At 67.2% G+C, this 113,224-nt stretch carries 111 protein-coding genes and 3 tRNA genes (2 of these 114 running past the window's edge); 66 read left to right on the top strand and 48 right to left on the bottom strand.

Annotated features, from left to right (window positions below):
- Positions 1-36, top strand: partial view of a M20 family metallopeptidase gene (locus tag VFB33_08355; protein HZO81694.1) — the 3' end only. The gene continues 1,131 nt to the left of window position 1, outside the view; 36 of the gene's 1,167 nt are visible here — the last part of the coding sequence; the start codon falls outside the window, past its left edge; its stop codon occupies positions 34-36.
- 32 nt (positions 37-68) lie between these two features.
- Here VFB33_08355 and VFB33_08360 read toward each other — a convergent pair whose 3' ends face one another.
- The 5 genes from VFB33_08360 to VFB33_08380 form a co-directional block, all read right to left on the bottom strand.
- Positions 69-980: a helix-turn-helix transcriptional regulator gene (locus tag VFB33_08360; GenBank protein HZO81695.1), complete on the bottom strand. Its 912-nt coding sequence runs from the start codon at positions 978-980 to the stop codon at positions 69-71.
- A gap of 88 nt (positions 981-1,068) precedes the next feature.
- Entirely contained in the window at positions 1,069-1,284 is a 216-nt protein-coding gene (locus VFB33_08365) for a hypothetical protein (protein ID HZO81696.1), read from the bottom strand.
- 21 nt (positions 1,285-1,305) lie between these two features.
- The gene (locus tag VFB33_08370) at positions 1,306-1,686 is read right to left on the bottom strand and encodes a nuclear transport factor 2 family protein (protein ID HZO81697.1); all 381 of its coding nucleotides are present in this window, start codon (positions 1,684-1,686) and stop codon (positions 1,306-1,308) included.
- A gap of 78 nt (positions 1,687-1,764) precedes the next feature.
- Complete coding sequence (locus VFB33_08375) at positions 1,765-2,151, bottom strand: nuclear transport factor 2 family protein (protein HZO81698.1); 387 nt, start codon at positions 2,149-2,151, stop codon at positions 1,765-1,767.
- A 220-nt stretch (positions 2,152-2,371) separates the two neighbouring features.
- Complete coding sequence (locus VFB33_08380) at positions 2,372-3,844, bottom strand: amidohydrolase family protein (protein HZO81699.1); 1,473 nt, start codon at positions 3,842-3,844, stop codon at positions 2,372-2,374.
- Between the two features lie 255 nt (positions 3,845-4,099).
- Here VFB33_08380 and VFB33_08385 point away from each other — a divergent pair, with 255 nt between their 5' ends.
- Entirely contained in the window at positions 4,100-4,948 is an 849-nt protein-coding gene (locus VFB33_08385; GenBank protein HZO81700.1) for a ThuA domain-containing protein, read from the top strand.
- Here VFB33_08385 and VFB33_08390 read toward each other — a convergent pair.
- The 10 genes from VFB33_08390 to VFB33_08435 all read right to left on the bottom strand — a co-directional run bounded on the left by VFB33_08390 (position 4,932) and on the right by VFB33_08435 (position 16,300).
- Positions 4,932-5,627, bottom strand: coding sequence for a histidine phosphatase family protein (locus VFB33_08390; protein HZO81701.1), 696 nt, complete (start codon positions 5,625-5,627; stop codon positions 4,932-4,934). The genes VFB33_08385 and VFB33_08390 overlap by 17 nt on opposite strands.
- Before the next feature lie 106 nt (positions 5,628-5,733).
- Positions 5,734-6,963 carry a molybdopterin-synthase adenylyltransferase MoeB gene (moeB, locus tag VFB33_08395; GenBank protein ID HZO81702.1) on the bottom strand — a complete coding sequence of 410 codons (1,230 nt, stop codon included), beginning with the start codon at positions 6,961-6,963 and terminating at the stop codon, positions 5,734-5,736.
- 118 nt (positions 6,964-7,081) lie between these two features.
- A complete protein-coding gene (locus VFB33_08400) occupies positions 7,082-7,570 on the bottom strand; it encodes a peroxiredoxin (protein HZO81703.1) in 489 nt (162 codons plus the stop codon).
- On the bottom strand, positions 7,557-8,867 hold the full coding sequence (gene thiC, locus VFB33_08405; protein HZO81704.1) for a phosphomethylpyrimidine synthase ThiC: 1,311 nt from the start codon (positions 8,865-8,867) through the stop codon (positions 7,557-7,559). The genes VFB33_08400 and thiC overlap by 14 nt, the downstream gene beginning before the upstream one ends.
- Before the next feature lie 261 nt (positions 8,868-9,128).
- Positions 9,129-12,614 (bottom strand): DNA polymerase III subunit alpha, encoded by a 3,486-nt coding sequence (gene dnaE, locus VFB33_08410; GenBank protein HZO81705.1) that lies wholly within the window; start codon positions 12,612-12,614, stop codon positions 9,129-9,131.
- A 140-nt stretch (positions 12,615-12,754) separates the two neighbouring features.
- Positions 12,755-13,468: a 50S ribosomal protein L25 gene (locus VFB33_08415; protein HZO81706.1), complete on the bottom strand. Its 714-nt coding sequence runs from the start codon at positions 13,466-13,468 to the stop codon at positions 12,755-12,757.
- Positions 13,469-13,565: 97 nt separating this feature from the next.
- The gene (locus VFB33_08420; protein ID HZO81707.1) at positions 13,566-14,525 is read right to left on the bottom strand and encodes a ribose-phosphate pyrophosphokinase; all 960 of its coding nucleotides are present in this window, start codon (positions 14,523-14,525) and stop codon (positions 13,566-13,568) included.
- A 72-nt stretch (positions 14,526-14,597) separates the two neighbouring features.
- Positions 14,598-14,673 (bottom strand) — tRNA-Gln (locus VFB33_08425).
- A gap of 356 nt (positions 14,674-15,029) precedes the next feature.
- Positions 15,030-15,887 (bottom strand): 4-(cytidine 5'-diphospho)-2-C-methyl-D-erythritol kinase, encoded by an 858-nt coding sequence (locus tag VFB33_08430; protein ID HZO81708.1) that lies wholly within the window; start codon positions 15,885-15,887, stop codon positions 15,030-15,032.
- Positions 15,887-16,300, bottom strand: coding sequence for a hypothetical protein (locus VFB33_08435; GenBank protein ID HZO81709.1), 414 nt, complete (start codon positions 16,298-16,300; stop codon positions 15,887-15,889). Before VFB33_08435 ends, VFB33_08430 begins: the two co-directional genes overlap by 1 nt.
- Before the next feature lie 217 nt (positions 16,301-16,517).
- Between VFB33_08435 and meaB the strand changes: the two genes are divergently transcribed.
- From meaB to VFB33_08465, 6 genes are all read left to right on the top strand, one after another.
- Positions 16,518-17,585, top strand: a complete 1,068-nt coding sequence (meaB, locus tag VFB33_08440) for a methylmalonyl Co-A mutase-associated GTPase MeaB (protein HZO81710.1) — start codon at positions 16,518-16,520, stop codon at positions 17,583-17,585.
- A 2-nt stretch (positions 17,586-17,587) separates the two neighbouring features.
- Positions 17,588-18,331: a metallophosphoesterase family protein gene (locus VFB33_08445; protein HZO81711.1), complete on the top strand. Its 744-nt coding sequence runs from the start codon at positions 17,588-17,590 to the stop codon at positions 18,329-18,331.
- Between the two features lie 52 nt (positions 18,332-18,383).
- A tRNA-Met gene (locus tag VFB33_08450) sits at positions 18,384-18,460 on the top strand.
- A gap of 40 nt (positions 18,461-18,500) precedes the next feature.
- Positions 18,501-19,631, top strand: coding sequence for an SIS domain-containing protein (locus VFB33_08455; protein ID HZO81712.1), 1,131 nt, complete (start codon positions 18,501-18,503; stop codon positions 19,629-19,631).
- 156 nt (positions 19,632-19,787) lie between these two features.
- Positions 19,788-20,897 carry an ABC transporter permease gene (locus tag VFB33_08460; GenBank protein HZO81713.1) on the top strand — a complete coding sequence of 370 codons (1,110 nt, stop codon included), beginning with the start codon at positions 19,788-19,790 and terminating at the stop codon, positions 20,895-20,897.
- Positions 20,890-21,798 (top strand): ABC transporter permease, encoded by a 909-nt coding sequence (locus VFB33_08465; GenBank protein HZO81714.1) that lies wholly within the window; start codon positions 20,890-20,892, stop codon positions 21,796-21,798. Before VFB33_08460 ends, VFB33_08465 begins: the two co-directional genes overlap by 8 nt.
- Here the strand turns inward: VFB33_08465 and VFB33_08470 are convergent.
- Together VFB33_08470 and VFB33_08475 are read right to left on the bottom strand one after the other, a co-directional pair.
- Complete coding sequence (locus VFB33_08470; GenBank protein HZO81715.1) at positions 21,795-22,148, bottom strand: hypothetical protein; 354 nt, start codon at positions 22,146-22,148, stop codon at positions 21,795-21,797. The genes VFB33_08465 and VFB33_08470 overlap by 4 nt on opposite strands.
- Before the next feature lie 29 nt (positions 22,149-22,177).
- Complete coding sequence (locus VFB33_08475) at positions 22,178-22,861, bottom strand: DUF1122 family protein (protein HZO81716.1); 684 nt, start codon at positions 22,859-22,861, stop codon at positions 22,178-22,180.
- 395 nt (positions 22,862-23,256) lie between these two features.
- Here VFB33_08475 and fbp point away from each other — a divergent pair, with 395 nt between their 5' ends.
- The 7 genes from fbp (at position 23,257) to VFB33_08510 (ending at position 30,144) form a co-directional block, all read left to right on the top strand.
- Positions 23,257-24,393 (top strand): fructose-1,6-bisphosphate aldolase/phosphatase, encoded by a 1,137-nt coding sequence (gene fbp, locus VFB33_08480; GenBank protein HZO81717.1) that lies wholly within the window; start codon positions 23,257-23,259, stop codon positions 24,391-24,393.
- Between the two features lie 163 nt (positions 24,394-24,556).
- Positions 24,557-24,889, top strand: coding sequence for a DUF190 domain-containing protein (locus VFB33_08485; protein HZO81718.1), 333 nt, complete (start codon positions 24,557-24,559; stop codon positions 24,887-24,889).
- Complete coding sequence (locus VFB33_08490) at positions 24,889-25,095, top strand: CBS domain-containing protein (protein ID HZO81719.1); 207 nt, start codon at positions 24,889-24,891, stop codon at positions 25,093-25,095. The genes VFB33_08485 and VFB33_08490 overlap by 1 nt, the downstream gene beginning before the upstream one ends.
- Before the next feature lies 1 nt (position 25,096).
- A complete protein-coding gene (gene crcB / locus VFB33_08495) occupies positions 25,097-25,471 on the top strand; it encodes a fluoride efflux transporter CrcB (GenBank protein ID HZO81720.1) in 375 nt (124 codons plus the stop codon).
- 241 nt (positions 25,472-25,712) lie between these two features.
- Positions 25,713-27,458: a hypothetical protein gene (locus VFB33_08500; protein ID HZO81721.1), complete on the top strand. Its 1,746-nt coding sequence runs from the start codon at positions 25,713-25,715 to the stop codon at positions 27,456-27,458.
- 210 nt (positions 27,459-27,668) lie between these two features.
- Positions 27,669-29,372, top strand: coding sequence for a hypothetical protein (locus tag VFB33_08505; protein ID HZO81722.1), 1,704 nt, complete (start codon positions 27,669-27,671; stop codon positions 29,370-29,372).
- A gap of 358 nt (positions 29,373-29,730) precedes the next feature.
- Complete coding sequence (locus VFB33_08510) at positions 29,731-30,144, top strand: carboxypeptidase-like regulatory domain-containing protein (GenBank protein HZO81723.1); 414 nt, start codon at positions 29,731-29,733, stop codon at positions 30,142-30,144.
- A 75-nt stretch (positions 30,145-30,219) separates the two neighbouring features.
- On the opposite strand, the gene VFB33_08515 is transcribed toward VFB33_08510, so the two are convergent.
- The 3 genes from VFB33_08515 to dtd are packed head-to-tail and all read right to left on the bottom strand — an operon-like array spanning position 30,220 to position 31,648.
- Positions 30,220-30,690 (bottom strand): tRNA (cytidine(34)-2'-O)-methyltransferase, encoded by a 471-nt coding sequence (locus VFB33_08515; protein ID HZO81724.1) that lies wholly within the window; start codon positions 30,688-30,690, stop codon positions 30,220-30,222.
- Between the two features lie 26 nt (positions 30,691-30,716).
- Positions 30,717-31,199 (bottom strand): DUF1285 domain-containing protein, encoded by a 483-nt coding sequence (locus VFB33_08520; GenBank protein HZO81725.1) that lies wholly within the window; start codon positions 31,197-31,199, stop codon positions 30,717-30,719.
- A 2-nt stretch (positions 31,200-31,201) separates the two neighbouring features.
- Positions 31,202-31,648, bottom strand: a complete 447-nt coding sequence (gene dtd, locus VFB33_08525; GenBank protein ID HZO81726.1) for a D-aminoacyl-tRNA deacylase — start codon at positions 31,646-31,648, stop codon at positions 31,202-31,204.
- 133 nt (positions 31,649-31,781) lie between these two features.
- On the opposite strand from dtd, the gene VFB33_08530 reads away from it, so the two are divergent.
- From VFB33_08530 to VFB33_08575, 10 genes are all read left to right on the top strand, one after another.
- Positions 31,782-32,681, top strand: coding sequence for a prolipoprotein diacylglyceryl transferase (locus tag VFB33_08530; protein HZO81727.1), 900 nt, complete (start codon positions 31,782-31,784; stop codon positions 32,679-32,681).
- A gap of 10 nt (positions 32,682-32,691) precedes the next feature.
- A complete protein-coding gene (locus tag VFB33_08535; GenBank protein ID HZO81728.1) occupies positions 32,692-33,291 on the top strand; it encodes a TlpA disulfide reductase family protein in 600 nt (199 codons plus the stop codon).
- A gap of 118 nt (positions 33,292-33,409) precedes the next feature.
- On the top strand, positions 33,410-34,867 hold the full coding sequence (locus VFB33_08540) for a S41 family peptidase (protein ID HZO81729.1): 1,458 nt from the start codon (positions 33,410-33,412) through the stop codon (positions 34,865-34,867).
- A 125-nt stretch (positions 34,868-34,992) separates the two neighbouring features.
- Positions 34,993-36,480, top strand: a complete 1,488-nt coding sequence (gene xseA, locus VFB33_08545) for an exodeoxyribonuclease VII large subunit (GenBank protein ID HZO81730.1) — start codon at positions 34,993-34,995, stop codon at positions 36,478-36,480.
- An 11-nt stretch (positions 36,481-36,491) separates the two neighbouring features.
- Positions 36,492-36,767 carry an exodeoxyribonuclease VII small subunit gene (locus VFB33_08550; GenBank protein ID HZO81731.1) on the top strand — a complete coding sequence of 92 codons (276 nt, stop codon included), beginning with the start codon at positions 36,492-36,494 and terminating at the stop codon, positions 36,765-36,767.
- Between the two features lie 12 nt (positions 36,768-36,779).
- Positions 36,780-37,529 (top strand): TlyA family RNA methyltransferase, encoded by a 750-nt coding sequence (locus tag VFB33_08555; GenBank protein ID HZO81732.1) that lies wholly within the window; start codon positions 36,780-36,782, stop codon positions 37,527-37,529.
- 128 nt (positions 37,530-37,657) lie between these two features.
- The gene (locus VFB33_08560; protein HZO81733.1) at positions 37,658-38,560 is read left to right on the top strand and encodes a LysM peptidoglycan-binding domain-containing protein; all 903 of its coding nucleotides are present in this window, start codon (positions 37,658-37,660) and stop codon (positions 38,558-38,560) included.
- A gap of 221 nt (positions 38,561-38,781) precedes the next feature.
- Positions 38,782-39,135, top strand: a complete 354-nt coding sequence (locus VFB33_08565; protein ID HZO81734.1) for a hypothetical protein — start codon at positions 38,782-38,784, stop codon at positions 39,133-39,135.
- Positions 39,136-39,139: 4 nt separating this feature from the next.
- Positions 39,140-39,649, top strand: coding sequence for a DUF2231 domain-containing protein (locus VFB33_08570; protein HZO81735.1), 510 nt, complete (start codon positions 39,140-39,142; stop codon positions 39,647-39,649).
- Between the two features lie 130 nt (positions 39,650-39,779).
- A complete protein-coding gene (locus VFB33_08575) occupies positions 39,780-40,472 on the top strand; it encodes a hypothetical protein (protein HZO81736.1) in 693 nt (230 codons plus the stop codon).
- An 11-nt stretch (positions 40,473-40,483) separates the two neighbouring features.
- Here the strand turns inward: VFB33_08575 and VFB33_08580 are convergent, their stop codons facing one another.
- Positions 40,484-42,067, bottom strand: coding sequence for a VWA domain-containing protein (locus VFB33_08580; protein ID HZO81737.1), 1,584 nt, complete (start codon positions 42,065-42,067; stop codon positions 40,484-40,486).
- 137 nt (positions 42,068-42,204) lie between these two features.
- Between VFB33_08580 and hrcA the strand changes: the two genes are divergently transcribed.
- Positions 42,205-43,302: a heat-inducible transcriptional repressor HrcA gene (gene hrcA, locus VFB33_08585; protein HZO81738.1), complete on the top strand. Its 1,098-nt coding sequence runs from the start codon at positions 42,205-42,207 to the stop codon at positions 43,300-43,302.
- Here the strand turns inward: hrcA and VFB33_08590 are convergent.
- The gene (locus VFB33_08590) at positions 43,299-43,748 is read right to left on the bottom strand and encodes a hypothetical protein (protein ID HZO81739.1); all 450 of its coding nucleotides are present in this window, start codon (positions 43,746-43,748) and stop codon (positions 43,299-43,301) included. The genes hrcA and VFB33_08590 overlap by 4 nt on opposite strands.
- 152 nt (positions 43,749-43,900) lie before the next feature.
- Between VFB33_08590 and VFB33_08595 the strand changes: the two genes are divergently transcribed.
- The 5 genes from VFB33_08595 (at position 43,901) to VFB33_08615 (ending at position 48,491) form a co-directional block, all read left to right on the top strand.
- Positions 43,901-45,109: an MFS transporter gene (locus VFB33_08595; GenBank protein ID HZO81740.1), complete on the top strand. Its 1,209-nt coding sequence runs from the start codon at positions 43,901-43,903 to the stop codon at positions 45,107-45,109.
- A 303-nt stretch (positions 45,110-45,412) separates the two neighbouring features.
- Entirely contained in the window at positions 45,413-46,660 is a 1,248-nt protein-coding gene (locus VFB33_08600; protein ID HZO81741.1) for a TadG family pilus assembly protein, read from the top strand.
- A 13-nt stretch (positions 46,661-46,673) separates the two neighbouring features.
- Positions 46,674-47,105: a TadE/TadG family type IV pilus assembly protein gene (locus VFB33_08605; protein ID HZO81742.1), complete on the top strand. Its 432-nt coding sequence runs from the start codon at positions 46,674-46,676 to the stop codon at positions 47,103-47,105.
- Positions 47,102-47,560 (top strand): TadE/TadG family type IV pilus assembly protein, encoded by a 459-nt coding sequence (locus VFB33_08610; GenBank protein ID HZO81743.1) that lies wholly within the window; start codon positions 47,102-47,104, stop codon positions 47,558-47,560. The genes VFB33_08605 and VFB33_08610 overlap by 4 nt, the downstream gene beginning before the upstream one ends.
- Positions 47,561-47,717: 157 nt before the next feature.
- Positions 47,718-48,491, top strand: coding sequence for a hypothetical protein (locus VFB33_08615; GenBank protein HZO81744.1), 774 nt, complete (start codon positions 47,718-47,720; stop codon positions 48,489-48,491).
- A 62-nt stretch (positions 48,492-48,553) separates the two neighbouring features.
- Here VFB33_08615 and VFB33_08620 read toward each other — a convergent pair whose 3' ends face one another.
- Positions 48,554-49,894 carry a hypothetical protein gene (locus VFB33_08620; protein HZO81745.1) on the bottom strand — a complete coding sequence of 447 codons (1,341 nt, stop codon included), beginning with the start codon at positions 49,892-49,894 and terminating at the stop codon, positions 48,554-48,556.
- A 76-nt stretch (positions 49,895-49,970) separates the two neighbouring features.
- The gene (locus VFB33_08625; protein ID HZO81746.1) at positions 49,971-50,828 is read right to left on the bottom strand and encodes an SMP-30/gluconolactonase/LRE family protein; all 858 of its coding nucleotides are present in this window, start codon (positions 50,826-50,828) and stop codon (positions 49,971-49,973) included.
- Between the two features lie 592 nt (positions 50,829-51,420).
- On the opposite strand from VFB33_08625, the gene VFB33_08630 reads away from it, so the two are divergent.
- The 15 genes from VFB33_08630 to VFB33_08700 are packed head-to-tail and all read left to right on the top strand — an operon-like array spanning position 51,421 to position 68,334.
- Positions 51,421-52,239 carry a polysaccharide biosynthesis/export family protein gene (locus VFB33_08630; GenBank protein HZO81747.1) on the top strand — a complete coding sequence of 273 codons (819 nt, stop codon included), beginning with the start codon at positions 51,421-51,423 and terminating at the stop codon, positions 52,237-52,239.
- Positions 52,240-52,255: 16 nt separating this feature from the next.
- On the top strand, positions 52,256-53,770 hold the full coding sequence (locus VFB33_08635; protein HZO81748.1) for a hypothetical protein: 1,515 nt from the start codon (positions 52,256-52,258) through the stop codon (positions 53,768-53,770).
- 11 nt (positions 53,771-53,781) lie between these two features.
- Positions 53,782-55,197, top strand: a complete 1,416-nt coding sequence (locus tag VFB33_08640; protein HZO81749.1) for an AAA family ATPase — start codon at positions 53,782-53,784, stop codon at positions 55,195-55,197.
- 18 nt (positions 55,198-55,215) lie between these two features.
- Positions 55,216-55,974, top strand: a complete 759-nt coding sequence (locus VFB33_08645; protein HZO81750.1) for a hypothetical protein — start codon at positions 55,216-55,218, stop codon at positions 55,972-55,974.
- Between the two features lie 23 nt (positions 55,975-55,997).
- The gene (locus tag VFB33_08650; GenBank protein ID HZO81751.1) at positions 55,998-57,065 is read left to right on the top strand and encodes a Gfo/Idh/MocA family oxidoreductase; all 1,068 of its coding nucleotides are present in this window, start codon (positions 55,998-56,000) and stop codon (positions 57,063-57,065) included.
- Between the two features lie 43 nt (positions 57,066-57,108).
- Positions 57,109-57,630 (top strand): acyltransferase, encoded by a 522-nt coding sequence (locus VFB33_08655; GenBank protein ID HZO81752.1) that lies wholly within the window; start codon positions 57,109-57,111, stop codon positions 57,628-57,630.
- A gap of 55 nt (positions 57,631-57,685) precedes the next feature.
- Positions 57,686-58,894, top strand: coding sequence for a DegT/DnrJ/EryC1/StrS family aminotransferase (locus VFB33_08660; GenBank protein ID HZO81753.1), 1,209 nt, complete (start codon positions 57,686-57,688; stop codon positions 58,892-58,894).
- A 3-nt stretch (positions 58,895-58,897) separates the two neighbouring features.
- Positions 58,898-60,340: a sugar transferase gene (locus tag VFB33_08665; GenBank protein HZO81754.1), complete on the top strand. Its 1,443-nt coding sequence runs from the start codon at positions 58,898-58,900 to the stop codon at positions 60,338-60,340.
- Positions 60,337-61,926 carry an oligosaccharide flippase family protein gene (locus VFB33_08670; protein ID HZO81755.1) on the top strand — a complete coding sequence of 530 codons (1,590 nt, stop codon included), beginning with the start codon at positions 60,337-60,339 and terminating at the stop codon, positions 61,924-61,926. The genes VFB33_08665 and VFB33_08670 overlap by 4 nt, the downstream gene beginning before the upstream one ends.
- The gene (locus tag VFB33_08675) at positions 61,923-62,780 is read left to right on the top strand and encodes a glycosyltransferase family A protein (GenBank protein HZO81756.1); all 858 of its coding nucleotides are present in this window, start codon (positions 61,923-61,925) and stop codon (positions 62,778-62,780) included. The genes VFB33_08670 and VFB33_08675 overlap by 4 nt, the downstream gene beginning before the upstream one ends.
- On the top strand, positions 62,771-63,985 hold the full coding sequence (locus VFB33_08680) for a hypothetical protein (protein HZO81757.1): 1,215 nt from the start codon (positions 62,771-62,773) through the stop codon (positions 63,983-63,985). The genes VFB33_08675 and VFB33_08680 overlap by 10 nt, the downstream gene beginning before the upstream one ends.
- A gap of 8 nt (positions 63,986-63,993) precedes the next feature.
- Positions 63,994-65,343 (top strand): glycosyltransferase family 4 protein, encoded by a 1,350-nt coding sequence (locus tag VFB33_08685; protein HZO81758.1) that lies wholly within the window; start codon positions 63,994-63,996, stop codon positions 65,341-65,343.
- The gene (locus VFB33_08690; GenBank protein ID HZO81759.1) at positions 65,322-66,119 is read left to right on the top strand and encodes a hypothetical protein; all 798 of its coding nucleotides are present in this window, start codon (positions 65,322-65,324) and stop codon (positions 66,117-66,119) included. The genes VFB33_08685 and VFB33_08690 overlap by 22 nt, the downstream gene beginning before the upstream one ends.
- Before the next feature lie 4 nt (positions 66,120-66,123).
- A complete protein-coding gene (locus VFB33_08695) occupies positions 66,124-67,521 on the top strand; it encodes a hypothetical protein (protein HZO81760.1) in 1,398 nt (465 codons plus the stop codon).
- A 21-nt stretch (positions 67,522-67,542) separates the two neighbouring features.
- The gene (locus tag VFB33_08700; protein HZO81761.1) at positions 67,543-68,334 is read left to right on the top strand and encodes a DUF262 domain-containing protein; all 792 of its coding nucleotides are present in this window, start codon (positions 67,543-67,545) and stop codon (positions 68,332-68,334) included.
- 143 nt (positions 68,335-68,477) lie between these two features.
- On the opposite strand, the gene VFB33_08705 is transcribed toward VFB33_08700, so the two are convergent.
- The 4 genes from VFB33_08705 to VFB33_08720 all read right to left on the bottom strand — a co-directional run bounded on the left by VFB33_08705 (position 68,478) and on the right by VFB33_08720 (position 72,815).
- Entirely contained in the window at positions 68,478-68,738 is a 261-nt protein-coding gene (locus VFB33_08705; protein HZO81762.1) for a hypothetical protein, read from the bottom strand.
- 305 nt (positions 68,739-69,043) lie between these two features.
- The gene (locus VFB33_08710; protein ID HZO81763.1) at positions 69,044-70,861 is read right to left on the bottom strand and encodes an ATP-binding protein; all 1,818 of its coding nucleotides are present in this window, start codon (positions 70,859-70,861) and stop codon (positions 69,044-69,046) included.
- A 38-nt stretch (positions 70,862-70,899) separates the two neighbouring features.
- Positions 70,900-72,360, bottom strand: coding sequence for a sigma-54 dependent transcriptional regulator (locus VFB33_08715; protein ID HZO81764.1), 1,461 nt, complete (start codon positions 72,358-72,360; stop codon positions 70,900-70,902).
- Positions 72,361-72,503: 143 nt separating this feature from the next.
- Positions 72,504-72,815 (bottom strand): hypothetical protein, encoded by a 312-nt coding sequence (locus tag VFB33_08720; protein HZO81765.1) that lies wholly within the window; start codon positions 72,813-72,815, stop codon positions 72,504-72,506.
- A 218-nt stretch (positions 72,816-73,033) separates the two neighbouring features.
- Between VFB33_08720 and VFB33_08725 the strand changes: the two genes are divergently transcribed.
- The 4 genes from VFB33_08725 to VFB33_08740 are packed head-to-tail and all read left to right on the top strand — an operon-like array spanning position 73,034 to position 75,172.
- On the top strand, positions 73,034-73,354 hold the full coding sequence (locus VFB33_08725; GenBank protein ID HZO81766.1) for a metalloregulator ArsR/SmtB family transcription factor: 321 nt from the start codon (positions 73,034-73,036) through the stop codon (positions 73,352-73,354).
- The gene (locus tag VFB33_08730) at positions 73,351-73,773 is read left to right on the top strand and encodes an SRPBCC domain-containing protein (protein ID HZO81767.1); all 423 of its coding nucleotides are present in this window, start codon (positions 73,351-73,353) and stop codon (positions 73,771-73,773) included. The genes VFB33_08725 and VFB33_08730 overlap by 4 nt, the downstream gene beginning before the upstream one ends.
- A 56-nt stretch (positions 73,774-73,829) precedes the next feature.
- Complete coding sequence (locus VFB33_08735; GenBank protein ID HZO81768.1) at positions 73,830-74,534, top strand: thioredoxin family protein; 705 nt, start codon at positions 73,830-73,832, stop codon at positions 74,532-74,534.
- Positions 74,535-74,557: 23 nt separating this feature from the next.
- Positions 74,558-75,172 carry a glutathione S-transferase family protein gene (locus VFB33_08740; protein HZO81769.1) on the top strand — a complete coding sequence of 205 codons (615 nt, stop codon included), beginning with the start codon at positions 74,558-74,560 and terminating at the stop codon, positions 75,170-75,172.
- Positions 75,173-75,272: 100 nt separating this feature from the next.
- Here VFB33_08740 and VFB33_08745 read toward each other — a convergent pair whose 3' ends face one another.
- Positions 75,273-75,692, bottom strand: coding sequence for a hypothetical protein (locus tag VFB33_08745; protein HZO81770.1), 420 nt, complete (start codon positions 75,690-75,692; stop codon positions 75,273-75,275).
- 242 nt (positions 75,693-75,934) lie between these two features.
- Here VFB33_08745 and VFB33_08750 point away from each other — a divergent pair, with 242 nt between their 5' ends.
- From VFB33_08750 to VFB33_08765, 4 genes are read left to right on the top strand one after another with little or no spacing between them, the layout of a single operon-like run.
- Positions 75,935-77,092, top strand: a complete 1,158-nt coding sequence (locus tag VFB33_08750) for an ABC transporter permease (GenBank protein ID HZO81771.1) — start codon at positions 75,935-75,937, stop codon at positions 77,090-77,092.
- A 4-nt stretch (positions 77,093-77,096) separates the two neighbouring features.
- Complete coding sequence (locus VFB33_08755; protein ID HZO81772.1) at positions 77,097-77,927, top strand: ATP-binding cassette domain-containing protein; 831 nt, start codon at positions 77,097-77,099, stop codon at positions 77,925-77,927.
- A complete protein-coding gene (locus tag VFB33_08760; GenBank protein ID HZO81773.1) occupies positions 77,920-78,945 on the top strand; it encodes an MlaD family protein in 1,026 nt (341 codons plus the stop codon). Before VFB33_08755 ends, VFB33_08760 begins: the two co-directional genes overlap by 8 nt.
- The gene (locus VFB33_08765) at positions 78,942-79,655 is read left to right on the top strand and encodes a PqiC family protein (GenBank protein ID HZO81774.1); all 714 of its coding nucleotides are present in this window, start codon (positions 78,942-78,944) and stop codon (positions 79,653-79,655) included. Before VFB33_08760 ends, VFB33_08765 begins: the two co-directional genes overlap by 4 nt.
- Here VFB33_08765 and VFB33_08770 read toward each other — a convergent pair whose 3' ends face one another.
- Together VFB33_08770 and VFB33_08775 are read right to left on the bottom strand one after the other, a co-directional pair.
- Positions 79,656-80,741, bottom strand: a complete 1,086-nt coding sequence (locus VFB33_08770; protein HZO81775.1) for an Ig-like domain-containing protein — start codon at positions 80,739-80,741, stop codon at positions 79,656-79,658.
- Between the two features lie 175 nt (positions 80,742-80,916).
- Entirely contained in the window at positions 80,917-82,398 is a 1,482-nt protein-coding gene (locus VFB33_08775) for a hypothetical protein (GenBank protein ID HZO81776.1), read from the bottom strand.
- 935 nt (positions 82,399-83,333) lie between these two features.
- Here VFB33_08775 and VFB33_08780 point away from each other — a divergent pair.
- A complete protein-coding gene (locus VFB33_08780; protein HZO81777.1) occupies positions 83,334-85,100 on the top strand; it encodes a hypothetical protein in 1,767 nt (588 codons plus the stop codon).
- 74 nt (positions 85,101-85,174) lie between these two features.
- On the opposite strand, the gene VFB33_08785 is transcribed toward VFB33_08780, so the two are convergent.
- The 4 genes from VFB33_08785 to VFB33_08800 form a co-directional block, all read right to left on the bottom strand.
- A complete protein-coding gene (locus VFB33_08785) occupies positions 85,175-85,573 on the bottom strand; it encodes a nuclear transport factor 2 family protein (protein HZO81778.1) in 399 nt (132 codons plus the stop codon).
- Between the two features lie 178 nt (positions 85,574-85,751).
- Positions 85,752-85,828, bottom strand: a tRNA-Met gene (locus tag VFB33_08790).
- Positions 85,829-85,887: 59 nt separating this feature from the next.
- On the bottom strand, positions 85,888-87,096 hold the full coding sequence (locus tag VFB33_08795) for an NAD(P)/FAD-dependent oxidoreductase (protein HZO81779.1): 1,209 nt from the start codon (positions 87,094-87,096) through the stop codon (positions 85,888-85,890).
- Between the two features lie 28 nt (positions 87,097-87,124).
- Entirely contained in the window at positions 87,125-87,304 is a 180-nt protein-coding gene (locus VFB33_08800; GenBank protein ID HZO81780.1) for a hypothetical protein, read from the bottom strand.
- 137 nt (positions 87,305-87,441) lie between these two features.
- Between VFB33_08800 and VFB33_08805 the strand changes: the two genes are divergently transcribed.
- Together VFB33_08805 and VFB33_08810 are read left to right on the top strand one after the other, a co-directional pair.
- On the top strand, positions 87,442-88,602 hold the full coding sequence (locus VFB33_08805) for a thiolase family protein (protein HZO81781.1): 1,161 nt from the start codon (positions 87,442-87,444) through the stop codon (positions 88,600-88,602).
- The gene (locus tag VFB33_08810; protein ID HZO81782.1) at positions 88,599-88,997 is read left to right on the top strand and encodes a Zn-ribbon domain-containing OB-fold protein; all 399 of its coding nucleotides are present in this window, start codon (positions 88,599-88,601) and stop codon (positions 88,995-88,997) included. The genes VFB33_08805 and VFB33_08810 overlap by 4 nt, the downstream gene beginning before the upstream one ends.
- Positions 88,998-89,038: 41 nt before the next feature.
- On the opposite strand, the gene VFB33_08815 is transcribed toward VFB33_08810, so the two are convergent.
- Both VFB33_08815 and VFB33_08820 read right to left on the bottom strand, forming a co-directional pair.
- Positions 89,039-89,632, bottom strand: coding sequence for a hypothetical protein (locus VFB33_08815; GenBank protein ID HZO81783.1), 594 nt, complete (start codon positions 89,630-89,632; stop codon positions 89,039-89,041).
- 38 nt (positions 89,633-89,670) lie between these two features.
- Positions 89,671-90,354 carry a DUF1614 domain-containing protein gene (locus VFB33_08820; protein ID HZO81784.1) on the bottom strand — a complete coding sequence of 228 codons (684 nt, stop codon included), beginning with the start codon at positions 90,352-90,354 and terminating at the stop codon, positions 89,671-89,673.
- Positions 90,355-90,470: 116 nt separating this feature from the next.
- On the opposite strand from VFB33_08820, the gene pyrE reads away from it, so the two are divergent.
- Positions 90,471-91,043, top strand: a complete 573-nt coding sequence (pyrE, locus tag VFB33_08825; protein HZO81785.1) for an orotate phosphoribosyltransferase — start codon at positions 90,471-90,473, stop codon at positions 91,041-91,043.
- Positions 91,036-91,941: a shikimate dehydrogenase gene (locus VFB33_08830; GenBank protein HZO81786.1), complete on the top strand. Its 906-nt coding sequence runs from the start codon at positions 91,036-91,038 to the stop codon at positions 91,939-91,941. Before pyrE ends, VFB33_08830 begins: the two co-directional genes overlap by 8 nt.
- 51 nt (positions 91,942-91,992) lie before the next feature.
- On the opposite strand, the gene VFB33_08835 is transcribed toward VFB33_08830, so the two are convergent.
- Positions 91,993-92,433 (bottom strand): hypothetical protein, encoded by a 441-nt coding sequence (locus VFB33_08835; GenBank protein HZO81787.1) that lies wholly within the window; start codon positions 92,431-92,433, stop codon positions 91,993-91,995.
- A gap of 139 nt (positions 92,434-92,572) precedes the next feature.
- Positions 92,573-96,361 (bottom strand): PAS domain S-box protein, encoded by a 3,789-nt coding sequence (locus VFB33_08840; GenBank protein ID HZO81788.1) that lies wholly within the window; start codon positions 96,359-96,361, stop codon positions 92,573-92,575.
- 275 nt (positions 96,362-96,636) lie between these two features.
- On the opposite strand from VFB33_08840, the gene VFB33_08845 reads away from it, so the two are divergent.
- Together VFB33_08845 and VFB33_08850 are read left to right on the top strand one after the other, a co-directional pair.
- Positions 96,637-97,629 (top strand): CHAD domain-containing protein, encoded by a 993-nt coding sequence (locus VFB33_08845; protein ID HZO81789.1) that lies wholly within the window; start codon positions 96,637-96,639, stop codon positions 97,627-97,629.
- Between the two features lie 45 nt (positions 97,630-97,674).
- Positions 97,675-97,893, top strand: coding sequence for a hypothetical protein (locus VFB33_08850; protein ID HZO81790.1), 219 nt, complete (start codon positions 97,675-97,677; stop codon positions 97,891-97,893).
- Between the two features lie 296 nt (positions 97,894-98,189).
- Here the strand turns inward: VFB33_08850 and VFB33_08855 are convergent, their stop codons facing one another.
- The 4 genes from VFB33_08855 to VFB33_08870 all read right to left on the bottom strand — a co-directional run bounded on the left by VFB33_08855 (position 98,190) and on the right by VFB33_08870 (position 104,139).
- Positions 98,190-99,110: a 2-dehydropantoate 2-reductase gene (locus VFB33_08855; GenBank protein HZO81791.1), complete on the bottom strand. Its 921-nt coding sequence runs from the start codon at positions 99,108-99,110 to the stop codon at positions 98,190-98,192.
- A gap of 151 nt (positions 99,111-99,261) precedes the next feature.
- Entirely contained in the window at positions 99,262-99,873 is a 612-nt protein-coding gene (coaE, locus tag VFB33_08860) for a dephospho-CoA kinase (GenBank protein ID HZO81792.1), read from the bottom strand.
- Positions 99,874-99,895: 22 nt separating this feature from the next.
- A complete protein-coding gene (locus VFB33_08865; GenBank protein ID HZO81793.1) occupies positions 99,896-101,686 on the bottom strand; it encodes an ABC transporter ATP-binding protein in 1,791 nt (596 codons plus the stop codon).
- The gene (locus tag VFB33_08870; GenBank protein ID HZO81794.1) at positions 101,686-104,139 is read right to left on the bottom strand and encodes a glycosyltransferase; all 2,454 of its coding nucleotides are present in this window, start codon (positions 104,137-104,139) and stop codon (positions 101,686-101,688) included. The genes VFB33_08865 and VFB33_08870 overlap by 1 nt, the downstream gene beginning before the upstream one ends.
- A gap of 99 nt (positions 104,140-104,238) precedes the next feature.
- Between VFB33_08870 and VFB33_08875 the strand changes: the two genes are divergently transcribed.
- Positions 104,239-105,102: an alpha/beta hydrolase gene (locus VFB33_08875; protein ID HZO81795.1), complete on the top strand. Its 864-nt coding sequence runs from the start codon at positions 104,239-104,241 to the stop codon at positions 105,100-105,102.
- 35 nt (positions 105,103-105,137) lie between these two features.
- On the opposite strand, the gene VFB33_08880 is transcribed toward VFB33_08875, so the two are convergent.
- Entirely contained in the window at positions 105,138-105,875 is a 738-nt protein-coding gene (locus tag VFB33_08880) for a methyltransferase (protein HZO81796.1), read from the bottom strand.
- Here VFB33_08880 and VFB33_08885 point away from each other — a divergent pair.
- From VFB33_08885 to VFB33_08900, 4 genes are all read left to right on the top strand, one after another.
- The gene (locus tag VFB33_08885) at positions 105,874-106,083 is read left to right on the top strand and encodes a hypothetical protein (protein HZO81797.1); all 210 of its coding nucleotides are present in this window, start codon (positions 105,874-105,876) and stop codon (positions 106,081-106,083) included. The genes VFB33_08880 and VFB33_08885 overlap by 2 nt on opposite strands.
- 208 nt (positions 106,084-106,291) lie before the next feature.
- The gene (locus VFB33_08890) at positions 106,292-106,708 is read left to right on the top strand and encodes an Hsp20/alpha crystallin family protein (GenBank protein HZO81798.1); all 417 of its coding nucleotides are present in this window, start codon (positions 106,292-106,294) and stop codon (positions 106,706-106,708) included.
- A gap of 155 nt (positions 106,709-106,863) precedes the next feature.
- On the top strand, positions 106,864-107,445 hold the full coding sequence (locus VFB33_08895; GenBank protein ID HZO81799.1) for a LemA family protein: 582 nt from the start codon (positions 106,864-106,866) through the stop codon (positions 107,443-107,445).
- 30 nt (positions 107,446-107,475) lie between these two features.
- Entirely contained in the window at positions 107,476-108,522 is a 1,047-nt protein-coding gene (locus tag VFB33_08900; GenBank protein ID HZO81800.1) for a M48 family metallopeptidase, read from the top strand.
- 48 nt (positions 108,523-108,570) lie between these two features.
- Here the strand turns inward: VFB33_08900 and smpB are convergent, their stop codons facing one another.
- From smpB to VFB33_08920, 4 genes are all read right to left on the bottom strand, one after another.
- Positions 108,571-109,059 carry an SsrA-binding protein SmpB gene (gene smpB, locus VFB33_08905; GenBank protein HZO81801.1) on the bottom strand — a complete coding sequence of 163 codons (489 nt, stop codon included), beginning with the start codon at positions 109,057-109,059 and terminating at the stop codon, positions 108,571-108,573.
- 10 nt (positions 109,060-109,069) lie between these two features.
- On the bottom strand, positions 109,070-109,642 hold the full coding sequence (locus VFB33_08910; protein HZO81802.1) for an NUDIX hydrolase: 573 nt from the start codon (positions 109,640-109,642) through the stop codon (positions 109,070-109,072).
- A 71-nt stretch (positions 109,643-109,713) separates the two neighbouring features.
- A complete protein-coding gene (locus VFB33_08915; GenBank protein HZO81803.1) occupies positions 109,714-112,290 on the bottom strand; it encodes a VWA domain-containing protein in 2,577 nt (858 codons plus the stop codon).
- Between the two features lie 4 nt (positions 112,291-112,294).
- Positions 112,295-113,224, bottom strand: partial view of a BatA domain-containing protein gene (locus VFB33_08920; protein ID HZO81804.1) — the 3' portion only. The gene runs 903 nt beyond the window's last position; the window shows 930 of its 1,833 coding nt (coding positions 904-1,833); the start codon falls outside the window, past its right edge; the stop codon is at positions 112,295-112,297.

Here is a 113,224-nt window from a genome sequence, read left to right on the forward strand (position 1 = left end):
GCGCGGCGCGAGTTCGCCGCCCGCCGTGAGACCTAGCTCGCAGCCGCCTGCGAGCTTCGAACGTCCGCTCAGTGGGGCGGGCGTACCTGCCCACCCGGCGTCAGGGCGGGCCCCGCGGCGAGCCGCGCCTCGAGCCGCTGCTGGTATTTCCCCAGCACGGATTCGGTTTCGGCGTCAGCCGCGTAAAAGACCTCGACGTGCAGCTCCTGGAGCGTGACGTCGTGCGGCGTGGCGACGGTCGTGACCGTGCTGAACATCCGCGCTATCGCGCCCTCGAGATTCAGCTCCATCGGCAGGATTGGATCGTGCGGCGCTTCGAGGTCCGGCTCGCGCCAACGTGCGGGGATTCCAGGATAGCTCAGGATATCGCGGATCAGCTTGCGCAGGGCATCGTCGCGCGCCCACGCCAGCCGGCGGTAGGCTTCGTTCAACAACGACTTGGCAATCTGCTCCCAGTTGACGATGATTTTGCGAAAGCCGTTGGGATCGAAGAGCAGGTGCATCACGTTGAGGCGCGGCTGGGGCGTCACCTGCAACGCGGCCAGGCCGGTCGGCGTGCGGCCCTGAGTGAGGGCGAGGAAGCGGACGAACGCCTCGTTGGCCATCACGATATTCCAATGGCGGTCGTGCGCGATGGCGCTGCGCGGCTCATTGGACTTGAGAATCACCTCGACCGCGGCGCGCACCTGGCTCATGCGCGGGTCGTCGAGGTTGGTCTCGCCGTAGAGCGGCGCATAGCCCGCGGCGAGCAGGAGAAGATTGCGCTCGCGCAGCGGCACATCGAGCACGTTGGAGAGCGTGAGCACCATCTCTTTGCTCGGCTGTGCGCGTCCGGTTTCGAGAAAGCTGATGTGGCGGGCGGAGACTTCCGCCTCCAGCGCCAGTTCGAGCTGGCTCATCCGGCGCGCCTCGCGCCAGCGGCGCAGCAACGGCCCGACGCCGGCCGGCTCGACCGCCGTCCCGTTGCGATGAATATCCATGGAGCCACCCTACGCCGCTGGTCGCGGTCCGTCGATTACCTCCGAGGTAATGCGCGGGCGCCGTTTCCTTTCGGCCAAGCCTCCGTTGCTATGCGGCATCCTTCACGCGCCTGTCCGTGTCGTCCGCGTGGGTTTCCTCGACGCTCGATTGCGCCGTTTCGTACGCCTGACCCTTGGTTTCGACCTGCGGGCAGGGAAGCCCTCCGCGTCCGGTCTCCAGCCACCAGCCGCACAGCGCGCCGGCGGCGGCGATCGCAACGAGTCCCAAGAGCATCATCGGCACCGAAATTTCCATAATTTGCATCTTCGCTTGCTCCCTGAGCTGCTAGTTGCCCTTCACGTAGCCCATCGCTTCGACGATCAGTCCGTTCTCGACGCGCATCAGGTTCACGCCGCGCACGGAATCGGCCGCGCGCGCGCCCCACCAGTAGCGCCATCGGATGATCGCGCGGTCGCCGGCGACGAATACATCTTCGAGGTCGAAATGCGTGCCGGGCGCGGTTGCGATCCCCGACCACTGGGCAAGGCAGGCGTCGCGGCCCTCGAGCCGGGCGCCGTCGGGCGCGGGCGTGGTGTTTTCGATTATGCAGTCGTTCGCGATCAGCTCCGCCAGCGCCGAGGGATCGTGGCGCAGGAAGACTTCGTTGAAGCGCCGGATTACCTCGGCCGTCGTGGCGGCGATGTTGGTCGAATGTTGCGGGTTCATTGGCTTCGCTCCTGTTTGGTCGACGGGGTTGCCGCCCCCGCGCGCCGCGCTGACGCGCGGGGACGAAATCAAAACCGCTTACTCAGCCGGCACCGAGAAGTGCGCGCTCACGATCTTCCATTCGCTGCCCTTGCGCGCGTAGACCCACGTCGCACGTCCGCACTGGATTTTCGCGAGCCCGCCCTTGGGTATGGTGGACAGGCGATCGTGGGAGTTGAACACCACCGCCGCGTCGCCGGCCGCGCGATACGAGCACTGATGGACGGCGTAAGTCATCACCTCGGTGCCTGCGGCGGCGGTCTGGAGATGGCGCAGGAAGGCGGCCTTGCCCTCGAACAGGTAGGGGACGTGGTCGAAGACCTCGACGTCGTCGGCCAGCGCGTTGACGAAGGGCGCGAAATCTCCCTCCGCGGCCGCGGCCAGGATCTGCTCGTTTATCCGTTGAACCTCTTCTTTCGCCGACATTTGAGTCTCTCCTCGTGCGCGTGGTTTTGACTGCGTCGCTTCGGATTCGACGCGCGTCTCGCGTCACAGGTCGAATCTCGCCATTGCGCGGGCGCGCGACAATTACCTTGGAGGTAAGCGAGAAGGCGCAGTTCAGCAGGGCGGGTATGCTATGCGCCCCTCGATTTGGACGGATAGCGACGCCCGCCCGCTGGGAGAACCGGCTCGGCGTCGTGTCTGTTCAGCGGCCGGCGGTGGCGGAGGTCGACTCTGCGCCGAGCAGCCTGGACGCTGCGGTCTCGATGACCGTGCCCTTGAAGAAATTCGGATTCGCCTCGCCGAAGAAGCGCACCGGATTGGTGAACAGGAAATCGCGCAGGTCGTCTTCGGTGATCAGCCTACGTTCGACCAGCTCGTAGGCTTCTTCGAGCACTTCAGCCATGTTGACGACGTCGAAATGGCCGATGTCGGAGCCGAGCAGGGTCTTGAGCTGCGCGCCGAAGGGATTTATCCGCGTGTTATAGGCCCAGGCGTTGAGCGGATCATCGGCCTCGCATCCGAAATAGAAGTTGCGCACGAAAAGATCGCGGATATCCTCGGCGCGCTCGATCCCGCACGCCGCGTAGTCGTCGAGCTCCTGCTCGGCGGGCGGATTCGGCGTGTCGAAGGTCTGGAGCCTGAGCTCGCCGCCGGCCCATCGCTCGGCGATCTCGCGCCCGCCCCAACGCTCGACCAGCTCGCGAAACATCGCGCGGTCGAGATTGGCCGGATTTACTTCTTCGAGCGCGGCGCGGTTGCGCTTTTTCCAATGGCCGATGAGATCGCTGTAGAGCATGCAGGCCCACGCAACGCCGCCCTCGAGGAAGGCGATGTTGAGCCGAGGGAAGCGGCGCGTGACACCGGCGAGGAAGAGCGACTTGCACACCGCTTCGAGCGCGGCGGCAAAGTGGCCGATATGGTTGTAGGTGAAGTTGCCCGGCGAGAAACGGAAGCCGAAGCCGCGCGAGCCGCTATGGAACGACGGCGAGACTCCCAGCTCGCGGCATTTCGCCCATACCGGATCATAGTCGTAGGCGCTGTCAATACCGAACGTGTCTATCCAGCGCGCCCAGCGCGCTGCCGCGGGCGTTTTGCGCGCCACCGCGGCGATGGGCCGCGGCATCGGATGCCCCATCATCATCACCTTGAGCCCCAGCGTCCTGGCCGCGTACTCCAGCTCCTCGATCGCCTCCCCCGGCGTGCCCATCGGAATGACCGCGGCGGGTGTGATGCGGTCGGCGAGCGGGCGGTAGGTTTCGGCGTTGTACATGTTTAGCGCACGGCAGGTGGCGCGGCGCATCTCGTCGTCCATGATGCGCGGGATGAGCAGTCCGGCGGAGGGATAGAGCACGGTGAAATCGAGGCCGAACTCGTCGAGCCGCTCGTAGAGCAGGCGCGGCAGCGTGGCGGTTGCGCGGTCGAGCGTGTTGCGCGTCGGTGCCGGCCAGAAGGCCTCCTGCGGGACGCCGGCGTCGCGGCGCTCGGCCGGCGTCATCCGGATCGAGTCGGCGACGCGATCGCCGGTTGCTTTGAAGGCGTCGGCGACCCGCTGGCCAGCGACCTTGCGGATGTATTCGAGCAGCGAGGGGCCGAATTCGAGGTAGTGGCCGTCGGCGTCGACGACCGGATGGCCGAGGCGGTCGTGGATTGCCTTGGAAGTGTGATGGTTGCTCATTGGCGAGCCTCCTGCGGCATCGAACATCGAAACAGCCGGGCCGACGCACTGGTTTGGCTAGTATCATGGCGACGGCGGCAGTCAAACCAGCGCAGTGTCCTGGCTATGCAGGCGACCTAACGCCCGGCCTCCTTGCCTGATGGCAAAAGGGAGTAGCGAATTTTCGCGACTGCGCGATCGAGGCCCGAGAAGGCGCAGACTTTCCAAAAGGGACGGGGACGACGCATACTGAGGGACGATCTGGAAAGACGAGTCATGAGCCAGAGCAAGCCGGTCCGAGTACACGTCGTCGCAGGTGGATTTCCGCCCGGCTCGACCGCCGGGCACGACATCGACTACGCGCGGCTGCGCATCCTCCTGCTCCTGGCCGAGAGCGACGTGCGCGCAACCGTGGCCAACGACTTCACCGACGTCGCGCGATGGCTGCCGGGCGCCCGGATGCTCATCACGTACGTAGCCGGGCCATACCTCAACGATGAGCAGAACGCGGCCGTGCGTCAGTGGCTAGAAGCGGGCGGGCGATGGCTCGCGCTGCACGGGACGAGCGGCGGCAAGGCGGCCCCGGTGAGCGGGCACTCGCGCGCGCGTCAGATGGTCAAGACCAGCCATCACGCGACGCTCGGATGTTTCTTCCTCAACCATCCGCCCGTGCGCCGCTTCCGCGTCGAGGTCGACGACCGCGACCATCCGCTGACGCGCGGCGCACCCGCGTCGTTCGAGACGGTCGACGAGCTTTATCTGATCGAGCTCCAGGAACCGGCGAAATCACGCGTGCTGATGACGACGGAGCTGCCGAGCGACCCGTCGCCGCCGGGCTTCGGTTTCCATTACGAGCGCGACACGTCGCTGATGCCCGACGGCAGGACGCGCGTGCTCGGCTACGTGCGCGAGATGGGTCAGGGCGCGGTCGCCTACTTCGCGCTCGGCCATTGCCACAATCCGACCAACAACGTGCAGCCGTTCGTGGACCCAAGCGTCGATCCCTCGGGGACGACGCCGAAGTTGTTCCGCGGCTCATGGGAGACCCCAGCTTTCGAGCGCCTGCTGCGCAACGCGCTCGCGTGGGGAATCGGCCGGGAAAATATAACTACTCGCTCTTCTTGATCGGGAACGGTGCGACGAAGGCGCGGCCGAGGTCGGGGAGCAGGTTGAGGAACTTGATCTCGGCAAAGTCGCCCGCGATCTGTACCGCCGAGAGCGCCGCGTTGTCCACCCGGATACGCCGGAAGTGGTGCAGCTCCATACCCATGAAGTGGCACAACACGGTGCGGATGATATCGCCATGGGAGACGAAGAGCACCCGCCCACCCTCGTTCTGCTTGAGCGCGCGGGTGACCGCCTCGACACCGCGCGCTTGGACCTCGGGGATCGTCTCGCCGCCCGGCGTCGGGCTATGGATGGGCTCTTCGCGATAGCTGAGATAGTCGGCGTCGGTGATGAGCTCGTGGTAGCTCATGCCCTCCCATCGCCCGTACTGGACTTCGGCGATGAGCGGCTCCTCGAGAATCGGCACATCGCCGAGCCCGTCGGCGATGATCTGGGCAGACTGGCGCGCGCGGATCAGCGGGCTGCTCACGATAAGTTCGGGCCGGACCGAGCGCAGCAGCTCGATGGCCGCGGTGACCTGGGCGCGACCGTGCTCATCGAGCTCTACCGGATTGCGGCCCATCACGCGCCCCTGGCGATTCCAGGCGGTCTCGCCGTGCCGCATCAGGAGCGCGACTCCGCGCACGCCATCGCTCTGCCTCAGTTTTTCCGCCACGTAAAACGGCCCCAGTGCCATGATTTTCCGCCTGCGCGCAGGGCTGCAAACGTTTGGCGGGCGCCGCGCGAACGCGGCGCCCGCCAACATTTAACCCAAATTGCGCGCTTGAAACGAGAGCGAGCGCTCAGCGTCCGCCGGCCGGCGCAGCCGCGGCGTGGCCGTTGGGCGTTGCGTCCGCTGAAGGCGCCGTGGCCAGTCCGCAGAACGCCTCATAGTCGATGAGGCGGGTCTGGGTCGGATGATCGCCGCAGACCGGGCAATCCGGATCGCGCTTGATCTTGAGCACCCGCACGTAGTCCTTCGACAGCGTATCGAAGTAGACCATCCGGCCGATCAAGGGCTCGCCCGCGCCGAGGATAAGCTTGATCGCCTCGAGCGCCTCGATCGATCCGATAACGCCCGGCAGCGCGCCGAGCACGCCAGCCTCGGCGCACGACGGCGCCATATCGGGTGGCGCCGGCTCCGGATACAGGCAGCGGTAGCACGGCCCGCCCTTGGCCGGGTAGAAGACGGTCGCGTTGCCCTCGAAGCGGAAGATCGCGCCGTCCACCAGCGGCTTGTGCGCGAACACGCAGGCGTCGTTGATCAGGTAGCGGGTGGGGAAATTGTCGCCACAGTTCACGACGACGTCGTAGTCCTTGATGATCTCCATCACGTTGTCCGAACTCAGGCGGACCTCGTGACGATTCACCTTAATCCCCGGATTGAGCGCCTGGATCGACTTCTGCGCCGATTCGGTCTTGAGCGTGCCGACGCGGTCGGTGGGATGGATTATCTGGCGCTGCAAATTGGAGAGGTCGACCACGTCGAAATCGACTAGACCCAGCGTGCCGACGCCCGCCGCCGCCAGATAAAGCGCCGACGGCGAGCCCAGCGCGCCGCATCCGAGCAGCAGCACTTTGGCGTCGAGCAGCTTGGCCTGGCCGCGCTCGCCGACCTCGGGAATCACGAAATGGCGCGAATAGCGGGTCAGCTCCTCGGCGGTGAAGACACGCTCGGCGACCCACGGCAATCCGCGATCCTTCCACGCGTTGAAGCCGCCGGTCAGGTTGTAAACGTTCTCATAGCCCATCTCGCGCAGCGCGCGCGCCGCCAGCAGCGAGCGCGTGCCCGAGGCGCACTGCAGGATGACCGGCGCCTTGCGGTCGGGGACTTTCTCCTCGATGCGCAGCTCAAGGAAGCCACGCGGGATGCCCAGCGCCTGCGGGATATGCCCCTGGCGCCACTCGTCGCTCTCACGAACGTCCACCAACACCGTGCCCGGCTTCTCCAGCATCCGGCGCGCTTCGTCGATATCGACCGCCTTAATCTGGGCGCGCGCTTCGTCGAGAATATTCTTGGAAGTCTTTGCCATGGCCGTTGACCTTCGCGTAGGACGCTAATTCAAGTCTTAAATTACAAACTTACTCATCTATTGACCCAGACCCTAAGGGTAACCACTCCCAAGCCGCCCGTCTATACCCGGAATCCCCTCAGCCGCCCAGCATCCGATGCGATTCGAGCATCGAGCAGACGAACTCGAGCACGCGCTGCGCATGACCGCGCGGCGTGACGTCGTGGAAGGCACGCACCACACGCTGCTCGCGGTTAAGCACGAAGGTCGAGCGCGCGGCAAAGCCGTCACGCATCACGCCGAAGGCGCGCGCCAGCTCAGCCTTGGAGTCCGACAGAAGGACGAAGGGGAAGGCGTGCTTTTCGGCAAACGCGCGATGGGACTCGACCGAATCGACGCTGACGCCGACGATCGTGCAATCCAGCTCCGCGAAGCTTTCGTCGAGGTCGCGAAACTCCTTGCCCTCGACCGTGCATCCGGGCGTGTCGTCGGCCGGATAGAAATAGACCACGACGTTGCGCCCGCGAAAGTCCGCCAGCCGTCGCTCGGCGCCGTGCTGATCGCGCAGGACCAGCGTGGCGGCCGCGCCGAGGTTGTCGCCCGCGCGCAGCCCTTCAGTGGACGGCATGGCTCTCGTCCTGGGCGAGCGCGCGGCGGCTGGAGAATTTGATCGCAGCGTTGTCGATATTGATCGAGCAGAGCGAGCCGCACATGCTGCACACATTGGAACCGGCGGCCTCGCTCTCTTCCTTGTAGCGGCGGGCCTTGTCCGGATCCATCGCCATCGCGTACATCCCCTCCCAGTTGAGCGCCTTGCGATAGCGCGACATCTGATCGTTCCACAGCTTGGCCGCGCGCACGCCCTTGACCAGGTCGCCCGAGTGGGCGGCGATACGGGTTGCGATCACGCCCTCGCGGACGTCGTCGACGTCGGGCAGGCGCAGATGCTCGGCCGGAGTGACGTAGCACAGGAAATCGGTGCCGGCGGCGGAGGCGATCGCGCCGCCGATTGCGCCGGTGATGTGGTCGTAGCCAGGGGCGACGTCGCAGGTCAGCGGGCCGAGCACGTAGAACGGCGCACCGCCGCAGATGCGCTTTTCCAGCTTGACGTTGGCCTCGATCTGGTCGAGCGGGACGTGGCCCGGGCCCTCGATCATCACCTGCACGCCGGCGCTGCGCGCACGCTCGGTGAGCTCGCCGAGCACCAGCAGCTCGGCGATCTGGCCGCGGTCGGTGGCGTCGCCGGTGGCGCCCGGACGCAGGCCGTCGCCGAGCGAGATCGTCACGTCGTGCTCGCGCAGGATCGCACAGACCTCGTCGTAGTGCTCGTAGAGCGGGTTCTCCTTGCCGGTGCGCTCCATCCAGGCCGCGAGCAGCGCGCCGCCGCGCGACACGATGCCCTCGATGCGCTGATGGCGGCGCAGGCGGGCCACGCTCTCGCGCGTCACTCCGCAGTGCAGCGTCATGTAATCGACGCCCTGGCGCGCCTGGCGCTCGATGATCTCCAGGAAGAACTCGGCGTCGAGGTCCATGATCGAGCGCTCGGAGGCGACATGATAGATCGGTACCGTGCCCAGCATCACCGGCGCCCGCGACAGCAGCTCTACACGGATCTTGTCGAGGTCGGTGCCGGTCGAGAGGTCCATTACCGAGTCGGCGCCGAAGCGCACGGCGGTGTAGAGTTTTTCGATTTCCTCGCTGAGCAGCTGATGAAAGTTGGAGGCGCCGAGGTTGGCGTTGACCTTGGTCCGCAGGCGTTTGCCGATCCCAATCGCGCGAAAGTCGTGGTGGAGATTGTGCGGGATGACCGCCTCGCCCGAGGCGACCAGCGCGCGGATTTCCTCGGGCGCAAGCCCCTCGTCCTCGGCGACCTCTTTCATCTGTTGCGTGATGATCCCTTTGCGTGCGGCTTCAAGCTGGGTCATTTTGTCGTACCTCTGAGGCGCCCGGAGGGCGACGCGGCCGCCTCGCGCAGGGGGGAAAATCCGGCTGCGGCGCGTCCAAGCCCCCGACCAGGCGCTGTCTGCTTTCAGTAGGCTATATTCCGGCCCTGCCGATCAAGTGCGAAATCGGGGCCGCATCACGCAGGCCCCGCTTCGCATTTATACTCCATCGGCAAACCCGCCGTCACGCGCCCAGCACCCGAGCGTGAATTGCCGCAATCCGCCTGCGGGGCAGAACAGACTCTAGCGCAGCATCACCGCGGCCGGCGCGAGCGTCTGCTCGACCGCGGCCACGAAGTCGTCGGTGGGCGCGACGCGGTAGGTGTCGCCGAGCACGAAGATCGCCTCGTGGCGCTCGTCGAGCGCCAGATGCAGGTAGGTGATCGCGCGCCCGGCGTGGCGGCCGATAAGCGCCTTCAGCTCCTCGAGCGCGCCGTTCTCGAAACGCTCGCGCGGCGCCGTGATATGCACCTCGCGCACGGCGTCCAGCAGCGCGCTGCCCAGCGGACGCAGCTCGTCGAGGATAATTTGCGCGCGTTCGTCGTCCACGTCGAGCTTGCCGCGCGCGACCACTGGCTCGTCGCCCGTCAGCAGGGCCTCGTGCTTCTGGTACGTCTCGGGCCACGCGATAACCTCGACCACGCCCTCGCGGTCCTCCAGCGCGAAGGTCGCGTAGCGCTTGCCGGCCTTGTTGTTCTTGAGCTTGACCGCCTGCACCACGCCGGCGACGCGCACCTGGCTTGAGTCGGGCAGCGCGTGAAGGTCAGCCGTATTCACGCCGCCGAGCCGGCGCAGCTCGCGCTCGTATTTGTCCAGCGGATGGGCGGTGATGTAGAAGCCGAGCGCCTCCTTCTCGTTGCGCAGCATCTCCTTCTGGTCCCACTCGCCAACCGGCGTGCGCGGCGGGGGCAGCACCTGAGGGCGTGCGGCGGCGCCGAACAGGCCATGCTGGCCCTTGGCGGCGTCGCTTTCGGCCTTTTGCACGAGCTTCAGCGTGTCGTCCACCTGCGCCATCAGGGCCGCCCGTCCGGAGGCAACCGAATCGAAGGCGCCGCACTTGATCAACGCTTCGAGCACCCGGCGGTTGACGAGCTGGGTGCCGACCCGCAGGCAGAAGTCCATCAGATCCTTGAACGGGCCGCCGCTCTGGCGCACGGCGATCATCGCCTCGGCGCTCTTGGCGCCGACCCCGCGGATCGCGCCGAGCCCGAAGCGGATCGCCTCGCCGGCCACGGTGAACTTGACGCCGCTCTGGTTGACGTCGGGCGGGAGCAGTCGGATGCGCATCTCGCGCAGTGCCGCGATGTTCTTGTAGGTCTTGTCGACGTCGTCCATGTCGAGCGACATCAGCGCCGCCATGAACTCGTGCGGATAGTGCGCCTTGAGGTAGGCGGTGGTGTAGGTGGTCAGCGCGTAGGCTGCGGCATGCGAGCGGTTGAAACCGTAGGAGGCGAAGGTCTCGATCTTCTCGAAGATCGATTCCGCCAGCGCCTTGGATAGGCCGTTCTTGCGCGCGCCTTCGATGAAGCGGGCGCGTTCTTTTTCCATCACCAGCTTGTTCTTCTTGCCCATCGCGGCGCGCAGCAGGTCGGCTTCCTGAAGTGTATAGCCGGCCAGCGCCTGCGCCGCGCCCATCACCTGCTCCTGGTAAACGATGACGCCGTAGGTGTCCTTCAGCACCGGCTCCAGGAGCGGATGGTCGTACTCGACCGGCTCGCGGCCATGCTTGCGATCGACGTAATGCTGAACCATCGTCTTGCCGTCCTGCACCGCGTCCAGCGGGCCGGGGCGGAACAATGAGCCGGCGGCGATGATGTCGTCGAAACGGGTCGGCTTGAGGTCGGAGATGAAGCGTCGCATCCCCGAGCCCTCCATCTGGAACACGCCCACGGTGTCCCCGCGGGCGAGCAGCCTGTAGGTGTCGGGATCGTCGAGCGGCAGGCGGTTGAGGTCGGGCGGCTGCTTGCCGCCGGCGCGCGCCAGCTCGAGCGTGTTGGTGATCAGAGTGAGGTTCTTGAGCGCGAGGAAGTCGAACTTGATGAGCCCGATCTCCTCGACCCCCTTCATCGAATACTGCGTGATCGCCATCGGCGCCGCCGCCCCATCCCCGCGCTCCTTGTCAACGTACAGCGGCACCACCTCGGCCAGTGGAACGTCCGAGATCACTACGCCGGCGGCGTGGCGCGAGGCGTGGCGCAGCAGCCCTTCGAGCTTGAAGGCGTACTCGAAAAGCTCGGGATGGCTGTCGCGTTCGGCGCGCAGCCGCGGTTCCATCTCGAGCGCCTGGGCGAGCGGAAAGTCGCGCCCCTGCTTGGGCGCGGGGTAGAGCTTGACGATACGGTCGGTCTCGGCAAACGACAGGCCAAGCACCCGCCCAACGTCGCGGATCGCCTGCTTTCCCTTGATCGTGCCGAAGGTGATGATCTGCGCGACGCGCTCGGCCCCGTACTTCCGGCGCACGTATTCGAGCACCTCGTCGCGCCGCTCGAAGCAGAAATCGACGTCGATGTCGGGCATCGACTTGCGCCCCGGGTTGAGCCAGCGCTCGAACAGCAGCTTGTGCTCGATCGGATCGACCTCGGTGATGCGCAGCGAGTATGAGACCAGGCTGCCCACGACCGAGCCGCGCCCGGGGCCGACCGGGATCCCGCGCCGGCGCGCGTAGTCGATGAAGTCGGCGACGATCAGCATGTAGCCCGAGAAGCCCATCTCGCGGATCACCGGCAGCTCGCGCGCGATCCGCTCGTGATACGGCGCCTCGTCGAACTCGCCGCGGCGCGCGTGCAGCTCCTTGAGCCGCTCGGCCAGCCCCTCGCGCACGCGCTGCTCGAGCACCTCGTCGAGATTTTCGGCGTGGGCGTCCTGGTAAACCGGGAAGTGGAACTTGCCGAAGTCGAAGCCGAAGTCCACCCGCCGCGCGATCTCCATCGTGTTGCGGTACTCCTCGGACTCCGCGCCGAACGCCTTGGCCATTTCCGCCGGCGTCTTGACATACAGCTCGTCGGTGTCGAAGCGCCAGCGCGAGTCGTCGGCCATCGTCTTGCCGGTCTGGATGCAGAGCAGGACCTCGTGGGCGCGAGCGTCGTCGCGATGGAGATAGTGGCAGTCGTTGGTGGCGACCAGCGGCAGGCCGGCGGTGCGCCCGAGTTCGCGCAGGGCCTCGTTGAGCGGCGCGTGCAGGCGATTGTCCTGGAGCTCGAGATAGAAGCGGTCCTTGAAGATGCGGGCGTAGCTCTCGGCCGCCTCGCGCGCTTTGTCCGAGCGACCCGCGCGCAGCCATCGCGCGACCTCTCCCGACAGGCATCCGGACAGCGCGATGATGCCCTCGTTGAGTTCGGCGAGGATCTCCTTGTCGACGCGCGGCTTGTAATACAGCCCCTCCTGGTAGGCCGCGCTCAAAAGCCGGCAGAGGTTGCGGTACCCGGTGGGCGACGCGGCGAGCAGGATGAGATGGAAATTGCCGCCGCCGTCGAAGTCGTCGCTCTTGGGAACCTGCGAGCGGTCGCTGCGCTTGCCCGGCGCGACGTACGCTTCGCATCCGATGATCGGCTTGATCCCGTGCTGGGAGGCCTTCTGGAAGAACTCGACGGCGCCGAACATGTTGCCATGGTCGGTGATCGCCATCGCGCTCATCCCCGAGGCATGCGCGTGATCGAGCAGGGGGCCGATCTTATTGGCGCCGTCAAGCAGGCTGTACTGGGTGTGGACGTGGAGATGGGCGAAACTCATCGCAGCAACTGACCTCCTCCCGTGCGCAACCGCCCTCGGGTGACACCCGCGACGCGGCGGCGCCCTCCCCAAGGGCTCGCCTTAAGCCCGGGCAGAGGGGGGCGCGGCGGGCGCCGCGCCCCCTCTGCCCCGGCCGCGGACTAGGCCTTCTTCGCCGCGCCGCCCGCCGGCGCGGCACCTTCTTTGGCGCTGCCTTCGGCGACCGCGGCCGGTGCGACAGCGCCTTCGGCCGGTGCAGCGGCACCCTCGGCAGGCGCGGCGGCCTCTGCCGCCGCGGCCGCCGGCGCGGCCTCGACCGTCGGCGGCAGCACCGTCACCACCGGATAGTCAGTATCGAAGATTGGCTTGATATTGCCGGCGAAGTTGAGCGCCGAGACGTGGATGACGTCGTGGATTCCGAGCGCCGATACATCAACCTCGACCACCTCGGGAATTTCCAGCGGCAGGCATTCGACTTCGATCTCGCGCGCCAGCGGCTGAAGAATACCGCCCTCGGCCACGCCACGCGCTTTGCCCGTGAACCGCAGCGGCACCGAGACGCGCAGCCTGTGCGTGAGATCGACTTCATAGAGGTCGGCATGCAGGAAGGCGCCGCTGACCGGCGCGCGCTGGATCTCCTTGACGATAACGTGGCGCTCGTTGAGCTCGGGCGAACTCGACTTGAGCCGGATCAGGCGCTGGCGGCCGCTGGCCGAGACCCGCGCGCGAAGCTCGGCGCCGCTTATCGCGAGCGCCATGGGCGCCAGCTTAGGCCCATAGAGCACGGCGGGGATCCGGCCTTGGCGGCGCAATTCATGGCGGCGGCCCTTGGGCCGGGTTTCTCTCAATTCGCAGGACAGCTCGACGGTTTCCATTGTTTCTTATGCCCTTGCCGGGATGTTTGCGCGATGGTCGCAATGCGCGGCGCGATTGCCACGACGCCTACATGCCTGCGGCGCCCACGCGCTCGGCTCAGTTGAAGAGCGAGCTCACCGACTCCTCATTATGTATGCGGCGAATCGCTTCCGCTATAAGGCTTGCCACCGACAGCACCTTGAGCGAGCCCAGCTCGGCCTGCGCCTTGGCGCGCAGCGGGATGCTGTTGGTCGTGACCACTTCCTTGAGCTGCGAGCGGTTGAGTCGCTCGCAGGCGGGGTCGGAGAGGATCGGATGGGTGGCGCAGGCGATGACCTCGCTGGCGCCCGCGTTCATCACCACTTTGGCCGCTTCGGTGATCGTGCCGGCGGTGTCGATCATGTCGTCCACCAGCAGCGCCGAGGAGTCGCGCACCTCGCCGACCAGCTGCATTTCGGCGACCTCGCTCGCCCGCGGCCGGCGCTTGTCGATAATCGCCAGGTTGGCATTGAGCCGGCGCGCAAAGGCGCGCGCGCGCTCGACCCCACCGGCGTCGGGCGAGACTACCGAGACCCGCCTGCCCTCCATACGTTTGCGCAGGTACTGGATCAGCACCGGCATCGCGTAGAGGTTGTCCACCGGGATGTTGAAGAAGCCCTGGATTTGGCCGGCGTGCAGATCGACCGTGAGCACGCGCGAGGCGCCGGCGGTGGTGATGAGGTCGGCAACCAGCTTGGCGCTGATCGGCACCCGCGGCGCGACCTTGCGGTCCTGGCGCGCGTAGCCGAAGTAAGGGATGACAGCGGTGATGCGCTTGGCCGAAGCGCGCCGCAGCGCGTCCATCAGGAGCAGCAGCTCCATCAGGTTCTCGTTGGGCGGGGTGCAGATCGACTGGATCACGAAGCAATCGCCGCCGCGCACGTTCTCGCGCACCTCGACCATCACCTCGCCGTCGGGAAAGTGCCCGACTTCGGCCTCGCCCAGATGCACGCCAAGGTACTCGCAGACCTCGCGCGCGAGCGCCGGGTTGGAGTTGCCGGTAAAGATTTCCAGTTCGTCTTTCGCCCGTTCAGGCATCTCGGCCCCCCTCGGCCAAGCCAAAATCAAAATCCTTGCCGCTCGCCTCCCGCGCCGCCGGGCCGGTGCAGATGGCTGGGCGGGAAGGATTCGAACCTTCGAATGCCAGGTCCAAAGCCTGGTGCCTTACCAGCTTGGCGACCGCCCAGCACGGCCCGCGCCCCATCGATCAGGATAGCAGGTCCGACGCGCCGCTCGGGCCGCCTGCCGCCGACCGGTCAGAGGATGAAGCTGTGGCGCGAAATTGCCAACGGATCGGCCCAAACTGTTCGCCGCGGCGCACCGCGCCGCGGCCGTGCGTGATGTTAATGGATGGCGTTTTTGAGTGTCAATCCGCCTTCGGGCCGAACTTCCACAGCCAAAATTCGCTTATTCACCGAAGCGCGCGGTTTTTCATTAAGCCTGTGCCCCAGTTGCTCGCGGGCCGAGGACCCTCCGAGCATTGCGCGTGCGCTAACGCCCGGGACGGCTGGCGCTAGGGTAGGGCCATTGACGGGCGGCCTCCTACAACGAATGCGCCACGAACAGCCGCGCCTCCGGCACCTCCGGGCGCAACTTCTCAACTGCCCGCGATGCCTGCTCTTCGCCCGCGAACAGCCCAAACACCGCGCCACCGCTGCCCGACATCGCGGCGGCTGAGGCGCCGGCCGTCTCCAGCGCTTTCCTGAGGCGGGCGATCTGCGGATAGAGCGCCATCGCCGCAGCCGCGAGGTCGTTCTGGACGACCGCGGGCGTTATGCGACCCTCGGTGATCGCGCGCAGATGCTCCGCCGGCGCCGGCCCACTCCAGTGCTCGGGCTCAAGCGCGCGATAGACCTCGGCGGTTGGAATCTCGACCGCCGGCACCGCGATCGCCATCCATAGCCGCGCGCATCGCTCAAGCGGCCTGATGCGTTCGCCGATCCCGCCGACGTGCGCCGCGCGCGGGGCGAGAAAAAACGGCACGTCGGCCCCCAATCCGAGCGCGACCCGGGCCAGCCGCGCCAGGTCGCCGACCCGTTGCATTGCGGCCATAATCCGCAACACCGCGCCGGCGTCGGACGAACCCCCGCCCAGGCCGGCGCCGGCCGGGATTTCCTTGTGCAGGTCGATGAGGATCTCCGCATTGACTCCGAACTCGCGCATGAAGGCGTCGGCGGCGCGCCATGCGAGGTTGCGCTCGCCGTCGGGGATGCCCGCGCGGTCGCAGCGCAGCGCGATCGCACGGCCCGGCGCGCGGCGCATCTCGACCCGCACCCGGTCGGCCAGCGAAATCGGGACGAACACCGAGTCCAGCTCGTGGTAGCCGTCGGCGCGCCGGCCGACCACGCGCAGGAAGAGGTTGATCTTGGCCGGCGCCGCCTCGGCGAGCAGCTTGACCATCAGCGCGTCGCCGGCGGCCCCGCGCCGCCGCTCCTTAGGCGCATGCGCTGGCCTGCGCGGCGGCTGTCGCGCTGGATGAGCACGATAAAGCCGAGCAGGCTGAGCACCACTCCCGCGATTACCAGCGCCTGGCCGGTGAGATAGGTCACGTGGTAGAAGTCGCGCCGCGCGGTGGCGTAGGAAACCCGCCGCTGTTCGGTGCCGAACGGCGCCAGCACGGCGCTGTCGGAGCGCGGGTCGAGTTCGTCGAAGCTGCGATAGCTTTCGGTCGCGGCGCTCTTGGGAGTGTGGGCAACGATGCGGCCGTACTCCTCAGCGCGATCGAGGCCGATCACCCAGTTGACCGCGCCCAGCACGATGAGCGCCAAGCCGAAGACGATTCGCCAGTCGGTATAGATGTCCGGCAATTTCATCGGTGCAAGTGGAGAATATGCGCGCGGTACGGCCAATACAATTCGCCGGCGCGCGCCGTCAATTGCGCGCCTTGCGGCCGAGCGGTTATGCTTGCAGGAGAGCGCCGCCTGCGCGGGACTTTGAGCGGCTGGCGCCCGCGCCACACGGGCGCGTGCGGCACTCTTCTGTATTGCCGCCCGCGCGCATAGCATAAGCGGAGGGAGCCCTGCGAAACCGGTGGATAACGCGCGTCTGAATTCGCTGCTGGAGCGCTTTATGGCGCGCGACCGGGTCGCCCTGGCCCGGCTGATCACCTTGGTCGAGAACCGCGCGGCCGAGGTCAGCGCGGTGATGGAACAGATCTATTCGCGCACCGGCCGTGCCTATATCGTCGGCATCACTGGCGCTCCGGGCGCGGGCAAATCGACCCTGGTCAACCGGCTTATCGCCAAGTATCGTGCGCTGAGGCGCGAGGTCGGTGTGCTGGCGATCGATCCTTCCAGCCCGTTTTCGGGCGGCGCCGTGCTCGGCGATCGTGTCCGCATGACCGACCATTACCGCGACCCGGGCGTCTATATCCGCAGCCTCTCCAGCCGCGGCAGCCACGGCGGACTGAGCCGCGCGGCGCGCGAGATCGTCAAGCTGCTCGACGCGTTCGGCTTCGACATGATCATCATCGAGACCGTCGGCGTCGGCCAAACCGAGCTTGCCGTGATGGACCTCGCCGACACCACGGTCGTGGTCACGGTGCCCGAGGGCGGCGACAGCGTGCAGGTGATGAAGGCCGGGCTCAACGAGATCGCCGACCTTTTCGTGGTCAACAAGGCCGATCGCGAGGGTGCTGACCGGATCAAGGCCGAGCTGGAGCTGAGCGTGCATCTGGGCCGCCAGGGCATCAACGGATGGCGTCCGCCGGTACTGCTCACCCAGGCCAGCACCGACCAGGGAATCGATGGACTGGTTGCCGCAATCGACCGCCATGCCGAGTACGTCCGCACCCATCGCAACCCCGAGCGCGAGCGCGAGCGGCGCGCGCGCGAATTTCTCGAAGTGCTGACGGCCGAGATGGAGGAGCGGGCGGCGCGCGCGCTCGCCCATGGGGCTGTACCCGCCATAGCGGGCGCGGTGCGCGAAGGCACCATCAATCCGTACACCGCGGCGCGGCGCCTGATCGCCGACCGTGCGGCGCTCGGCGAACTGCTCGCCGAGGAGCCCGCGCGCAGTGTCAGCCCGGAAGCCAGCGGCGAACGCAAGACGGCGCGGGGCGAGCGCAAGGCCGCCGCGGCCGAGGCGAGAAGGGATTAGCGATGGCGGCGCGGCCTCGGCAGCGTCAGCAGCAACATCAGGCGCCGCCCTGCGGACGCCTGTTCGCGATCGGCGACATCCACGGATGCCCCGACGAGCTGGGTGTGATGCTCAACGCGATCAAGCCCGTGCGCGGCGACACCGTGGTGTTCGTCGGTGACTACGTCGATCGCGGCCCCTCGGCGCGCGACGTTATCGACCTGCTGCTCGAACACGAGCGCGCGGGCGGCGCCGAGTTCGTCTTTCTCAAGGGCAATCACGAAGACATGATGTGCTCGTTCCTCGGGATGGCGGGCAATTACGGCGAGTCGTTCCTGTTCAACGGCGGCGCGGCCACGCTCGACAGCTACGGCGTGGGCGAGAACGACCTGCCCGAGGCGCGCGGCTTCATCCCAGAGCATCACCTGGAGTTCATGCGTCGGCTGGCGACCAGCTATTTGCGCCCGCCCTACCTCTTCGTCCACGCCGGCGTGGTGCCGGCGCGGGAGCTGGAGGAGCAGCGCGCCGAGGACATGCTCTGGATCCGCCAGGAGTTCATCTTCGCGCCTCATCGGATAAGCGCGACCGTGGTCTTCGGACATACGCCGATGCGTGCGGTGATGGTCGATCTGCCGTACAAGCTCGGGATCGACACCGGTCTGGTGTACGGCGGCAAGCTGACCTGTGTCGAGCTCAACGAGGGCGTGCTCTACCAGGTCCATCGCCGCAGCCGCGAAGTAAAGACCGGCGCGATCGTGCTGGAATAGCGCGCAGGCTCTTTCGCCGCCGCCCGGCTCCGGCTAACCTTTACCCCCCGGTGGCGGCGTAGCTCAGCTGGTCAGAGCATGCGGCTCATATCCGCAGAGTCGTAGGTTCGAGTCCTACCGCCGCCACCAAACTCGCATCGCGCCCGCCGTATCAGGGAGGCCCCCATCGATGGCGTTGTCGAAGTCACAATCCGTGATCGATCCCTCCCGGCGACGCGACGCACATCCCTACTTCATGTTCGACGCGATCAGCGCGCAGCCTGGGGCAATCGCTGACGTGCTTGCGCGCAACCGCGACCAAGTCGTAGCGCTCGCCCGTGCGCTGGGCGCGAAGCCCGCGCTGACGCTCGCCGGACTCGGCACCTCGCTCAATGGCGCGCTCTACGGCGAGTACTGGATGCGCACGGTCGGCCGGATGACGTCGGTGGGCGCGGCAAGCTCGTTCGACGTGGTCAATTACGGGATGCGCCCGGCGCGCGACAGTGCGATGCTCGTGCTGTCGCATCGCGGATGGAAGCTTTACTCGGCGCGCGCGGTCGCCGAGGCCAAGACCGCTGGCATCCTGACCGCCGCGATAAGCGGGCAGGGGCCCGACGAAGGCGCGCGCCAGGCCGACCATCTGATGCTCACCACCGAGCAGGAGCAATCGGCGGCGCATACCAAGAGCCTGACCGCCGCGATGGCGCTCCTGTTCGCGCTCGCGCTCGAAATTCGCGCGCAGGCTGGCGGCGACGACGCCGAGGCGAAGGGGCTGCGCGCCGAGTTCGCGGCGATTCCCGACCTGATGCGCCGGCGGCTTGACGACGACTCGCGCGAGCGCAAGGCGGCTGCACGCTTCCGCAACTTTCGCCGCATCGTGATTCTCGGCGGCGGCCCCAACTATCCGACCGCGCGCGAGATCGCGCTCAAGCTCAAGGAGACCAGCTTCGTCTATTCCGAGGACCTGCAGGTCGAGGAATTTCTGCACGGTCCGATAAGCGCGGCTGATCGCGACACGCTGGCGATTCTTGTAAGCGCTGGCGGTGCGGCCGGCGAGCGCGCGATGCAGGCGGCGAGCGCGCTCGGGGAGATCGGCGCGGCGCGCCTGGGCGTCTTCACCCGCGCGGGCGCGGCGCTCGCGGGCGCGGTGGACGAAGCGCTCGAGGTCGAGGGCGAGGAGGAGACGCTCAGCCCGTTCGCGCTGCTGCTCTCGCTGCAGCTTTTCACCTATTGGTTTGCCCTTGGCCGCGGATGCAATCCCGACCTGGCCCATCGCGACGACGAGCGCTACCTCAGGGCCGCCGCCCATTTTGAGATGTAGTCAGGGCCGCTCACGCAACGGCTCCTACACCGATCCCAAACCCAAATTTGTTTAATCCCCTTCCCTTCAGGGAGGGGTCTGGGTCGCTCGCTCATCAACTTCACCAGCCACCCGAACTGGCGTCGCGCGCGGCCCTTCGGCTAACGTCGCCGCTTGATGCTCGCCCGGCTCGGCAAGCCGCTTGGGGCGCTCGCGACCGCCGCCGCGCTGATCGCGCTCGTCCTGCTGGCGCTCGGCGCCTCGCCGCTCGGCGTCCTCGCCGCGCTATGGGAGGGCGCCTTCGGCAACTGGATCGCCGCGACCGATACGCTGGTCAAGGCGACGCCGCTGGTCTTCACTGGGCTTGCGGTCGCGATCGCTTTTCAGGGGGCGCTGTGGAACATCGGCGCCGACGGCCAGCTGCTGGTCGGCGCGCTCGCCGCCGGCGCGCTCGGCATCGCGCTCGACGGATGGCCGCGCGCGCCCGCGGTCGCCGCCGTGCTCGGATGCGGGGCGGGCGCGGGCGCGCTGTGGGGCGGGGTATGCGGATGGCTGCGGGAGCGGCGCGGGGTCAACGAGGTCATCAGCACGATCATGCTCAATTTCGTGGCCGCGCAGGCGCTGAGCCTCGCCGTGCACGGTCCGCTGATGGAGTCCGCGCGGGCCTATCCGGAGAGCGCACCGATCGCGCGCGCGGCGGAGCTTTGGATGTTTGCGCCGCCGAGCCGCCTCAATGCCGGAATGATCCTGGCGATCGCGCTCGCCATCGTTGCAGGGCTCTGGCTTTTCCATAGCGGGAGCGGCTTTCATCTGCGCGCGATGGGCCGCAACCGGCGGGCGGCGGCGTTTTTCGCGATTCCGGTCGCGCGGCTCGGGGTATGGACGATGGCGCTGAGCGGCGCGCTGGCGGGGCTGGGCGGCGCGGTCCAGGTCAGCGCGATCACCCATCGCCTGTACGAAGCCTTCTCGCCCGGATGGGGCTACGAGGCGGTAGCGGTGGCGCTGGTCGCGCGGCTCAATCCGCTCGGCGTGCTCGCCGCCGCGTTGCTCTTCGGCGCGCTCGACAACGGCTCGCAGGCGATGCAGCGCAGCCAGGGCGTGTCGCCCGAGCTGGTGCAGGTGATTCAGGGGATGGTGATCCTGACCCTGCTCGCCTTCGACGCCGCCGCGTGGCCGGCCATTGGTCAGGCGTTATGGAGCGGCGGCGCCGCGCCGCCCGCCGAGCTGAACGGGGATGCGGCCGGCGCGCTCGCCGGCGCGGCGGCGGACGGAGGCGGCGATGCTTGAGGCGTCGATCGCTTCGACGATCGCGATGGCGGCGCCGCTGCTGTTCGCGGCGCTGGGCGAGCTGCTGGTCGAGGAGAGCGGCGTCATCAATATCGGGATCGAGGGCGCGATGCTCGTCGGCGCGTTCTTCGCGTTGGCGGCGGCCTACTTCACGCACAGCCTTGCGCTCGGCCTGCTCGCCGGCATCGCGGCGGCGGTCGCGCTCAACGCGCTGCTTGCGTTGCTGGTGGTCAATCTGGCGGTCAACCAGGTCGTCGCCGGCACCGCGCTCGACATTCTGGCGTTCGGAATCACCGGCGTCTTCTACCGCAGGATTTTCGGTGTCACCGGGCGCGCCTTCACGGTCAGGACGCTGGGCCCGGTCGCGCTTGGTCCGCTCGCGCGGCTGCCGCTGGTTGGCCGTGCGCTCTTCGATCACGACCTGCTGGTCTATTTCGCCTTCGCCCTGGTGCCCGCGGTTGCGTTCGTGATCGCGCGCACCCGCTACGGGCTTCGGCTGCGCGCGGCGGGCGAGCGGCCGGAGGCGGCCGATGCTCTCGGGCTGGGCGTCTATCGCCTGCGCTGGCAGGCGCTCATCGCCTCAGGAGTGCTGACCGGGCTCGGCGGCGCGTTTCTCACCCTTGCCTATACCGGCACCTTCGTCGAGGGAATCACCGCCGGGCGCGGATTCGTCGCGCTGGCGGTGGTTATCCTTGGGCGATGGAACGCATGGGGATGCGCGGCGGCTTCGGTGCTGTTCGGGGCCGCGATGGCTTTGCAGTTTGGGCTTCAGGCGCTCGGCACCGCGGTTCCCTACCAGGTGTTTCTCGCGCTGCCGTATGCGCTGACGCTGGTGGTGCTGGCCGGCTTCAGCGGCCAGGCTCAGGCGCCCAGCGCGCTCGGCGAACCGTACGTTGGCTAGGCGCCCGGCCTGCGGCGTGTCGCGTGCGGCGCGATCCCCATCGCCTCCATGCGGCGATTAAAGCGCGGCCGCTTGTAAGCCATCGCAAGCATGAACGCCGCCAGATACACGATCCCGTGGGGGAGCAACAGCGTGGGCAGGAACAGAAACACGATCGCTCCCGCGACCACCCATCCGAAGGTCCCCGCCTCCATCCAGATCGACAGCGCGGTGCGATTGGGCGCCGTCTCCATCCGTTCAAGGATACGCGCGCGCCACCTGAGCACCCGCGCGAATGGCACGAACATCACGACGCCGCCGGCGATCCCCAGCACCGCCGAAATCCATAGCCACTGATCCGTCCAGTCCATCGAGCGCGTCTTCGGCCCACGCCGCGCGGCTAGCGGCCCATCTCCTCGAGCAGCGCGCGGGCGCGCGCCTGCGCCTTGCGGATCACCTCGGCCTGGTCGCGACGCTCGGGCAGCGCGCGCCCGACGAAGGCGGCGAGCTCCTCGCGATGGGCCGCGAGCGCGCGGCGCGCCTCGGCCGCGTTTGGGGACTTGTTGGCTTGCAGCTTGCGCGGCCCTTCGTGCCCGCCCTCGGAGAAGTACCAGTCCTTGAAGTGCCCGCGGAACCCCGCGCGAAACATCAGCGCCCCGAGATAACTCGCCGCCGGCGGCACCCGAAGGACGAGCGCGGCGAAGGTCTCCTCCTGCCCGGCGTTTTCGTAGTCGACCATCATGTGGCCGCCGGGCGGGACGAGCTCGCCCACGGCCTCGACGGCCCCCGCCTCGAGCCCCTCGGCGCGCGCGTCGAGCCTTTTGTCCGAGGCAAGCTCAACCTCGGGATAAAGCCGACATTCGAACCACGGTGCGACGCCGCGGCCGCCGGCGCTGACGATGCCCGTCATCAGCGGGCCGCGCGAGACGGCGCCTTCGCGCGCGGCCACGGCGAGCGTGAAGTAGAACCATCCGGTGCGCACCTTGACCGGCCGCACGCTGGTCAGCTTGAGGGTGAAGCGGCCGAGCCGGCGTCCCTCGAGTTGTTGGGCAAGGAGTTGGGCGCGGGGCCTGTCGGCGGGCATCTTGTTTGATGGCGTCGGACGCATAGACTACTATAAAAGCCGCTGTTATACACACGGCGTTTGCTTTTTTGTGATGCGGGATCCGTCGCTCAGCTCGTCCCGGTTTCCGACCGCGCTCTGCGGCACGTGCGCGCGAGACGTGCTCGTTTACGTCGCCCTCGACGAAGCAGAGCGCGAGCGGCGTTACTGCGTGCATTGCGATTCACCGGTGGACGCGCAACTTAGATGGGTGACGGCCGCGCAACTCGAGGCAGAGGGCTATCACTTTGGCACTCCGCCGCCGCGCTCGGCGGGCGGAGGATGCGGCGGCGGATGCGGGACGTGTGGGACGCGTGCCCACCTGGGAGGCGTACCTGGCATCGCCGCGCGCTGATCAGGCGGGAGGATCGCAGAGCATGAAGACTACACTTTCGGTAATCAAAGCGGACGTCGGGTCGATCGGCGGGCATATCAAGCCCTCGGCCCGGCTCAAGGAGACCATCGAACAACACGTGCGCGAGCACGGCAAGAAGCTGCTCACCGACCTGTACGTCAGCTCGACCGGCGACGACGTGGCCCTGCTGATGGCTCATCAGCGCGGAGTGAACGATTCCAAGATTCACGAGCTGGCGTGGGACGCATTCATGGCGGGCACCAAGGTCGCGCGCGCGCAAGGGCTCTACGGCGCCGGCCAGGATCTGCTCAAGGACGCCTTTTCAGGCAACGTGCGCGGCCTGGGGCCGGCCTCGTGCGAGATGGAGTTCGAGGAGCGCCCCAACGAGCCGTTCCTGTTCTTCGCCGCCGACAAGACCGATCCCGGCGCCTACAACCTGCCGCTGTACCTGGCGTTTGCCGATCCGATGCACTGCGCGGGGCTGCTGCTGTCGCCCAAGATGGCCAAGGGCTTCACTTACACCATCATGGACGTCAACCACACCGAGGGCGATCGCATCATCGAGCTCAACGCGCCCGAGGAGATGTACGACATCGCCTGCCTGCTGCGCGATAACGAGCGCTTCGTGGTCGAATCGATCCGCTCGCGCGCCAATAACGACGTCGCCGCCGTGGTCTCGACCTCGCGCCTGCACAATATCGCCGGCACCTACACCGGCAAGGACGACCCGGTCGCGCTGGTCCGCACGCAGGGCAACTTCCCGGCCACGGGCGAGGTGCTTTCGCCATACCGTATCGGACACTATGTGGCGGGCACGATGCGCGGCAGCCATCATGGACCGCTGATGCCGGTCAAGCTGAACTCGACGATCTCGTTCTTCGACGGCCCGGCGGTGGTGAGCTGCGCGGCCTTTTGCGTGCACGAGGGCAAGTTCACGGAGGCGGTGGACGCTTTCGACCATCCGTTCTGGGACTGGGTGCGCAACAACGTCTCGCAGAAAGCGGCTGAAATCCGCAACCAGGGCTTCTCGGGTCCCGCGATGCTGCCGTACACGGAACTGGAGTATGGCGGCGTGGTTGAAAAGATGGGCCAGCTCGACCATCGCTTCACCGTGCGCAAGGAAGGCGTGGGCAACGGGCGCAAGAAGAAGGCGGCCTGAGGCGCGCCGTCCGGATGGGGGGCGCGCGGCATCCGCGGACGCACGGATTCGCTGGATAGTCAAGAAGGGCGCCGCTTGCGGCGCCCTTCGTTTTGCCCGTAATCATTCGGAGCGCGCGCTGACGGCGGGCACCAACGTCCGCCGGGGCGCACGCGATAACGCGATGTTCACCGGCAGGGGCAGACAGCTCACCATCTACCTCGGAGAGAGCGACCTGCACCGCCATCAAGCGCTCTACACGGCGATCGTCGAGCTGCTGCGGCGCGAGGGGCTCAGCGGCGCCACTGTCATCCGCGGCGCCGCCGGCTTCGGGATGTCGAGCGTGGTCCACACATCGGCCGTGCTGCGCCTGTCGATGGATCTGCCAATGGTGGTCACCGTGGTCGACCGCCCCGAGCGCATCGAACGCATCATCCCGAAGCTCGTCGAGATGGCGCCCGCCTCGCTGATCACCGCGCACGACGTCGAGGTCGTCCACGCGGGGTCGCCGACGTGATGACGCGCGAGGTCGTCACCCTGCGCGAGGAGATGTCGGTGGCCAGCGCGCTGGCGCTCTCTGCCGAGCGCGGCGTTAAGCGCATCCCGGTGGTCGACGCCGACGGGCGGCTGGTGGGAATCATCGGGCGCACGGAGCTGATGCGGGCGCTGTTGGGTACGGACGGCGCTTCCGACGAATCTCTGGAGCGCACCGGAGCCGGCTGACGTGAGCGCCCTGCTGTGGGTCGGGCTGGGCGGCTTTCTCGGGGCCAACGCGCGTTACCTGCTCGGCGGATGGGTGGCCACACGGTGGGGTGCGCCCTTTCCGTGGGGCACCTTCGTCATCAACGTCTCCGGCAGCTTCATTCTCGGCTTCTTCCTCGCCTTTGCGCAGGAGCGTCCGTGGGTGGCGCCAGGCGCGCGGTTGCTGTTCGCGGTCGGCTTCGTCGGCGCTTACACCACGTTTTCGACCTACACCTATGAATCGCTGCGCCTGCTCCAGGACGGCCAGGTTGCGCTCGCCGCGTTCAATATCGTGGGCAGCCTGATCAGCGGGCTGGCGGCGGTCTTCGCCGGCGCCGCGCTGGGCAGCGCAGTGTAGAGCCGCCGATCCGTCCCGTATCGGACATCGCCAAAGCAAAGTCGAGACACTGAGACAGTCGCGCTGAAAGGCCGGCGGAGCTTTTCCTTCTGACCCGCGTGCGGCCGCGCCGTTGGCCTGCGGGAGCCGTCGCGTGGGGCGCGCGGCTATGGTTTCTCAAAGTATGCGTCACGCCCAGGCCGAGGCGCGAACGGCTGCTCGCGGCATGCGCCTTGCCCTTGAGCAGGGCGGGGCCGTGTCTATGAAGAAAAGCATTCTGACTCTCATCGCGGGCGCAGTGTTCGCCCTGGCAGCCGTTGTCGGCGCTGCGCATGCGCAGCAATCGCCGCCGGGGATGAGTGGGCACCCGCGCGAAACCCCGAGCGTCAACCGCGGCGGGGACGGCCCGGCGGCCTCTCCGTTTGAAGTGACGCTCGCCGCCTTGCCGCAGATAAGCGCGGCGGAGGTCGCGCTGCGTCCGGCGGCGCCACCGCTCGGAACCGGCGTCAGCGCGGCGGAATTCGCGCAGCGCAAGATGGCGGCGGATTACCAGTCGCAGATGGCCGCCGGCACCGCAGGCGAGACGGCCCCGCCCAGGGCCGTCGGCGCGGGAGGAGCGAAGGTTCCGCCCGCCACCGGCTTTTCGGCACTCAAGCACGGATGCGCGGGGACGAGCTTTGTGCCGCCCGACCAGGGGCTTGCGGTCAATCAGACGTATGTCTTCGAGATGGTCAACGCGTGCGTGGCGGTCTATGACAAGGTGGGCGCGATGCAGGCCGGGTTTCCCAAGAGCCTAAACGCCTTTTTCGGACTTGGCGCGAGCGCGTTTACCTATGACCCGCGCGCGATCTATGACTGGGCCAACAACCGCTTCATCGCAATCGCCACTCGCTCGGGCAGCTCGATCAAGCCGCAGATTCTCCTTGCGGTGAGCCAGACCAACAATCCGCTCGGCGGTTGGAATATCTACAAGTTCAACGGTCCCGCCGAAACGCTCACCGGCGAGCTAACCGACTTTCCGCAGCTCGGCCAGGATCGGAGCGCCGTTTATATCAGTTTCAATCGCTTCACCGCCGGATTGAGTTTCGTCGACGCGCGCTTGATGATCATCCCGAAGTCGAAATTGTACGCTGGGCTGAGCACCGGCTATTTCTGGTTTTTCAACTTCAACGTGGGCGGAACGCAAGTCGACACCGTTGAGCCGGCCAACGAATTCTCGCCCTCCGACCATCCACGCGCCGAGTTCCTGCTCAACTCCTACAACATCAAGTTTGGCGGCGGCCAATGTTCGACCGCCTGCAACGGGCTTGTCGTATGGGCGATCTCCAACCCGCTGGCGACGTCCGCCTCGGGGCCAGAGGCCAGCGGAGTTACCGTCGCCACCGCGAACGACTATCGCCTGCCGCCCAACGCTTCGCAGCCGGCCTGCAGCAACTGTATCCAGACCAACGACGTGCGCATCTCGGGCGGCGTCACCTATCATGCCGGTAGCCTCTTCGGCTCGCTCAACACAGCCTCGGGTAGCGCCTCGGGCTCCCACGTGCTGTGGTTCGAGGTCAAGCCGGTGCTCAACGACAACGGCTCAACTTGCGGCAGCACCAATCTGTGCCCGGACATCACTGACGCCGAAGTGGTCAACGAGGACTGCTACCTGTGCGGCGCTAGCGGTGATTGGTACTATGCCACACTCCAGCCCGATCTGGAGAATAACGTGGCGATGGTCTTCAATTATTCAGACACGACACACGCGCCGTCGCTGGCGTACACCGGGCGGCGCGCGACCTACGGCGTCAATTTGATGCATGACGCGGGGATCTATCTGGTCAACCCCGTTGCCAGCTATACACTCGGCAGCTCGCCGAGGCGGTGGGGTGACTACAGCGCGACCGCGCCCGACCTGAGCAGCGCCGCGTCACAGGTCTGGTTTGCCGGCGAATACTCGAACGCGGCAGGCGTTTGGAGGACGGTGGTCGGGCACAACTCCTTCAACAAGATCGCATATCCTTAGGCCTTGAAGGTCTAGACAAGGCAAAGACCGGCGAGGCTGCCGACAAGCAGCCTCGCTCTTTTTTACATTTTTTCCGTACCAAGCAGTGAAATGGCTGGTAGTTTAGCTTTCCAAACGCTATATCGATAAACTAGCCGTCCAATAGCTCTGACGGAGGGAGGATTGACCTGGATGGCTGGGATGCGTGCGATTGGAAGTTTATTGGTCGTGATGATGATCGCGGCGCCGTCCGCGGCAAACGCGCAAGCGGTCAAAGTCGACAGCGGCAAGCGCGGCGCGAATGATGCGATGGCCTCAACCCAAGTCAATCTCGCCTCACTCCCGCAAATCACGCCGCAGGTAGCGGCGACGCATCTGGCAGCGCCGCCGTTCGGAACCGGGACAACCTGGGCGGAATACGCCGCGCGCAAGGCGGCGGCCGGCGCGCAATCGCAGGCTCTCCGCAACGGTCGGCAAAAGAGCGCGGTGCCAGCGAGCCCGAATGCAACCGGCGTGGAGACGCCGACGGTCGCCGCATTTGGCGCGCTCAAATTCGGATGCGCGGGCACCGACTTAGTCCCGCCCGACCAGGGGCTCGCGGTCAACCAGTCATACGTTCTTGAAATGGTAAACGCCTGCATCGCCGTGTACGACAAGGCGGGCCACCTGCAACCCGGCTTTCCCAAGAGCCTCAACGCCTTCTTCGGCCGTTCGCCGAGCGCGCTCATCTTCGATCCGCGCGCGATCTACGACTGGGCCAATAACCGCTTCATCGCGATAGCGACCATGGCCGGCGATTTGATCAAGCCGCGAATCTTCGTCGCCGTCAGCCAGAGCAGCAATCCGTTGGGGACGTGGAAGCTTTATATACTACCTGGGCCGGGGGACACGCAGGTCGGCGACATCAGCGATTTTCCCGAGCTCGGCCAGGATCGCAGCGCGGTTTATCTTACCTTCAACCGGTTCGACTCGGTCGAAAACTTTCTCGGCGCCGAAATAATAATCCTGCCTAAGGCGAAAATGTACGCGGGGGTGAATTTCACCTACGTGTTCTGGACGGGCATGAAGGAAGGCGGGCAACTGGTGGATACTATCCAGCCGGCCAACGAGTTTTCGCCCTCCGACCATCCGCGTGCGGAGTTTCTGATTAACTCGCGCAATATCAACTTCGGCGGCAGCCAATGCTCGTCATCGACTTGCAACGGCCTGGTGGTGTGGGCGCTCTCGAATCCGCTGGAGATCGGCGGGTCGTCCGAGTTGAGCGGCGTCTTCGTGCCCACCGCAAACGACTACTCGTTGCCACCGCCCGCTACGCAACCTTCCGCCATTCAGCCCGCGTGTACCAGTGGCGGCTGCATCGACACCGGCGACGTCCGCATCTCAGGCGGCGTTACCTATCATGCGGGAAGCCTGTTCGGCTCGCTCAACACGGCGTCTCAGCGCGCCTTGGGGTCGCACGTGCTGTGGTTCGAGGTGAAGCCAGCCCTCAGCGATATCGGGTCGAACGGTTGCAATACCGAGCGTTGCCCGGACATCACCAGCGCCCGGATCGTGAACGAAGACTGCTTCATGTGCACGGTCGCCGGCAACTGGTACTACGCCACGCTCCAGCCCGACCTCGAAAACAACGTCGCGATGGTCGTTCACTACTCCGACGCCAGCAGTTATCCCTCCGTTCTTGTCACCTCGCGGCGCGCGACGCTTGATCCGAATATGATGCACGACAGCGGCACGTACCTGATCGCGCCCGTCGCAAGCTACAATTCTCCCATTGGTGAGACGCCGCCATTTCGCTGGGGCGACTACACGGCGACCGCGCCGGATTTGACGAGCGCAAATTCGCAAGTGTGGTTCGCGGGTGAGTTTTCCAACGCCGCCGGGGTCTGGCGCACGGCGATCGGCCATCTTTCGTTCAACAAGATCGTCGATCCCTGAGGGATCCGCTGTAGCAGTATTTGTAGGAGGCATGCGGGGGCATGAATGTCACGTCCCGCCTGCTTGCCTTTGGCGCCGTTGAGGCAGGCCCTCGCCTCCCTGTCTCCGTTTGGCTCCACGCAGTGCGCTCGCGGTCAGAACCGGTCGCCGGCTTGAGCGCGAAGGCGTCACCATCGGTCACTAGCCCTCGTGAGCAGGAATATTTGTGTCAGCTGGTCCTCAGACCCGCGCGACGGGTGATTCTTCTAAAGCTTTCGTTTGAGCGGGCCGGAATCTTCGCCCAGGACCCTCCGGGCGTCGGACAGGATCGCCGTGCCATCGTTGGCAGGAGTATGCTCCACCGCAAGGGGTGACTCCGATGCCGATACGCTGGTGGCAGCCGTGTGCGATGCTCGTCGTAGCTGCTTTGATCCTTGCCGGCTGCGCGCGCGGGGGCGGTCCGTCGGACCCGGGCGAATCCGCGCCTGGCACGCTCAGCGGCGAGATCACCCGCGGTCCGATGTTTCCGGTGAGCGGCCCGGGCGCGCCGTCGCCCGCGACCGCGCCGGTAGCCGGCGCCGAGCTTCGAATCGTCGATTCAAACGGAGCGCTTGTTGCGACGGCACGCACGGGTGCCGACGGGCGCTACCAGGTGAGCCTGCCGGCGGGCGAATATCGCCTTGAACGCGGCGCGGGATTCTCCGGCGCGACCAAAAATTTGCCGGCCAAGATTGCGATCAGTCCGGGAGGCCACACCCGCTTCGACGTGCTTGTCGATACGGGAATCCGCTGAAGCCCGAGGTTCGCGTCGTGCGCCTTTTCGACGTGGACGCCAAAGCAGAGGCTCGCCAAAACAAGGCGGCCCCGGCTATTCAATCAAGCCGCTTTGGCGGAGCGCCTCGTACAGCACGACCGACACCGCGTTGGACAGGTTGAGGCTGCGCACGCCGGGCTCGAAGATCGGGATGCGGTAGGTGTCGGCCTCGCGCTCGCGGAGGAATTCTGCGCCGAGTCCTTTGGTCTCGCTGCCGAAGACGAGGAAGTCGCCCGGCGCATAGCGCGCGCCAAGGTAGGAATTGGCGGCGCGCGCCGAGAAATATTTGAACCGCCGCGCCGGATCGCCCGTCGCAAATTCGTCCCATCCCGCGTACGTTCGCAGATCGACCAGCGGCCAGTAATCCAGCCCGGCGCGCTTGAGATAGCGGTCCTCGAGCGAGAAACCGAGTGGGCCCACCAAGTGCAGGCGCGCGCGCGTCGCCGCCACGAGGCGCGCGATGGAGCCCGTGTTCTGCGGAATCTCCGGTCGCACCAGCACAATGTGGAAGGAGGGGGCGCGCAACGCCGTCGGCACGTCCGGGCGCGGAGTCAATCGGCGTGCGCGCTCGCCTGCGCCATCCTCAGCGGATAGCGCCGCCCGCGCAACGAGATCGAGAAACCGCCGCCGCTGTCGGCTTCGAAGCTCGGACTCAGATGATAGTACGCCGAGCGCAGGAAGCGCGCGCGAAAGGCGCCGCCCTTCACCCGGCAATAGAGCACGTTGTCGGCCCCGATTTCGAGCGTGGCCGGGTCGAGTTCCTCGCGATCCTCGTCATTGAGTACCAGCACAAACCCGTTTCGTGGGTCGCCCTCGACCGTTTTGACCACATAGGGCGTGTCCTCGACGGTTATCGGCGCGCGCTCTTCGGCGACTTGCAGGTAGTAGCTGCCGTCGGGGTTACGGCGCAGCGAGCGGCTGAAAAGCAGCGCGATGCGCGGATTGTCGATCCGCTCGTCGTCGCTGTACCAATGGCCGTCGCGGCGAAACGAGATTCGCCCCGACTCGACCGCGTAAAAGCCCGCGCGTGCCATCCTCAACGCTCCCGGCTGTCGAACAAGATCGTGACCGGCCCGTCGTTGACCAGTTCGAGTGCCATGTGGGCGCCGAACTCTCCTGTTTCGACTCTAACACCGCCCGCACGTGCGAGCGATACGAAGTACTCGTACAGCGGGCGCGCAACCTCTGGCGGCGCGGCGCGGATGAACGAGGGGCGCCGCCCGCCGCTGGTGTCGGCGAGCAGCGTAAACTGTGAGACCACCAGAAGTTCGCCGCCCACCGCGGCGAGCGCGAGATTCATCTTGCCCGCCGCGTCGGCGAACACGCGCAGGCCCAGGATACGGTCCGCGATGAAGGCGGCGTCGGCTTCGGTGTCGTCGCGCGCGACGCCGAGCAGCACCACGAAGCCCAGCCCGATGCGGCCAAGGCATCTGCCGCCCACGCTGACCTCGGCGCGGCTCACCCGTTGAACAACCGCTCGCATCCTGCCGTCAGATCTAGCAGACCCCGGCTGCCGGGCGGGAATGCGCGGTGGCGCGCGGACAAGGTCCGCAGCGGCGCGCAAGACCGGACGGCTGGTCTGTTGGCCGAGCGCCGTACTATAGTTGCTAGCGCCGATGATTCCGATTCTGTTGCGCTTCGGTCCGATCGATCTGCTCGGCCATCCGGTCACCCTCACCATCTACAGCTACGGGCTGATGATGGCGCTCGGCTTTATCGCCGCCGACGTCGTGATCAGCACCGAGTGCCGCCGGCGCGGGATCAATCCCGATTTCGCGACCGCCCTGGTGCTGTGGGCGGCGGTGGGAGGGCTGGCGGGCGCGCGCCTATACGACGTCCTTGACAATTGGCGCGTGTACATGGCCGACCCGGTCGCGATCGTATGGTCGGGCTCGGGCTTCGTATGGTTCGGGGGCTTCTTCGGCGGGGTCATCGCCGCCTACTTCGTCGCGCGCCATTACCGGCTCCCGTTTTGGGTGACGGCCGACATGGCGGGGCCAGCGCTCGCGATCGGCCAGGCTTTCGGTCGAATCGGATGCCTGGTGTCGGGCGACGGCGACTGGGGGCTGCCCTCAACGCTGCCGTGGGCGATGTCGTTTCCCAGGGCGATCGTGGGGTGGAACGCGCAGACGGTCCTCAAGCTCGATGCCCACGGCAATTTGGTGTCGGGTTTTTTCCCGGGCGTGCGGGTCCATCCGACGCCGCTTTACGAAGCGATTCTCTACACCGTGGTATTCGGCGTGCTGTGGTCCCTGCGCGATCGAGTCGGGGTGAACGGCAGGCTTTTCTGCCTTTACCTGGTGCTGCTCGGAGCATGTCGCTTCACGGTCGAATTCTGGCGCGTGAATCCGCGCGTACTGTGGGGGCTGAGCGAAGCGCAACTGATTTCCGCCGCGATGGTAGTGGTCGGCGTTACGGCGCTCTACCTGACCGGTGGTATCGTCTCGGGATGGCGTCGCGAGACGACAAAGGCTTCGCTCGGCGCATCCGCGCCCAAGGCGGCAGCGCGCGCCTAGGATTGCCGCGATGACTCGGCGGGTGAAGACGCTCTCGGCGATTGCGGGATTGGCGATCGCGACAGCCCTCATCCTGGCGGCGCTCGCGCGTTCGCCACGCACCGGACCTACCGCCGAACAGGTCCAGCAGGCGGCCGACAAGCTCGCCCATGACGAGGGCGCACCGATCGCGGCCGGCGAGCCCGCCGCGTCGTTCAAGCTCACTGACCTGGCGGGCAGGACGGTTTCGCTCGCCTCGCTGCGCGGCAAGGTGATCTTTCTAAACATCTGGGCAACCTGGTGCGCGCCGTGCCGCGAGGAGATGCCCTCCATGGAAAAGCTGTACGAGAGGCTGCGCGGCAACCACGGCTTCGTGATGCTGGCGGTGAGCCAGGACACCGGTGGACGCCAGCTGGTCGCCGACTACGTCAAGAAGCACGGCTACCAGTTCGACGTGTTGCTTGACCCGCAGAATGCGGTCGCCGACGCCTACCGGATAAGCGGCGTGCCCGAGACTTTCATCATCGACCGCCAAGGGCGCATCGTGGCCCATCACTCTGGCGCCTTCGACTGGTCGCAGCCCGAGATTCGCACCGCGATCGAGGAACTGCTTGCCCAAGGCAAGGGTTAGGCAGGGGGCCGAAGCGCGCGCCCGAGGGTGGGCCGGGTGGCGCGCGGCGCGCGCAAGGAATATGCTTAGGGAGCGGCCCGCCCCGTGAAGCCCGGGCGGTGCGTGCAACGAGCGAGTAATGAAACGTTATCGTTCCCGTTTCCTGGTCGCGGCGGCTTGCGCGCTCGGCCTGATCGTGGTGATGGCCGAGGTTGCGGTGCGCCGCGCCGACGCCCTGCCGGACGACACCTACAAGGAACTGGCCACCTTCGCCAACGTGCTGGCGATCGTGCAAAAGAATTACGTCGAGCCGGTCACCACCAAGCAGCTCATCAACGGCGCGATCACCGGCATGCTGTCTTCGCTCGACCCCCACAGCGCCTACCTGACGCCGGACCTCTACCGCGACCTTGAGGTCGAGACCCGCGGCAGTTTCGGCGGCTTGGGGCTCGAAGTCACGATCAAGAACGACATCCTGACTGTGGTCGCCCCGATCGAGGACACCCCGGCCTATCGCGCCGGAATCAAGGCGGGCGACCAGATCATCAAGATCAACGACGATTTCACCAAGGGCATGACGCTGACCGACGCGGTCAAACGGATGCGCGGGCCCAAGGGCAGCCAGATCCATCTCACGCTCCATCGCAAGGGCGTGCCCGAACTGTTCACGGTTTCGGTCACCCGCGAGGTGATCAAGATCAAGTCGGTCAAGACCAAGGAGCTGCGCCACGGCTACGATTATCTGCGGATCACGAGCTTTGAAGAGGGCACCAGCGACGAGGTACAAAAGGCGATTGCCAAGTTCCGCAAGCAGCACGGCGGGCAGATAAAGGGCCTGGTGCTCGACCTGCGCGACAACCCGGGCGGACTGCTCAACCAGGCCGTGCAGGTTTCCGATGACTTCCTCGACGGCGGGCTGATCGTTTATACCCAGGGCCGACTGGAAAACCAGCAGCAGAAGTATTTCTCTCATCGTAAGACGGATTTTGTGGACTACCCGATGGTGGTGCTGGTCAACGGCGGCAGCGCTTCGGCCAGCGAGATCGTCGCCGGCGCACTGCAGGATCAGCGCCGCGCTGTCATCGTCGGCACCCAGACCTTCGGCAAAGGCTCGGTCCAGACCATCCTGCCGCTCGACGACCATTCGGCGCTGCGCCTGACCACCGCGCGCTACTACACGCCCAACGGACGCTCGATCCAGGCCGTCGGCATCACGCCCGACGTTGTCAGCCAGCCGCCCAAGCCGACCCTCGCCGCGCTTGAGCAGCAGGGCGCCATCTTTGACGAGGACGCCGAAATCCGCGAGAGCGACCTGCTCCATCACTTCAAGAACAAGGAAGTTGGGCCGCACTCCCACGAGAAACAGCAAACGGCTCCGGGAGCCGGGCCGCAGAAGCCCGACGCGAGCAAGGGCAAGACGGGCGCGGGCACCAAGCAGGAGAAAGACGTCCAGCTCGACCGCGCAATCGACGTGCTCGAGCACTGGCGCAGCTACAAGCTCCAGCTTGCGCGCAACGAAGGCCCTGCCGCGCCGCCCGCCGCGAGCACCGCGTCTGCCGCTCCCGCCGAGCAAAGCCCGGCTGGCGCGGACCGCTGACCCCGACGGACGCCCGCGGTCGCCGCCGGCTGCCGCGACTAAAGCCACTGCCGCGTCTCATGATGCCGCCGCCCGCACGGGCGGCGGCCTACTTCGGGCGGCGGCCATCTGGTAAGTTGAGCGCCATGGCGGGCCAGCTCGAACTCGCGCTGCGCGGCCAGGCGCGTGCGTACAGCATCACGCAGTTGGTGCGGATGGTGCGCGAGACGCTGGAGGCCAACCTGGAAGAATGCTGGGTGGTGGGCGAGGTTTCCAATGCCCGCATCGCCCCCTCCGGTCATCTCTACTTCACGCTGAAGGATGAGCGCAGCGCGATAAACGCCGTGATGTTCCGCGCGGCGGCCGCGCGCCTGCGCTTCAAGCTCGCTGACGGGGTCGCGGTTGTCGCGCGCGGGCGGGTCGATCTCTATGAGTCCCGCGGCGCGCTCCAGTTCTATGTTGAGGAGATGGAGCCGCGCGGCCTCGGCGCGCTCCAGCTCGCCTTCGAGCAGCTCAAGCAGCGGCTCGGAGGCGAAGGGCTGTTCGCGTCTGAGCGCAAGCGGCCGTTGCCCTGTTTGCCCGCGGTGATCGGAATCGTGACCGCGCTCGGTGGCGCCGGCTTGCGCGACATTGTGACCATCCTGCTTGCCCGTTATCCGAACCTCCATCTGATCATCCGGCCCGCGCGCGTCCAGGGCGCGGGGGCGGCGGCCGAAATCGCCGGGGCAATCGACGACCTCAACCAGGACGGGCGCGCCGAGGTGCTGATAGTAGGGCGTGGCGGCGGCTCGCTGGAGGATCTCTGGGCGTTTAACGAGGAGGTGGTTGCGCGCGCGATCCATCGCTCGCGTATTCCGGTGGTCTCGGCCGTTGGCCACGAGGTCGACTACACTATTGCCGATTTCGTCGCCGATGTGCGCGCACCCACGCCGACCGCCGCCGCGCAGCTCGTCGTTCCGGCCAAGGCCGAACTCCGGCGGCGTCTGGACGAGACGGCGGCCACGCTTCACGGCGCAATCGTCAGCGCGCTCTCGGGACGGCGTCGCGCGGTGGGGCTGTTGCGCGGGCGCTTGCGCGAGCCGCGCGCCGCGCTGCGCCAGGCGCGACAGCGCGCCGACGAAGCGGCGGCGGGGCTGGGCGCGGCGCTCGCGGCGCGGATGCGCGAGCGGCGGAGCCTCGTCGCGGCGCTCGCCGCGCGGCTCAAGCCGCCGCGTGCGATGGCACGCGAGCTCAGGCTCGGCGTGGGTCGCGCGGCGCTCCATCTGGGGCAGACGATGGGCGCGCGGCTGGCGCGGCTCGCGATGCGGGTGGACGCGATGCGCGCGAGGTTGGGCGAGGCGGCGCCGCGCACGATGGCTGCGCGGCGCCGCGCCGCGCTCGTTGGCGCAAGCGCCCGGATGGCGGCCGCGATCGAGCGCGCGCAGGCGCGCCGGCGCACCGAGCTGGCCGCGCTCGCCGCGCGCCTGGATTCGATCTCGCCGCTTAAGGTGCTCGAGCGCGGCTACGCGGTCGTGACCAATGCGCGCGACGGCCACCTCCTGACCGACGCCGCGCGCGCCGAGGTCGGCGACGAGCTCGACATCCGGCTGAGCCGCGGCCGCCTGCGCGCGCGCACCGTGGCGCGCGAAACCTGAGGCCTTCATATATGGCGACCAACCGCAAGAAATTCGAAGAGGAACTCAAAGACCTCGAAGCAATCGTCGCGCAGATCGACTCGGGCGAGCTCTCGCTGGAAGACTCGATTAGCGCCTTCGAGCGCGGCGTGGGGCTGGTGCGTTCGCTCAACCAGAAACTCGACGAGGTCGAGCGCAAGGTCGAACTGCTGATGCGCAACGCGCAGGGCGAACTCAAGAGCGCCGCCTATGAGTCGTTGGCGAAGCCCGAGGGCGGCCGCGACGAAGACGAGGAGCCTCCCTTCTGAGCCGCGGCGGCGATGGCGAAGCGGCGGCTGGACCTTGAACTCGTGCGCCGCGGCTTGGCGCCCAGCCGCGAGAGCGCGCAGCGCCTGATCATGGCCGGGCGCGTGCGAGTCGATTCGCGTCCTGCTCTCAAGGCCGATTTAGGAGTTGGCGAACACAACTCAATCGAGCTGGTCGGCGGAGCGACCGAGTACGCAAGCCGTGGCGGGCTGAAGCTTGCCGCCGCGCTCGACCATTTCGGCATCGACCCGGCCGGCCGCCGCGCGCTCGACGTCGGCGCCTCCACCGGCGGCTTCACCGACGTCCTTCTGCGCAGGGGTGCGGCGCACGTCGTCGCGCTGGACGTTGGCTACGGCCAGATCGCGGAGCGCTTGCGGCGCCACGCGCGCGTCACCGTGCTTGACCGCACCAATATCCGCTTCGTCAAGCCGGGCAATCTGCCCTACGCGCCGGAACTGGTAACGATCGACGTGAGCTTCATCTCACTGCGGTTGGTGCTGCCGGCGGTGCTCGCGCTGAGCGTGCCGGAGGTCGAAATCGTGGCGCTGATTAAGCCGCAGTTCGAGGTCGGCAAAGGCATGGTCGGCAAGGGCGGGGTGGTGCGCGACGACGCCCTGCGCATCGAGGCCGTCGTGAGAATTGTCGAGTTCGCCCAAGGGCTCGGGCTGGAGGTTCTGGGCACAATTGAATCGCCGGTCCGCGGCGCGGCCGGCAACCTGGAGTATCTGGCGGCGATGCGCCGGCGGGCGAATTCGCATCAGTGAACGAAAATCGTGTCTAAATGGCACAAAAGTGATTTGGACGTGCCTTCTGTAAAACCCCCATTTGCATCCTGTTCATCTTGGATTTAGGCTTGACTGGGCGGATGACCGTGCGCGCGAGTCTTTTGACCATGAAGTTTGGTTCGCTGCTGGCAGGCCTTGTTGTCCTCTCATGCCTTTGCCTGACGGCATCGCCGCTCATCGCCCAGGACGAACCGCCGGCACCTGCGGCGGGGGCCGAGGAGCAGGGACCGGCTGAAGAGCCCGCGCCGCCCCCGTCGCCGGTCCATCGCCACCCCGGCGAATTTTCCTATACCGTCCGCCCGGGCGACTCGCTCGGCTCGATCGCTTCGACCTTCGGCATCCAGGTTTCTGACATCGCACGCGCCAACCGCATCAGCCAGGACGCGATGCTGATGGTGGGTCAGACGCTGCGCATCCCGAATCCGTTCGCGGCGCGGATGCGCGAGCTGACTGCGGAGAACCAGAAGCTCAGCGACGAGCTTACGTTGGCGCGCTCGCGCGCCGACCAGGCCGACGCGTCGGCCAGTACGCTCAAGGCCCAGGTGCAGCAGTTGACCGCGGGCAATCAGGAGCAGGCGCGCGAGCTCAGGATGCTGCCTTGGTGGCGCGGCGCGGTGTACAGCGCGGCGATCGTCGCGCTGTTGATGCTGGGCGTCACCGCGCTCGCGATCCTTGAGTGGTTCCTGTTGCGCCGGCGGTACGTCGCCGTCGCGGAGATGAACGAGTCGCTGCGCAGGCTCGACCAGCGTTACAAGGTGCTGTTCGCGAAGGCCGAGTTGCGGATGCAGGAGCTCTACGGGCGGCGCCGACGCGGGATGGCCGACGACCAGGAGCGGCCGAAGCTTCCCGAAGAGGCCGAGCTCGAACTGCTCGACCAGCAGCTTCGCGACGTCCTCGAGCACCATCTCGAACAGCTCGGCGGCCGCGCGCGCGCCCGCCGGCGCGGCCGCTGGCGCGAAGACTTCGGCGCGGTCGCGCCGCCGGTCGAGGCTCGCTCGGCGCGGCGCTAGCGCCATTCCTTCGCGCAATTATTTTCCTGCTGCGCCGGCGGAGATATTGTTCAACACTCACACTCCTCGTGCGCAGCCCTTGTCATACGCGCCGGGCGTGAAATAATCAGAAAGATTTCGGGAACATCGGCCGAAGCTCCGGCGTTATGAGCGTTGACGGCCTGTTCTTGGACGGCGTGCTCCGACCAGCGGAGCCAGCGGCGAAGACCTGGAGGTGAGCGATGCGAAGGATGGTGATTGCCGGCCTCGGGCTGGCGCTCGCAATCGGCGTTGGGGGGATGGCGGTGGCGGCCGAGCAGTCGGTCACTGGCAACCTCGTCGATACGTTCTGCTACACGGTGGTCGGCGCGCACGGAGCGGGCCATGCGCAATGCGCGCTCAAGTGCGCGCAGAAGGGGATCCCGGTTGGCCTGGTCGAGAAGGGCACCAGCAAGATGTACATCCTACTGCCGCCCAAGAACGCCCAGGGGCTGCCCGCCGACGTGATCAACAGTATGGAGAAGGAAGTTACGGTCACCGGCAAGAGCTATTCCAAGGACGGCGTCGAATTTCTCACCGTCGAGGCGGTGAAGTGATCCCGTGCTAGCGGCTTTGCTCCGGGACGCGCAGCGCCTGTTCGCGTTGCCCGGGGTCCAGCACGTCCAGAACATCCATCCGCTGGTCGTCCACTTTCCAGTGGCGCTCCTGCCGGCGGCCGCGCTGGTGTACTGGCTGGCCTTCCTGGCGCGGCGCGAAGCGTGGCAGTGGACCGGGCTGTGGTTGCTCATCCTTGGCGTGCTCGGCGCTGGGGCGGCGGTCGCCAGCGGATGGTACGCCGCGCCGGGCGTGATGCTTGCGCCGTCGGTCAAGGAGAACCTGCTCGTTTACCACAAGTGGATCATGGTCGCGACGCTCGCGCTCAGCACGGCACTCGTGCTATGGGCCGCGCTCGCGCGGCCGATGCCGCGGCGATGGCGGGGACTGTTCCTGGTGCTGCTGCTGGTGATGGTCGGGGTGGCTGCCAAGGGCGCCGACTACGGCGCGCGGATGGTATACGACTACAACGCCGGCGGCTACGCCTGCAGCCAGCCAATCGAGTTCAGCCAGTAGAATCTTTCCGCACGCCCGCTGTGCGCGCCGCCCTTTTTGTTCCGCAATCGGCAGACCTTAGCCTGTAGATTCGTCTTACTTGCGATCGCCGAAGGCGATATACAGGAAAGCCGGAGTTTCATCGGAAGTCATGCGGCGTTTGTATCGACACGACGGGACTGCGGGTTTTTGGCTCGTCTATGCAAGCACGGTCTGCGCGGCGCTCGCGCTTGGCGCGTGCTCGATGCTCCATCGCGCGGCGTCCTCCGGGACGGCGGCCGCAGCGCCGTCGGCGGCGGCTGAGGGGCAGGCGGCGGACCAGAGCGAGGCGACGCCTCCGCCACCGGGGGCGACGATCAACCTCTCGTACACCCGCAAGGGTGATTACCTCACTTCGCTCAGCGTCACGAAATTCTCCGGCGCCGAGGTGGTCGAGACGCGCCAGATGGATCCCCGCCACTCGATAAGTGTCGTGCGCTTCGACGGCGGCGCTCCCATCTGGGAGATCAAGGCTGACACCGGCGTGCTCTCCGACCTTCCAGGCCTGCGTTCGCGCGAGAAGTTCGCACTCAAGGCCGCCAGCTACGGCAAGCTCCCGCCGCATTTTATCCAGGTGACGCCCGAAAATACGCCGCCCGAGCCGCTCGAGCCCGGCCGCTACTACATCTTCGCCGCCCGCCGCGCCTCGGGCTCGGTCAGCTACGAGGCGGTGCGGGTCGGGGCCGAGGGCGAGTTGGACGGCTACGACGCCGAGCCGCGCGCGGGGACGAGCTACGCGCTGTGCTGCAACGTCCCGGCCGACTTCGCGGTACCGGCGCCGCCGATGCAGGGCGCCAACCCCTAGCCCGGGCCGCGTCAGATCTTCAGGAAGATCTCGCGGGTGTCGGCGGCGCTGAGCTGCTTGACCGAGCTTACGCGGTCGCTGAACTGAGCGAGCGTGGACAGCTCGCTCGAGCCGATATCGACCAGCACCGCGAAGATCGAAAATTGCAGCTCTTCCTTGCGCCGGCGCAGCTCGGCCAGCCATTGCGGCGCCACCTGCGACTCGCCGTCGGTGATTATCACGATATCCGCGCGCTTGAGCCGCTTGTGCGCGATCAGCTCGACCGCGGCGTCGAGCGGCTGCTGAAAGTCGGTGCCGCCGCCAGGAAAGTACTCGGCCAGCTCCATCACCCGCGACAGCTCGGGCTGGTAGCGCCGCTCGCTGTTGAGGTCGAGCACGCGCAGACTTTGCGGGCCAGAGGAGAAAAGCACCGCGCGGAAGAGCCGGCGCTGGCGGCGCGCGATGTCCATCAGGGTCAGGCAAACCGCCTTGGCCCACAGCTCCTTGTCGCCCTGCATCGAGGAGCTTACGTCCACGCACACCACCATCGGGCCCTTGCCCTTCTGTTCCTCCTCGCGCAGGCGGTATTGGAGCAGCTCGCCTTCGAGCAGGCGGCGGCCGAAGTCGCGTTTGAGCGCGGGATTGAGCAGGCCCAGCAGTTCGGACGGGATGAGTTGCCCCAGCTCGGCGCCGCGCTCGACGTCGTAGGTCTCGGCGACGCCGCGCTCGAGCGTCTTGCGCCGCAGTGCGCGCGCGTCCTGCTTGAAGCGGCCGACCAGGCGCGCGAGCTCGCCCAGCTTGCGGTTGCGCGCCAGATGGCGACCGAGTTCCAGGCGTTCGCCCGCCGACAGCCGCCCGCCTTGGCCGAACTCAAGGCTGAAGTCGTGGCTGTCCTGGGCGACGCGGTCGATCTCCTGCGCGAGCTCGAAGCTCTTGACCTCCATCCGGCGCAGCTCGCCGCGCTCGGCGTTGGAGATCTGCTCTTCGACCTGGCGCGCCTTCTGGTTGAGCCGCGCCTCGGAGACCTGGGCGGCGCGCTCCGCCGCCTCCTTGAGCTGTTCAAGCTTCTTCCTGAGCTCCTCGTCGGGCGCGCCTTCGGAGTCGGCGGGTTTGAGCGTCTGCTCGACCTGTTTGAGCTCCTCGGCGCGCGCAGCGAGGTCTTCCTCCTGATGGTGGAGGTCCCAGAGGTCGAGCAGCTCGCGGCGGTTGAGCAGCCGTTCCGAGCGCACCAGTTCGAGCGCGCGCTCGGCGAGCGCCAGCGCCGCGATCGCCGCCTTGTCCTCTTCGAGCGCGGTGCGCTCCTTGAGCGCGGCGAAGGCGGGCGTGGCGAGCAGCTCGCGCAGGATCGTATGGTTGAGCAGCGCGCTCTTGCGCACGGCGTCGGCTTTCAGCCAGACGATGTTGTATTTGAACAGCGCGAAGAAAAGATCGCCAAGCAGCGTGTCGAAGTGCGGCACCAGCCGCCGCCCCGCCTCGACCAGCTCGCCGAGCGCCGCCGAGCCCATCCCGATCTCGCTCCAGGCGCGGCGGTCGTAGCTGTCGCTCTCGATCCACGCCGCGCCGGCGGGCACGGTCGGGATATACAGGCGTCTGGGCTTGACCGGCTTCCTGGCCATCGGGAGATGCCGCCCGGGGCTACTCCGAACAGCCTATCAGGCGGCCGCCCACGCAAAAACCCGCACGTCAGCCGGGTTTGCTTGTTGACCCAAATGCGCTGGGTGCTCTTGAACGCGGGGCGGTGGGCGAAACAGAATTGAAACGCTGGCATCTGACGCGTGGCGGCAAGCGCCGCGCCAATGATTCGATGGACAGCTCGACCTCACACAGCGACCTCTCACGCCGCCAGCGCGCGGTGCTGTTCGCGACCGTGCAGGAGTTTATCGCAACCGCCGAGCCCGTCGGGTCGCATCAGATCGCCGCGCGCTATCCGCTCGGCGTGCGCGCCGCGATGGTGCGCAACCTGATGTCCGAGCTGGAGCATGGCGGCTATCTCCGTCAGCCGCACACCTCGGCCGGACGCGTGCCCACCGAGCGCGCCTTTCGCTACTACGTCGATCAGGTGATGCCGGTCAGGCGGATCGGTTTCGAGGACCGCGCGCATATCGAGCTCGCCTATTCGGCCGGCCCGCGCGAGCTCAGCGAGGTGATGCGCGAAACGTCGCGCCTGCTGTCGCTGCTTACCGGCCAGGCCGCGCTGGTGATGGCGCCGCGGCTGGAGAGCGCGCGCCTGGAGCGGGTGGACTTCGTGCGCCTGCGCGAGCGCGAGGTGCTCGCGATTTTCGTCGCGGCCGCCGGCGGCGCGCACCATCGCCTGGTCCAGACCGACGACGACCACCGCCCCGAGGAGCTCGAGCGGATGGCGCGTTATCTCAACGAGGCGCTCAAGGGGCGCACGCTGGAGCAGGCGCAGGCGTGGATCGAGGAGCGGCTGCGCGCCGATCGCGCCCGTTACGATCGCTTCATGCGCACGGCGCTGATGCTGGGCGGGGCAGCCGCCGAACGACTCGCGGACGCCGAGCTTTACGTCGAGGGCAGCGCCAAGGCGGCCGAGCAGCCGGAGTTCGCCGATCGCAACCGCCTGCGCGACCTGCTGCGCGCGCTCGAGGATCGCAGCGCCCTGCTCGAGCTGCTCGAGCGCAGCCTCGCGCACGGCGGCCTGACCGTGTCGATCGGTTCGGAGAATATCGACGCCCGCCTCGCCAGCCTCAGCGTGGTCGCCGCCTCCTATGAAAGCGGCGCGATGCCGCTCGGCAGCGTGGCGGTAGTCGGCCCGATGCGGATGGACTACGAGCGGGTGATCCCGCTGGTGGATTACACCGCGCGCACGCTTTCGCGCCTGCTCGATTCCTAGCGCACGAAGATCACGCCAAAGTGGCGGTCGATCACCGCTCCCGTCTCGCCCAGTGTGAAATTCGAAGTGATGAGGCCGCTGGCGCCGGCGAATTGTCCCTCGCCGCCGTCGATCCGCCAGATGACCGAGCCGTGGCGCAGCTTCGGGTCGGCGCTCGCATCCATGTAGCCCTCTCCGACGGTGCTGAAGCGCAGGCGATGGTTGCCCTCGCCAAATCGGATCGTGCCGGATTCGACGAACGAGGTGTCGCCGGTCACCGTAACCTCGGATTCGAAGATCGCCTTGCCGCCGGCGGCCGGCTTGAGGCTCGCGCTCAGGCCGTCAGCGCCGACCGTCGAGGTGAGCGAGCAGCTCGAAGCGCTGGTCGCCGCCTTGATCACGTTGGAAGGGCCGGCCACCGGCGCCGCCTGCCCGCTGAACTCCATCGCGTAGAAGATCTGCTTCATCTCCGGAGCCTCCTGGCGTGCTGGATTCCTGTGGGTACCCCATGCGCGCGGTATAAGGCAATTGCTCGCCCGACCGAGCAGCGCGCGCTCCGGCGATGGCTCGCGCGAGCGGGCTAGGCTAAATAGATCCGAACGGACCGAAATCCGTGCGGATGCCGAGCGCACAAACGAGGGCGACGGGTGGCTCCGCGCCGAACGCCGCCGCCGCGCCGCTGGCGACGACGCCCAATCACGTCTGGGGGCTGTTCTCGATGGCGTGGGCGCACTTCCTCAACGACGGCGGCTCCAACTACTTGCCCGCGGTGCTGCCGGCGATCCTGATCGCGCTCGACATCCGGCTCGCGTTGGTGGGCGTCGTGATGTCGGCGCTGCTCATCGGGCAGGCGCTGCAGCCGGCGTGCGGATGGATTGCCGACCGCGTCGGCGGCCGCGCCTTCGTAATCGCCGGCGTTACGCTCAGCACCGTCGCCGGCGCGCTGGTCGGAATTGTCCCCGGCTACTACAGCCTGCTTGGGGTGCTGTTGCTGGTCGGGATGGGCAGCGCGATCTTCCATCCCCAGGCGCTCGCCGCCGTGCGCGAGATGTCAACCCGGCGCCAGGGATTGTACATCTCGATTTTTCTGATCGGCGGCGAACTGGGGCGCGGTCTGTGGCCGATGGTGGCGGCGTTGGCCGTGGAGTACTTCGGGCTGCGCGGTCTTCTGTTGCTTGCGCTTCCGACGATCCTGACGATGCCGCTGATCGTCCATGAGCTGCCGCGGTTGCGCGCGCGCCCCAGCGAGCCGGCCCATCGCGCGCACATCAACGCCAACTTCTGGCCGTTGGTCAGCGTGGTCGCCTACTCGAGCACGCGCGCGGTTGTGATGTACAGTCTGACCACCTTCCTGCCGCTGCTATGGAAAGAGCAGGGCGGCTCGCTGGTGGGGGGCGCCTCGCTGATCACGACCCTGCTCACCGTGGGTGTGCTCGGCAATCTCGGCGGCGGCCATCTGTCCGACCATTTCAGCCGCAAGTCGGTGGTTATCGGTGCTACCGCCCTCTCGGCGGTCTTCCTTGGCCTCTACCTGCTTACCGGCGGACTGATGCAATGGCTTATCCTGGGTGTTCTCGGGATCACGATTTTCTCCACCTTCCCGCTCCAGATCCTGATCGCGCAGGACCTTCTGCCTGACAATCGCGCGCTCGGCTCGGGGCTGGCGCTCGGGTTCTCGAACGGGATTGGGGCGGGCGCGATGATACCGCTGGGGCCGCTCGCCGCCCATTGGAGCATCCCGGCCGTGCTTTGGCTCAACGTGGGACTGACGCTACTCGCCCTCGCGCTGGCGCTTGCCCTTCCGGCAACCGGTCCACGTCCCGAGTAGGCCGATTTCGGTCAGGCGCAAATCCCTCCACGCAGGCAACTTCTGGGTCGAGAGTCGGGCACCACGATGCAGTCCGGCCCTGGCTGCGATTTTGCGCAAACTGCCAGTGTGGCCAGCCACAAGGCCGCATGGCTTGGAGTTTGCTGATACCCGCATTCGAATTCTGTCGCAATCTGATAAGCCGAGCTATGACGACTTTTCCCGACGTTTAATTCCGGTCGGCGGAGGGAAGGCGAAATGGGTCAACGGATCAATGTTGCGCTCGCGCGACGAAGTTTTGCGCTGAAGCCACGCGGTCAAACGATGATGCTGGCTTCGGTCGCGCTGGTCGCCCTGTTGGGGATGGCGGCGCTGGCGGTTGACGTCGGTAATCTGTGGACCATCCGACGGCGCATGCAGAGCGCGGCGGACGCGGCGGCGATGGCGGGGGTGGACGCGCTCACGATGGGCGAGAGCGGCAGCGACCTGGTTTCGGCCGCCAAATACGGCGCCCAACAAAACGGCTTCCAGGACGGCTCCACCAGCTCGACCAGCAGCAGCGCGGTTTCCGTTACGGTGGAAAACCCCCCGACCTCGGGGAGCTACCAGGGGCTGGCGAGCGCCGTGCGGGTGACGGTCCTGCAATCACAGCCTACCTATTTCATGCGCGTGCTGGGATGGAACCAGGTACCGGTTTCTGCCAGCGCAACCGCGCTTGCAGTGGGTGCGGGCTCGTGCGTGTTCAGCCTCGACCCCGGCGCCTCGGGGGCGATTACGGTCAACGGTAACACCAGTCTAAGCTCGGCCTGCGGCATCTACGACAACTCCAGCAGTTCGACGGCGATGACCGTGGGCGGCGGCGGGGTCGTGAGATCTCCCTTCGTCGGTGTGGTGGGGCAAACCAACGTCAACGGCGGCGGCACGATGCCGGTGGCGCAGGGAATCCCCGCTTTTGGCGATCCGCTGGCATGGATCCAGCAACCTTCGTTCGATTCCACGCAGTGTCCCAACGGCAGTTTTCATCCAACTTCGCTCAACGGGACGGTGAATCCGGGAATCTTCTGCGGCGGCATTCACCTCGCCGGCGGCGCCAACGTGACCTTCAACCCCGGCCTTTACATTATCGATGGCGGCGGGATCCAGATTGACGGCGGCGCCACGGTTTCCGGCTCGGGAGTGACTTTCTTCCTCACCGGCCAGAACACCTCGAACGGCAGCCCCAACGCGTACGGTGGGGTCAATATCGCGAGCAACGCGACGGTGAACCTGAGCGCGCCCTGCACCTCGAGCGGCGGCTCGGTTCCGGGGGTGCTGTTCTTCCAGGACCGCTCGATGACTAACGGCGTGGGCAGCACGATCAACGGCAGCTCGACGTCAACCTTCGCCGGCGCGCTCTATTTTCCGACCACCGCGCTCAACTACAGCGGCAGTAGCGGCGCCAACAACCAGTTTACACTGCTGATTTCCGACACTTTGAACATTACCGGCAACACTTCAGTCGCAAACGGAACCTGCCTCAACGGATGCTGTCTCCAGGGGCCGCTGATCAAGGATGCCTCGCTGGTCGAATAGGGAGGGAGGATACATGCTTCGTCTGCGCAAAATGACCAAAGGGCAGAGCATGGTCGAGCTCGCCCTGGTTCTGCCTACGCTCGCGCTGCTGCTGGTGGTGGTGGCGGACTTCGCGCGCGTGTTCTACCTCTCGATCGCGGTGGCCAACGCGGCGCGCGCCGGCGTGGCGTACGGCTCCCAGAGCCTGCTTAAGGCGATCCAGTTCGATAGCATCCAACAGGCCGCGCTCAACGACGGCCAGAATATCGCCGGGCTTACGGCGACCGCGTCCGACGTCTGCATGTGCAATGGCGCGGTGGTAGCGTGCAGCCCCGCGGCCTGCGCGCAGCCGCAGACCTACGTCCAGGTCACGACCCGCACAACCTTCCATACGCTGCTCAACTACCCCGGCGTCCCCTCCACGATTCCGATCAGCTACACCGCGATGATGGAGGTCAGGCCGTGAGCTGGAAGAAAGCGATGAGGAGCCCGCGGCGCAGGGGCGGCGGCGCGCGCGGGCAGGCGGCGGTCGAGTTCGCGCTCGTCGCACTCCCGTGTCTGACCCTGCTGTTCGCCGTCACCTCATTCGGGTATGCGCTCTACACCTATAGCTTCGTCTCCAGTGCGGCGCGCAACGCCGTGCGCTATGCGATCGTGCATGGTTCGCACAGCCTTTCCCCGGCGACGTCGACGGCCATCACGAACTACGTCAAGAACCAGTTGCAGGGGTTGAGCGCGAGCGATTTGAGCGTGACTTCCTGCTGGAATCCGCAGAGCGGCACCTGCCCCGGACCTTCGGGCAATAACGATCCGGGGAAAGTCGTAAGCGTCACGGTGACCTACAACTTTCAGCCGCTGTTCGGGATGCCAGCTGTCACACTCCCGCTGACCAGCAGCTCGCAGATGGTGATCGCCTACTAGGCGACCCCCGCACCCACGGATTGCGGGCCTCCGAAGGCAGGGCGCCTTCGGGGGCTTTTCTTTCTGGCCGCGTTTCTGGCACAAGCTAACGGACGCTCGTGCCGCGCCGCGCGCAGGTGCGGGCGGCCAAACGGTGGCCGAAGGAGAATCCGCGACCATGGCCCAGTACGTCGAAATCGAACAGGCGCGCTCGATGAGCGGGCTCAGACTGGTGCTCACGCCGGGCGTGCCCGGGCCGTGGAGCGAGGCCGCCAAGAGCATCCTTCACGTCAAGCAACTTCCCTACGTGAAGGTGCGCCAGGAGCTGGGCGGAGCCAACCTCGCGCTGGTCCAATGGACCGCGCAGGCGAGCGCGCCGGTCATGATCTGGAACGACGAGCGCCCGCGCAGCATCTGGAACGACCAGCTTTTCCTGGCCGAGCGGCTGGCGCCCAATCCGGCGCTGATACCGGCGAGCCTGGAAGAGCGCGCGCTGATGTTCGGCTACGCCAACGAGCTGTGCGGCGAGAACGGCCTGGGATGGTCGAAGCGGCTGATGATCATCCACGAGGGGATGAACAGTGCGAGCGAGTCGGCGCGCCAGCTTTCCTCTTATCTCGGGACCAAGTACGGCTACGAGCGCGGCGCCGCAGAGGCCGCACCGGCGCGCATCGCGGGCATCCTGCGTGCGCTGCGCGCGCAACTCGAGCGCCAGCACACTCGCGGCAGCCGCTTCTTCATCGGCGACGCCCTCAGCGCGCTCGACATATACTGGGCGACATTCGCCGCGCTGCTCGATCCGCTGCCCGACGAGTTGTGCCCGATGCCGCAGGGCTTTCGGCGCGTATACACCAACACCGATCCGACGATCAAAGCCGCGTGCGCACCGGTCCTGTTCGAGCATCGCGATTTCATCTACCGCAATTTCCTCGAACTGCCGCTCGACTTCTAAGCGCACTGCCGCAGCGCGCTGCACGGCGCACGCCTCCTGGCGCGCAGCGGGCGCTTGACGGCCTAGCGCGAGCGCGCGCCGGTGCCGCTCAGCGCCGGACTGCCGGGTTCGCCGGGTGCGGCGCTGCGATAGGCAAAACTCAAAGTCCTCAGCGTGACGGCCGCATACACCAGCCCGCCCAGCGCGGCCAGCGCCGCGCCCGCCGTGCCCACCGTTGCAGCGCCTGCCATCAGGCCCGCGCTCAGCGCGAGGACCCCGGCATTGAACGCCACGAAGACGAACAGGCGCGGGCGCGCGGTGCCAAGGCTCTCCGCGCGCACTGCGACCCATCCGGCGGCGCTGCGCGCGCGGACCACGAAGCCGGCGAACAAATGGTACGACATGCCGATGATGAAGTTGCTGAAGAAGCCCAGCAGACCGGCCGCTCCGAAGGCGGCCGCGAGCCGGCTGCCCTCGAGGCTTGACGCGCCCCCGCCCGCGAGCGCGACCGCCGCGGCGGCGCTTGCGCCGAGCCAGACGAAGCCCGCCAGCGCGTGGCGCGCGGTCCAGTCCAGCGCCATCCTCCGCGTGCGCATCAGCCGCGCCATCGTGGCCAGGTACGCGAGCAGCGATAGCGCGATGAGCACGGCCCAGACCGTCGCTCCGCGCACGCCGGCGAGCAGCGTCGCCGCCAGCCCGACGACGCCAACTATCAGCGCGTAGAGCTGATAGATCGCGGCGCGGGGCAGGGGAACGGCGGGCAGGATGAAGGCCGGCAGCATCCGGTACGACACCGCGCATATCGCCACTGTCACCCATCCCGCCGCCGCCAGCGCGGCGTGCGCGCCGAGGTTGGTCAACAGGCTTCCGCCCATGAAGCCGTAGCTCTTATCCATTGCGAGCAGCAGGCCGAGCGTGGCCGCGGCAAGCAGAAACCAGATCGCCGCGAACATCCCGGTTTCGGCGACGCCGGCGCCGAGCTGCGGCCAGAGCAGAGGCAGCAGGTTGACTGCGAACAGCACCACGCTCGCCAGCATCACCAGCGCGGCCAGCCAGATGCCCAGCCAGATCCCGATGGCGAAGTGCGACACCATCCCGCTCGCCCCAATGAAGAACAGCACGAGTTGCGCGACCGCGAGCCGCGGAAAGGGCAGCGGGCGGCGCACCAGGGCCGGCGCGTAGCGGTACATCACGCCCATGATGCTCGCCGTGATCCATCCGAGCGTGAACGTATGGACGATTGCGAGCTGCCAGGGACCGTAGAAATAGTTTGCTACCACGCGCGGCACGAGCAGCGGCGCGGCCGCAATCCCGACCGCGAAGAACAGCACCGCGAGAATGAAAAAGTTGACCGGCACGAGCGCCGCCGCGCGCTCATGGCCGCCGCGTGCGGCCAGGCTGTAGTCGTGAGGGTCTCGCTTCATCTGCGACAGTGCATGCATAACGGTCGCGCCAGGCGCGGCGATTGCCGCTGGCGCCCGCTACCGCGTTTTCCCTGACCTAGAACCGTGCCCTCGGCACCGGTTGCCCGGCAACCCCCGGACGCGCGCGGAAGATCGTCCCCTTGCGGTCGCGTACCTCGCTGTTGTTGGCGGTGACCACATAAAGGTCGCCCATGTCGGGGCCGCCGAACGCGACGCTGGTGACTGTGCGCGCGGGTACTTTGATCCGCTCTCGGAGCACGCCGTCCGCTCTGAAACGCGCGAGCTCGCCCGGGCCGCCGACCACCGCCACCCACACCCCGCCCTCCGCGTCAACCGTCATCCCGTCGGGCATCCCTTCGGGCAGGCGCGCGAAGACGCGCCGCCCGTTCAGTCCGCGCTCGGGGCTTAAATCGTAGGCCCACACGGCGCGAGTCGTGGTGTCGCAATGGTAGAGCAGGCGCCCGTCGGGGCTGAAGCCGAGCCCGTTGGTGACTTCGATCCCTTCGTAGAGCATGGTGACCGCGTCCGGCGGGTCGATGCGGAAGAGCGCGCCCGGCGGCGGCTTGCTCGTGAAGTCGAACTTCGTGATGTCCATCCCGAACGAGCCGGTCCAGATGCTGCCGTAAGCGTCGACCGTCAGGTCGTTGAGTCCGAATAGCGGCTTGCCCTCCCAGTGGGCGAAGATGTCGGTGAGCTGCGCGCTGCGCGAATCCCATTTGGCGAGGCTTGCGCCGGTCACCACGATTCCGCCGTCCTCGCACAGGGCGATCCCGCCGACGAAGGTGCGCCCCGGGATGAGCGTTTCGATCCCGCCGTCAGGCGCGCGGCGAAAGACACCGCCCACGCGCACGTCGCTGAAGTAAAGCCGGTTGTGTTCGTCGGTGCGCGGCCCTTCGAGCAGGCCGTAGCCCCAGGCAAGGGTTTCAAATTGCATAGCGCCTCGCAGGTCCGCGCGAAGTTTCGAGCGACGCGGACGTTAGAGGGTTGATCGCATGGCGCGTGCGGTAAAAGCAAGTGCGTAATAGAGGCCAACTGAGAGCAATTGGCAGTATCACAAATCCAATATCTACTGCACAACATCACAAGCTAATCGAAAACGCAGTGCGACTTGTCGCGGTTTGCACAGCAATGCAGCGCTCACACCCGATGCTGATTCGCAATCGGCGTCAACGGCAATTGAATGCAGCGCGAAGCGTGCCGATGCACTCCAAGTAAATTTTGCGCCGTGTCTCGGTAACGTTTGCCATCAAGCTCTGCGACACGTCGAAAAACTCTGCGGATCGGCGAATTCCGGCTCAGGCATGGAGCTTGCCTTGAGTCAGCGCAACTGTCGTCGAACGACGACTTCCACTGAACAGGACGAACATTCATCGCGGCCCGGAATCGCTTCGTACGGAATCTCGACAGGGACACGTACAAAATTGATGAGCGGGGGTGGTGGAAGGCTGATGGCTCAAGATCGACGGCTCCGTCGCGAGGCGTACTCCGGGCCCATCAAGCGGTTCGCTCAGGTCTGGCAGGGTGCGATGAGAGGTCAGTTGCCCGCTCGTTACGAGGATGAAACGCAAGCGCATGAGATGCGCGGTGCCGTGCTGTGCTGGCCCGCCTGGCTGGCGGCGGCGGCGCTGATGCTCGTCGGATGCGCCGGTTCGGCAGCACATGGCGACCTTGCCGGTGCCCGGGCGGACGCGCTCTCGCCTGAACAGTGCCTGAACAATGCCGCCGTGCAATCGGCCGCGCTCCACCCCGCACCAACCGACCCCCGCTCGTATCGTATCCAGCCCGGCGATCAGCTCGAGATCGACTTTTACCTCGATCCTGAATTCAACGACCAGGTCGCGGTCGATCCCGACGGCAAGATCCAGCTGCGCATGGTGGGCGCCATTCCGGCGGCCGGCCTGACCCCGACTCAACTCGCACAGGAGATCGACAAGGCGTACTCGACCGAACTGCGCTCGCCCAACGCCGTGGTCAACGTCAAGAATATGCCCGCGCGCCAGATCTACGTCGAAGGCCAGGTCACCCGGCCCGGCTCCTTCCCGCTCCAGCCCGGGATGACCGCTCTGCAGGCGCTGGCGGAGGCCGGCGGGGTCACTCCTGACGCGGCCGACGACAGCGTGGTGCTGATCCGGCGCGACGCCTGCGGACGTCCCACCGGCCAGCGCATCGATCTGGCCAGCGCCGCCGACGGCGCGAGCAGCGCCGAAGACGTTGGCCTGATGCCCTACGACATCCTGGTCGTTCCGCGCAGCCGAATCGCCAACATGGACCTCTTCGTCCAGCACTATATCCGCGGCCTGCTGCCGATCGAGCCGTACCTGTCGTTCCCCGGACCGCCACTGTGAGCGGAGCTGTCTGACCATGGTGCGACGCGACCTGAATTACTGGATCGAGCTGATATACCGGCGCCGGACGGCGTTTCTCGAGACTGCGGCCATCATCGTGGGCCTGGTCGCCCTTGTGACTCTGCTATGGCCGCCGGTCTACCAGTCGAGCGCCGAGATCCTGGTGCAGAACAACCGCGCGCAGCTGCTGGTTTCGCCCGGGCTCCAGACCGAATCGCCCCAGAATCCAGCGGTAATCACCAACCCGGTCAGCGAACAGGACCTCAACTCGGAAGTCGAACTGATCACCTCAATCGAATTGATCAAGCGTGCGATCGCGGGACTGCCGGTGCCTGCGGAAAACTCCGCCTCTTCCTTCCTGCACAGCACGGTGGGCCTCGCGCTCGACATTCCGAACGACGGCTACCGGCTCCTGCACGGCGCGCCCGAGATGAGCCCGCAGGATCGATGGGCGCTCAAGCTCGCCCACCATCTGAACGCCTCGGTGATCAAGCGCTCTGACGTAATCGAGATCGGCTTCCGCGCGCACGATCCGCGCTGGGCGCGCGAGTTCCTCACCCGGCTGATCGATCAGTATATGGACTATCACGCGCGGCTCTCGCATGACCCGCAGGCCGAGCGCTTCTTCGGTCGCCAGGCCGGGCTGCTCCAGGCGCAGCTCAACGGCGCTGAGGAGAACCTGCGCCAGCTCCAGGTCAAGACCGGGATAACGAGCCTGCCCGACCAGAAGCAGGCGCTGGTCAACCGGCTCTCCCAATTGCAGCTTGAATACTCACAGAATTCGGCGCAGCTCGCCTCGACGCGCCAGCAGGTCGCGGCGCTCGAGCAGGAACTGGGACGGACGCCGCAGCGCATCAGCAAGGAGCAGCGCTCGGTGCAAAACCTCGCGCTCGCCCAGCTCAAGGACGAGGTGATGAAGCTGCAATCGGAGCGCGCCGAGCTTTTAACCCGCTACCAGCCCAACAGCCGGCGGATCAGCGAGATCGACGCGCGCCTGGCCGCGGCGCAGAAGATCCTCGACCGCGAAAACCATCTCGAAGTCCAGGAGGTCTCGACTGATCTAAACCCCGTGTGGGTCGCGATCGACCAGAGTCTCAAGCAGTCGCAAGCCAACGCTTCCGCGCTCGCTGCCAGCCATGACGCGCTCGAAAAGCAGGTTGAAGCGACGCGCGGGCAGCTCACCGAACTGGTCAACAACGGAGTTGCGATCGAACAGCTTCAGCGCAAGGTGGAAACCGCCAAGGAGGCTTATCTCTCCTACGTACGCAAGGGTGAAGAAGCTCGGGCGGCGCAAGGCCTCAACTCCAGTCAGATCCTCAATGTCGCCCTGGCCCAGGCGCCGAACGAGCCGCTCCAGCCGGTCGCTCCGATCCTGTGGCTGAACCTGCTGGCGGGCCTGGTGCTGGGCGCCGTGGCCGGCCTGTGCGCGGCGTGGTGGGAGGAGTGCAGCGACCCCCGGCTCTATTCGGCCTTCTCGGTGGAGCAGGCGAGCGGCGTCTCCACCATCGCGGTGCTCCACAACCAGGGTTGAGGCCAGAACCGATGTATCATCAGCACTTTGGTCTCAGCGGCCCGCCCTTCCAGTTCACGCCCACGCCCGACGCGTTGTACCTGAGCAAGACCCATCGCGAAGGGTTGGCGGCGCTTGAATGGGGCCTGCTGCGCGAACCCACTGGCTTCACACTGCTGATCGGTGAGAGCGGGCTGGGCAAGACCACGCTGGTCTGCTCGCTCCTCGCACGGCGCTACGAGAGCGTGCGCGCCGCGTTCATCACCAATCCCCGGCTGAGCTTTGAGCAGCTCATGCGGGTCGCGCTCTCGCAGCTGGCGCCAGGCATCGGAGGACACGGCAAGGTCGAAACCATCGAGAGTTTCGTGCACCTGCTCGACGATCTCGCGCCCGGTGAGCGGGTGGCGCTCATTATCGATGAGGCGCAGGACCTCAGCGCCGAGACGCTCGAGGAGCTGCGGCTGCTCTCCAATGCCGACGCCGCCGCCGAGCGTCGCCTGCAAATGATCTTCGTCGGCCAGCCCGAACTGATGGAGCGACTGTCGGTCCCGCGGATGCGCAGTCTCAACCAGCGCATCGGCGCCCGCGCGCTGCTCAAGCCGCTGACGCCGGCCGAGGTGCGCGACTATATCGATTGCCGGCTGCGCGCCAAGGGCGGCACGGCGCGCAAGATCTTCGCCTCGGCGGCACTCAACCATCTGATCGAGCGCAGCCGCGGCGTCCCGCGGCGCATCAACGTGCTCTGCCATAACGCGATGCTGCTGGGCTACGCGGCCGGCGCCAAGCGGGTCAGCCTGGCGATGGCGCACACCGCGGTTGCCGAATACGAAGATCTGCTTGGCCCCGCGTATCCGCGCGGCGCCAGCGAGGCTCCTGCTCCGGCGGCCGAGCGGTCGTCGCGATGGGTCGCGCGGGCGGCGCTGGCGGTTACCGCGCTGGCCCTCGCGGTACTGTGTGCAGCCTACCTCTGGTCGGCGCAAATTCTGCTGGCTTCCAGTCCAGTGCATCCGAGCGTAGCCATCCGGCCCGCGGCGGGACCCAAAACGACCGGCCCAGGGGTCCTGCTGCGGCCGGTGGCTCCTGCTGACGGCGCGCAAGGGCGGCTCGGGATTGAGCTCGCGACTTCGATCGTGCCTGCGCCCGGGCGGACTGCGGCGCCCTCGTCGGCCCGAGCGACGACGAAGGACGCGACGCCGGCCGGCGCGGACAAAGGCGGCGCGGCAGCGGTATCCGCCCGCAATCTCATACCCAGCTCGGTGGCGGCGCATCTGCACGGTATCCGCGTGCGCTACGGCGATACGCTGTCGAAGATTGCCGCCCGCTACCTGGGATCGCAGCAAGCGCTCCAGGAACTGCTCGCAGTGAATCCGCAACTCGAGAACATCGATCTCATCTATCCGGGGCAGACGGTTTACCTTCCGCCGGTCGCGGCGGCGACGGCCCGTTAGGGGGAGTTCGAGGGAACCGTGAGCAACTACTACGAGGCGATGACGCGCCCGCACGACGCCGAGGAACGCCAGCGCACCGAGACGTCGATGTTCCACTCGCAGGCTGCGAACACCAACCCGCTGGTTCCGCTGCCGGTGCTCGACCAGGTGCCGGCGGCCGTGGCACGCGCCGGCGGCATTCGCGACATCAGCGAACGGTTGGCGCCGCTGGCGGTGGTGGAAAGCGCGGTGCGTCTGGGCGTGACGGCCTGCCGGGCGGGCGACGGCGCCTCGACGGTTGCGGCGGCGTTGGCCATCGATCTCAGCCAGCGGCTGGGACTGCGCACGATGCTGGTCGATGCCCATCTGCGCCATCCCTCGCTCCACCGTCTGTTCCTGCGCAACAACCGGCATGCGCCCGAACTGGTGCTCGACGGCGCCTTGCAGGTGCGCGCGACCGACTGGCCGCGGCTGGAGTTGGTGAGCTGCTGCCTGGCGGAGGCCCAAGCGCAGCAGGAGCTGTTCGAGCAGTTCAGCGCGCTGCTAAGCGCCTATCCGGCGGCGGTGATCGATCTGGGGGTGACCCGGCTGGACGCGCGCATGCTGCCGCTGGCGCGGCCGGCCGATCCCGTGCTGGTGGTGGCGCGCTACGGGCAGACCGAGCGGCGCGAGCTGACCACCACCGCCGCCGCCTTGCGTGCGGCCGGCCGCACAGTGGCGGGCGTAATTCTTAACGGCGCAACCGATCCGGTTGCCAAACCCCTGCGGAGATTTCTGAAAACATGGGCGAACTTGTGACTGCAGTTGGTGCGGAAGGGCGTTTGGACGACGGGCGCGGCGACGCGGCGGCGCTCGAGCGGCGGCTGCGCGCGGTGGCGGTGGTCGGGCTCGGCTACTGGGGTCCCAACTGGGTGCGCAACTTTTGCCAGCTGCGCGCGGCCCGACGCGTCATCGCCTGCGACCTCGACCGCGCGCGCTGCGAGCACGTCGCGGCTCTCTATCCGGGGGTCGAAACCTCGCCGCGCTTCGAGGACGTGCTCGAAGACCCCGAGGTCGAGGGCGTGGTGGTCGCGACCCCGGTCAGCCGCCATTATCCGATGGCGCGCCGCGCGCTCGAAGCGGATAAGGCGGTGCTGGTCGAAAAGCCGCTGGCGATGGCGCCGGCGGAGGCCGCCGAGCTGGTGCGGCTGGCGCGCGAGCGCGGGCGCGTGTTGATGGCGGGGCATACGTTCGAGTACAGCGCGCCCGTGCTCAAGCTGCACCAGATTATCTCGTCGGGCGAGCTCGGCGAGATCTTCTACGTGAGCTCGATCCGCGCCAACCTCGGGCTCTTCCAGCACGACGTCAACGTGGTGTGGGACCTCGCCACCCATGACATCTCGATCATCCTGATGCTGATGGGGCGGATGCCCGAGGCGGTGAGCTGCCACGGGCAGAGCCACTACCGCGGCGGAGTCGAGGACGTGGCGCTGCTCGCGCTGCACTTCGCGCGCAACGTGATCGCGTTCGTCCACGTGAGCTGGCTCGACCCCAACAAGATCCGCCGCACCACCATCGTCGGCTCGCGCAAGATGCTGGTGTACGACGACACCGCGCCGCAGGAAAAGATCCGCATCTACGACAAGGGCGTCGACGTCCATCGCTACTACGACACTTTCGGCGAGTTCCAGTTCTCCTACCGCTATGGCGACATCCAGATCCCGCGCATCGAGGAGGCCGAGCCGCTCAAGAGCGAGTGCGAGCACTTCGCCGAGTGCATCCGCAACGCGGCCACACCGCGTACCGACGGCCTGTCGGGCCTGCGCGTGGTCAGCGTGCTGCACGCAGCCAACGTCTCGCTGCGCAGCGGCGGGCGCAAGGTGGCGGTGGAAAGCGCGCTCGGGGCCTGAGCGGGGCGCACAGGTCTATGCCAGGGGGAGCGAGGAGGCGGTGATGAAGGGCGCGATCGAGGTGCCCAGGCTGGCTTGCGTAGCCGACGATGTGCGGCTCGGCGCCGGCGTGCGCCTGGCCCCGTTTGTCAACCTCTATGGATGCGAAATCGGCGAGGAAACCCGCCTCGGCGCGTTCGTCGAGATCCAGCGCGATGCCACAGTCGGGCGCCGCTGCAAAATCTCCAGCCACAGCTTCATCTGCTCGGGCGTGACGATCGAAGACGAGGTCTTCGTCGGCCACGGCGTGGTCTTCATCAACGACCGCGCGCCGCGCGCGACCAACGGCGCGGGCGTCCCCAAGGGCGACGAGGACTGGGTGCTGGAGCGCACGGTGGTGCGGCGCGGCGCGTCGATCGGCAGCGGTGCGGTGATCATGTGCGGAGTTGAAATCGGCGAGCGCGCGATGGTCGGCGCAGGCGCGGTGGTGACTCGCGACGTGCCGGCCGGCGCGGTGGTAAGCGGGGTGCCGGCGCGTCTGCGTGGGCTTGGTGTCCACGCCGCGGCGCGGGCTTCTCACGACTAGCCGGGCGGGCGGTCGGCAGCGCCCGCGCCAGCAACAGGGGGATGGGGAGATTCCGATGCGAATCAAACTGGTTGATCTTGCGGCACAGAATGCGGAAATCCGCGAAAGCGTCGAACGCGAGCTCGACGCGCTCCATCGCGACACCGCCTATATCGGCGGCGCCCAGGTCGAGGCCTTCGAGCGCGAGTTCGCCGACTTTCTCGGCGTGCGCCATGTTATCGGGGTCGGCAGCGGCACCGACGCGCTGCGCCTGGCCCTGCTCGCCGCCGGCATCGGCTGCGGCGACGAAGTGATCACGACGCCGATGACCTTTATCGCCACCGCGGCCGCGATCCGCCAGGCTGGCGCGCGCGCGGTGCTGGTTGATGTCGAGCCCGACACCTGCAACCTCAGTCCGCGGGCGCTGCGGCGCTATCTCGAGGAGCGCCGCGACGCCGGTGCCCATCTGCCGCGCGCGGTCATGCCCGTGCATCTCTACGGCCTGCCGGCCGCGATGCGCGAGATTCAGGAGGTGGCCCTGGAGTTCGGCCTGCGCATCATCGAGGACGCTTGCCAGGCCCATGGCGCGCTGATGCACGACGGCGCGCGTTGGCGGCCGGCGGGCACGCTGGGCGCGGCAGGATGCTTTAGCTTCTACCCGGGCAAGAACCTCGGCGGATGGGGCGACGGGGGCGCGATCGCGACCGACTCCGACGAGCTGGCCGAGCGTGCGCGGATGCTGCGCGACCACGGGCGCATCTCGCACTACGCCCATCAGCATTACGGCTACAATTCGCGGCTCGACGCGATCCAGGCCGCGGTCCTGCGCGCAAAGCTGGAGCGGCTCGAGCACTGGAACCGCCGCCGGCGCCAGATCGCCGCGCTGTACAGTGAGCTGCTCCTGGACTGCGGGCTGAACTTGCCGGCCGAGCCTGCCGGACTTTCCTCCTGTTACCACCTCTACGCCGTGCGCAGCGCGCAGCGCGACGCGCTGCGCCAGGCGCTGCTCAGCAGGAACATCGAATGCGGCATCCACTATCCGGTGCCGCTCCACCTCCAGCCGGCCTGCCGCGACCTCGGCTATCGGCGCGGCGATTTTCCGGTCGCCGAGGAAATCGCCGACACCGAGCTTTCGCTGCCGATGCATCCGCATCTGGCCGATTCCGAGGTCGAGTGCGTGGCTGATGCAGTGCTCGAAGCGCTGGAGGAAGGCTCATCCGCATTCGCCGGCGAGCTTGGCCGAAGCCCGTCCATGTCTATTTTCCCCCCAGAGCGTGGCGAGTAAGGCATGTTCGCCGGCGAACTACAACGGCAAAAGGCGCTGTTCGCCGCCGCCGACGGCGCCGCGCTGCTGGCGGCTTTCGCCGCCGCGCTGATGCTGCACGATCCGGCGGGCGCGATGGAGGGGCGGCTGCTCGCCGCCAGTCCCGCGCTGCTCGGACTCAACGTGCTGGCGCTGGTGTTTCTGTGGGTGATGGTATTTCGCGCCTGCGACCTTTACCGGATGCGCAATGGCGGCCTGCGCGAACTGGCGCAGATCGTGCGCGGCTGCTCGATCGCCGCGCTGCTCACGGTGTTGGTCGGTTTCTTCGCGCACGTCGAAGTGTCGCGGCTCGCCGTGGTGCTCGGCTATTTGTTGAGCATCCCGGCGGTGGCGCTGGGGCGGACGGTCACGCGCAGCTGTGTGCGCCGCTTTTACACCAACCCCAAAAACGCGATCCCGCTGGTGCTGATCGGCTTCAACCGCTTCGCCCGCCATTTGTGCGACCAGGTGCTCGACGAGCTCACGCCCTACGAGATGGTGGGCTTCGTCGCCGACGACGATGGCGGGCGGACGCAGTATCGCGGCTGCCCGGTTTTCAATTCGACCGAGCGGCTGCGCGATATCCGCAGTCTCTTTCCGGCGCTGGAGGTCGCGATCGTGCTGCCCGACGCGTCGCGCGACTCCCAGGAGCGGATGATCGCGCTGTGCGAGGAACTCCGCGTGCGCTGGTGGTTGATGCCGTGGTTTTCCAAGTGGCCCGCCGGCGGGCTGCGGGTCGAGATGTTCGGCGCCGTCCCGCTCATCAGCCCGCGCGGCTCCAACATCGAGGGCCTCAACTTCGCCCTCAAGCGCGCTTTCGACGTCGTGGCCGGCAGTCTGCTGCTGCTCGCCGGCTTGCCGCTGATTGGGCTCGGCGCGTTCGCGGTGTGGCTGTTCGACGGCGCGCCGGTGCTGTTTCGCCAGGAACGCATCGGCATCCACGGTCGCCCATTCAAGATGCTCAAGCTGCGTACCATGCGCGCGACGGCCGACGAGGCGCCCCATCGCGACTACGTCCGGCGATGGATCCGCGACGGCGCCGCCGCCGCCGCGCACGCCGGGGGCGGCGACCCCAAGGTATACAAGCTCGCCGACGACCGCCGCATCACGCCGGTCGGCCGCTGGCTGCGCCGCTTCAGCATCGACGAGCTGCCCCAGCTCATCAACGTGGTGCGCGGCGAGATGAGCCTCATCGGCCCGCGTCCCGCGCTGCCCTACGAGATCGAGCTGTACAAGCCGTGGCATCGGCGCCGTCTCGAAGCCGTACCGGGAATCACCGGGCTGTGGCAGGTCAGCGGCCGTAACCATCTGTCGTTCGACGAGATGGTCCGCCTCGACGTGCAATATCTCCAGGACTGGTCGTTGGCGGGGGATCTCCGAATCCTGGCGCGCACAGTCCCGGCCCTGCTGCGCGGAGGCGGCGTATGAGTCGCGCGCGCCCCGACTCGCATCCGCCGGCCGACCGTCGCGCCGAAACCGAACCCGCGCCGGGGGCGGGCACCGAGCGCGCCGAAGTCGCCGCCCCGCGCGGCCGTGCGCAGCTTCGGCGAGCCGTCACACGCGGCGTGCGCGACAACATGATCGCCGAGATCCTTGCGCAGGCGGTGCGAGTCGGCGGCCTCATGGTGCTCGCGCGCGCGCTGCGTCCGGAGGATTTCGGGCTCCTGCGTGTGTTGCTGGTGATCACGGTGTTTGCGGCGCTGGCCAGCGAGGCCGGTGTCCCCGACGCCTTCGTCCAGCGCAAGCAGGTCACCGACGAGCACGAGGCCGCCGCGTGGTGGCTGGGCCTGGGACTCGCCGTGAGCGCCGCGGCGTTGTTGTACGCCGCCGCGCCCGCGCTCGCCGCGTTGATGAAGATGCCGCGGTTGTGCGAAGGCGCGCGGTTGCTCTGCCTGCCCATCGTACTCGAAGGCAGCGCGGTTGCCGCCGGTGCGCGGCTGCGCCGCCGCCTGAGCTTCGGCGCGCTGGCCGCCGCCGACGTGGCCGCCGAGGTTGCCTTTCTCATCACCGCGATGGTTTTGCTCTGGCGCGGGCTGCCGATGTGGAGCCTGCCGGGCGCGCTAGCGGCGCGGCTCGCCACGCATGCGCTCGCGCTGTGGGTGGCCGATCCGCAGTTGCCGCGCGCGCTGCCGAGCGGGCCGGCGATAGGTGATTTCGCGCCGTTTGCGGCGACGGTTTCCGGCGGCCGCCTGATGAACCTACTGTCCGCCAACGCGGATTACCTGCTCGTCGGGCGCCTGCTGGGCGACGGCGCGCTGGGCTTTTACTCGATGGCGTGGGATCTCCTGCGGTTTGTGCCCGACCGGCTCCATCGTGTGGCTGGGCAGGTCGCCTTCCCGGCCTTTTGCCGAATCCAGGACGACCGCGCCGGGCTCGCCCGCGCTTACAGCGAGTTCTTCGATTACACCGGGCTGATAGTTCTGCCGATCGCAGTGGTCGGCGCGCTGGCGGCCCCGGAGATCCTGCAAACGCTCTACGGCCCGCAATGGACACCGGCGGTGACGCCGATGCGGCTGCTGGCGGCTGGGCTCGCGCTGCGCGGGATGCGGCTGGGCATCGGCGCGGTGTATTTCAGCCGCAACCGTCCCGCCTTCGACATCTACCTGCATGGCGTGCGGTTTGCGCTGATCGTCGCCGCGGTGTGGGGCTGCGCTCGCTGGGGCCTGTTCGGCGTGAGCGCGGGGATGAGCGTGGCCGAGGGCGTGGTGAGCGTGATGGGGGTGGCGCTGGCGTGCACGCTGCTGGAAATTCCGGCGGGCGCGCTCGTGCGCGCGGCCGCGCCGGCCGTATGGCTCGCCGTGTTGTGCGGGCTGTGCACGTTCGCGGGCAGGGCGGCCGCGATGGCGGCGGGATGGCATGGAGTGCCGCTGCTGGCCGCGGCTGCGCTGCCCGCCGCGATCGCTTGGGCATGGATGGAACGCGCGCGGATCGCGGCGATGTTCGCGCAGGGCTCTGCGTGCGCCTCCGAACCGCCGCTGGCGCGAGCGGCGCATCCGGTGGTTGGTCTCCGATGAAGCACTATATCGCGATAACGCCCGCGCGCGATGAGGAGGGCTATCTGCCGCGGCTGATCGTCTCGATGGTGGCGCAGACGCGCAGGCCTGGCCGCTGGATCATCATCGATGACGGCTCGACTGACCGCACCGGCGCGATCATCGATCGCGCCGCCCTCCACCATTCGTGGATTCAGCCCCACCATCTGCCGCGCAATCGCGCGCGTCAGCCGGGCGGCGAGTCGGTGATCATGGACTTTCTACCCCGCGAGGCGTGGGAGGGCTACGACGCGATCCTGCGGCTGGACGCCGACCTGAGCTTCAAGCCGCGTTTCGCCGAGCTGCTGTTGGCCGAGCTCGAAGCCGACGCTCGCCTGGGCATTGTCGGCCCCACGCTGTACGAGATGCGCCGCGCGCGCTGGCGCGAAGTGCGCGCGCCGTCCTTCCATACCCGCGGCGCGGCCAAGATGTACACCACCGCGTGCTTCGCCGCGATTGGCGGGCTAGTCGCCGACCTCGGCTGGGACACGATCGATGAGGCGCGGGCAATGATGCTCGGCTTTAAAACCCGCAGCTTCCGCCATATCCGCGCCTACCACCATCGTCCGCAGGGGGCAGCCGGCGGGCTGTGGCGCAGCCGCAAGGCCGCAGGCCTTGCGGCCTACAACGCCGGCTACTCGCCGCTGTTTCTCGCCGCGCGCGCCGGACTGACGGCATTCAAGTGGCCGCCGGTGGTCGGCGGAGCGGCGCTGTTGGCCGGCTATCTGGAGGGCAGCGTGCGGCGTTCGCCGCGTCCGGTGTCGCCCGCGGTGGTCAGGTTCGTCCGCCGCCAACAGATGCGTCGGCTCTTGCTGCGGGAGTCGGTATGGCACTGAGTCTCAATTCCGCCGCCGCGCCGGTGCAGGCGGCAGAGCGCCCGGACATGGCGCCCGCGCGCAACGACGCCTTCAGCTTCTGGCAACTGCCCGAAGACTGGCGCGCCCCGCTCGCCGCGGCGATTGCGCCTTCCGAAGCCGCCGCCCGCCGGCTGCTGTTCGAAGAGTACCTGCCCGAGGACGATCGGCGGCCGCCCTCCGCGATGCGCGCCTATTACCGGGTCAAACGCCTGATTCCCCCGGCGTTGCGCTATCGCCTCAACTCGGCGGCGGTGCGCACGCGCAAGCGGCTGAGGTTTCCGAGTTGGCCGTGCGAAAGCAAGCTGTGCGAACTACGGCGCGACTGGCTGCGCCGCGCGCTCGACCTGGTCGGCGCAAGCGACGGCTGGCATATCGGATTCTGGCCGCAGGGCGCGCGCTGTGCCGTCGTCCTGACCCACGACGTCGAGAGCCCGCGCGGCTTCGACCGGATGGAGCGATTGGCCGAACTCGAAGAACGTCACGGCTTCCGTTCGGCCTGGAACCTGCCCCTTGCCCAGTACCCGATCGACTGGTCGCGGGTTGAACGCTTGCGCGCCCGCGGCTTCGAGTTCGGCGCCCACGGGCTCAGCCACGACGGCCGCCTGTTCCGCAGCCCGCGCGAGTTCGCCGAGCTGGGCCCGATGGTCGAACGGCTGGCCGCCGAGCATGGCCTGCGCGGCTTCCGCGCGCCGTCAACCCTGCGCAACCTCAAGTTCATCGCGTGCCTGGACTTCGACTTCGACTCCAGCGTGGCCGACACCGATCCCTACGAGCCGCAGCCGGGAGGCAGCTGCAGCCTGTTCCCGTTCTTCCTTTCCCGTGTGGTTGAACTGCCTTACACGCTGCCCCAGGACCATACGCTGATTCACCTGCTGCACCGCGATCCGCTGCCGGTGTGGACGATGAAGGCGAAATGGATCGCCGCCTTCGGCGGAATGATCCTGACCCTCGTTCATCCGGACTACTGCGGCGAGGGGGCCTATCTTAACGCTTACGCGGAGCTGCTGCGGCGCTTGGGTGAAATCGAAAATGCCTGGCGCGCGCTGCCCGCCGAGGTCGCGCAATGGTGGCGGATGCGCGCGCGGATGCGGCTGCACCTCGCGCAGGGATGCCCGCTCATCGTCGGCGAGGGCGCCGACCGCGCAACGGCCGTCAGACTAAGTGAAGAACCGCTCACCGCATAGGAGAAGCCGTGGCCCGAATCCTGCTTATCGCCTACACGACCTACATCCACGACGGACGCGTCAAGCGCCACGCCGAGGCACTCGCCCAGCGCGGCGATCACGTCGACGTGCTGTGCCTGGACTGCGGGCACAGCGGCCGGCTCAACGGAGTCAATGTGATCGGGCTGCGGATGCCGCGTTATCGCGGCTCGCGCCGCTCGGCCTATGTGCGCAGCTATTTGCGGTTTTTCGCGATGGCGGCGTGGACTGCCTTCCGGCTGAGTTTGGAGGCGCCCTACGAAGTTGTGATCGTCTGTACGATGCCGGACGCGGCGATCCTGTGCGCGCTACCGGCGCGGCTGTTCGGCAGCCGTATCCTGCTCGACGTCCACGACACCATGCCCGAGCTTTATCAGGACAAGTTCGGCGGACGGCGCGGTGCGCTCGGCGCCAGGCTCCTGATGCTCGAGGAGCGGACGAGTGCGCGTTGCGCCGACACGGTGCTCGCCGTCCACGAACCGCACCGGATGCGCCTGGTGCGGGCGGGAGTTCCTCCGCACAAGATCCGCACCGTCATGAATGCGCCCGACCCCGCCGTTTTCCGCGCGGATTCCTCCGTCATCTGCGCGCGCAACGGCGACGCCGGCACCAGCAGCGGCAGCATGGCGGGCATGCTTCACGACGCCTTCGCATCCGAGCACCTTGGCGCTTCGGTTCGTTCTGGGGTCGGCAACAGCCGCCCGTTCACGCTCGCCTGCCATGGTACGCTGGCGCGCCGGTTGGGGCTGGATATTGCGCTCGAGGCGGTGGCGCTGGTGCGCCGGGCGATCCCCGGGTTGCGGATGAACGTGATCGGAAGCGGCGATTATGCTGAAGAAGCCAAGCGATTGGCCGCCCACCTTGGGCTCGAGGGGTGCGTATGCTTCATGGATCCGGTCCCGGTCGAGCAGCTGCCGCGCGCACTCGGCGCAGTTGACGTAGGCCTGGTACCCAATCGGGCGAGCAGCGCGACGCATCTGATGCTGCCGACCAAGCTGCTCGACTACGCCGCGCTCGGCATCCCGGCGATCGCCGCCCGCCTGCGCACCATCGAGCATTACTTCGACGGCGCCGTGCGCTTCTTCGAGCCCGGCGATCCGCACCAACTGGCAATGGCTATCGAGGAACTCCACCGCGATCCCCTCCGGCGCGCCGCCCTGGCTCGCAATGCGCGCCGGGCGCTCGAGCGGATCGGATGGCCGAGCCAGCGCACCGAATACTATCGCGCGATCGACGCGCTGCTTGTTCAGCGGCGTCCCGCCGCCCGCCCGCGCGACGCGGCGTCGCGCGCGGCAACATCGAGCGAGGAGGAAAACAAGTGGCTCATGGGGAAACGCTGATCGTGGGTTTGGGCGAAGTCGGCGGTGCGCTGGCGGCGGTCCTCGAGCGCTGCCGCCCGGTACTGCGCCACGACCTCGAACCGCGCAGCTTCGACCAGCCGATCGAGGTTATGCACATCTGCATCCCCTTCCACGAGCCGCGCGAGTTCGCGGACGCGGTGTGCGGCTACATCGGGCGCTTTGGTCCTGCGCTGACGATAATCAACAGCACCGTCCTGCCCGGCACTACGAGGGCGATCGCTCGCCGCACTGGCGCCGCCGTCGCCTATAGCCCGGTGCGCGGCAAGCACGTGCGGATGGTCGAGGATCTGCTGCGCTACGTGAAATTCGTCGCCGCGCCCGACCCCGCGACCGCCGAACGCGCGCGCTGCTACTTCGAGGAGGCGGGAATAAAGACGGGCGCAATGAGCCGACCGGAGACGCTCGAGCTGGCCAAGCTCGCCGAGACGACCTACTTCGGAACGTTGATCGCCTTCGCCCAGGAGCTCAACCGCTTCACAGAGCAGGTCGGCGCCGATTACGACGAAGCGCTGGGGTTCTTCGAGGAGGTCGAGTTCCTTCCGCGCTCGCGCTACTTTCCGGGCTTCATCGGTGGCCACTGCGTCATCCCCAACATCCATCTCCTGCGCAGGCTGCGCAAGTCGCCGCTGCTTGACGCGATCCTGCACTCCAACGCGCGGCGTGCCGAAGAACTCGAATCTCGAAGCGAGCCCAATGAAGAATCGACGGGCGAGCAGCCGTGCCTGCGCGACTGCGAGGCGCGGCCGAATCGGTGACGGCATGGACAGGGCCACATCGCTGGCCGATCAATTCGCCCGGCTGCGCGGCGTAAGCCTGACGCGCTGGTGCGAGCAGGGCGCCTCGCCTCTGGCGCCGTCCACCGCGCTCATCACGATCGGCGCGTCGCATTTGCCTGTTTTGCACGTTGATGAGAAACGGCGATTAGCCCGCCTGGTGAGCGAAGGAGCCGTACTCTACGTGCGCGGCCTGCCGCGTAATGCTGCGTCGCTCGATCTCGCGCCGTTTGCGCACGGGTGCGTCCGGGTCGCGGGCGAGCGCCGCGCTGTCGGTTATCGCTTCACGACCGGCGCAATCGTGCCGGCCGTGCTGATGAACGAAGAGACGACGGGCGCTTTCGAGGCTGCCGGCGCGGAGCTCGAGGGGTTCCCTGTCCAGCCCCTGATGACGGTGCGTCATGTCGATGGTGTCGAGCGCGCCGGGATCTTCATGCTGGAATGCGGCCGCGGATGCGTCATCTACGACCTCCATCCTGAAGAAGAGGATGCCGGCTCCCAGAGCGGGGTCGCGCTCTTGATGCGGCTGGTCCGTCCCGACACGCGCCATCACGCGGTGGGGACTCTGTTCGCCGCCGATCGCGCGGCCGGCCGCGACGTGAAGCGGCCGCCCGCTTTCAATCTGGTGATTGACGACCGGCCGACCAACTTCGATCATTTCAATACCGCACCGCTCGGCGATCTGTTGCGCCGTGTCGAGGCGTTGTGTCCAGGCGCGCACACCGACTTCGCCTGGACTCCCAGCTACACTCATGTGCCGCGCGCCTACATCGAAACGCTGCGCAGCTTCGACACCGGCTTCGTCTGGCACGGGCTCTACCGGCACGTTGATCATCGCAAAATCCCCGACCTGGCCGACGACTTTGCGCGCGGACGGCGCCTCGTCGGGCGCATCGAGGAGCGCTTCCACGTTCGTCTGCAACCAGTGATGGTTTTCCCGTTTGAGGGTTCGACGTCCGAGCAGCTCCAATTTCTGAGCCGCGCAGGGTTCACGGCCAGCGTCGAAGAGCCTCGCCAAGCCGGCGACTTGCCCTGCGGAGTGTCCGCCGCGTCTCGCGCCTGCGTGCAGCCTGCGCAACTGGGCGGGCCCGGCATCGTCGTGCTCCATCGCTATCAGGCTTCCGAGCTAAGTCGCGACCGGATGCTGGCGATGGCGACGCTCGGAGTGCCAATTATCGCCTACGCCCATCCGTGGAACCTCGGACTGCGGCGCCTGTCGCGGCTTCGCCCCTTCCGCGGCGACGTTGCCTACTTCGACGAAGTGCTCAAGTTCGCTGCGTCCAAGCGGCTGCGCCCGCTGCCGCTTGCGGAAATCGCGCGCGAGGCCCGCGCCTCGGATGCACGAGGATTCTTCGCCGACGCCTCCCTGGCCGAAAGCGCCTAGGCGTGGCGCCCGGGGAGAGCGATGCCTGAACCGGCAATTTCCACAGAATCCGCGGCGCACGCGCAGGCTACGGCCGAGCCCGGATACGAGTACCGCGTTGTACGGGTTGCCGAAGCCGTGCGCTTCGTCGCGGCGGGCGAATGGGACATGCCCGACTTCCAGCGCCGCTTCGTATGGGAGCCGGGACAGGTATGCGCGCTTGCCGATTCGCTGTGGCGCAATTATCCAATCGGCGCGCTGCTATTGTGGAACGCACGCGCGGCGGACCACGGCCGGCGATGCGCGCCGCTGTGGATCGCCGATGGCCAGCAGCGGCTGACGTCGCTCTGCCTGATGTACGGTGTCGAGCCGCCGTGGGTAAGGCGCATGGCGGACACGTCTCGCCGCCGCCTCGGGCGGCGCCTTGATCTGCGCTTCGACGTCGAGGCCATCGACGCGCCCTTCGTGTTCGCGGGCCCGCGTGGCGTGCGTGAGGAGCCGCGTCTAATTCCATTGGCGAGGCTGCTCGCTCTCGATCCGTCGCACGAGCGCGGTTGGATTGAGCTGGGGCGTTTGGCGGAGGAGCTGTGGGCGGCCGGGTGCTGCCGCGAGATCGACGCTGACGCGCTCCGGGCTCGGCTCGCGCGGGTAAGTATGATCGGTCGGCGGCAACTCGCCGCGGCGGTCGTCAGCCACGGGCGCGAGGGCGTGCTCGAGGTCTTCGCTCGTCTCAACAGCCGCGGGATGCGCTTTCGACGCCTGCTGCTGAAGATGGCGATGGAGCAGATTCCGGCGGCGCTGCGCGGCCGCCGCGGCTGGTGCTGCGATCCATAGGGCGCAAAAAGCTGAGCAGGCTTCGTGCCAGGCTCCCGGAACCAGACGGCGCGCGAACTCGATCGCGGCTGCCTCCAAGAGACATCGCCGGACTCTTTTCGATTCCGTCAGAACCAGCAACGGCGTGCCGGTCACGGCGGATTCTAATGTGTGGCCGGGTTGAGCTTGTCCGCTAGCACCGAGGCCTTTTCGGCATAGCCGGTGGCAGAGACGTAGTCCTGGTCGAGGGCGGCTTTGCGGCCAGCGCTCAGAAAGTCGTTCGCTTGATCATAGGTGGCCGCACTGTCGCGGTTGAGCTTGCCGCGATCCACCTTAGCCAGCCGCGCGCCGGCATCGTCGAGCAGACGCAGTGCGCGGTCGCGAATGTCGCTATCGCCGGCGAGCGTAACTGTCGGAGCCGGCACGGTATCGGTCGGTGACAGCGCGGCAGCAGGGGCTGGTGCCGGCGCTTGGGCTTCCGCCGGCGCGGCGGAGCTTGCACGCGATTTGCTCGCGCGCGCACGGCTCCGGGTGGCCGCGCTGCTTTCGCTCGGAGGCGGCGACGGCGGTGGCTGATAGCGCGGAGCCCGGAAGGCGGGTGGCGGAGGCGGCGTCATCAGCTGGGGAAACTGCCAGGTGCCGCCGGGCCCGAAACATCCCGACAGCGCGAAACACATAGCCGCCGCCGCGACGGACACCATAACCCGGCCCACTATCATGGCAATCCAACCTATCCGACGCTCATTTGCGCCGCCGCAGACCGCGCCGCCGGCTGCTCTTCCAGTGGCAGACGGATACGCACGCTGGTGCCCGCGTCGACCTTGGAATCGATCTTCAGCGTGCCGCCGTGCAGATCGACAGCACGTACCGCCAGCGGCAATCCTACTCCGTTGCCGTCTTCCTTGGTCGTGAAATACAGGCAAAAGACGTTGTTGAGATGCTCGGGCGCGATTCCCTGACCAGTATCCGAAATTACCAGTTCGACCGCGCCCTCGACCAGGCGGCTGGCGATGGTCAGCCGGCCGCCGCTCGGCATCGCGTCCAGGGCATTCTGCAGCAAATTGCGCAGCGCTTCCATCAGCACCGCCCGGTCTGCCCTGATAAACGGCTCCGCGCTATCGAGGCTGCATTCAACCTCAATTTGCGGATCGTTGAGGCCCTTGACGAGTTCGGTCAGAAGATCGTTGACAGCTACGCGCTCGATTTTCAACCGGTCCGGCCGCATGAAGCGCAGCAGCGCTTCGATCGCTTCGTCGATGCGCGAGATCTCCTCGCGCACCGCGTGCACGCGCTCCTCGGTCGGACGCCCGTTGAGGGCGTCATGGCTGAGCAGCTCGAGCTCCAGGGTGATCGCGTTGAGCGGATTGCGAATCTGATGTGCGGCGGCCGAGATGAGCTCGCCCAGGCGGGCCAGCCGCTCCGAATAGTCAACCACGCTCTCGAGCTCGCGCACCGGATTGAGATCGCGCGCGATCACCAGCTGCCCGGCCTGTGCCGGGTCCCGCCCGAGAGGAAAGATTGAAACCAGCAGCGGGATCTTGTGCCGGCCGCGCCCTTGCTCGACGGCGACGTCGCGTAGTTCGGTCGCCGCCGCGCGCGCGGTCTGGGCCATATTGACTAGCGGATGGTTCTCGCCGAGCAGCGCGGCGAGCGGCTTGCCCTGGGCGAGTCCGCCGGCCGGCAAGCCCAGCCGGCCCTGCGCCTCCTCGTTCGAGAAGCGCACGACGCCCGCGGCGTCGAGCAGGATGACGGCGTCGTCGATCGAGCGGAAGATGCTCATGAAGCGGCCGCGCTCGTCCTCCCATTGTACGCGGTCCAAACGCACCCGCTGCGAGAGGGCGTTGAACTTCTCGGCCAGCACGCTGAGCTCGTCGCGCCCGCGAATCTCGATAGTGCCGGTGTCGGCGCCGGCCGCCAGTCGTTCGAAACCGGCGCTGATCGCGGTCAACGGTGCGAGCAGCACACCCGATAGCAGCGCGCCCAGCAGGCTCACCACGATCACTACTGCCGCGATCACAAGCACGTTGGCGACGTCGCGATGGACCTCGGCGGCGATCAGCGCCGTGGACAGCCCCACCTTGATCAGCGCGAACGGGTGGTCGTTGATCTCGACCGGCGCGCTGATCTCATAGACGTGTTCCCCCCACAGCGGCCTGATTCGGGCCAGCGGCGACCAGCGGGCGGCGGCCCGGCTGAGCCTGTCGAAGGGCAGCGGCTTGACCCTGCCTGCCGGCGGCAAGCCGGCGATCGCCTGCCCATCGATCGTCTCGACCCGCACGTACACCACGCCTTTGCCGAAGGCGCTGGAAGAGGCGAGGAAGGCGGCCAGCGCGCGGTCGGCGCGCAGGGTGGCCAGCGGGTCGCCGCGCTGGTTGGAGAGCGCGGTGCGAATCTGTTCGAAGGTCTGCTTGACCAGCACGCGCCCCGACTCGCCGAGGTCGTCGACCATCACGCGCATGGCGTGGTTGACCTCGGTCGCGCTGACGGCGAGCACCGCCGCCACCAGCAGCGGGACGAAGATCGCAGCGATTTTTGCGCGCAGGCCCACAAAACCCCCGGGCGCCGGCGAATGCGCTGCCGGGCGCCCTAGACCTTACCCGCTTCGGACTTCGCCTGGTAGCGGCCCAACTTGTTGTACAGCGTCTTGGGGCTGATACCAAGGATCTCGGCGGCGCGCAGCCGGTTGCCGCCCACCATATCGAGCGTCTTTAAAATCAGCTCGCGCTCCACCGCGCGCAGCGGCTGGCCCACCGGCAGAGCCACACCTTCGGCGGCCGACGTCGTCACGCCAGGCCGGGCGGCGGGCGTTGCCCCGGGGATCTCGCTTGCGCGGGCGACGTGGTCGCGGGCCGGCTCGGATTGCGCGCCGAGCACGCCGTTGCCGCTCGGCAAATCGGCGACCGTGATCAGCGGTCCGGGGCTGACGATTACCGCGCGCTCGATGATGTTGCGCAGCTCGCGTACGTTGCCTGGCCATGGCCGCGCCTTGAGCGTGGCGAGGCACTCGTTGTCAACTCCGGTGATATTCTTCGAGTTGGCGCGCGCGAATTCGCGCACGAAATGGTCCACCAGCGCAGGGATGTCCTCGACCCGCTCCGCGAGCCGCGGCAGCTCGATAGTAAACACGTTGAGCCGGTAGTAAAGGTCCTCGCGCAGCCGCCCCTCGCGAAACGCCTCGGCCAAGTCGCGGTTGGTCGCGGCCAGCACCCGCACATTGAGCGTGACGTCGCTGGTGCCGCCCACACGCCTTAGCTTGCGATCCTCGATCACCCGCAGCAGCTTGGCCTGCAGCTCGGGCTTCATTTCGGTGATTTCGTCGAGCAGCAGGGTGCCGCCGTTGGCCAGTTCGAAGCAGCCCGCACGCCGCTGGTCGGCGCCGGTGAAGGCCCCGCGCTCGTGGCCGAAGAGTTCACTTTCGAGCAAACCCTCGGGCAGCGCCGCGCAGTTAACCGCGACGTAGGGGCCGCCGCGCCGGGGCGAGTACTCGTGGATCGTGCGCGCCACGACCTCTTTGCCGGTGCCGCTGTCGCCCCGGATGATCACCGAGGCAGAACTTGGCGCCGCCTGTTCGACCAGCGCCATCACTTTGCGCATCGCCTGCGACTGCCCGATGATCGGGCCCAGCTCGCCCGCGCCCATCAGGCGCAATCGCAGCCGCTGGTTCTCCTCGCTGATGTTCAGCATCTCGCTCAGATTGAGCAGCATCTGATGCAGGCGCGGCGGATCGACCGGCTTGCGCAAGTAGTCGTACGCGCCCAGCTTGATCGCGCGCACTGCGTCGGGAATATCGCCCTCGCCGGAAATCACGATGGTGGTGATCGGAAGGCCGCGCCGGCGCAGCTCGCCGAGCACCTCGATTCCGTCGCTACCCGGCATCTTGAGGTCGAGCAGCAGGATGTGCGGCTCGAAGCTCTGCGCCAGCTCCACTGCGCGCCGGCCGTCCTCGGCGGCCTCGACCACGAAGCCCCACGAGGCGATGAGTTCGGTCCACGCGCGCCGTGTCCTCGGATGGTCCTCAGCGACCAGTACGCGCTTTGCGTCTGCCATGTTTGTTGAAACGAGCAGGAAAGATGACGTCATTAATCCTACCATTGCTCGCCGCGCAGGCGAAGCGGTCAGCGGGCTATCATGGGGCAAAATCCTCCGATGACAGGCGCCGGATGGCGCGCTTGCGCATAAGGAAGCGACAACTAGACAATCGCGCCCAACACGTCGCCCACGATCCTGAACGGCAGCAGAATTATTGTGCCGACCAGATGGAGCGTCGCGCCGAGCACGCTGTCGGGTTCGCTGGACTGGGTGGTGGTCGTCGTGGTTGTGGCAACCGGCTGTACGCCGGGTGCCGCGCCCTCGTCGGTTCCGGTCTGCGAGCTTACGCTCGCGCCGCTTACGCGAGTGGTGGTGGTTACGGTGGTGGTCTTCTCCGTACTAGCGCATCCCTGCGCCAGCATCGCGGCACAGGACGCGACGGCGGCGACGAGCAACACTTTGGGCCGCGTCATCCCCTCGTCCTCCTTGGAATGTAGCGTATTCCGCCGCGCCGGCCCTCGCGTTGGATCGCCAGCCGAAAGCATATCACGGGTGAGCGGGAGGCGAATACCGAAATAAGGCGGCGCCCGACTTGCGCCTGTCGCGCGTCCGGCAACGATATCGCCCAATGCCCGGGAAGACCGAGCCGAGTGCTTGACATTTATGTAACCTATTGGTTACATATCGCCCGGTGCCGCTCGACTCGACGCTCGCCGCGCTCGCTGATCCCACCCGGCGCGAATTGCTGCGCCGCCTGGCCGAACGGCCGCGCCGTGCGGGTGAACTCGCCAAAGGCTTCGCGATAAGTCGTCCGGCCATCTGCAAGCACACTCGGCTGCTCGCCAGGGCCGGGCTGGTCAGAGCCAAGAGGAGCGGGCGCGAGCGAATTTACGAACTCGCGCCCGCGGGCGGCCCCGAGATTCGGGCGCTGATCGCGGAACTGGAACAAGTCGGGCGCTTCTGGGACGTCGCGCTCGACGCCTTCAAACGTTACGCAGAGGAGAAGGCATGACCATTCGCAAGTCGATACGGGTCGAACGCTCGCCCGAGGCCTCTTTCCGCGCTTTCTGCAAGGAGATCAGCCAATGGTGGCCGGCGGGATTCAGCGGCGTGGGGAGCAAGGTCTTTCTCGAATGCGAGGTCGGCGGGCGATTCTACGAGCGGCGCACGGACGGCTCCGAGTATGAAATCGGGCGCGTCACGACCTATCGACCACCGAGCGTGGTGGCCTTCACCTGGCGGGCGCCGAGTTGGGACCTCGCAACCCGGGTCGAAATCCGCTTCATCCCCGACGCCGGCGGAACCCGAATCGAACTCGAACATAGCGGCTGGGAGCAGGACGCGAAGACGCGCGAGGCGCGCGGCCGCTACCACTCCGGATGGGAAACGATGCTCGGACACTATCAGACGCATCTTGACCGTTCGCGGTGAGCGGGCAGCCGATCGAGTGGATTGATTGTCAGTCAATGGTGGAGTGAGGGCGCGCGATGCAACACCGAATCGTATCTCACGAGGAATGGATCGAGGCGCGAAAGGAACTGCTGGCGCGGGAAAAGGAGTTCACGCGGCTGCGCGATGAGCTGAGCGCGCGGCGGCGCGAGCTGCCGTGGGAAGCGGTCAACAAGCAGTACATATTCGAAGGGCCCGACGGCAAGGAGACTCTTGCGCAGCTCTTCGGCGACAGGAATCAGCTCGTCGTCTATCACTTCATGTTCGCTCCAGCGTGGGAGGCGGGATGTCCGCACTGCTCATTCTGGGCGGACAATTTCGATCGTATACCGATCCATCTCGCCCATCGCGACATCAGTTTCGTGGCGATCTCGCGCGCGCCGTACCCGAAGCTCGCGGCTTACCTCCGGCGGATGGGATGGAGCTTCAAGTGGCTGTCGTCATTCGGCAGCGATTTCAATTACGACTACTTCGTTTCGTTCACGCCCGACGAAATCGAGCGTGGCATCGGCTTGCGGAACTATGAGCGGCGCAGGCTGCAAGGCGAGGAGACCGCGGCCATCAGCGTATTCGCGCGCGATCAGGCCGGCGCGATCTTCCATACCTATTCGACCTATGCGCGCGGCCTCGATATGCTGAACGGCGCTTATCACTACATCGACCTCACGCCCAAGGGCCGCGACGAGGCCGGCTATCCGCATCCGCAGTTCTGGGTGCGCCGGCGCGATGAATACGACAGATAGCAGCTCTGCTTCGGAGGCAAGCGATGAAGCTGTACTATTTTCCGTCTCCCAACCCGCAGAAGGTCCGCTTCGCACAGCTCGAACTGGGGATGGAGTGCGAGATGGTTCCAGTTGATTTGACCCGGCGCGAACAGCGCACGCCCGAGTTCCTCGCGCTCAATCCATTCGGCAGGGTGCCGGTGCTGGTGGACGGCGATCTCACGCTATGGGAGTCGCACGCGATTCTCTGCTACCTGGGCGACAAAGCCGGAAGAATGTGGCCGACGACGGCGGCTGGGCGGGCCGACGCGTTGCGCTGGCTCTTCTTTCTCTCGACGCACATTTCGCCGCCGGCCACCGACCTCGTCTATAATCGCATCGCGAAGCGGCTGCTCGGGCTCGAGCCTGATCACGACGCGATCGCGCGCGGCGAGAGCGCGCTGCCCGAGGTTCTTCGGGTTGTCGAAGACCGCCTGGCGAAGAGCAAATGGCTGCTGGGCGATCGCTTCACGCTGGTCGAATGCGGCTTTGGGCCGGTGCTTAACGTGATCGAGAAGGCGCAGTTCAGCCTCGCCGACTTTCCGAACATTCGCGCCTACCTCGAAGCGCTCCGAGCGCGCCCGGCGTGGAAGGCCACGCCGAAGCTGCCCGGGCTCTGAGGGAGCTCGCGCGGCGAAGCAACTCGCCCGGCCCGCGGAAGCGGCGCAACCAGAACAGACAGTCGGGCGGCGTTGAAGCCCGCCCGACTCATCCTCCGCATTATGAACCGGCGGAAGCGGGCGCGCCCGACTTCATCGCGTCCGCAATCTTGTGGTGCAGCTTGGCGAGGTCCTCGCTCTCCCGCGCGATCTGGTTGTACAGCCGGGTCAGGTTGCGGCAGTAGCGCTTGGCCGCGGTCTCGCCGAAGCGTTCGCCCTTGAGCTGCCGCTCGGTGGTTTCCTTCACGTAACAGTCGTACTGGTTGTGATAGCTCTCGGCCGCCTTGCGGGCTTTGGTCGCTTCGGCCTCGTAGTAGGCCGCGATTGCCTCGTGATCCTCGGCCGTCTTCGCGTTCTGGATGTAGTTCCCGATGTTAGTCGAGGTCACGGTTTCCTGAGCGAAGCCGCCGGTCGGGCATAGCCCGACCATTGCTAGCAGCAGCCCGACGATAGCCAGGCTGCGAATCCGATCAAACGGCATATACATGGCTCCTCCTTGAACTGAGTATTTGAAGCACCTCAGAGCCAAAATCATGCCAACAAAGTTAACTGGGTAGCGTGACCCCTTAGTGTGCAGGCTGAGCCGCGCCGGCGGTATGAATCCTGCTTTCCCTGCGGGGAGGGAAGAACCTCGGTGGCGAAGTCCCACATACAGAGGCGCCAAGTCGCAAAGGCGAGGCTGAGGCGCTCGTTCGATGCATACCCTCGGGTTTGCCGTACGCGATGGAATCAACTCTGACTCCAACGGAGACACCTGCCGAGCACAGGCTCAGCTACGGCCGTCTTCCTGACGGGACGCTGATGGTTACCGTGGGTGGCTCCTGGAACTTGAACGCTGGGCTTCCGTCGCTGGCTGAATTCGAAAGCGCGCTGGACGGCCAGCCACCGCGCAGGGTGGCGTTCGATTGTCGCGGGTTGCGAGCGTGGGACAGCAGCCTGGTGACATACCTGACCGAGGTCGCGCGGCTGGCTGATGAGCATCATCTCGCGCTGGACCGCGCGGGCTTGCCGGCTGGGGCTCGCCGGCTGCTCGAATTGGCTGAAGCCGTGCCCGAGAAGAGGGGTGGCCGCGCTCCGCCGGTGCGCGCGGGGCTGCTCGCGCGCGTGGGCATGATAAGCATCGGCTGCGGCGTTTCGGTCGGGCAGTTTCTCGCCTTCCTCGGCGAAGTAGGCGTTGCGGCGCGTCAATTTCTGCGCGGCCGGGCGCGCTTTCGCCAATCGGATTTCCTGCTCATCCTCCAGGAGTGCGGCGCCGACGCGCTCGGCATCGTCACCCTGATCGCCTTTTTGGTCGGGACGATTCTTGCCTTTATGGGCGCAGTGCAGCTGCGCCGCTTCGGCGCCTCGATCTACGTCGCTGATATGGTCGCGATCGGCGTGGTGCGCGAGATGGGCGCGATGATGACCGCGATCATCATGGCCGGGCGCACCGGCGCGGCCTTCGCTGCCCAGCTCGGCACGATGAAGGTGACCCAGGAGATCGACGCGCTGACCACGATCGGCATTTCGCCGATGGAGTTTCTGGTGCTGCCGCGCCTGATCGCGCTGACGCTGATGATGCCGTTGCTGACGGTGTACGCCGACTTGGTGGCGATGGTCGGTGGCGCGAGTATCGGCACCCTGATGCTGCATCTGCCGATGATCACCTACTACCAGGAGACGCTCCACGCGCTCACGTTGACTCAGCTCTTTGGCGGCCTCTTCAAGGCCACCGCCTACGGCGTCCTGATCGCGCTCGCCGGATGCCTGCGCGGCTTCCAATGCGGGCAGAGCTCCTCGGCGGTGGGCGACGCGGCGACCGCCGCCGTGGTCACCAGCATCGTGCTGGTGGTCAGCGCGTGCGGCCTCTTCGCCTGGGTGTTCGATGTGCTCGACATCTGAGCCGATGGATGAAACGGGCGGCGCGACGGCCACGCCATCGAATATCGCGGCCACGTTTGCGCCGGCCGAGGCCCACGTCACGGTGCGCGACCTCTGCCTCAGCTACGGCGCGTTCGTGGTGCTGCACGGCCTGAATTTCAGCGTGCGGCGCGGCGAGATTTTCATCGTGATGGGCCCCAGCGGCTGCGGCAAAAGCACATTGCTCAACGCGATGGTCGGGCTGAAGGAGCCGGAGAGCGGCGACATCTTCTACGGCGGGGTCAACTTCACCCAGGCCAGCGCCGAAGAGCGCCGTGCGCTGCTCCAGCGCGTCGGCGTGCTCTTCCAGTCGGGCGCGCTGTGGAGTTCGATGACGCTGGCCGAGAACGTCGGCCTTCCGCTGAGCGAGTTCACCCGGCTCAGCCCGGGCGAGGTCCGCGAGGTCGCTTCGGCCAAGCTCGCGCTGGTCGGGTTGCGCGGCTTCGAAGACTATTACCCGGCCGAGATCAGCGGCGGGATGCGCACGCGGGCGGGGCTGGCGCGCGCGATGGCGCTGGACCCTGAGATCCTGTTCTTCGATGAGCCGACGGCGGCGCTCGACCCGATAAGCGCGCGCAGGCTCAACGATTTGATCCTCGAGCTGCGCGACAGTCTGGGTGCCACCTTCGTCGTGGTCACCCACGACCTGACCACCATCTTTCGCATCGGCACCAACAGCGTGTTCATCGATCCGACGACCCGCACGGTGATCGCGTCCGGAGATCCAAAGCGCCTGCGCGCGGAGTGCCAGGACGACCGTGTGCGCCTGTTCTTGGGCAGCGCCGACGCCGCGCGCCCGGGGAGCGCCCATGCTTAAGCGCGCGCAGCCGGAGCTGATCGGCGCCTTCGTGCTGGGGGCGGTCGCGCTGGTGGTGGCGGCGGTGGTGATCCTTGGCTCGGGGCGGCTCTTCCGCAAGACCTACGACTTCGTCCTCTTCTTTGACAGCAACGTCAACGGCCTGCGGGTGGGCGCGCCGGTGAAGTTTCGCGGAGTCGAAATCGGCCGCGTCACCGATATTCGGCTGAGCATCAGCCAGCTCAACGGGGTCAAGCCGCGCCGCTTCTCGCGCATCGCTATCCCGGTCCTGATCGAGATCGATCACGAGCGGATCCTGCTCGGCGGCGTGCCCCAAATCGATTTCGACGACCCGCGCCAGATCGACCGCCTGATCCAGGACGGCCTGCGCGGCCAGCTCGCCCTGGAGAGCATCCTGACCGGCTTGCTCTACGTGAATCTCGAGATGCGCCCCTCGACCCGGCCACGCCTGCTGCTGCCCAAGTCGTCGACTTATCACGAGATTCCCACCCTGCCGACCCAGCTTGAACAGATCCAGGAGCAGATCGCCGAGATCGTCTCCAAGCTTAACGAAACCGACTTCCAGGGCTTCATCGATTCGACCAAGGGCACCTCCGACTCGATCCGGGAATTCATCGAGTCGCCGCAGGTGCGCGGCACGGTCGAGTCGATGCAGAGCACGCTTGACAACATGAACAAGACGATGGCGCAGCTGCGGCGCGCGATGAGCCAGATGGACGCGCGGATGGGTTCACTGTTGAGCGATGCCGACCGGCTGCTGGTCGATACCGACCGCGCGATGAAGCAGGCTCAGGACACCCTGAACACCCTCCAGGCGAGCATCGAGCCCGGCTCGCCGCTCGCCTACAAGCTCAATCAGACGCTCGACGAGCTGTCGGCGACCGCGGCCTCGATGCGGCAGTTGACCGACTACCTGCAACGCAACCCGTCCGCCCTTATCCGGGGCAAACACTTTCCCGCCGGCTCAGCGGCGGACTCTCGCGCGCAACCAGCCGCGCCAGTGGGTAACTCGCCATGAAAACATTTGCGTCAAACCCGTGTGCGCGAAGATCGCTTGCGTTCGCGCTTGCCGTTTTCCTGCTCGGCGCCGCCGGATGCTCTTCGCTGCTCGAGCCGCGCCCCGACCCGTCGCGGTTCTACCTGCTGACGCCGCAGCCGCCCGCGGGCGAAGTGAGTCCGGCGAGCGCTGGCGGTAGCCTGTCCGTCGGGCTTGGCCCGATCACGATGCCTGCTTACCTGGATCGGCCGCAGACCGTGACGCGTGTCGGCGCCAACGAGCTGCGGATTTCCGAGGTCGATCGCTGGGCCGAGCCGCTGGCGAAGAACTTCGCGCGTGTGCTCGGCCAGGACCTTGCCGCCCGTCTCGACGGCGCGCGCCTGCACGACTATCCGTGGTACAACTCGACGGCGATCGACTATCAGATCGAGGTCGCGGTCCATCGTTTCGAAACCGACGCCTCCGGACAGAACCTGCTCGCGGCGCGCTGGACGATTCTCGATGGGCGCGACAAGCGGATGCTCGATGCAAGCAACACGATGCTTGCCCAAAGCAGCGCCCCGGGCGACGTAGCGGCAAGCACCGCCGCACTCAGCCGGATCGTCGCCGAATTCAGCGAACAGATAGCGGCTACGCTGCGCCGGCTGGGTGAGCAGCGCCAGGCCGCGGCCGAGGCGATTCCGCCGCGACCGCGGGCACTGCTGCGAGCCGGCACGCCCTCCGCGCGATGATCACTGCTTCCAGCGCTCGGCGCTCAACTGGTTCCTGATCCAGTCGATATACCCGAGCGCGCCGTCGTCATACCATCCGCCCGAGTACCACTGCCCGATACATCCCCACAGCATCTGATCGCTGTTTCCATTGGGATACGTTGGATAGCCACTGTCAGGCGTGCGCTGTGCGAGGTAGGCGATGTCGCCGTTCATGCAGGCGCGCTGCACGGCGAATCGGTAATCGACGTTGAACGCGGTGGAGGTCCGGATCATCGGCCAGGTGTAGGGCTGATAGATGTACTTTACCTGCAGGATGCCGTAACTCTGGCCGCAGCTCGTTCCGTCCCATGCTCCGGGGAAGCCGCTTCCCGGTGGGCAGCGCGAGGAATCACTGGTCCAATCGCCGACGCCCTGCGCACCCGCCTGCACGCCGGCCGACTCGCCCCACGCCTCGGCGCGGACCATATTCTCGTCGATCCCCCACTTGCACGCTGCCCACCGCAGGATCATGTCGGTTGACCCTGTGTAGTTGCCGTCGACCCGGTTCAGGTATGCGACCGGTACGGCGGCACCGGATTCGCCTTCGCGGAAGGCGGCGAGCTGATCGCTTGATGGTTTCTGGGAGTTGGGCAGCGCGTTGATCGAAATCGTTTCAGGCGTGGCGGGAATGTTGTTCGCGCACCAGGCTTCGCCGGGCAGACTCGCTCCCGGGGCCAGGGTCGAAAAGTAAACGGTCGAGCCGGAAGAATTGTTCACGGACACCGTGACCGACTGGCTTGCGACCGGGACCGCGCCGTTTCTGAGAAAACTGTCCACTTTCAACGTATGCGAGCCGTTAGCGGCCTTGGTGGAATCCCACGTGAAAGTATAGGGCGGCGAGGTCGCCACCAGCTCGCCATCAACCTTCAGATGCGCCCACCAGGCGTCGGGACCCATCGAAGCCTTCACCGTGACCGTGCCGCTTACGCTGGCGCCGTCGGCGGGCGACAGGATGGTCACCGAGGCGTCGATCGCCCATGCGCGCGGCTGACCTCGCAGGGTCGGAGCCAGAATAATCAGTCCGATAATTACCGGCACGCCAGCCCAACAAATTCTACTCGTCATCCTTTCCTCCTCGCTTCGAAAGCGATACTCAACCATCGCGCGGGATGGCGCATCGGCGGATCCGTCGCACGCGCGCGTTGAGCCGGCGCTGACGGCGTCGGGGCCCAACGCGGCAGCCCGATTTGTCCGGTAATTCCCCCTCAGCGCAGCGGCTCTCTGGAGCCCGCCCCCCCTCCTAACAATCAGCCGAAGAAGCGCTGGTAGCGAATGGCTTCCAGCGCGGCGAACGCGTTGCGATCGCCAGCCTTCCTCCTCGTTTCATAGCTTCCGCCCGAGCATGAAATCCGCCGCCGGGCAGATAGCCGAGCGCGGCCACGATCCCGAGCAACGGTATCGCAGGCACCCGGAATCGCGCCGATGCCTCGCCGCCCGCCGCCAGCACGAGCAGGAGTATCGCGGTGCCGGTCAAGTACAGCGTCCAGAGGCGATACTCGCGGTCCGCGTTAAGGCATCGGCTGAGCGCGCGGCCCACTCCGACCCATACCGCCAGCGTTATCAAGAGCTGCGCGACGACTAGCACCGCCAGCAGGGGGGACCGCCACAGTTTGCGCACGACGGCTGCAAACCGTGTCAGGCTGGGCGCGCCCGCGTTAAGACCGTTGCCTGCCGACCAACCCTCGATACCCAACAGCCGGGCAAGCGGCGAGCGCACGGCCGTCAGCGCCAGGTAAACGCTGCTCTGCGCGGTCATCGCAAGTGCGCCGAGCGGCCGACGCATCAATTGCTCCATCGCAAGCCGTTCCATCCGCTCGGTCAGGGCCGCTGATTGCACGTCCGCTTCATAAATGTGCTCGTAACTCACGCCCAGCCTGCGGCCGAACGGCGCACGCATAGCTTCGAGCCGCGCTCCGCGCTCGCGCGCGGCCACGTCGGCCGCGCGGTAGTAGTACAGATTGATCGCGCCTACTGTGGAGAGTCCTGCAAAGCCGGCGCGTTGATAGTTGCGCCACGCCCAGCCAACAAGCGCGAGCGCGGGAATGCTGGCCGCGAGCGAGGCCAGGGCGAGCCGACGGCGCCAATTGAGCGAGGGTATTGCGAGATAGGGAATCGGGCCAATCAACGGAAACAGGATCGCAATCGGCCGCACCAGGATCGCGCAGGCGCCGGCGATGCCGGTCGTCAACGCCAGCGCAAAGTCGTGGCGCGGCCGCGTCGCAAGCATCAGTCCCGGCACGACGGCGAGCACCACCGCCAGCTGAAACAAAGTCTCCGGCATCACCGCGTTCGCCATCACGATCGAGGGCAAGTCGAAGGCCACTACCGCTTCGGCCAGAACCGCGGCCGCCGGGCTCCATCGCCGTCGCACCCATGTCGCGACCAGCCAGCAGGTCACGCCCGCGAGCAGCGCCTGCGCCGCGATAATCCATCGCGTATCGGGCAACGTGGTGAGCAACAACGGGTAGCCGGGCGTGCGAAGAATTTCGGGGGATTCGCAAGCGCCGTCGAGCAGGCGAGCGAAGCCGCATCCATGTAACATACCGCGGGCGAGTTCCAGGTATTCGAAGGAATCATCGGGCAGCAGCGCGAAGCCGAGGTCCGAGCGAAACAGTCCAATCGATCGGATGAACACCGCGATCGCCGCGAGCCATAGCGGCGCCCGGCTTCGCAGGCATTCCTGACGAGCCGTCAACGTCTCGCTGCACAATACCGCGGCCATGGTTCCCAACCACCGCCCCCTCCCGACCACCACGGCTGTGATCTTTGGTTGAAGCTGGGCTCAACCTGGTGTGGAAGGTGGAGTGTCGCGCATCTGCGAGCAAGGGGCATGCCCAAGCTGGTGTGCTCCAAGAAGGCGACGGAATCCTGTACTAGCGGAGATTAGCCCACAATAGCGACCTACGTTAACAATACACCGATGAAATGTTTACCGCGCCGAATCTTCCATTCTCGGTCAGTTTTGCGCAGTTCTGATTTATCCGGATAAGAGTTGCGTACGAGTTCTAACCGAATTCATGACGCGAGAAAGATTCAAACAGTAGTAGATATCTACTAGCCGTTAGCTAGTAGACAGATTCAGTAGCATCGGCCGGCGGGTTTTGCTTGCCGGACCTTGATCGCCGTCTCGGGCGAGGAAGCGGGTCAAACGTCGAGCCTCCCAAGCAGGCCGAGACAATCTGAACGCATGGTCCATTGCCGGGTTGCATCCAGTTGCCATGCAGAACCGCAGCAGCGAGTGATGCAAAACGGAATCAAAAGTTTAAACGATATTAATTGGGGTTGCTCAGAGTCCATGTTTTAGGATCAATAAGGGCAGTTTAGTAAAAGTAATATAGTTAAAGATCGCAACTTAAGCTGATGCAGTGTGTTGGCACTTTTACTGCTTCAGAAGGGCTCAAAGAGGGGAAACCTTCAATAAACCTGATTCCAGAAAGCGTGACGTGTCTTCTCTGAAGAAGCCCCTCGCTCACGGCCGGTAGCTACCCGGCCTGCGGATGCGCCCGCACACCAAGGCGTGTTCGACAGCGGCTGAAGCGGTCGCCCTGCGGTAGGGTGAACCGCGCTGGCCGAGCGGTTGTGGCCTGCGCGCGTAGCGCACGGTGCTTTTGACTGCTCGCTATGGGCGGGTGTGCGCGTTTTCTGGGGGGGGGAAGAATGGCAGCGTTCTACCGGTCCGACGGCCGCGCCGTTGGGCTCTTCGTCGCCGCGAGCGCGGCGCTGTTGATGTTAAGTTTGAGTTCGGGAACGGCGAGCGGCGCGGGACGTCGCATCAGGCGCAAGCCCACGCCGACCGCCACGCCGACACCGATTCCGACAAATGTCGGCAACGAGATAACCATCAATTCGCCGCCCAGCGGCCAGATTGTAAGTGGTATGATCGCGATCAACGTCACGCTGGGTCCAGACGTTTATTGGGATCAGTTGATGGTTGACGGGACGGCGGTAACCTCGGCTTCAGGCAATTTCAGTTGGGATTCGACTGCCGTTGCCAACGGCTTGCATACCCTGATGGTCAGGGCCTTCCAGAAGGGCGGGACCACGCCAATCGGCACGGCCTGGGTTGGCGTCGAGGTCAGCAACCCGGCGGCGACTGCGTCGCCGACTGCTACGGCCACGCCGAGCGCGCTGCCGCAGACCATCACTATCAGCGCGCCCGCCGACGGAATGGTCATTTCGGCCGACACCACGGTTGCCGACGACGACTCGACGGCGCAGTGCGAGGGACTGGCCTGGTATGATTCGCTGTACGTGGACGGCAAGCATATCGCGGACTGCAACTTCGGCACCTGCGTGTTTTCGCCTGCCTCGTTTTCCTCCGGCGCGCATAACATCGCAATTCATGCGCATACGGCTAACAGCCCAACCGGCTTCGAATGCGCGACCAGCCAGAACGTGAGCGTGACCGTCTCGCTCTCGGCGTCCCCTTCGACAGCGACGCCGACTCCGACGCCAGACTCGCCGGTATCCGGGCTCGTGACGATGCTGCCGGCGATAGACGCTGGGCAGCCGTTGTTCGACGTCACCGGCGATCCGAGCGCGATAATCGCGGGAACCTACAACGCCAAGTCATATCCGTCTCAGGCTTACGGGAGTTATGACGATCCCAACGCAACAATGGGCACTGGCGGCACAGTCAACGCGGGCTTCGGTCCGCTGCTCGATGATCGCCAGGCGGCCTCGGTGACGATGGCCACGGTGGAAACCAACGTGGCGAGCAGCGCTGACATCGCGGCCAACCGCTACTACCAGGACCACGTGGCGGACAGTGCCGCCGACCAGCAGAACTATCTCAACCAGCTCAGCGCAGTTAACCAGTACTGGTCAGGCGCAATGGCGACGGTGATGAAGCGTGTGGACGGAGCCTGCCCGATCCAGAATCCGACCACTGCCGAGATCATTCAGTGGGCGGCCAACAAGTGGGGCTTCAACCCCGAGTACGGCTACGCCGAGGCCTGCGACGAGGGCGATTGGAAGAACACCTCGCTGGGGGATAACGGGACCAGTTCGGGCGTCTTCCAGGTCGCCGACCGTGGCGCCAACCACGGATGGTCGGCACTGGTCCTGGCCAACTCCAATCTGGCGCGCGAGAGCACCTGCTACAATGCCGACTTCTTCTTCGCCACCCGCTGGGCTTCGTTCCACTGCGCGCAAGCGGGTTGCTCGATTGGGATCACGGGCGAGACCCCGCCGAACTCGATGGCAAATGCGGTCGAGAGCTGGTTCTCGGGTTCCTCGTACAGTTGCCCGGGCGGCACCGGTTGCGATTACCAGGCGATGATCTACTCGGACATCGTCTCTGGCTGGCGCAACGCCGGTTATCCCAACAATGGGACCAATCCGCCGTGCTGGTACGTTGGTAGCTACTACTTCAATTCGGCCATCCCGACGCAGGCGCCGGCGGGGACGGTGCCGCATGAATAGCCGCGTCCGCCGGCTTCATTAGGCGCCGAAGGGCCGCCCGTGGACGACCGTATGGTTGGCCACGGGCCGCCGCCTCAGGTCAGGAACACCTCGCGCACGAGGTTGGTGTCGTTATATTCGCGGCCCTCGGCGATCAGGTCGCCCTCGAAGCGCAGGTAAAAATGGTAGCGCTGCTTGTACGACCGCCCGTTCATCGCCACCGTGTCGGCCTCCGCCTGCACCGCGACGTGTGGCCCTTCGCAGATGACGGTGCCGATCTTCATCTTGAGCCCGTCGGGGAAGAGCGCCTTGAGCCGCTCGGTTTCGCCTGCGGCAAACTCCTGCTTGCCGCGGGCAGGTGGGAAATCCTTGATCGCGGTGACGATCTCGAACGTGAAGTCGTCGGTGATAAGTTGCTCGAAGACCTTTTGGTCGGGATGGTTAAAGTTTTCGAGGAATCGGATCGCGCGCCGCTTACGTTCTTCCGCCGTCATCTTGTTACCGCCTGTGAGCAGTCAGGCGCCCGCGGCTTGCTGTCGCCGCCGACTCCGGACCGCATTCTTATACCACGAGTCGGGCGTGCAAACGCACGGCGCAATTTAAGACTCGGCGCCGGCAGCGGCCGAGCGATGCGGTCCGGCCGGCGATAATCCACGCGCGTTGAAGGTGTGGTGGTTGCGGGGGAGGGATTTGAACCCACGACCTCCGGGTTATGAGCCCGGCGAGCTACCAGACTGCTCCACCCCGCGCAGGCATACTAGCGGCGGCTGCCAAGCGGGGTCAATACGAGTGCGCGCGGCGCGCACTGCTAGGCGCGCCCGCCGGCGCGCATGATGCGTAGCAGATTGGCCGGGGCGTAAAACTCGGCCTGGGCCACGCTGGTCGCCATCGCGCCCATGAAGCGGCCGGTATCCTCGGAATTGCCGGCCAGCGCCCGCATCAGCGCTAACAGCATCTCCGAGGGCCCCTCCAGTCGCGCCTGTGCGCAGGTGAAGCGGTACAGATCGAGCACGGCGGCGTTGCGCGCGCTCTCGTAACGCGCGAGCGCCTGTTCCATCGGCTCGCGCCCGGCAAGCCCGGCGTCAATCGCGTCGGCGAGCAGTTCGGCGTCGCGAAAGGCGTCGGTGATTCCGTAGCCGGTGATCGGATCCTTGTGGCAGCCGGCGTCGCCGACCAGTGCCCACCCGGAGCCGTACGGCCGGCGCAGATAGTTGGGAATCCCAGCGGTGCCGACGAAGCGCTCTTCGCGCCGGCCCGCGCGCACTCGCTCGTATAGCTCGGGCGCCGCCGCGAGCGCCTTGAAAAAGCCGCCTTCGATATCCGCGCGCCAGCGTGCGAAGACGGCGCGCGGCCGCTCGACCGCCACGCAGACCATCGCGTCGTTGGTCGGAAAGCCGAGGATCTCGCATCCCTGGCGCGGATAGACCTCGCAGGCCTCCATCGGCACGCCGCTGAAGTACGCGTAATAGCCACAGGTCAGCGCCTCGACCGCCTCGTACTCCGACGCCTTGACCGTCCGCGCCACCATCGACCATGGCCCGTCGGCGCCGACTACGATTCGCGTGCGCTCGACGGCCTCGGCGCCCCCGCGCAGATCGCGTCCGCGGATGCCGCTAACCCGGTCGCCGTCGCTGGTCAAATCGCTGACGACGAAGCCCTGGCGCACCTCCGCGCCCGCACGGGCCGCGGCGTCCACCAGAATCTTGTCGAGCCCGATTCGCCGCGGACAGAGCGCGATGTGCGTGCCGTCGAAGGGCGCGGGCGCACCTTCGAGCCGGACTTCCGCCGCGTCCAGCATGACACGCTCGATTGGCGGGCAGTTGGTGGCCAGCACCGCGTCGAGCAGGCCCCATCGCGCCAGCCGCGCCACACCGGGCTGATGGATGTAGTGGGTGGACATGATGTCGCTCGGGAAAGTGGCGCGGTCCACCAGCAGCACACGATAGCCGCGTCGCGCGAGCAGCATCGCCGTCGGCGCCCCCGCGCATCGTGCACCCACTACGATCGCGTCGTACATCGGTGCTTGCTCGCGCCTTGTCGCGCGCTCAATCGGGAACGATGCGCAGGTTGCAGTCGCGGTGCTCGCGGCCAAAATCGTTGAGTTCTTTCTCGATCGGGGTCGGGTTCGGCTTGGGGGCGCCGAGCAGGTTCTGCTTGGCCGTCGCCACGTCCATCCCGTCAGCCTCGACCGAGAGGCTGTGATCGTCACACATCACAAACGCCATCGCGTAAAAACGCTCCTTGTGAATCCCTTCACGCTATCCGATTGCGGCGCGGCTGTCAGTATCGCGCCGTTTACCCGTCGCAGGCGCTTTGTGGTAGTCGATACCAAGCCTCTTGGATGCGAAACGGAGCGTGTGGGATGAGTCTTAAGGGAGCGGCCGCCGTAATCGGAATCGGCGAGCTCAAGCCGACCAAGGATGCCCCGCCGGACGCGACCGCGCTCGGCCTGATGAGCGCCGCCGCGGCCGAGGCGATCGCGGACGCCAGACTGGAGACGCGCGACATCGACGGCTTCCTGTGTGGGATGGCGTTCGCCGACCCCGGGATGCTCTACCCGGCGAGCGTCGCCGAAGTGATGGGGATCAACCCGCGGATGCTCAACCAGGTCGATATCGGCGGCGCCAGCCCGGCCGGGATGGTATGGCGGGCGGCGGCGGCGATCCAGGCCGGGATGTGCCGCGCGGTGCTGTGCGTGGTCGGCGATCTCAACCGGATGGGCGAGCAGCGGCCGCCGGTTATTTCGGTGCAGCGCGAGTTCGAGGCACCTTACGGCAATATCGGGGCAAACTGCGGCTACGCAATGATCGCGCAACGCCACATGTACGAGTACGGCACTACGCCCGAGCAGATGGCGAAGGTCGCCGTCGATCAGCGTCGCAACGCGGTCAAGAATCCGCTCGCGACCTTCAACGACCGCGAGCTTACCATCGCCGACGTGCTCAACTCGCGCATGATTGTCGATCCGCTGCACCTGTTCGAGATCGTCAGCCCGTGCAGCGGCGGCTCGGCGGTGGTCGTCGCCTCGCCCGAGGTCGCGCGCGGCGCCCAGCATCCGCCCATATGGCTGCTCGGCGCCGGGGAGTACTCCAACCATGCGACGATCACCTACGCGCCGTCGCTTACCGATTCGCCGGTCAAGCCTGCGGCCGAGGCCGCGTTCAAGATGGCGGGCGTCGCGAACAAGGACATCGACCTCGTCTGTCCCTACGATTGCTACACGATCACGGTGATCGTGACCCTCGAGGACGCTGGCTTCTGCAAGAAAGGGCAGGGCGGCCCGTTCGTGTGGGAGCGCGATCTATCGTGGTCGGGAGACTTCCCGTGCAACACGCATGGCGGGCAGCTCTCCTTCGGCCAGCCCGGACTGGGCGGCGGGATGAGTCACGTCACTGAGGCGGTGCGCCAACTCATGGGCCGCGGCGGCGAGCGCCAGGTCAAAAATGCCCGGCTCGCCTACGTCAACGGCAACGGCGGAATCATGAGCGAGCAGGCCAGCCTCATCCTGGAGCGCCGCTCATGAGCGAGTATCGCAAACCCCTACCCAGGCCGACGCCAACCAGCGCGCCCTTCTGGGCCGCCGCGCGGCGCCACGAACTCACCCTCCAGCGCTGCGGCAATTGCCGCAAGTTCATCTACTACCCGCGCGAGCGCTGCCCGCACTGCTTTTCCGAGCGTCTCGGATGGGAGCGGGTGAGCGGGCGCGGCAAGGTGTACAGCTACACCGTGGTGCGCCGCGCCTCGAGCCGCGCCTTCGACCGGCCCTACGTGCTGGCGATCGTCGAGCTCGACGAGGGCGTGCGGATGACGACCAATATCGAGGCGCCGCCGGAGAACGTGCGGATCGGGATGCCGGTCGCCGTTTGCTTCGACGACGTCACGCCCGAGCATACGCTGGTCAAGTTCAAACCCGCCTGAGCGCGCCATCATCCTGTCGGACCGTCCGCTTAGGAGGTTGGTCAATATGCGCCGCGGAAAATGTCGAGTATCCGCTGCGTGTGGTAATTGATCAGGTAGGCATCGTGCCCAAGCATGTACAGCCGCGAGTTCGGCGGCAATGGCCCCAGGTGGCCGAGCACGCACGGATTGGCCGGCGACATCCGCTTCTGCAGTCCCGGCGGCAGCGTGCCGTTGCGCTCCAGATGTCTTTCGAGGCCGGGCGGCAGATGGCCCGTTTTCTCGACGTGCTTTTGTAGTCCCGGCGGCAGGGCGCTCAGGTCCGCGCCCTCGTAACACTTGCGGAAGTAGCCCGCGTGGGCGGGGCGGAAAAATGGTCCGGCGTAGTTTTCCTCGGCCTCGACGCGTTTGGCCTTGCGCTTGTTGTGCTGGTGTCGCTTGCCCTGGGGCGGGACGTAGGGTTCGCTCTCAGGCTCGACGTAGTCGTTGTCTTTGTCGTGGCGCGCCAGTTGCTGCGCCCTGGGCGTAGCCGCTAAAAAGGCCGCGCCTTGCTGGATGGCGCCAACCGTTGGCGCCTCGGCGGCGAGCGCCAATGCGCCAAGTCCTACGGCCAGTACTCCTCCCCAAGCCATAACGAACATCGCCGTCGTCTTCATGGTTCCCCCTCCACTCTCGATTCGGCGATCGACGGTTGTCAGGCCAACAGCACTGCGACGATGCCGGTCAGGAAAATTCCGTCGAAGGTGCCCGCGCCGCCGATCGAGGCGACCGGCGCACCAAGCTCGCTTAGTCGGCCGAGGTTCATCAGATCGGCACCGATAAGCGTTCCCATCACGCCGCTGACGTAGGCGATGGCGCTTGCGTGATGGTAGAAGCCGCCGCCGAAGACCCATCCCACGATCGCCGCGATAATCGGCGGGACGAAGAGCGGCGTTGCAATGCCTACTCCCGGGATTGGACGGGCCGCGCGATGCACAACCAAGGTCACGATCACGGTACCCACGATCGCCCACAGGAAGATCTCGGGATGGCTCGCGAGCACCCACGCGGTGATGCATAGCGGGACGATCGCACCGCCCACGTTGAGCGCGATCACCGTCGAGTTGCCCGACGCCAGATGGAGCGGCACCCGGTAGCGGATGCCATAGTGGCTGACGATCTCGACCGGGTACGGCGCGCTGCCTTCGATGCGCGTGATCGGGATATTGATGTAGCTGCCGAGCAGGCTCGCCAACAGCGCATAGAAGGCGGCGTTGGGCGGCAGGCCGAGCGCTTGGAGGGCGTAATTGATCGCGCCCACTCCCAGCATCGCAAACAGGAAGATAACGATAGCGAGGAAGATGAACCAGTAGATGAGCAGGAACGGCGCGAAGAACATGGCAGCCAATTCTATCAGGACGCCCTCGCGTCGGCACGCTTTCCGCTGCCCCCCGAGAGCCGCCCGCCCCACTCTTGTGTCCAGCCGCGCGGCGGATAAGATCGCGCGCAAAGACCATGGACCCGGCCGAACGCGCTGAGTTGCTCTCCCTGCTCGCCCGCGAGTCGTACTTCGAGCGCGCCGCGCTCACGCTCGCCTCCGGGCGCGCGTCGAACTATTACATCGACTGCAAGCGCACCCTCTATCTGCCGCGCGGCGCTTACCTCGCCGGCGAGTTGATGCTCGCGCTGGTGCGCGCCGAGGGCGTCGAGCAGATCGGCGGGATGGCGGCCGGCGCGCTGCCCGTCACCGACGCGATCATCGCCGCGGCCCATCGCCACTCGGTCGAGCTGCGCGGCTTCTTTGTGCGCAAGGAAACCAAGGCCCACGGCCTGCAGCAGCAGATCGAGGGCGCCTTCCGCAAGGAGCTGCGCACCGCCGTGATCGACGACACGATTACGACCGGCGGCTCCAGCCTGCAAGCCGTCGCCGCGCTGCGCGACGCCGGTGCTACGGTCACCCACGCCTTCGCGCTGGTCGAGCGCGGAGAAGGCGCGGCCGCCGCCTTCGCCGCTGCCAGGCTTGAGTACCGCTGGCTGTACACGGCGGAGGAGGTGCGCGCCGCCCGCGCCCACATCGGAAGTGGCTGAGCCGCGCAGCCGCCTGCGTCCCGTCGCCCCGATCGGCGGCGCGACCCGCCTGACCGCGATCTTTGGCGACCCGGTCGAGCATTCGCTCTCGCCCGCGATGCATAACGCGGCCTACGCGGCGCTCGGGATGGATCGCGTATACGCGGCGTTCCACGTCACGCCGCCGATGCTGGCCGCGGCCGTGCGCGCGATCCCGGCGCTGGGAATCGCCGGAGTCAACCTGACCGTCCCGCACAAGGAGCGGGCGGTGCGGATGGTCGCGCGGCTGAGTGCCGAGGCGCGTCTGCTCGGCGCAATCAACTGCATTGCCAACCGCCCGGGGGGACTCTGGGGCGACAACACCGATGCGCGCGGGCTGGAGTGCGACCTCGAAGCGCTCGGCGTCGGGCTCGGCCGCGGGCTCGCCATTGTGATCGGCGCCGGTGGTGCGGCGGGCGCCGCCGTCCTTGCCTGCCTGCGCCGCGGCGCCACGGAGGTCGTCATCGCCAATCGCAGACCGGCACGCGCCGGCGCGCTCGCGCGCCGGCTGGGCGCGCGTCTGCCGCGCACGCTCAGGCGCACCGCGCTCAAGCCGCGCGGCCTCGACGCGCTGGTTGACCCGGCGCTGCTTGCGGAGGCGGCGGCGATCCTGAACGCGACGCCGATGGGGCTTACCTCGGCGGGCTTCGCGCGGCTCGATTATGCGCGCACGCCGCGCGGATGCTTCTTTTACGACTTGATCTATGCGGCGAGGCCGACGCCGTTTTTGCGGCCGGCGATCGCGCTTGGGCGGCCGCACGCGGACGGCGCCGGAATGCTGGTGAGGCAGGGCGAGCTGGCTTTCGAACTGTTCAACGGCGTCGCGCCGCCAGCGGGCGTGATGCGCCGCGCGCTGTGGTCGCGCCTGGGGCGGCGATGACCCGAGCGACACCGCGGCCCCGCGCGTGATCCGCGTTTCGGCCGCAGCGGTTCAGGATTTGTTCGGCGGCTCCCACAGCCGCTGCCATGCGCGCAGGCTCTGCTGCAACATCTCCTGCACGGCCTCGGCCTGCTTGCGCGCCTCGGCCACCAGCGCGCTCGAACCGGCGAACGTCTCGGTCGCTTTGCGCCAGTTTTCGGCCCACGCTTCGATCGGGTTGGCCGCCTTGCGCGCGCCGCCCGATCCGCCCGCGGCCATCCGGCGCACCTCGCGCTCCCAGAGCTCGAAGCCCTGCTCGAGCGCGCCGACGACGCCGTCCTTGCTCATCCGCGCGATGCGCAGCCAGTCCTCGACCATCCGCTCGCGCTCGGGACCGCCGGCCTGCGCCGTGAGCCTGGTGAGCGCCCGGGTTACCGCCGTGAGCGCCTCGACGTACGCCTCGCTGGCCTTGCGGATCGCTTCGCCGATGCCCGACAGGTCCTCGCTCGCCATCGTGCCGCACCTCCCGCGTTGCCGTTTCGCTTACCGCATCCTCCTACAGATTGCGGCGAAGTTCGAGAGCGCGCGATCCTGTGTGGCCTTACGCGGCCCGCGATGTCCGCTGGACCCCCGCCGGCCAGGGCGGCGCCTGCTACTGACCAGCGCCGCGCTTGGCGCCGCGGTTGCCGCCGGCGGTGGAGGATGCGGCGCCTTGAGCTTCGCCGCCACGCGGCGCCGCCCGCTTCGCTGCTGCGCCGCGCTCGGCCGCGATTGCCTCGCGTACGCGCGCGCATTCGGAGCTCATCCGCTCGAACATCGCGCGCGCTTCGTCGGCCCGCTCTGCCCGTGTCGCCTGCTCGACCGCACTGCACAGCTCCTGCAAGCGCTTGGCCCCGAGCCCCGCGGCGCTGCCCTTGAGCCGATGGGCCTGGATGCCGGCGGTCTTCAGGTCGCCGCGTTCCAGGGCTTCGCTGATTTTTTGGACTCCTGCCGGCGCCTCGGCGTCGAACAAGTCGAATAACTCCGCCAGCAGATCCGCGCCTTCGGCGCGCAACTCCTCGAGCGTGGCGCAATCGAGCGCGGGCTCGGTCTCTTGGGCTGGATGCGATTGCATAGCGACCTCCACATTCGCTGATGCCGTCAGCGCTGCGCTTTGGGCGAGCGCCGTCGGCTGCGATCCGTTGTGCGTGATTTGCCGCATCGCCGGCTCTGCGCCGGCGGGTGGCTCCGATTCCCCCTGCGGTTGCAGGTTAAAGACTCGCCCCAGCACGGCCGCCAGCTCCTCGGCCTTCACCGGCTTGCTCAGGTAATCGTCCATCCCGGCGGCGAGGCATTTTTCGCGATCGCCGGCGAGCGCGTGCGCAGTCATCGCGACGATCCTGGTCCGCCGCTTCGCGTGCTCGCGCCGGCGAATCTCGCGCGTCGCCTGGTAACCGTCCATCTCCGGCATCTGGCAGTCCATCAGGACCACGTCGTAGGGCACGTGCAGGACGGCTTCGAGCGCCTCGCGCCCGTTGGCGACCGTGTCGGCCTGGATGCCGAGCTTTCTTAGTTGCAGCCGCGCCAGCTTCTGGTTGATCGGGTTGTCCTCGGCGACCAGCGCGCGCAGCTTGCGCGCGGCCAGGGCGCGGGCGACCTCGCCGGTCGCCCACGGTGCGGGCCCCGGCGCAGACGCCGCTTGGCGAGGCGTGCGGCGCTCTTCGCTCTGTGCGATCGCGGTTGCAAGCTCGTTGTAAAGGGGCGATTGCTGGAGGGGCTTCGTCAGCCAGGCGCTGATCTCGACGCCGCGCAGACGCCCGGCGAATTCGCTCATCGGCCCCGCCGACGAGATGACGATAATGGGGATTTTCGCGATCGCCGGGTCGTCGCCGATTCGGCGGGCGAGCTCGATGCCGTCGGTGCCCGGCATGACGAGGTCGATGAGCGCGGCGTCGAACCGCTCGCCGCGTGCCGCCGCGCGCAGCGTCTCGAGCGCGGTCTCGGCGTCGGCGGCCGTCGCCGGCGCCATCCCCCACGCCGCGATCTGGCGCGCGAGAGCTTCGCGGCTGTCTGCGTCATCGTCCACGATCAGCACCCGCCGGCCTGCCATCGCGGGGAACGGTTCCGGCGCGCTGCGCACGCTTTTGGCCTGGCGAGCAAAGCGCGCGGTGAAGAAGAAAGTCGAGCCGTGGCCTGGCTTGCTCGTCACCCCCACGCTGCCATGCATCCGCTCCACCAGCGCGCGCATGATCGACAGGCCGAGCCCGGTGCCGCCGAACTGTCGCGTGGTCGAGGCGTCAACCTGGCTGAAGGGCTTGAAGAGCAGCGGCAGTTTCTCCTCGGCGATGCCAATTCCGGTGTCGCGCACCTCGAAGCGCAGCAACGCGTCGGACGCGCTCTCGCTGACTTTGCTGACGTGCACCGCGATTTCGCCGCGTTCGGTGAACTTGACCGCGTTGTCGAGCAGGTTTAGCAGCGCCTGGCGCAGGCGGCCGGGATCGCCGCACAGCAGGCGCGGTGTGTCAGGATCAAGCGACACGCTCAGCGCGAGTCCCTTGTGGCGCGCGCGTTCGGCCACCATCTCGGCCGCAGCTTCGACCACCGCCGTCAGCTCGAAGTCGATCTCCTCGAAAACCAGGCGGCCGCTGGCGATGCGGGAAAAATCGAGGATGTCGTTGACGATGCCGAGCAGCGCCTCGCCGCTGTCGCGCACGTCGCGCACGTACTCCAGCTGCTCGGGGCCAAGCGGCGTGTCGAGCAACAGCCCGGTCATCCCGATGATCGAATTGAGCGGCGTGCGGATCTCGTGGCTCATGTTGGCAAGGAAGTTCTCGCGGGCCTGTGCGGCGGCCAATGCGGCGTCGCGCGCCGCGGTCAGCTCGGCCTCGATCCGCTGGCGCTCGCCGATGTCGCGCGCGATCACCGACACCGCGACCAGTTGCCGTTCGGCGTCGAAGATCGGCGAGGCGACCACCGAGACGTCGAGGCTGGCGCCGTCCTTGCGCAGCCAGCGAGTTTCGTAGCGCAGGCTTTCGCCGGACTTGCGCAGGCGAGCAAAATGAGCGTCGAACTCGCCGCGCAAGTCGAGCGGCACCAGCAGCTTGGCGCTGCGCCCGACGACTTCGGCGGCCGCATAGCCGAACAGCCGCTCGGCCGCCGCATTCCAGGTGCTGATCCTCAGGTCGGGTCCGACGCTGTAGATCGCGTCACCCGAAGAGTTGACGATCGCGGCCAGCAGCGAGCGTTCGCGCTCGGCGCGCCGGCGCTCGGCGATGTCGCGCGCGCTGATCACCACCCCGCGCACCTTGCCCTCGGGGTCGCGATAGACCGCGGCGTTGAGCGAGACCGCCAGCGCCTCGGTGCTCTTGGTCAGCAGGTCGAGTTCGGCCTCGCGCACCGCGCCCTTCGCCAGCGCCTCCTCGACCAGCCGGCGCGCGCGCTCCGGATCGATAAAAATCGAGGGCAGTTCGATACCAATCAGCTCGTCGCGCGAATAGCCGGTCAAGCGCACTGCCTGCTCGTTGACGTCGATCAGTATGGCGTCGGAGTCGCTGACCAGCAGCGCGTCGAGCGAAGCCTCGACCAGGCCGCGGGTGTAGGCCTGCGCCTCGCGCAGCGCGTGCTCGATCTCCTTCTGGCGCGTGATGTCACGGGCGACCCCGGCGGTGCCGGTGATGTTGCCGGCGGCGTCGTAGGTTGGCGAGATCACCACCCACACGTCGAACCATTCGCCGTTGCGCCGGCGCCGGCGTTGTTCGTAGGCCGTTGGGCGCCCGTTCGCGAGCACGCGCGCCGCTTCCGCGCGGACCTGCGCGAGCCCCTCGTGGGGGACGAACAGGTCGAAGCCCCGGCCCAGCGCCTCGTGCGCGCTGTAGCCGTAAAGCTGTTCGGCGGCGGGGTTCCAGCTCGTGATTTGTTCCTCGCGCGAGACGCTGATTATCGCGTCGTGCGCCGCGCGCACGATCGAGGCCAGCAGGTCGCGCTCGGCTTCGACCATACTGAGCTCGGTCATGTCGTACACGCTGACGGTCGCCGTTGGCTCGCCCGCCGCCGAGGCGGGGTCAAGACTGGCGCACGCCTCGACGATGCGCCGGCGTCCCTTGGCGGTGATCGCTGCCGTGCGGAAGTGGTGAACCGCGCCGCCGAAGACCAGTGCGGCCGCACCTTTGACCGCCTCACGGAACTCGGGGGCGACGAAATCGAGTAGCGAGCGGTCGCGCGCCTGCTCGACGCTGTCGAGTTCGGCCCACGCGGCGCCAGCGGCGTCGACGTCGCGAATGAGCAGCTGCTGGTCGACCGTAACCGTGCATACCGGCGTACCCACGATCAGCGGTCGCGCCGCCTCTTCCGCCAAGCGCATCCATTCGCCGGTCGGTCGCCGGTGCGGGCCTGTGGCGGCTTCGCGCACGCTTGCGGCGGCGCGCGTTTCGTCATCGCCGATGCTCGATCGGAACTGGCCCATCCTGACAGCGCCGCTTGTAGAGTGGCCCGCATACAGGCGGTGCAAGAAGGGGACCGCGCGGGCAAATGCAATCGCATAGCGATCCGCGTCTCTGTCCCCCGCGCAGGAGCCGGCAAATGGGCCGCGTGATACCGATACCCGTCCGCTTTGCGACATGTATCAGCACCGATACGGGGGCGCCGCTTCACATTGGCCGCCAACCGCAGCATGATGGAGTCGCGCGACTCGCTGATTCAGCCCTGTCCGGGCGCGGACGGCGCGTGCGGAGAAAGCCGTTGGCAACCACCACCGTCGTGACGCCGCTGCGCAGCCGGACCCGCCCGCGGCGGTCGGCAGCCGTTTCGGCGCGCGCGCAGCTGGAATGGCTGCTGCGCGATCGGTTGCGCAAGTTCATGGCGCTGCTGCCGGCGGTCCTCGCCGAAGACGGCGCCGACCCGGTTCATGACCTGCGCGTATGGAGCCGGCGGCTGCAGCAGGTCATCGTCGCGCTGTCGCCCGCGCCGATGCCCGAGGCGGCGCGCGCGATGGTGCGCGAGGTCAGGCGGGCGCGCCGCGCGCTCGGCGTATGGCGCGACTGCGACGTGCTGCTCGAGCTGCTCGAGCGCAAGCTGCGCCGCCTGCGCAACCCGGCCGAGCGGCGCGCGTGGGAAAGGGTCCGCAGCTTTGCGCTCAAGCGGCGCGAGCGCGAGATACGCCGCGCGCGGCGCAAGCTCGCCAAGCGCAAGCTCTTCACACTCGCCCAGAGCGCGCGGCGGCTGACGGAGCAGGCGTGGCCCGGCGCCGCCGACGGCGCGCCTGACGTGACCGCGATGCTGGCCGCGGCGGTGAGCGAGGGCTACGCGCGATGGCGCGCCGCGCTCGCCCGCGCGCGCCAGACGCTCGCCGCCTCGGATGTCCACGCCTTCCGCATCGAAACCAAACGCCTGCGCTATCGAATCGAACTGATGCGCGATCTCGGCGACGCGGAGGCCGAGCCGGCGCTCGCCGGCCTGCGCGCGCTCCAGGACGCGCTCGGCCGGTGGCACGATCACCGCGAGCTGGCGCAGCTGGCGGCCGAGGCGCTCGCCGACCCGGCCTTTCTGCTCGAACAGCCGCGCGTGGCCGGCACCGTGCTGCGCAAGCTGGCGCGCGACCACGCGGCGCAGGCGCAGCGTATCCATCGTCTGCTCGAAGCGACGCACGCGGGGCTCGACGCGTCGGCGCTCAATCAGTGGATAGTACGCCGCTGCGCCGCGCCCGCCGCCGCCGGCGGCGTTCCTGCGGATTAAAGGAGAAGCCGCGGGCGCCGCTAGCGCGCGAGCGGCGACGACCGGGTGGCGAAGCTTATGCTGGCGTCACGGCTGCAAGCGGCGATACACGTGGGTGAGCTGGCGAACTGCCGCGCTTCGATCAGCGAGTCCGGCTATGCGTCGTTCGGTGCGCGGGTGAGCGAGCACGATGACCTCGCGCTCGCGCTGGCGCCGGCGCTGTGGTGGCTCACCGGCGACGCTGCTCACAACGCCTGCACGCTCGAGCCGCTGCCCTGCGGGTGAGCGTCAGGGCGCATCATACGTTCGCACCCTTTGCTCAATTGCATAATTCGCACAGGAGTCGGATGTCGCGTGCAGTATTGCTCGCGCCAAGCGCTATCGGGATCACGCGATCGAATTCCAGCCGCGCGCGCAAGCCGCATTTGACGCATTACCCGTAATCCTGTTGCCAAGCAAAAAGTCGAACTCTCTCGATATGTCCAAGATCACCAGCAGCAACCGTCTTTAACATCCGCGCCCACGCCCTTACTCTCTTCCCTTTCTCCTCGTTTGGCCGCGGATATTAAACACGGTTGGTGCTAGTCGCGCTTCCCGTCGAGCAGCTTGAGCAGTGTGTGAACGGTCTCGGTGGCGGGCACGCTCAGCCCGTGGCGGCGCGCCGCGCGCACGACCGCGCCGCTTATCGCGTCGTACTCCAGGCGCTTGCCGCGTTCGAGGTCCTGGAGCGTCGAGGTCTTGATCTCGCCCGCATTGGAGAAGCCGCGCGCGAGGTTGTACAGCTTGTCCACGTCCTCGTCGCTGATCTTCGCGCCCTCCGCTCGTCCCACCATCGCGGTCTCTTCCATCAGCCGGCGGGCGAGCGCGGCGCCGTCAGGGTCGGCGAACATCACGCCCAGCGTGCAGCGCGCGAGCGCACTTATCGTGTTCGTGCTGTTGTTACCCATCAGCTTGTTCCAGCGCACTGTCTTCAGATCGTTGGTCAGGCGGCCAAGGATGCGCGCGCGCCGGAAGGCCTCGGCGATGCGCAGGGCGCGCGGGGTCTCGCGTCCGTCGAGCTCGCCGAACTCGATGATGCCGAGCGCGGTATGGAGCAGGCGGCCGGGCGCGAGCAGCTCCGCGCCGACCCGTGCGTTGCCGCCCATTACCGACTCCGGCGGCAGAATCGTGCATAGCGCGGCCTCGTTTTCGACCCCGTTCTGGATCGTCATCACCGCGCCGCCCCCGGCGAGGCATCCGACGATTTGCCGGCCGGCGTTCAGCGTGTCGTACGATTTGACGCAGAACAGGATCAGTTCGTAGGGGGCGAATTCGCGCGGGTTGTCGGTCGCGCGGAGCGCGAGATGAAAGTTGCCGTCGGGGCTCTGCACCTCGAGCCCGCGCTCGCGCAGCACGCGCAGGTTCTCGCCCCGCGCACAATAAAAGACGTCTTCGCCGGCCTGCTGGAGGCGCGCGCCGTAAAACAGCCCTACCGCGCCGGCTCCCATCACGAGGATCTTCATCGGCTGCTCCTGCGTCCGACTTGCGATGCGCGAATTGCCCGGCAGCCGTGCTGCCGCCCCGGTTTCGCGACACGCCGACACGCCCTCTCGGCGTCGGCGCTCCACGTCGCTGGTATCTCTTTTCGCCCCGCCGGCGCAGCGGGTCAAGCGATCAGGCGGCGCGCGCGAGCGCCTCGCGCCACAAGCGCGTGACGGTTGCGCGCAGGTCGTCGAGCGTGCCGTCGTTGGCGATCACGATCGTCGCGTGCTTGCGCCGCTCGTCGTCGGAAAGCTGGGCGCGGATGCGCGCCTCGGTCTGCTCAGGCTTCATCCCGCGGTCGCGCTCGACCCGCTCGATAACATGCTCGCGCGAGGCGACGACCAGCCAGATCTCGTCGAACAGGGGCTGCCAGTTCGCCTCGATCAGAATGGCCGCCTCAATCACGATCGGGCGCGTCTCGCCCGCGCGCCGCATCGCGGCCACCATCTCGCGCATCCGCGCGAACATTTTCGGATGCACGATCGAGTTGAGCCGCTTGAGCGCCGCGGGATCGCCAAACACGATCGGCCCGAGCTTGCGCCGGTCGATGGTGCGGTCGGGAGCGAGGATCTCCGCGCCGAAGGCGTCGATCAGGTCCTGGTAGGCGGGGCCGCCGGGCGCGTAGATCGCATGGCCGACCTTGTCCGCATCGATAATCGGCGCACCCAGCTCGGCCAGTATCTTCGCGGCCGTGCTCTTGCCCGAGCCGATCCCGCCGGTCAACCCGATCGTCAATTGCTTCACCGTTGCCGCTCCCGTGCGATTCTCAGCCTGCGGCTTCGCGTCCCCACGACTGAAGGTTGTAGAGGTAGCTGAAGAAGCCGCCTTGCGAAAGCAGCTCGCCGAAGGTTCCCTGCTCGGCAATTTGACCGTCGCGCAGGACCAGGATGCGGTCGGCGTTTTGGATGGTCGAGAGGCGATGGGCGATGACAAGGGTCGTGCGCCCGCGCATCGCCTCGCGCACCGCCGCCAGCACCAGCGCCTCGGTCTCGGCGTCGAGCGCGCTGGTCGGCTCGTCCATCACGAGGATCGGAGCGTCGCGCAGCAGCGCGCGCGCAATCGTCACGCGCTGTGCCTCGCCTTCGGACAGGCTGTGGCCACCTGGGCCGACGACTTCGTCGAGCCCGTTGGGCAGCCGCGCGATAACGGGATCGAGACGCGCCAGCGAAGCGGCGCGCTCTATTTCATGGGCGCTCGCGCCCGGGCGGCCGAGTGCGATATTCGCGCGCATCGTGTCGTACAGCACCAGCGGCGGCTGCAACACCATCGCGACATTGCGCCGCAGCGACTCCAGCGTGAAATTCGCCGCGTCGTGCCCGTCGATTCGCACCTCGCCCGCCTGCGGCTCGTAAAAGCGCACCAGCAGGCTCGCCATCGTGGTCTTCCCTGCGCCGCTCGGCCCGACGATCGCAACCGTCTCGCCGCGCCGCGCGCGAAAGCTCACGCCCTTGAGCACCGGATGGCCGGCCTGGTAGGCGAACACGACATTGGCGAATTCGACGTCGCCTCCGGCGCGGCCGAGCGCGCGCGCGCCGGGGTGGTCTTTTATCTCGGGCTCGATTTCCAGCAGCTCCAGGCATCGGCGCAGGCCCGCGGCCGCAGCCTGCACCAGCCCGTAGGTCTGGAACATCTGGTTGATCGGCGCATAGAGCGAGGCGAGATAAGTGGCGAACACGATCAGGTCGCCGATCGTGAGCCTCCCATCGAGTACGTGCCGCGCACCGATGTAGATCACCGCGGCGGTGCCGATTGCGATCAGCACGTTGACCGCGCCCGCGTACATCGTCTGCAAGGTGTACAGGCGCAGCGTCTCGCCGAGGCTGTCGCTGCTCGATTCGACGAACTCGCGGTACGACTCGGCCTCGCGGGTGAACGCCTGCACGACATGGATCGCGGCGAGCGAGCGGTGAGCGACGGTATAAAGGCGGCTTTCCTTGACGCGCGCGAGGGCTGCGAGCCGCTCGATCGGGCGGCTCGCGGCCGCGATCAGGATCGCCAGCAGCGGCACCACCAGCAGAGCGGCCAGCGTAAGCTCGGTGTCGATCCGGACCATCACACAGAACATCGCAACCAACATCACGGTCGACGACAGCAGCGGGAACAGGCCGTTCATGGCGATCTGCTGGACCGAGAAGGCGTCGTACGCGATGCGCACCATCAGGTCGCCGATCCCGCGCCGACGATGGAACGAGAGCGAGAGTCGCTGCAGATGGTCGAACATCTCGGCACGCAACTCGTTGACCATCCGCTGACCGATCGAAATGGAAACGTAATTGTTGAAGACGCTGACCAGGCCGAGCATCAGGTAGAGCGCAACCAGCCCGAGGCATGCCCATGCGAGCAGCGCCGTCGGCGCCAGGTCGAGCGCGCGCGCCGGAACCCACGCGCCGGCAAGCGGAGCGCCGCGCAGCACGTTGTCGATCACGATCTTGAGCGGCCAGGGCTTGAGCACCTCCAGCCCTGCCGCCAGCACTACGCCGAGGATCGCGAAGGCAAGCCGCCCCAGATGCGGCCGCATCCGGCGCACGACCATGCGCAGCAGAGCCGGTGTGCTCATCAGGCGGCCTCTTCTCCTTCCACTTCGGCGCGCGCGCCGAGCGCGGCGAGCGCCTCCGCCGCGGCGGCCGTCAGATTGGCGGGCAGCCATCGGATGCGCGCCAGCTCGATAAGCGCGACGCCCAGCGTCGAAGCCAGAACGATCGCGACGACCATCGCGGCGTCGAAGCCGCCGAGCGCCAGCACCAGCGCCCATCCGCCGAGCCACAGCGCTATGGCCGGCGCGTTGACCGACACCCGCCACGAAAGCGCGACACGGCCGTCGTCCTGCGCCAGCAGATTCAGTCGCAAGCGCAGCGGCTCCGGCAGGACGACCATCAGATCGTACGGCTCGTAACCGTCGCTCTTCGCCGCGGCAAAACCCCGCCGCACGAGCGCCGCGCGCAGCGCGTCCGCCGCGGCGTCGCCCGGTTTGAGCGCGCCGCCCTGGGCTCTGAGGACGATTCGCCCCCGGGTGTGCAGCCACTGCGCGACGCGGTCGCCCTGTTGCGCCAGTCCGTACGGCCATCGCCGCCTGCGCGCCCACGCTCTCACCAGGGGTCCGGCGAAATTCGCAAGGCCGAGCCAAATGCGTGCAAGCTGGCGGTCGCGCGCCGGTCCAAAGCGCTGTCGGGCGGCGGGAACGATCGCGCTTGCGAGCGCGGCGGCGAGCCCGGCGAATCCGAGCCACGACCACGGGGCCGTCGCGATTCGTCCGAGCAGGATCAGCAGAATCGAAATCCCGAGCCATAGCGGCGTTAGCGGAATTTGCAGCAGCGGTGAGCCGTCCGCCCCCGGATAGATAGTCTGAAACAACCCGCGACCGAAGGCGCCGTAATAGATGCGCGCGCCACCGAGCAGCGAGCCGAGCCAGGAATCGCCGCCGTAAACGCCCCCAGGGCGGGCGCGCGTCGGATATTTGCGAAACAGCAGCTCTTCACCATGGCCATAGCCGCGCTGCTGCTGAAGATACGCGCGCATCGTCGGGCGGCGTTGATGAATTACAACCGCGCCGGGCGCGCATGCGATCGCCGACTTCCGCTCGCAAAGCCGCCAGGAGAAATCGACGTCGTCGCCCGCCGCGGTGAACATCGGGTCGAAGCCTCCGAGCGCCGCGGCGGCTTCGCGGTCGATAATCATGTTGCATCCGCAGAGCTGCGCGAGCGTATCGTCGCCGGCGCGCACTTCGCGCGGCTGGCCGGGCGCCACGCAAAGCGCGGCCGCCAGCGCGGAGGCGGGCGGTGGGGGAAAGTTCGGGCCGCCCGCCGCTGCGGCCTCGCGCCGCGTGATGGTTTCGACCAGATGGTAGAGCCAATCTCGGTCGGCGCGGGCGTCGGCGTCGATGAATGCGATGTAGCGGCCCGTGGCGGCCGCCAGAGCGGCGTTGCGCGCGGCACCGAGTCCGCGATGCTCCAGGCACAGCGTGCGCACGCCGGCGTGCTCGGCGATCTCGCGCGTTGCGTCGGTCGAGCCATCGTCGGCAACGATCGTTTCGTAGTCGGGATAATTGAGCCGGGCGAGGGAGTCGAGGCACGCGCCCAGGGTTGCCGCGGCATTGTAGGCGGGCACCACGACCGACACCTTCGGATATGCGCCAAGCGGCGGCGGCAGCGCACCGCGGAAGACCGCGTTCACCGCGTCGAACGCGCGTTTTTTGGTGCGTTCGCGAGTCACGAGGCCGAATGCCCAGTCGGTGATCTCGGCGCCGCCGGTATGCCATTCGTCGGTGAAAGCGAAGACGACGAAGCCCGAGAGCCCCAGCTCGAACGCCGCGCGCGCCTGCCATCCGAGCAGCTCGGCTTGATGCGCCTCGCCCTCGCGGATCGTGTCCATGCCGGTTTCGCTCAGGACCAGCGGGCGTTCCCCCGTCGTCGCCATCAGATGGGTCAGGTAGCGGCGGAAGTCGGCCTCGCGATGGAGATAGACGTTGAAGCAGATGAGGTCGAGAAAATTCAGATCAAGATACTCGGCCGAAGGGTAATTGGAATACGTAAATAGCGAGTCAGGCGCGAGGCTTTTGCCGATATCGTAAAGCTCGGCGAGGAAGCGACTGACTGCTCGCGCGCCGTGCCAGCGCACGATGTCCGAGCGGATCTCGTTGCCGATGCTGAAGGCGAGGATCACGTCGGCGAAGCGGCGCATCTCGCCGACCGAGTCGCGGATGGTCTTGCGGATATCGGCGGCCATCCGGCGCGAATCCAGAAACGCCATGTGGAACGGCCACGGCATCCCGACCATCAGCCGCAGTTCGTGTTTCGCCGCCAGCTCGAACATCCACGGCGGCGGCGGTACGTAGGTGCGCACGACGTTGGCGCCCAGCTCGCGCATCATGGCGAAATCCGCGGCCGCACGCTCGGGCTCGGGATACCGCTCGCCGCGCGAGTTGGGGTGAAACGGACCGTAAGAGACGCCGCGCGCGTAGAACTTGCGCTCACCCTCGAACAGGAATTTGCCGCGAGCAACGAGGCGATCCATCCCGATGAGCTAATCGCAAACCGTCGGGGCGCGCAACGCGGCTTTCCGCGCGCGAAGGTTTGATCGGAGCGTCGGCTCGCCTGTATTTTGCGCTTCAGCATGGACATCCGAACCGACGAACCGCGAAGCTTTTTCGTTGACGCGAACGGAATCCGCCTGCACGCGCTGGACTGGGGCGGCACCGGCGCGCCGATCATCATCCTGCACGCGACCGGCTTTATCGGGCGGCTGTACCGGCCGATCGCGCTCGCGCTGCGCGAGGCGGGCCACGTTTACAGCTACGACCAGCGCGGCCACGGCGACAGCTCGCGTCCGGCCGACGGTGACTACAGCTGGGAGCGCACGGTCGATGACCTGCGCGCATTCATCGCGGCGCTTGGGCTCGAAGGCGCGCGCGGGTTGGGCCATTCGGCAGGCGCGACTGCGGTCGGCGCACTCGCCGGCGAGCGACCGGACCTGGTCTCGCGCGCCGTGTTGGTCGAGCCGGTGGTCTTCGATGAAGTGCCGATCGAAGGGGAGAGCGAGCGTCAGAACGAACTTTATACGCGGACGATTAAACGCAAGCGATGGTTCGAGAGTGTCGATGCGATGTTCCGCAATTTCGGAAACAAACCGCCCTACGACACCTGGCGGCGCGACATGCTGCGCGAGTACTGCGAGCATGCGACGTGGCCGGCGCCGAACGGCGGCGTGGAACTCAAATGCCCACCGGAGGTCGAGGCCGAGTATTACGCGCGCTCGCGCCAGTACGTCGGTTTGCCGCTCATCCTGAGCAGTCGCGCGCCGCTGCTGGTGATGTTCGGCGCGAACAGCGATTCGGTCGGCAACGCGATCTCAGAGAAGATCTCTACACAGCTCAGGCACGGGCGCGTGGTGACGATTGCCGGCACCGGACACTTCCTGCCGATGGAGCGGCCGGAGGAGGTCGCGCGGATGGCGCGCGAGTTCTTCGCCGAGGCGTAGGCGAGCGGCCGTGGCCGGGCGCGCAGCATCGCCGGCTATGGCCGCCCCAGCAGCGCGCGCGCCTCGACGCTGAACACGCCGGGCGCGCGGTACATCACCAACGGCGGCTCGACTGCGACTTCGACGCCGCCGCCCTTGCGCGCCTCGACCAGCACGGTCGAGGCGCGCGCGTCGGCAGCCGGGTGGACGAAGCGGATACGCTTGGGCTCAAGGCGTGCGGCGCGCAGTGCCGAGACGAGCTCGGCGCTGCGCGCCGCCGCAAACACCATCGCGACGCGCCCGCCGTGGCGCGTCCAGCGCGCGGCGGCGGCGACAAAGTCGGCCAGCGTCGCGGCGCTCTCGGCGCGTGCCGCGCGCCGGCCCGGCTCGGGGCTTTCGCGCCCGCTCTGGCGGGCGCGAAAGGGCGGATTGGCGACGACCAGGTCGAAGCTGCCAGGCGCAGCGCCGAGCGCGTGCCGGCTGCGCAAATCGGCGCATACGGCGCGCACGCGCGAAAGCCCGTTGAGCGCCGCGTTGCGCTCGATCATCGCCCCAAGCGCGGGCTGAAACTCAAGCGCGACGACTTCGCGCGGCGCGCCCAGCCGCGCGAGCGTCAGTGCAACGACGCCGCATCCGGCGCCCAAGTCGAGCACGCGCTCGCCCGCGCGGGCCGCCGCGAAGCGCCCGAGCAGCACCGCCTCGACCGAGAAGCGGTAGCCGCGCCGCGGCTGGTAAAGGCGCAGCGCGCCGCCTAGGATCGCGTCCAGCGTTTCAGCGGCGGCCTGTTCGTTCATGGATTCCAGTGCACAAGGCGAGCGCTACGCGCGCCTGTTCCGCAAGGCCGGCGCGCATCTCGCCAAGGGCAAGGTAGCGCGCGCGCTTGAAGTGCTCAAAGAGGGGCGCGCGCTCGCCGAGCGCAACGGCCATCTCAGGATGGCGCGGATGTTCGCGGCCGAGATCGAGCGCGCCGGACGCGTCCCCGATCGGGACGCCGGCGCGTAATCATTCCGTGTCTTCCGGTCAAGCCCCGTTCGACGCATAAAGCCGCACGCCCCGTGCGGTTTTTGTATCGAACACTCAAGCGGCCGGCGCTTGACGGCGGGCGGTTCGTACTTAGTTTTCGATCAGCGAGGCGCGAACGAAAAGCGGGCGCGCCGGCCACAATACATAACACGCCACTGTTGGCGGGAGGGTTTTGACTATGGAAGTGATGCTCGGAGACGGATACGCGAACGGATGGCTCTACGACAGGCTCAACCGCTTCTTCAACGACGTGCCGTGGGTTCCGGAGACGGAACGGCGCCCGGCGACCGACGTGATCGAGGACGGCGAGGGATACCATTTCTACTTCGAGATGCCCGGCATCAAGGCCGACTCGGTCGAGGTTCGGGTCGAGGATGGTCGGCTGGTGATCGAAGCCGAGCGTAAGCGACCAGAGTGGCCGAAGGACGCGCAGGTGCACGTCGCCGAGCGCACCTGGGGCAAGCTCACGCGGGCTTTTGTGCTGCCCGAGGATGCCAGCCATGACGCGATCAAGGCGACCTATCGCGACGGTGTGCTCGAAGTGACGGTGGCCAAGAAGCCCGAGGCCAAGCCGACGAAGATCAAGGTCAACGTCGAGAACTGAAGCACGCAAGCGCGCGCCGCGCGGCCGCGGCGCGCAAGCATCGCGCGCCGGCGGCGCGGACGACGTCCGCACAAGGACGCTCGCTCGGTTCACCGGCGCGCGTCTGCTATTCTGGATTGTGCGCGGCAGCGGCCGGCGAAAGGATGGTCCCGAATATGAGCGGCTCAACGGTCGTGCTGATTGTCGTGCTTCTGATCGTCGGCTGGGCAGTGGTCGCTTACAACGGCCTGGTCAGCCTGCGCAACCAGGTGCAGAACGCCTGGCGCCAGATCGACGTCCAGCTGCGCCGGCGCCACGACCTCATCCCCAACCTGGTCGAGGCGGTCAAGGGCTACATGCAGTTCGAGCGCGACACTCTGACCCAGGTGGTCGAGGCGCGCGCGCGCGCGGTCGCCGCCACCGACCAGGCCTCGCGCATCGCGGCCGAAAACCAGATCACCGCAGGATTAGGTCGGCTGCTCGCGGTGATGGAAAACTACCCGCAGCTCAAGTCGGATCAGAACGTGCTCAAGCTCCAGGAGGAGGTGACCACGACCGAGAACCAGATCGCGTTCTCGCGCCAGGCGTACAATGACTCAGTGATGCAGTTCAACACGCGCATCGAGAGTTTCCCCTCCAACCTGATCGCCAGCAACTTCGGCTTCAAGCAGGCCGACTACTTTCAGGGCGCACCCGAGGACCAGGCGGTGCCGAAGGTCGATCTGTCGATGCGCGCGCCGGGCGCGCCGCGCGCCTGAGCGCCGGCACAAAGGGCGGACGGAAGGCGGATGGCGGCCGCGCGCGCCGACTTCTGGGAGATGGAGCGGCGCAATCGCCGCCAGACCGCGCTGCTGGTCGCGGTCTTCGTCGCGCTGTTCGCCGCGCTCGGATGCGGTCTGGATTTCGAGTTCGGCAACCTCGCGATCGTCGACGGCGCGCTCGTCGGCTTTCCGCTGCTGACGATGATCGCGCTCGTCTTCGCGAGCTTCCAGTCGCTGCTCTCATATTACGGCGGCGCTTCGTTGGTGCTCGCTTCGGTGCAGGCGCGCGAGCTCACGCCCGACACGCCGCGGCATCAGATGGTGCTCGATGTGGTGCGCGAGATGGCGCTGGCGGCACGGATGCCGGTGCCGAAGGCATACCTGATGGACGATCCGTCGCCCAACGCGTTCGCGACCGGGCGCGACCCCGAGCACTCGGTCATCTGCGTGACCCAGGGGCTGCTCGACACGATGGACCGCGAGCAGTTGCAGGGGGTGATCGGTCACGAAATGGCGCACGTGCGCGACTACGACATCCGCACGATGATGATGATCGCGGTGCTGGTGGCGGGCGTGGCGATGCTGGCCGACTTCATGTACCGCTCGATGTGGTATACGGGCGGGATCGGCGGCGGGCGGCGGCGCGGCGGCGATGACCGCGAGGATGGCGGCGGCAACGCCGGCGCGATTATCGCGCTGGTCGTCTTCATCCTCGGCGTGCTCGCGCCGATCTTCGCGCAGCTGCTCGCGATGGCGGTGTCGCGCGAACGCGAGTATCTTGCCGACGCCGCTTCGGTCGAGTTCACGCGCAATCCGCGCGCGCTCCTGCGCGCGCTCGAGCGGATTGCCGAGACCGAGTCACCGCTGCGCCGCGCCTCGCGCGGCACCGCGCACATGTTCATCGTCAATCCGCTGGAGGGCGCGCGTGAGGACGACGAGGGCTTCTTTGCCAACCTGTTCTCGACCCATCCGCCGCTCAGCCGCCGGATCGCGCGGCTGCGCGCGATGGCGGGCGAGATGCCCGTGGACGCTTCGGCGCCCGTTGCCGAGGGCGCGGGTGCCTCGCGAGCGTAGCCGCGGCCGGCGGAGGCGGCCGTCCCGCCGAGGCAAGGTTCCCGGCGATCAGCGGTTGCGATGGCGCAGTTCGCGCTCGACCTCGCGCCGGCTGGTCTTGCGCGCGATCGCCTCGCGCTTGTCGTAGAGCTTCTTGCCCCGGGCCAGCGCGAGCTCGACCTTGGCGCGCCCGCGGCGGAAGTAGATCTTGAGCGGAACCAGCGAGTAACCGCGCTCGCGCACGCGCCCCCACCAGCGGTCGATCTCGCGCCGATGCATCAGGAGTTTGCGCGGGCGGGTTTCCTTATGGCTGAACTGGCCGGCCGGTGCGTAGGCCGCGATATGCACGCCGTGGAGAAAGGCTTCGCCGTTCTTGATCCGCGCATAGCTGTCGCGCAGGTTGACACGATGCTCGCGCAGCGATTTGACCTCGGTGCCGGTCAGTGCGAGCCCGCACTCCAGCGTCTCCTCGATGAAGAAGTCGTGGCGCGCCTTGCGATTATCGGCGACGAGGTCGTAACCGTCCTCGGCCGCCCGGGCCTGTTGCTTCACCGCCATCGCCGCGTGCCTATCCGGCAAGCCTGACCCAGTCGGCGAGGGCGGCGGTGGTGGTGCGAAAGGCGATTTCCTCCCACGGGAGCTCGGCGGGCGCGAAGTAGCGCACCTCGCTCGCCTCGCTGGAGAGGCCCGGATGCTCGCTGCCCGGCCGCGCAAGATAAACAACCACCGCGGCGACCGGATGATGCGGGTCGGCATAGACGCCGAACAGCCGCTCGATCGCGACGTGCATCCCGACCTCCTCAGCGGTCTCGCGCAGCGCCGCCGCCTCGGGCATTTCGCCGAAATCGACGTAGCCGCCGGGGAAGGTCCAGTAGCCAAGCCGCGGCGGAATCGCGCGGCGCAGCAACAGCACACGCCCGCCGCTGCTGACCAGGCATCCGGCTACCAGCTTTGGGCTCTGGAAATCGACGAATCCGCATCGCGAGCACACCCGTTGGCGCCTGCGGTCGGGCAGCACCAGCCGCGGGCGCATCGCGCCGCCGCACAGCGCGCAGAAGCGCACGTTCTGCGGGTACTGATGCTGGATCTCGTGGCGCGGTTCCACGGGCTCGTCGTCGAGATAGTCGTCCTCGCGATCCATGGCAATGAGCTTGACGAAAAGCGCCGCCGCGATGCAACCGGGCGCCCGGTGCAACGCCACGCGGCTCCGAATCAGAACGTCAGCCGGCGCACCAACGCCTCGCCGATCACGAGCACCATCGCAAAGAACAGCGGATACGCCGCCATCGATTGCGTGATCTCATGCTCCGGGCGAGTCAGCCCGACGTCTGCGGGCGAGGGATTGAGCCGCCCCCCGGTCGCGGAGGCGAGCCGTTCGAGCAGCGTGTAGTTGGGCTGCGGACGCGGCAGTTCGGCGTTGACGGCCGGGCTCACGGTGTAGGCGAGCGGCGGGAAGGGCAGCGCGTCGGCGGTCGCGGCCTTAAGCGCGATGTTGTAGGTGCCCGGGCGCGGGGCGTCGAAGCTGCCGTACAGCTCGCCCGGCACTTCCTCGGAGAGCGCGCTCTGCACGCGGCTCCCGTCGGGACGAGTGACGGTGACCTTCACCAGGCCGGCCGACGGCGCGGGCCGTTCGCTGTAGTTGGTCAGGCGCAGGCGAATCCGGCCGTCGCGGTAGCCGAGCGCGATATCGAACTTCTGCTCGGTGTTGGCGGTCTCCGGCGTCATCCAGGACAGCAACTTGCTCCAAAGCTGGCTGAAAACGCCGTTGCGCACCCACGCGGCCGACCAGCGCCCGCTCGCGTCGGTGGTGACCGCGACCGCCTTGCCGGCGTCGTAGCGCCAGCTCGCGATGAGCGGTTCACGCCTGCCGCCGCGTTCGACGAAGGCGTCGAGGGTCGCCCGCGGCTTGAGCTCGGTGCTGACGAAGCCTTTGATCGCGGGAAGCTGGCGGCCCGCCAGGTCTTTGAGCACGGGGTCGGGATGCGCGGTTATGGGGACGAAGTCCTTCTCGACCATCGTCGCCTCGCCGCCGTGCGTCTTGACGTCCTGGAGGAACAGCTCGGGCAGGTTGGCCGCGCTGTCGGTCTGGTAAAAGCCGCCGCCGCCGTAGCGGCTAATCGATTCGAGCAGCGGCAGATTCGCCTTGCGCCCGATCGCGATGGCCGAGATCGTCACGCTGCCCTCGCGATGCATGGTTGAGACGAGGTCGTAGTACATCGCGGCGGTGCCGCCGGTTTCACCGTCGGTCAGGATCACGACGTGCTTGATCGCGGCGTGGCTCGCCGCCAGCATCCGCTCCGCCTCCTGGAGCGCGGGCAGCAGGTAGGTGGTGCCGCGCGCGATTAGCTTGTCGATGAGCTGATCGAAGTAGGGCCGGCTCTTGCTCAGTGGTTCGAGCGGCACCATCACGAACGGCTGCGAGTCGAAGCCGACGACGCCGATGAGGTCGTTGTCAGCGAGCGTCTTGGTCACCGTACGCGCCGCCAGCTTGGCATAAGTCAGCTTGTTGTCGCGCCCCATCGAGCCCGACTTGTCGATCACCAAGACCAGCGCGCGGGTGCGCTGGCGATGCTGCGGCGGCTTCATCACCACCGGCATCACACTCGCGAGCGGACTGCTCTCGTAGCCGCCGAGGCCGAAGCTCTGGTCGCCGCCGACCATCGCGAGCGAGCCTCCTTCCTGGACGTAATTGACCAGCGCCTGCTGCGCCGCCGTGCCCAGCCGCGCGCGCGGCACGTTGTTGAGCAGCACGGCGTCGTAGCCCTTGAGATTGCCGCTCCATGAAGCGGTCGGGGTGATCACCGTCGGCTCCAGGCCCATCCGACGCACCACGGTTTCGAGATACTCGGCGTCGCGCGTCGTGTCGGTCAGGATCAGGATCTTGCGTTGGGCGCCGATCCCGACCCATCCGGTGAGCGAGTCGTCCTCGCCGTAGGCGTCCTGGGCCGGGTTGGCCGGCTTGAACGAGGCGGTGTACGAGGTCAAGCCGGAAGACTCGGCGTGGACCGGAAAGTCGAAGCGCTGCTGGCCACTCTGCAAGGTCACCGAGCGGCTTTCGAGCACGCGTCCATTCTGGGTGACCGAGAGCGTGCCGCCGACCGGCGTAGAGTTGTAGTTCGTGGCGGTGACGCTGAGCGCGAACGGCTGCGACTTGGCGAGCGCTGGCGGCATCGCCAGATCCGTAATCGCAACGTTGGGAATTCCGCGGGCGCCGGGCGGGGTGAAAATATATAGCCGCACGCCGGAGGCGCGCAGCGCGCCCAGCGCGCGCTCGGCTTCGCCCCGATTTTCCCATCCATCGGTGACGAGCACGACCGGGCCGTTGCGGGCCGCCGGATTGGCGGCGACCTTCTCCAGCGCCGCTTCGAGATCGGTCGCCGCCGGCGCGCATCCGGCGCATCCGCCGGCGGCGCTCAGGGTCTTGAGCGCTTCGGAAACGGTTGCCGGCTCGGGGTTGGTCGCGAAGACGACCGCCGGGTCGGCGCCGCGAAGCTTCAGCTCATCGCGCAGCAGTCTTTCCGTCCACTCGCGCATCGCAGGCGTGACGCTCGACGACACGTCAACCACCGCCGGCCGCGTCGTGCCCTCGATGCGGTTGACGCGCTGCGGGCCCGCCAGCGCGATCACGCATAGCGCCAGGGCCGCGGCTCGGATTAACGGCGCGAACAGTTTGCGCCACGCGTCGGCGCCGAGCAGCGACCACGCCAGCACCGCCGCCACCACGACCAGCAGCCACAGCGCGTGCGGATTGGCGAAACTGACGCCGTCGAGCAGTGCGCCCGGATTCATCGCTTCACACCGTGGCCATCGAGCGGCGCCGCCGATAGGCAAGCAGCGCTTCGAGGATCCCAAGCGCGATCATCGCCGCGATGAATTTGCCCGTCAGCGGTTCGCGCCGCGGCGCAACCTCGGCGACGGCGCCGCTGCCGCCGCCCGCTTCGATCTTCAGCGCCGGTTTGTTTTCGAGATCTGACTCGCGCAGGTCGGCGAGGTTGACCGCGCGCATAGTCTTCGCGCCGTCCGACGCCGTCAGTTGATAGAGCCCCTGCTGGCTGGTGTCCGTGAAAAGCGTGCCGGGAGTGACCTCGACCCGGGTCGCGTCGGGCAGTGCGATCGTGGTCACCGCGGCGGGCACCGTCCACGGCTCGCCGGTATGGTAGCCGGTGGCTTCGGCGCCGAAGCCGGCAAGATAGCTCAGGCAGTTGAGCGTCAGCACCGACATCGGCAGGTTCTGCCTGCCGAGATACGGAAACGGATTGAAGCCGAGGGCGACGAACCGATGGCCCGCCCGCTCGCCAGCGAGCATCAGCGCGCCATTGTTGCCGCTGACGACCGGCTGGAGCCAGGGATGCTGGGCGAAGTATTCGCCGGCGCGCAGATTGAGCAGGCGGAAGTTGACCGAGTCGGTCAGCGGATTGGTCGGCGGCCATCCGGTGATCGCGACCGCGGCGGATGGCTCGATCTTGAAGTCAAAGACCGCATCGCCCGGCGGCGGCATCACCAGCAGCGCATTGAGCGGCGGCATCTCCTTGGGCACCGCGTACTCGAAGATCGCGAGGTCGGCGCGCGCCAGATCGGTGGGCGTAAAGTCCGCGGGCGAGGCCACGCGCACCGAGATTCCGGGCAGCGAGTCGAGTCCGGCTGCATCGGCGGGCGTCGGCGTGACGAACAGGATCGAGATCGACTTGACCGCGCCGGCGGTTGCCCATGCCGTGTTGTCGAG

This window comes from Candidatus Binataceae bacterium, from assembly GCA_035650475.1.
Taxonomy (GTDB): Bacteria; Desulfobacterota; Binatia; order Binatales; family Binataceae; genus JAKAVN01.

Coding starts and splice junctions, on each gene's coding strand:
- VFB33_08880 (HZO81796.1), bottom strand. CDS start 105,875: ATGAACGAACAGGCCGCCGCTGAAACGCTGGACGCGATCCTAGGCGGC.
- VFB33_08520 (HZO81725.1), bottom strand. CDS start 31,199: ATGGCACGCGCGGGCTTTTACGCGGTCGAGTCGGGGCGAATCTCGTTT.
- VFB33_08870 (HZO81794.1), bottom strand. CDS start 104,139: ATGGATCGCCTCGTTGCTCGCGGCAAATTCCTGTTCGAGGGTGAGCGC.
- VFB33_08745 (HZO81770.1), bottom strand. CDS start 75,692: ATGCCGTTTGATCGGATTCGCAGCCTGGCTATCGTCGGGCTGCTGCTA.
- VFB33_08815 (HZO81783.1), bottom strand. CDS start 89,632: ATGAAGACGACGGCGATGTTCGTTATGGCTTGGGGAGGAGTACTGGCC.
- VFB33_08730 (HZO81767.1), top strand. CDS start 73,351: ATGACCATTCGCAAGTCGATACGGGTCGAACGCTCGCCCGAGGCCTCT.
- smpB (HZO81801.1), bottom strand. CDS start 109,059: ATGGCGGTGAAGCAACAGGCCCGGGCGGCCGAGGACGGTTACGACCTC.
- VFB33_08800 (HZO81780.1), bottom strand. CDS start 87,304: ATGGCGTTTGTGATGTGTGACGATCACAGCCTCTCGGTCGAGGCTGAC.
- VFB33_08380 (HZO81699.1), bottom strand. CDS start 3,844: ATGAGCAACCATCACACTTCCAAGGCAATCCACGACCGCCTCGGCCAT.
- VFB33_08660 (HZO81753.1), top strand. CDS start 57,686: ATGCGAATCAAACTGGTTGATCTTGCGGCACAGAATGCGGAAATCCGC.
- VFB33_08890 (HZO81798.1), top strand. CDS start 106,292: ATGCTCGGAGACGGATACGCGAACGGATGGCTCTACGACAGGCTCAAC.
- VFB33_08370 (HZO81697.1), bottom strand. CDS start 1,686: ATGAACCCGCAACATTCGACCAACATCGCCGCCACGACGGCCGAGGTA.
- VFB33_08630 (HZO81747.1), top strand. CDS start 51,421: ATGAGAGGTCAGTTGCCCGCTCGTTACGAGGATGAAACGCAAGCGCAT.
- VFB33_08505 (HZO81722.1), top strand. CDS start 27,669: ATGATGATCGCGGCGCCGTCCGCGGCAAACGCGCAAGCGGTCAAAGTC.
- dtd (HZO81726.1), bottom strand. CDS start 31,648: ATGCGAGCGGTTGTTCAACGGGTGAGCCGCGCCGAGGTCAGCGTGGGC.
- VFB33_08460 (HZO81713.1), top strand. CDS start 19,788: ATGCTCGCCCGGCTCGGCAAGCCGCTTGGGGCGCTCGCGACCGCCGCC.
- VFB33_08805 (HZO81781.1), top strand. CDS start 87,442: ATGAGTCTTAAGGGAGCGGCCGCCGTAATCGGAATCGGCGAGCTCAAG.
- VFB33_08820 (HZO81784.1), bottom strand. CDS start 90,354: ATGTTCTTCGCGCCGTTCCTGCTCATCTACTGGTTCATCTTCCTCGCT.
- VFB33_08615 (HZO81744.1), top strand. CDS start 47,718: ATGGCCCAGTACGTCGAAATCGAACAGGCGCGCTCGATGAGCGGGCTC.
- VFB33_08915 (HZO81803.1), bottom strand. CDS start 112,290: ATGAATCCGGGCGCACTGCTCGACGGCGTCAGTTTCGCCAATCCGCAC.
- VFB33_08855 (HZO81791.1), bottom strand. CDS start 99,110: ATGAAGATCCTCGTGATGGGAGCCGGCGCGGTAGGGCTGTTTTACGGC.
- VFB33_08835 (HZO81787.1), bottom strand. CDS start 92,433: ATGGCGAGCGAGGACCTGTCGGGCATCGGCGAAGCGATCCGCAAGGCC.
- VFB33_08595 (HZO81740.1), top strand. CDS start 43,901: ATGCCGAGCGCACAAACGAGGGCGACGGGTGGCTCCGCGCCGAACGCC.
- VFB33_08625 (HZO81746.1), bottom strand. CDS start 50,828: ATGCAATTTGAAACCCTTGCCTGGGGCTACGGCCTGCTCGAAGGGCCG.
- VFB33_08465 (HZO81714.1), top strand. CDS start 20,890: ATGCTTGAGGCGTCGATCGCTTCGACGATCGCGATGGCGGCGCCGCTG.
- VFB33_08675 (HZO81756.1), top strand. CDS start 61,923: ATGAAGCACTATATCGCGATAACGCCCGCGCGCGATGAGGAGGGCTAT.
- VFB33_08360 (HZO81695.1), bottom strand. CDS start 980: ATGGATATTCATCGCAACGGGACGGCGGTCGAGCCGGCCGGCGTCGGG.
- VFB33_08535 (HZO81728.1), top strand. CDS start 32,692: ATGACTCGGCGGGTGAAGACGCTCTCGGCGATTGCGGGATTGGCGATC.
- moeB (HZO81702.1), bottom strand. CDS start 6,963: ATGGCAAAGACTTCCAAGAATATTCTCGACGAAGCGCGCGCCCAGATT.
- VFB33_08430 (HZO81708.1), bottom strand. CDS start 15,887: ATGGTCAAGCTGCTCGCCGAGGCGGCGCCGGCCAAGATCAACCTCTTC.
- VFB33_08770 (HZO81775.1), bottom strand. CDS start 80,741: ATGACGAGTAGAATTTGTTGGGCTGGCGTGCCGGTAATTATCGGACTG.
- VFB33_08475 (HZO81716.1), bottom strand. CDS start 22,861: ATGCCCGCCGACAGGCCCCGCGCCCAACTCCTTGCCCAACAACTCGAG.
- VFB33_08565 (HZO81734.1), top strand. CDS start 38,782: ATGCGAAGGATGGTGATTGCCGGCCTCGGGCTGGCGCTCGCAATCGGC.
- VFB33_08600 (HZO81741.1), top strand. CDS start 45,413: ATGATGCTGGCTTCGGTCGCGCTGGTCGCCCTGTTGGGGATGGCGGCG.
- VFB33_08910 (HZO81802.1), bottom strand. CDS start 109,642: ATGGATCGCGAGGACGACTATCTCGACGACGAGCCCGTGGAACCGCGC.
- VFB33_08665 (HZO81754.1), top strand. CDS start 58,898: ATGTTCGCCGGCGAACTACAACGGCAAAAGGCGCTGTTCGCCGCCGCC.
- VFB33_08590 (HZO81739.1), bottom strand. CDS start 43,748: ATGAAGCAGATCTTCTACGCGATGGAGTTCAGCGGGCAGGCGGCGCCG.
- VFB33_08455 (HZO81712.1), top strand. CDS start 18,501: ATGGCGTTGTCGAAGTCACAATCCGTGATCGATCCCTCCCGGCGACGC.
- VFB33_08635 (HZO81748.1), top strand. CDS start 52,256: ATGGTGCGACGCGACCTGAATTACTGGATCGAGCTGATATACCGGCGC.
- VFB33_08680 (HZO81757.1), top strand. CDS start 62,771: ATGGCACTGAGTCTCAATTCCGCCGCCGCGCCGGTGCAGGCGGCAGAG.
- fbp (HZO81717.1), top strand. CDS start 23,257: ATGAAGACTACACTTTCGGTAATCAAAGCGGACGTCGGGTCGATCGGC.
- VFB33_08605 (HZO81742.1), top strand. CDS start 46,674: ATGCTTCGTCTGCGCAAAATGACCAAAGGGCAGAGCATGGTCGAGCTC.
- VFB33_08780 (HZO81777.1), top strand. CDS start 83,334: ATGGCAGCGTTCTACCGGTCCGACGGCCGCGCCGTTGGGCTCTTCGTC.
- VFB33_08400 (HZO81703.1), bottom strand. CDS start 7,570: ATGCCGTCCACTGAAGGGCTGCGCGCGGGCGACAACCTCGGCGCGGCC.
- VFB33_08785 (HZO81778.1), bottom strand. CDS start 85,573: ATGACGGCGGAAGAACGTAAGCGGCGCGCGATCCGATTCCTCGAAAAC.
- VFB33_08435 (HZO81709.1), bottom strand. CDS start 16,300: ATGAAATTGCCGGACATCTATACCGACTGGCGAATCGTCTTCGGCTTG.
- pyrE (HZO81785.1), top strand. CDS start 90,471: ATGGACCCGGCCGAACGCGCTGAGTTGCTCTCCCTGCTCGCCCGCGAG.
- VFB33_08775 (HZO81776.1), bottom strand. CDS start 82,398: ATGGCCGCGGTATTGTGCAGCGAGACGTTGACGGCTCGTCAGGAATGC.
- dnaE (HZO81705.1), bottom strand. CDS start 12,614: ATGAGTTTCGCCCATCTCCACGTCCACACCCAGTACAGCCTGCTTGAC.
- VFB33_08485 (HZO81718.1), top strand. CDS start 24,557: ATGTTCACCGGCAGGGGCAGACAGCTCACCATCTACCTCGGAGAGAGC.
- VFB33_08755 (HZO81772.1), top strand. CDS start 77,097: ATGGATGAAACGGGCGGCGCGACGGCCACGCCATCGAATATCGCGGCC.
- VFB33_08365 (HZO81696.1), bottom strand. CDS start 1,284: ATGCAAATTATGGAAATTTCGGTGCCGATGATGCTCTTGGGACTCGTT.
- VFB33_08445 (HZO81711.1), top strand. CDS start 17,588: ATGGCGGCGCGGCCTCGGCAGCGTCAGCAGCAACATCAGGCGCCGCCC.
- VFB33_08715 (HZO81764.1), bottom strand. CDS start 72,360: ATGGCAGACGCAAAGCGCGTACTGGTCGCTGAGGACCATCCGAGGACA.
- VFB33_08895 (HZO81799.1), top strand. CDS start 106,864: ATGAGCGGCTCAACGGTCGTGCTGATTGTCGTGCTTCTGATCGTCGGC.
- VFB33_08540 (HZO81729.1), top strand. CDS start 33,410: ATGAAACGTTATCGTTCCCGTTTCCTGGTCGCGGCGGCTTGCGCGCTC.
- VFB33_08735 (HZO81768.1), top strand. CDS start 73,830: ATGCAACACCGAATCGTATCTCACGAGGAATGGATCGAGGCGCGAAAG.
- VFB33_08750 (HZO81771.1), top strand. CDS start 75,935: ATGGAATCAACTCTGACTCCAACGGAGACACCTGCCGAGCACAGGCTC.
- VFB33_08415 (HZO81706.1), bottom strand. CDS start 13,468: ATGGAAACCGTCGAGCTGTCCTGCGAATTGAGAGAAACCCGGCCCAAG.
- VFB33_08420 (HZO81707.1), bottom strand. CDS start 14,525: ATGCCTGAACGGGCGAAAGACGAACTGGAAATCTTTACCGGCAACTCC.
- VFB33_08885 (HZO81797.1), top strand. CDS start 105,874: ATGGATTCCAGTGCACAAGGCGAGCGCTACGCGCGCCTGTTCCGCAAG.
- VFB33_08510 (HZO81723.1), top strand. CDS start 29,731: ATGCCGATACGCTGGTGGCAGCCGTGTGCGATGCTCGTCGTAGCTGCT.
- xseA (HZO81730.1), top strand. CDS start 34,993: ATGGCGGGCCAGCTCGAACTCGCGCTGCGCGGCCAGGCGCGTGCGTAC.
- VFB33_08385 (HZO81700.1), top strand. CDS start 4,100: ATGAGCCAGAGCAAGCCGGTCCGAGTACACGTCGTCGCAGGTGGATTT.
- VFB33_08550 (HZO81731.1), top strand. CDS start 36,492: ATGGCGACCAACCGCAAGAAATTCGAAGAGGAACTCAAAGACCTCGAA.
- VFB33_08765 (HZO81774.1), top strand. CDS start 78,942: ATGAAAACATTTGCGTCAAACCCGTGTGCGCGAAGATCGCTTGCGTTC.
- VFB33_08555 (HZO81732.1), top strand. CDS start 36,780: ATGGCGAAGCGGCGGCTGGACCTTGAACTCGTGCGCCGCGGCTTGGCG.
- thiC (HZO81704.1), bottom strand. CDS start 8,867: ATGACCCAGCTTGAAGCCGCACGCAAAGGGATCATCACGCAACAGATG.
- VFB33_08875 (HZO81795.1), top strand. CDS start 104,239: ATGGACATCCGAACCGACGAACCGCGAAGCTTTTTCGTTGACGCGAAC.
- VFB33_08530 (HZO81727.1), top strand. CDS start 31,782: ATGATTCCGATTCTGTTGCGCTTCGGTCCGATCGATCTGCTCGGCCAT.
- VFB33_08640 (HZO81749.1), top strand. CDS start 53,782: ATGTATCATCAGCACTTTGGTCTCAGCGGCCCGCCCTTCCAGTTCACG.
- VFB33_08500 (HZO81721.1), top strand. CDS start 25,713: ATGAAGAAAAGCATTCTGACTCTCATCGCGGGCGCAGTGTTCGCCCTG.
- VFB33_08695 (HZO81760.1), top strand. CDS start 66,124: ATGGACAGGGCCACATCGCTGGCCGATCAATTCGCCCGGCTGCGCGGC.
- VFB33_08655 (HZO81752.1), top strand. CDS start 57,109: ATGAAGGGCGCGATCGAGGTGCCCAGGCTGGCTTGCGTAGCCGACGAT.
- VFB33_08840 (HZO81788.1), bottom strand. CDS start 96,361: ATGGGCCAGTTCCGATCGAGCATCGGCGATGACGAAACGCGCGCCGCC.
- VFB33_08810 (HZO81782.1), top strand. CDS start 88,599: ATGAGCGAGTATCGCAAACCCCTACCCAGGCCGACGCCAACCAGCGCG.
- VFB33_08795 (HZO81779.1), bottom strand. CDS start 87,096: ATGTACGACGCGATCGTAGTGGGTGCACGATGCGCGGGGGCGCCGACG.
- VFB33_08390 (HZO81701.1), bottom strand. CDS start 5,627: ATGGCACTGGGGCCGTTTTACGTGGCGGAAAAACTGAGGCAGAGCGAT.
- VFB33_08740 (HZO81769.1), top strand. CDS start 74,558: ATGAAGCTGTACTATTTTCCGTCTCCCAACCCGCAGAAGGTCCGCTTC.
- VFB33_08490 (HZO81719.1), top strand. CDS start 24,889: ATGACGCGCGAGGTCGTCACCCTGCGCGAGGAGATGTCGGTGGCCAGC.
- VFB33_08900 (HZO81800.1), top strand. CDS start 107,476: ATGGCGGCCGCGCGCGCCGACTTCTGGGAGATGGAGCGGCGCAATCGC.
- VFB33_08720 (HZO81765.1), bottom strand. CDS start 72,815: ATGACGCGGCCCAAAGTGTTGCTCGTCGCCGCCGTCGCGTCCTGTGCC.
- VFB33_08580 (HZO81737.1), bottom strand. CDS start 42,067: ATGGCCAGGAAGCCGGTCAAGCCCAGACGCCTGTATATCCCGACCGTG.
- VFB33_08620 (HZO81745.1), bottom strand. CDS start 49,894: ATGAAGCGAGACCCTCACGACTACAGCCTGGCCGCACGCGGCGGCCAT.
- VFB33_08575 (HZO81736.1), top strand. CDS start 39,780: ATGCGGCGTTTGTATCGACACGACGGGACTGCGGGTTTTTGGCTCGTC.
- VFB33_08700 (HZO81761.1), top strand. CDS start 67,543: ATGCCTGAACCGGCAATTTCCACAGAATCCGCGGCGCACGCGCAGGCT.
- VFB33_08670 (HZO81755.1), top strand. CDS start 60,337: ATGAGTCGCGCGCGCCCCGACTCGCATCCGCCGGCCGACCGTCGCGCC.
- VFB33_08760 (HZO81773.1), top strand. CDS start 77,920: ATGCTTAAGCGCGCGCAGCCGGAGCTGATCGGCGCCTTCGTGCTGGGG.
- VFB33_08560 (HZO81733.1), top strand. CDS start 37,658: ATGAAGTTTGGTTCGCTGCTGGCAGGCCTTGTTGTCCTCTCATGCCTT.
- VFB33_08375 (HZO81698.1), bottom strand. CDS start 2,151: ATGTCGGCGAAAGAAGAGGTTCAACGGATAAACGAGCAGATCCTGGCC.
- VFB33_08470 (HZO81715.1), bottom strand. CDS start 22,148: ATGGACTGGACGGATCAGTGGCTATGGATTTCGGCGGTGCTGGGGATC.
- VFB33_08865 (HZO81793.1), bottom strand. CDS start 101,686: ATGAGCACACCGGCTCTGCTGCGCATGGTCGTGCGCCGGATGCGGCCG.